The sequence below is a fragment of the Pseudomonas sp. KH_046_2 genome, from assembly GCF_057838985.1.
Window position 1 is genome coordinate 5,404,219 of record NZ_CM174480.1, and the last position, 113,357, is coordinate 5,517,575.

Here is a 113,357-nt window from a genome sequence, read left to right on the forward strand (position 1 = left end):
GGCAGTTTCAGCGGCGCCATCGAAGACAAACCCGGCCTGTTCCAGACAGCTCACGGCGGCACCCTGCTCCTCGACGAAGTGGCTGACCTGCCGCTGGCCATGCAAGTCAAACTGCTGCGCGCGATTCAGGAGAAATCCGTACGCAGCGTCGGCGGGCAGCAGGAAATGGCGGTGGATGTGCGCATTCTCTGCGCCACGCACAAGGACCTTGGCACCGAAGTCGCCGCCGGACGATTTCGTCACGACCTTTACTACCGTTTGAACGTGATCGAACTCCGGGTGCCGCCCTTGCGCGAGCGTCGCGACGATATCGAAATGCTAGCCAGCCACATACTCAAGCGCCTGGCCGCCGATACGGATCAACCTGCGGCGAGACTCCACCCCCAAGCCCTCGATGCGCTGAAAAGCTATCGCTTCCCGGGCAATGTGCGGGAACTGGAAAACATGCTCGAACGGGCGCACACCTTGTGTGAGAACAAACAGATCGAAGCCGGTGACCTGCGCCTGGCTGAAGGCAACTGTGGAGCTGAGGGTGGCGTGCCGGACCTGACCCGGATCGACAATCTGGAAGCCTACCTGGAAAACGTCGAGCGCCAACTGCTGCTCCAGGCCCTGGAGGAAACCCGCTGGAACCGCACGGCGGCGGCTCAGCGGTTGAACCTGTCATTCAGGTCAATGCGTTACCGGCTCAAGAAGTTGGGATTGGATTGATGCTTTAAAGTCTCCCGGCAGGCGCATAAGGCGCCGGATCGATAATCGGTGCCCGGCCCAACATCACATCGGCAAACAGCTGGCATGACGCCGGCGCCAGCACCAGCCCGTTACGGTAGTGCCCGCAGTTGAGCCAGAGCCCGTCAAACCCCGGCACCGGGCCGATGTAAGGAATGCCCTCGGGTGATCCCGGGCGCAATCCGGCCCAATGCCCCACCACTTCGGCATCGGCCAGCGCCGGGATCAATTCCACCGCGGACGCCTTCAGGCTTTCCAGTGCCGACCCGGTCGGCGTCTTGTCAAAGCCTTCATGCTCCAGTGTACTGCCGATCAGTATGTGCCCGTCGCGCCGGGGAATCGCATAACGGCCCTTGGCCAGGACCATGCTTGGCAGGAAATCCGCCGCACACTTGTAGAGAATCATCTGCCCTTTCACCGGCTCGACCGGCAGCGTCAGATCAAGAAGCTTGAGCAAGTCACCGCTCCAGGCACCCGCCGTCAGGACGACTTGATCGCCCGGGACAGTACCTGTGGAAGTCTGCACGCCGACCACCTTGTTGCCGTCACGAACAAACCCGCTGACTTCGCACTGCTCATGGATCGTCACGTTCGGCAGCGCCAGCAACGCGGCCTTGAGAGATTTCACCAGACGCGGATTGCGCACGTTGGCGACGTCGGCCATGTAGATCGCCCGGGAAAAACCACTGCCCAGCACCGGCACGGCGTCGTGTGCCGCCGAAATATCCACCGCGCTGAGCGGGCGATTTTCCCGGGCGGCCCATGCCAGGGCTTCAGCCTCGTCATCCAGATCCAGCCAGTACAGACCGGTGGTGTGCACTTCAGGATCAACGCCAGTGGCGGCAAACAAGCGCTCGCCCAGCTGTGGATAAAAGTCCTGGGACCAGTGAGCCAACGCGGTGACCGCCGGGCTGTAGCGCCACGGGTAAAGCGGCGAAACGATGCCACCACCGGCCCAGGACGATTCCTGGCCGACGCTCGAGCGATCCAGCAGCACAACGCTTTGCACTTCGGAGGCGAGATTGAACGCCGTCAGCAATCCAATCACCCCACCGCCGACAATCACCACTTGCTGTTGCCTGGTCATGTTCTGATCCCATCGTTAAATAGACAGAGGGTACAAAAGGCACCCGAAAAAGAAACTCAGCGCCCCCAGCAGTCTTTGCTGGTCAGGCCGGATTTCGCGTTGACCATACCGAGCACACCGGTGTTGGTGATGGTCAGATCACCGCACTTGTCAGTGGCCATGCTCGAGTCAGCCTTGCGCACCGCCGTCAGTAGAAAGGTCTGGTCGGTCAGGCTCGGTGTGATGCTGTAGTAATCATTGCCGGCACTGAGGCCCGTCGCATCGGTGTAGGCATTTTTCTGCGAGTAGAAGCGCTCCAGCAGCTGCGCCTGCTCCGAGAGCAGACCGGCTGCTTCTGCGCGACGGCCCTTGTTCAGGTACTCGGTGAGACTCGGAGCAGCAATGGTCATGACAATACCGATGATCGCAATCACGATCATGATTTCGATCAGGGTAAAACCGCGGTTGGAACTACGCATGCCTCAATTCTCACTCACTGTATTTGTCGCCACATGATGCGACGGCTACCGCCGGATTTTTCCATCCCCGCACTACCGTCGCCAGTGGAATCGTTCACGGCCCCGCCATTGTCGCTGGCGTCCTGGGTCGAATGCTCACCGATAAAGATCACGCCATCGGACAGCGTGTCGCTGTTGTCGACCACTCCATCGGCGTTGCTGTCGAGCATCTTAACGCTGATCGCAGCGGGCAGCTTCAGGCAGACGGTCTTCAGCCCCTGATTGCTGTGATAAAAACCGTACCAGTTGCCATTGGCCAGACAGGTCGGCCGGTTCAGCGCTGGCGAATCCGCTGATGTGGCAGCGTGCGCCGACATCGACAGGGCGAGCGCGACGACGACAGCAAACAATTGCGACCATAACCTGGCAGGTCGCTCAGTACTTTGCATAGATGCTCTCCACCACACTGCGCGAATGCCCCGCGATCCCCACTGCCGTTACCCGGTACAACGTCGCCGGGGTATTGATTGGCACATTCACCGCATTTCGGCTGACACCGATGTTTTGCACGCCATAAAAACCCTTGCCCGATGCAATCCAGGTCACGCCGGAAGAGGCGTTGAAACCGGCAGCGGTAATAGTCGAAGACTCGGACGGTGGTGCACATTGAACGATGCCGCTGCAAACAGGTAGCGCATAACTGTCCCGCTGTACCGTACCCTCGCCCACCCGCAATGCCGCCTCGGCACTCTGGAACGACTGGTTGCGCAAGGCGACGCTACCGGCCATTTTTTCCTGCAGGGTGGCGCTCTGCATCGATGAAAGACCAATCAACGTCAGCAAGAGCAAGAACACCAGGCTGACCAACAGTGCCATGCCGCGTTGAGCGTAATACTTCTTGGGAGCACGATTCATTGGCACTCCCTCATGGCAGGCGGTTGCGCAGAGCAGCAACCACATTGAAGGTTTGATCGCTCACCCGGTGGTTCGGATCGAAGAGGGTCAGGCTCAGGCGAACGCTTCGAATCAGCGCGGGATCCGTGGGGTTGCTGCTGTAGTGCGAAGCAGCCAGGTCAGTGGCCGTGCTGGCCAGGCCGAAGCTCACGTCGAAAGCGCTGACGTTGTCCACCAATACCTGGTCTGCTGCGGCACCGCTCTTCATAAGCAGCTGGTTGTTGCTGTAGCTGTAAATCAGCCGCCGGATCGGAAAAGCCAATTGCCCTGCCACTGGCGTCCGACCTTCACTGTAGGCCGTCGACCTGATTCGACAATCAGACAGCACGGTCCAGTCCGGCTTGCCGCCATTGCCGCCGACATCCGCCGTAACCAGCGCCAACTTGCGGCCGCCATTGTCCCAACGGATCGGTGCTAGCTGACTGGCATGGAAATCACCTTTCTGACTTGAATCGGTGATCGTTTCCAGACAACCGAACATCCCGACCATGCGGACTTCCTGAATCATTTTGCTCAACACGAAACGTGCGTCCTCCTGCATGTTCGCGGCCGCATTCTGGCTGAGATAAGTGTTCTTGGCCGCGATGAAAACCTGCACCACGCCCAGCACCACGATCAGGCTCAATGCCAGGGCGATCAGCAATTCGACCAGGCTAAAACCCCTGCTGCAGCGACTCACGGGGTCACCATTGGGTCAATGGCCGCGCGACTGCTCAGGACGAAGCTGCGCCGCGAGTCAGCAGCCTTCGCAGCCCGCGAGTCGTCCCAGTTAATCGTGATGGTGTACACCTTCTGATTGACGGTGACACTGCCCGTCGCGGAGGCACCGAGTGAACTGACAATGTTGGCATTGAAGTCAAACAGGTCCTGATCCCGGGTGACATCCGGATTGCCCGAAGCCGGCGGCGCAATGGTGTAGTCCGCAGCAGCGTTGGCACGAATGCGGTCCATCAGGTCGTAGGCGATAAAACTGGCCTGACTGGTCATGCGCGCGCTGTCCGTGTACTTCAGCGCATTGAGCTGAAACGCCGCCGCCCCCAGCAGGCCCACTCCCAGAATGACTAACGCCACCAGGACTTCGACCAGCGTCATGCCTTCCTGCGTGCGTTTGCTCCATGCCCTCATCCGCAACTTCCACCCAATAGAATTCGTCCGTTCAAACAAACAGTCAGCGTCCTGCTTTGTGCTCCCTGCCCATAGCTGATCACCACCTCTGAGGACGGTGATGACAATCCGCCCATACTGTTGAAATCGATGGCTGTGACGCCAGAGGTTAGCGCCAGAGTTGCGCCGCTGCTCATCGCCGGAACAACCCGTAATACATTGGCCAAAGCGCCAGTACCGTCGTAAACCGTCAGCTCCCCACTCCAGACATCCCCACCGGCCGTCGGGCGCACTCGTGTGGTATTGCCCCGATCGATGGCTTCGAGCCGGGCAAAATTCAGGGTTCGTCGCAGGTCAGCGATTTCAGTATCAGCCCTGGTTGTTTGGGTCGAGCGGGTGAACGCCGGGACAGCCAGAGTCAGCAGAATCAGAAGGATCGCGAGCGCGACCAGCAACTCGATCAGCGTGAAACCTTTTGTAGGATGATCCATCGGGGCCTTCTGTTTCCTTCAGCTATACCTGCTCTTGCGCGGCACAACATTCGAGCGATGCGGTGCGTTTGCGTTGCCATTTCTCGCGCAGGGATTGCGCGAGCCACAGCACGCCACGGAGGGAGATGTCATGCGGCAACAAGGCTTCAGCCTGATCGAACTGCTCATGGGACTGGCAATTACAGGAATTGTTCTGCATTTGGTCAGTCCGGCGTTCGCAACGCTGATCGAGTCGAACCAAAGAGAGCAAGCGACACAGGCCCTTTCCAGTGGTATTCGCACCGCCCGGAGCGAAGCCATCGTCCGCAATCAGGCCGTGGTGATTCACGGCATCAATGGCGACTGGAGCCAAGGCTGGCGGATTATTCTGGATATCAGCGGCAAGGGGGAGATGGACAGCGACAATCCACTGCTGGCCGAACGCCAGAGCGGCGCACGCATGTCGATTGTGGGGAACAGTACGGTCGAAAGCTCAATACGCTTCAGAGGTCAGGGCGAGCCACTGTTTGGAGGGACACTACACATTTGCGCAGTTCGCGAACCGGCGAGCCAACATCAAGTGGTATTGGCACGGACCGGTCGCGTCAGCCTGCGCAACGACAAGGTTGAGCAGGCGTTATGCGAAAAAAATAAAGTCAGAGCAACGAACGAACGCGCAGTTCTTTAGGCATCGAGAACGTGATGTTCTCCTCGCGACCGGCCAGCTCATCGGCACCGGTGGCACCCCAAGCCTGCAACTGCTGGATCACGCCGCGCACCAGGACTTCCGGGGCGGATGCGCCAGCGGTGATGCCGATACGCTCGACACCATCGAACCAGCTCTTTTGCAGGTCTTCGGCACCGTCGATCAGGTAGGCCGGAGTGGACATGCGCTCTGCCAATTCGCGCAAGCGATTGGAGTTGGAGCTGTTCGGACTGCCGACCACCAGCACCACGTCACACTCGTCGGCCAGTTGCTTGACCGCGTCCTGACGGTTTTGCGTGGCGTAGCAAATATCGTCCTTGCGCGGCCCACCAATGGCCGGGAAGCGCGAACGAAGGGCGTCGATAACGCGGCTGGTGTCGTCCATCGACAATGTGGTCTGGGTCACGAAGGCGAGCTTTTCAGGGTTGTTCACCTGCAACGCCGCGACATCCTTCTCGTCTTCGACCAGGTAGATCGCGCCGCCATTGCCGGCATCGTACTGGCCCATGGTGCCTTCGACTTCCGGGTGACCGGCGTGGCCGATGAGAATGCACTCTCGGCCGTCACGGCTGTAGCGTGCCACTTCGATGTGGACTTTGGTCACCAGCGGGCACGTGGCGTCGAACACTTTCAGCCCGCGGCCAGCCGCTTCGCTGCGCACGGCCTGGGAAACACCGTGGGCGCTGAAGATCACGATGACATCGTCCGGCACCTGATCCAGCTCTTCGACGAAGATCGCACCGCGGGAGCGCAGGTCTTCGACGACGAATTTGTTGTGGACCACTTCGTGGCGCACATAGATCGGTGGCCCGAAGACTTCCAGGGCGCGGTTGACGATTTCGATCGCCCGGTCCACACCGGCGCAGAAGCCACGGGGGTTGGCGAGTTTGATTTGCATGCTGTGCCTCGTGTCTTGTCCAGTAGGAGCGAGCTTGCTCGCGAAAAACTAAAGGACACCGCGTCAATCCAGAAGAAACGCGTATTCGTTGACGATCATCGCGAGCAAGCTCGCTCCTACAGAAAGCAGTTACAGCGCTTTGACAGTGATGATTTCCACGTCAAAGGTCAACGTCTTGCCCGCCAGCGGGTGGTTGAAGTCGATGGTCACTTGCGCGTCATCGAACTCTTGGACCACGCCCGGCAATTCAGTATTGGCCGCATCGTTGAAGATCACCAGCAAGCCAGGCGACAGTTCCATGTCCTGGAACTGGGAGCGCGGGATGATCTGCACGTTTTGCGGGTTAGGCTGGCCGAAAGCGTTTTCCGGCTCAATGCTCAGCGTACGCTTGTCACCAGCCTTGAAACCGAACAGCGCCGCTTCGAAACCTGGCAACAGGTTGCCATCACCGACCCTGAAGGTCGCCGGGGCTTTGTCGAAGGTGCTGTCCACCGTGTCGCCGTTCTCCAGGCGCAATGCGAAATGCAAGGTGACTTCCGTGTTCTGGCCGATGCGTTGCTCAGCCAATACCTGTTCAGTCATGAACGGTTTCTCCGGTCTTTTTACTTTTGAACATATCCAGTGCCAGCATGACGGCACCAACAGTGATGGCACTGTCGGCAAAGTTGAACGCGGGGAAATACCAGCGGTTCTGCCAATGCACCAGAATGAAATCGATCACATGGCCCAGGGCAATGCGGTCATACAAATTGCCCAGCGCGCCGCCAAGCACCAGTGCCAGCGCAATCGCCAGCCAGGTCTCGTTGCGCCCCAGACGCTTGAGCCACACCACCAGCACCGCACTGACCACGACCGCGATCAACGCGAACAGCCAGCGCTGCCAGCCGGAGCTGTCAGCCAGGAAGCTGAACGCCGCGCCAGTGTTGTAGGCCAGGGTCCAGCTGAAGTAATCGGGGATGATTACGATCTGCTGGTACATCTGGAGCTTGCCTTCGAAGTAGAACTTGCTGGCCTGGTCGATGACCAGGACCAGCAAACTCAACCAGAGCCAGCTCAGCCGTCCGAAACGGCCAACGGCATTAGGCATAGTGACGGACCTCGCCAGCGCCGCTGATGTTATCCACGCAACGGCCGCAGATTTCCGGGTGCTCCGGGTTCACGCCGACGTCTTCACGGCAGTGCCAGCAACGGGCGCACTTGGCGTGAGCCGACTTGACGATCTTCAGCTTCAGGCCGCTGACTTCGGTGACCACGGCATCGGCCGGTGCCTGCACCAATGGCGCAACACTGGCGGTCGACGTGATCAGTACGAAGCGCAGTTCGTTGCTCAGCTTGGCCAGGTCGGCGCTCAGGGCGTCTTCGGCGAACAGCGTCACTTCGGCTTGCAGGTTGCCACCGACGGCCTTGGCCGCACGCTGGATTTCCATCTCTTTGTTGACCGCAACCTTCACTTCCATGATGCGATCCCAGTAGGCGCGATCCAGCTCGATGCCTTCCGGCAGTTCGCTCAGGCCTTCGTACCAGGTGTTGAGCATGACGGACTCGTTACGCTCGCCCGGCAGGTACTGCCACAGTTCGTCGGCGGTGAACGCCAGGATCGGCGCGATCCAGCGCACCAGCGCCTCGGAGATGTGGAACAGCGCGGTCTGGCACGAACGGCGGGCCTTGCTGTCGGCGCCAGTGGTGTACTGGCGATCCTTGATGATGTCGAGATAGAAGCCACCCAGCTCCTGCACGCAGAAGTTGTGGATCTTCGAGTACACGTTCCAGAAGCGGTATTCACTGTAGTGCTCTTGCAGCTCGCGTTGCAGCAGCAGAGTCCGGTCCACGGCCCAACGGTCCAGTGCCAGCATTTCTTCGGCCGGCAGCAGGTCGGTGGCCGGGTTGAAGCCGGTCAGGTTCGAAAGCAGGAAGCGCGCGGTGTTACGGATACGCCGGTAGGCATCCGCACTGCGTTGCAGGATCTGCTCGGAAACCGCCATTTCACCCGAGTAGTCGGTCGAGGCAACCCACAGACGCATGATGTCGGCGCCCAGGGTGTCGTTGACCTTTTGCGGCGCAATCACGTTGCCCAAAGACTTGGACATCTTGCGGCCGGACTCGTCGACAGTGAAGCCGTGGGTCAGCAGCTCGCGGTACGGTGCGTGATTGTCGATGGCGCAACCGGTCAGCAGCGACGAGTGGAACCAGCCACGGTGTTGGTCCGAGCCTTCCAGGTACAGGTCGGCGCGTGGGCCGGTTTCGTGGCCCATCGGGTGTGAACCGCGCAGGACGTGCCAGTGCGTGGTACCCGAATCGAACCAGACGTCCAGGGTGTCGCTGATCTTGTCGTACTGCGGCGCTTCAGCGCCCAGCAGCTCGGCGGCGTCCAGCTTGAACCAGGCCTCGATGCCTTCGACTTCAACGCGCTTGGCAACTTCTTCCATCAGTTCGACGGTACGCGGGTGCAGTTCGCCGCTTTCCTTGTTCAGGAAGAACGGGATCGGCACGCCCCAGTTGCGCTGACGGGAGATGCACCAGTCCGGACGGTTGGCGATCATCGAGTGCAGGCGCGCCTGGCCCCAGGCCGGAACGAACTGGGTCTCTTCGATGGCCTTGAGCGAGCGCTGGCGCAGGGTGTCGCCGGTGGTCGGCTGCTTGTCCATGCCGATGAACCACTGCGCGGTGGCGCGGTAGATCAGCGGGGTCTTGTGGCGCCAGCAGTGCATGTAGCTGTGTTCGATGATGGTGGTGTGCAGCAGCGCGCCGACTTCGGTCAGCTTGTCGACGATGGCCGGGTTGGCCTTCCAGATGAACTGGCCGCCGAAGAATTCCAGCGAGGTCGCGTAAACGCCGTTGCTTTGTACCGGATTGAGGATGTCATCGTTGACCATGCCGTACTTCTTGCAGGTCACGAAGTCGTCCACGCCATAGGCCGGAGCGGAGTGAACCACACCGGTGCCGGCGCCCAGTTCAACGTAGTCGGCCAGGTAAACCGGCGACAGACGGTCGTAGAACGGGTGACGGAAGTTGATCAGTTCCAGCGCTTTACCGCTGGTGGTCGCAATGACCGAACCTTCCAGCGAGTAGCGCGCCAGGCACGACTCGACCAGCTCTTCGGCCAGTACCAGCAGCTTGTCGCCGACGTCGACCAGGGCGTAGTTGAATTCCGGGTGAACGTTCAGCGCCTGGTTGGCCGGGATGGTCCACGGGGTGGTGGTCCAGATCACGATCGAGGCAGGCTTGGCCAGGCTTGGCAGACCGAAGGCGGCAGCCAGTTGGGCTTCATCGGCAATCGGGAACGCCACGTCGATGGTCGAGGACTTCTTGTTCTCGTACTCAACTTCCGCCTCGGCCAGGGCCGAACCGCAGTCAAAACACCAGTTCACAGGCTTCAGGCCCTTGAACACGAAACCGCCCTTGACGATTTCGGCCAAGGCACGGATTTCACCGGCCTCGTTCTTGAAGTCCATGGTCTTGTACGGATTGGCGAAGTCGCCCAGCACGCCGAGGCGGATGAACTCGGACTTCTGCCCTTCGATCTGCTCGGTGGCGTAGGCCCGGCACAGTTCGCGGGTCTTGTCCGCGCCCAGGTTCTTGCCGTGGGTCACTTCGACTTTGTGCTCGATCGGCAGGCCGTGGCAGTCCCAGCCCGGAACATAAGGCGCGTCGAAGCCCGACAGGGTCTTCGAACGGATGATCATGTCCTTGAGAATCTTGTTCAGTGCATGACCGATGTGAATCGAGCCGTTGGCGTACGGAGGGCCGTCGTGCAATACGAACTTCGGACGAGCCTTGCCAATCTCGCGCAACTTTCCGTACAGGCCAATACTGTCCCAGCGCTGCAGGATCTGCGGTTCGCGCTGTGGCAGGCCGGCCTTCATTGGGAAGGCGGTGTCCGGAAGGTTTAGCGTGGCTTTATAGTCGGTCATTTAAGGCTCTTCATTAGCGATGGGCGCTAGGTGCGGCTAGTGCACGGGCGGCGGCGACATCCGCGTTGATCGCCGTTTTCAACGCCTCCAGAGAGGCGAAACGCTGCTCTTCGCGCAGCTTGTGGTGGAAAACCACCGTTAAACGCCGGTCATACAGATCGCCGGCAAAATCTAAAAGATGTATTTCGAGGTGGGCCTTGCCATCACCTTGTACCGTTGGCCGCACGCCGATATTGGCGACGCCGGGGCAGGTCTTGCCGTCGATGTCGACGTTGACCAGGTAAACCCCGGAAAGCGGAACGCGACGGCGCTTGAGTTGTATGTTGGCTGTGGGCGTACCCAACTGGCGAGCCAGCTTCTGGCCGTGCAGCACCCGCCCGGTAATCTGGAACGGCCGACCTAGCAGTCGCTCGGCCAAGGCAAAATCAGCTGCGGCCAAGGCATTGCGGACCTGAGTGCTGCTGACGCGAATACCGTCCAGCTCAACGGTTTGCGCTGCCTCGACGGTAAAGCCCTGAACGATGCCGGCTTGTTGCAGGAAATCGAAATCCCCTACGCGGTCGCAGCCGAACCGGAAGTCGTCACCGACTTCAAGGTGCTGTACGCCAAGGCCGTCCACCAGGATGGTATCAACGAATTCGCTGGCGCTGAGCTTGCTCAGCCGCTGGTTGAAGGCCAGGCACAGGACGCGGTCGACACCTTCGTCGGCCAGCAGCTGCAGTTTATCCCGCAGCCGGGCCAGACGGGCCGGGGCCGTGTCCGGGGCGAAAAATTCTCGCGGCTGCGGCTCAAAAATCACCACGCAGCTGGGCACGCCCAACTCGAGCGCACGCTCACGCAGCCGCGCCAGGATAGCCTGGTGACCACGGTGAACACCGTCAAAGTTGCCAATAGTGGCGACACAGCCCCGATGCTGGGGGCGCAGATTGTGGAGGCCTCGAACCAGCTGCATAACGCGCTTCTTGCTCATAAAGTGGTCGATTATAACCACACCCGGCGGCCGACGACAGGCAACACCGTAACCCAAAGTGATCGAGCCGACAAAACTGCCGGATCGCCCGTGTTTATCGAGGCCAGAACCTCAGCCCAGCGTCTTGCGATTGAAGTCGCGCAAACGGAAACCCATCAACACTAACATGCCGAAATAAGCCACCACACCCGCCGCCACCAACGCCCCCAGGCGCAGGAAGCGTTCGAGCATATGCCCCTGATCCCAGGCCGGCATGAAGTGCATCGCACCCAACAATACCGCGGACATTACCGCAACAGCGACCAGCAGTTTGAAAGTGAACTTCGCCCAGCCCGGCTGCGGCTGGTACATCTGCTGCTTGCGCAGTTGATAGAACAGCAATCCGGCATTGAGGCAAGCACCGGCACTGATCGCCAAGGCCAGGCCCGCGTGAGCCAGGGGGCCGATCAGCACCAAGTTGAACAGCTGGGTGACCACCAGGGTAAAAATCGCGATTTTTACCGGTGTACGGATGTTTTGTTGCGCATAAAAGCCAGGGGCCAGCACTTTGATCACAATAATTCCGAGTAACCCGACCGAATAAGCGATCAGGGCACGCTGGGTCATCGATGCATCAAACGCATTGAACTGGCCGTACTGGAACAAAGAAACCGTCAGCGGCTCCGCCAGAATCCCCAACGCCAGCGAGCAAGGCAGCACCAATACGAAGCACAGGCGCAGGCCCCAGTCGAGGATGCGCGAATACTCGTGGCGATCCTTGTTGGCGTAGGTCTTGGCCAGGGTCGGCAACAGAATCGTCCCCAGCGCCACGCCCAGCACGCCGGAAGGCAGCTCCATCAATCGGTCGGCGTAGTACATCCAGGACACGGACCCGGCAACCAGGAACGAAGCGAAGATGGTGTTGATGATCAGCGAGATCTGGCTCACCGACACCCCGAGAATCGCCGGCAGCATCTGCTTCATTACCCGCCAGACACCGCTGTCGCGCAGATTCAAGCGCGGCAGCACCAGCATGCCGATCTTTTTCAGGTGCGGCAGCTGATAGAGCAACTGCGCCAGGCCACCCACCAGAACCGCCCAGCCGAGCGCCATTACGGGCGGATCGAAGTACGGTGTCAGGAACAACGCAAAAATAATCATGCTGACGTTGAGCAGCGTCGGCACGAATGCCGGGACCGAAAAACGGTTCCAGGTGTTGAGGATCGCACCCGCCAGCGACGACAGGGAAATCAGCAATATGTAAGGAAAGGTCACCCGCAACAGGTTGGAAGTGAGCTCGAATTTTTCCGGGGTATCGGTGAAACCCGGCGCAGTGACCCAGATGACCCACGGCGCAGCGATCATGCCCAACGCCGTGACCAGCGCCAGCACCAGCGTCAACAGGCCCGAGACGTAGGCAATGAAGGTTCGGGTCGCCTCATCGCCCTTCTGGCTTTTATATTCCGCAAGAATCGGCACGAACGCCTGGGAAAACGCCCCTTCGGCAAAGATCCGGCGCAGCAGATTGGGCAATTTGAAGGCGATAAAGAAGGCGTCGGTCGCCATTCCCGCGCCAAATGCCCGTGCAATGAGGGTGTCACGAACAAACCCCAGAACCCGGGAAAGCATCGTGATAGAGCTGACGGCGGCCAACGATTTGAGCAGATTCATTGAAAGAGTTTGTGCCTGTCGATAAACAGCAGGCGAATAAAGCGCCCACTTATGCGATACTCCGCGCCGCAACAGCACAGAGCCAAAGCTCGCGAGTTTACAGGTCGCACGCTGGAAAGAAATCTCCAAGCTTGCTTCACCTACCACTTAGCGGAACGTCTCAACCGCCCTTGACAAGACCTCAACTCATCGGCATGATTCGCGGCCTATTTTGTTTGCTATTTCCTAAAAAGTCTTTCGAGGAGCTCGACGGTGGCCAACTCACCTTCCGCCAAAAAACGTGCAAAACAGGCTGAGAAGCGTCGCAGCCACAACGCCAGCCTGCGTTCCATGGTTCGTACCTACATCAAGAATGTAGTTAAGGCCATCGACGCAAAAGACGCTGCCAAAGCTCAAGCCGCTTACGTTCTGGCTGTGCCAGTTATCGACCGTATGGCCGATAAAGGCATCATCCACAAGAACAAGGCCGCTCGTCATAAGAGCCGCCTGAATGGCCACGTTAAGGCCCTGAACGTTGCCGCTGCTGCCTAAGCGACTCGTTCATTAAAAAACCGACCTCAGGGTCGGTTTTTTATTGCCTGCGATTTGATGGGCACACAAAAAACCGTGGGAGCGAGCCTGCTCGCGAAGGGGGCCATCACATTCAACATCATCGTTGACTGACAGCCCGCAATCGTCGGAGCGCCGCCCGGAGCAAGCTCGCCCCCACAGTTCGATTTACGTCAGATTACTGAGCGTGCGCCCACGGCAAAATCGGAATCGCCGTCACTGCATTCTGCGGACTGCCTTCGATCAAGCGATCGCTATACACCAGATACACCAGCGTATTGCGCTTCTTGTCGAGGAAACGCACCACCTGCATGGTCTTGAACACCAGGGACGTACGCTCCTTGAACACCTCGTCGCCATCCTTGAGCTCACCCTTGAAGCTGATCGGCCCGACCTGCCGGCAAGCGATAGACGCTTCGGCACGATCCTCGGCCAAACCAAGACCACCTTTCACTCCACCGGTCTTGGCGCGCGACAGATAGCAGGTCACACCATCGACCTTGGGATCATCAAAGGCCTCGACCACGATCCGGTCATTCGGCCCGACGAACTTGAACACCGTCGACACCTGACCGATCTCTTCGGCCGAAGCCAGCAGCGGTATCGCCAACAGCAACCCCAACAATCCTTTTGCCACGCGCATTCAGGTATTCCTTCAGACCAGGATCAGGTTATCGCGGTGAACCAGTTCCGGTTCCGCCATGTAACCCAACAGACCGACAATCGCCTCGGACGACTGACCGATGATTTTTTGCGCTTCCAGCGCACTGTAGTTGGCCAGGCCACGGGCAATCTCGCGACCGTCCGGCGCCACGCAGACCACCATCTCACCGCGACGGAAGCTGCCCTGCACCAATTTGACCCCAACCGGCAGCAAGCTCTTGTTGCCTTGGGACAACGCGATCACCGCACCCGCATCCAGCACCAGGGTGCCACGGGTTTGCAGATGACCGGCCAGCCACTGCTTACGCGCCGCCAGCATGCCGCGCTCAGGCGAGAGCAGCGTGCCGATGCGCTCGCCCGCCTTGAGGCGATCCAGCACGCGCTCAATGCGCCCGCCAACGATGATGGTATGGGCACCGGAGCGGGCCGCCAGACGCGCAGCACGCAGCTTGGTCTGCATGCCACCACGCCCAAGCGCTCCGCCCGTACCGCCCGCCACCGCGTCGAGCGCCGGATCATCGGCACGCGCCTCGTAAATCAGCTGGGCATCCGGATTGTTGCGCGGATCGGCGTCGAACATGCCGTCGCGATCCGTCAGGATCACCAGCAAATCCGCCTCGACCAGGTTGGCCACCAGCGCCGCCAGAGTGTCGTTGTCACCAAAACGGATTTCGTCGGTGACCACAGTGTCATTCTCGTTGATCACCGGAATGACCTTCAGCTCGACCAGCGCACGCAAGGTGCTACGGGCGTTCAGGTAGCGCTTGCGATCGGACAAGTCGTCGTGAGTCAGGAGAATCTGCGCGGTATGCCGGCCATGCTCGGCAAAGCTCGACTCCCAGGCCTGCACCAACCCCATCTGGCCGATTGCGGCGGCAGCTTGAAGTTCGTGCATCGCACTGGGTCGCGAGGTCCAGCCCAAACGGCTCATACCGGCCGCCACCGCCCCGGAGGACACCAGCACCAGCTCGACACCCGCCTCATGCAAGGCCACCATCTGCTCAACCCAGACACCCATTGCCGCGCGATCCAGGCCTTTGCCGTCCGCCGTCAGCAAAGCGCTGCCGATCTTCACGACCCAACGCTGCGCACCTGTCACCTTGCTCCGCATCATCTTCAACCTTAGCTTGAGGACAGCGCGACCTAGCACTGCCCGTGACGTTATTCGTGGTTATTCGTGACCAACAATCGATTTCCAGATACCAAAACGCCGCTCGATTGAGCGGCGCTTAAGTTTATCGCAACGAATCAGTCACGCACGTAAATGATTTCCGGACCGTCTTCGTCATCCACATCTTCTTCGTCCCAATCATCGTCGCCGATGTCATGGACCGACTTCACGCCGCTACGACGCAGGGCACGCTTGTCATCCAGCGCCTGCAGTTGCGCGCGGGCTTCGTCTTCGATGCGCTGATCGAGATCGGCCAGCTCTTCCTTGTAGGCCGGGTCATTGGCCAGACGATCAGCACGGTCTTCCATGTAACGCATGATGTCGTGACACAGACGCTCGGTACCGAGCTTGGAAATGGCCGAGATCACGTAGACCGGACCCGTCCATTCCAGGCGATCAACGATTTCCTTGACGCGAGCATCATGCTCTTCATCAAGGATCTGGTCGCACTTGTTCAGTACCAGCCAGCGATCACGCTCCGCCAGGGACGGGCTGAACTTGATCAGCTCGTTGACGATCACTTCAGCTGCATCCGGTGCGCTGGCGTCATCCAGCGGCGCCATGTCCACGAGGTGCAGCAGCAGACGTGTACGCGCCAAGTGCTTGAGGAAGCGAATGCCCAGGCCAGCACCTTCGGAAGCGCCCTCGATCAAACCCGGAATATCGGCAATGACGAAGCTCTTCCAGCGATCGACGCTGACCACACCCAGGTTCGGCACCAGCGTGGTGAACGGGTAGTCGGCAACTTTCGGCTTGGCAGCCGAAACCGAACGGATAAAGGTACTTTTACCGGCGTTCGGCAAGCCCAGCAGACCTACGTCCGCCAGTACTTTCATTTCCAGCTTCAGGTCGCGCTGCTCACCCGGCTTGCCCGGAGTGGTCTGGCGCGGCGCACGGTTGGTACTGGATTTGAAACGGGTGTTGCCCAGACCGTGCCAGCCACCCTGCACTACCATCAATTTCTGACCAGCCTTGGTCAGGTCACCGATGACTTCCTGAGTCGCGGAATCGATCACCGTGGTGCCGACCGGAACGCGCAGGATCAGGTCTTCACCCTTCTTGCCGGTGCAGTCGGTGCTGCCGCCGTTGGAGCCACGCTCGGCATCGAAGTGCCGGGTGTAACGGTAGTCCACCAGGGTGTTGAGGTTTTCGTCGGCCATCATGTAGATGGATCCGCCGTCACCGCCATCACCGCCGTTCGGGCCACCGTTCTCGATAAATTTTTCCCGACGGAAACTCATGGCACCGTTGCCGCCGTCACCAGCCTTTACGCGAATCGATACTTCATCAACAAACTTCATAACAAACGCCTCTCGCCATACGGACGAGCCGAAAAACAATCAAGACATAAGACTCTTGCAAAAATGAGCGCAGCGACCCCAAACCACGACACCTACATCGTACGCCGACAGCCCATACAAACAGCTTTGCAAGAGACTCACCCCACAAACGAAAAAGCCCCGTCGCGAGACAGGGCTTTTCCAGCGATCGCGCAATTAAGCTGCGACTACGCTCACGTAACGACGACCGAAGGCGCCTTTTACTTCGAACTTGATCACGCCTTCGACTTTAGCGAAGAGGGTGTGATCTTTACCCATGCCAACGCCGTAGCCAGCGTGGAATTGGGTGCCGCGCTGACGCACGATGATGTTGCCTGCTTTGATAGCCTGGCCGCCATACATCTTCACGCCAAGGCGTTTGGCTTCTGAGTCGCGACCGTTACGGGTACTACCACCAGCTTTTTTGTGTGCCATGAGTTCAATTCTCCTAGTGAGGAATTAGGCTGTAATTAAGCCTGAATACCGGTGATTTTGATCTCGGTGTACCACTGGCGGTGGCCCATACGCTTCATGTGGTGCTTACGGCGACGGAACTTGATGATGCGGACTTTATCGTGACGACCTTGGGAGATCACTTCAGCCACAACGGTAGCGCCAGCAACAACTGGAGCGCCGATATTCACGTCGTCACCGTTGGCAACCAACAGAACGCGATCAAAGGTAACGGATTCGCCGGTAGCGATTTCCAGTTTTTCGATCTTCAGGTATTCACCTGGGGCGACTTTGTACTGCTTGCCGCCAGTAACGATTACTGCATAAGACATGGTATTTCTCCGATAATCCTGCTCACCCAGCTCTTTATAAGAAGAGGTATTGGCTGGCATGGCTGCATGGGGCTGGAGGCCCGCTTGCAATTGCGTAAGGCAGGTGCTGCCCAGGAAGTTCAGGGTGCGCGATTGTACGCAAGGCACGAGCGCCTTGCAAGGGGCCGTCCATCGCGCCTTGACACCTGCAAGCGTGGGTCCTAGCATGCCGCGCAACCCTTCTGGAGCGACTGTCGCTGATGCAACCCCAAGCTTTCTACCGCGCGGTGGCGGACGATTTTAGCGCCGTCGACGGCATCATCAAGAAGCAGCTGACTTCTCGAGTGCCGCTGGTATCGAAAATCGGCGATTACATTACCTCGGCCGGCGGTAAACGCCTGCGTCCTTTATTAGTGTTGCTGTGTGGCAAGGCCCTGGGGCGCGAAGGCGACGAACTGCGTCTGCTGGCCGCGACCATCGAGTTCCTGCACACCGCTACCCTGCTGCATGACGACGTGGTCGACATGTCTGGCATGCGCCGTGGCCGCTCGACCGCCAACGCCATGTGGGGCAACGCGCCAAGCGTGCTGGTCGGCGACTTCCTGTATTCGCGCTCGTTCGAAATGATGGTCGAGCTGGGCTCGATGCCGGTGATGAAGATCCTTTCGCAAGCCACGCGCATCATCGCCGAAGGCGAAGTGCTGCAGCTGTCGAAGGTTCGTGACGCCAGCACCACCGAAGAAACCTACATGGAAGTCATTCGCGGCAAGACCGCGATGCTCTTCGAAGCCTCGACCCACAGCGCCGCCGCCCTGTGCCAGGCCTCGCCGGAACAGGCCGAAGCCCTGCGTACATTCGGTGATCACCTGGGCGTGGCCTTCCAGCTGGTCGACGACCTGCTCGACTACAAAGGCGACGCCGAAACCCTGGGCAAGAACGTCGGTGACGACCTGGCCGAAGGCAAGCCGACCCTGCCGCTGATCTACACCATGCGCGAAGGTACGCCGGAACAGGCCGCCCTGGTGCGCAAGGCGATCCAGAAAGGCGGAATCGAAGACCTGGAAAGCATCCGCGAAGCCGTGGAAGCCTCGGGTTCGCTGGAGTACACCGCGCAACTGGCCCGTGACTATGTGGCCCGCGCGATCAAGTGCCTCGAAGCGCTGCCCGCCAGCGAGTATCGCGATGCACTGGTTGAACTGAGCGAATTCGCGGTAGCCCGCACGCACTAAAAGTCCCCCTTGTGGGAGCGAACCTGTGGCGAGGGGGCTTGCCCCCGTTCGGCTGCGAAGCAGTCGTAAACCCTTTGCATGTGGTTTAACTTTGAAATATGGGGCCGCTTCGCGACCCAACGGGGGCAAGCCCCCTCGCCACAGGTCGCTCCCACAGGTTTTCCTGCGCTGCGCCCTCTCCCGCCTAAAACCCTATATAATGTGCGCTTTTTAGCGATCCTGAATCCAAGGAGCCTTAGTGAGCACGTTGCCACCCTGCCCAAAATGCAATTCCGAATACACCTATGAAGACGGCGCGCAGTTGATCTGCCCGGAGTGCGCCCACGAATGGTCCGCCAGCGGTGAAGCCGAAGCGGTGTCCGATGACGCAGTGAAAAAGGATTCGGTCGGCAACGTCCTGCAGGACGGCGACACCATCACCGTGATCAAGGACCTCAAGGTCAAGGGCACGTCTTTGGTGGTCAAGGTCGGCACCAAGGTCAAGAACATCCGCTTGTGCGATGGCGATCACGACATCGATTGCAAGATCGACGGCATCGGCCCGATGAAACTCAAGTCCGAGTTCGTCAGAAAAGTCTGAGCCTGCTGTTTTCCATCCCGCGCCCGGCGTGGGATGGCGCCTTCCCTCCCCCCGCTTCGCCCAGTAAATCCTCGCAATAGCCAAACGCCAGTCGATTTGACCTGACGCAATCTTTACCCGGAAAAAAGCGCAAACCGCCAATAGGCCCTTGCTATTTAATGAATAAGAATTATTCTCATCAAACCTTCAGTGGAGATGAGAACCATGACTTATTTGATCGATGCCTGGCTGGACCGCCCACACCCTTATCTCAGGATCCTGCATAGGGAAACCGGGGAAGTCTGTGCCGTGCTGGAAGAGGAAGCCTTGAGCGAACTGCAGGACCAGGGTGACCTTGACCTCAATGGCCTGAGTTCCAGCGAGCCGGTGGTGCTCAAGGAACTGGTGCGTAATCTTTTTCTGTTCTGCTATGCCCGGGCGTTGCGCCCGTCGCACGATCTGAATCACAAGATCGAGATATGAGAAACGCTACAAAACCTTGTAGGAGCGAGCCTGCTCGCGAAAAACTCCAAGACACCGCGTTCATTCAGAATGGCCGCGTAATCGTTGACGCCCATCGCGAGCAGGCTCGCTCCTACAGGTACAGGTAATCAGCAGGTCTTACAGAACGTCGAGCAACTCGACGTCGAACACCAGTACGCTGTGTGGCGGGATGCTGCCAACGCCTTGAGCGCCGTAAGCCAGTTCGCTCGGCACGTACAGGCGCCATTTGCTGCCGGCGTTCATCAGTTGCAGGGCTTCGGTCCAGCCGGCGATCACGCCGCCAACCGGGAATTCTGCAGGCTCGCCGCGCTCGTAGGAGCTGTCGAACACAGTGCCGTCGATCAGGGTGCCGTGGTAGTGGGTACGCACGGAATCTTCGCGGGATGGCTTGGCGCCTTCACCAGCGGTCAGCACTTCGAACTGCAGGCCGGAAGCCAGAGTGGTGATGCCGTCACGCTTGGCGTTTTCAGCCAGGAAGGCCAGGCCTTCGCCAGCAGCCGCTTCAGCTTTGGCTGCAGCTTCGGCCTGCATGATTTCACGGATGACTTTGAAGCTGGCGGACATTTCTTCCTGACCCACACGGCTTGGCTTGCCGGCGAATGCGTCGGTCAGACCGGCCAGGATCGCGTCCAGGCTTACGCCCGGTGGCGGGTTGTCGCGCAGTTGGTCGCCCAACTGACGGCCAATGCCGTAGCTGACGCGGGTTTCGTCGGTGGACAGATTTACTTCGGACATGACACTGCTCCGCTGTGCGGACGGCTCGGGAACTTGCCATGCGTGCACAGCGCGTCCCGGAGCGCCCGGAACCAAAAGGGCCAGCAGACTAGCACAGATGTCATGCCATTGATGAGAGGCCTCAGGCGATCGGCACCTTCAGGTTTTCCTCCACATCGGCAACCAGACCGCACATTTCATCATGTACGACCGTGTGCACGAGGTTGAAGTGCAACTTGGGAAAGGAACGCAGCACATCACGGGCATGCTCCACCGAACGCAGGCTCATCATGTGCCCATGCGTATCGCTCAAGGGATACGCCGTGCCATGCATCCGCGCCTCCAGCAGGTAGATGCCTCCCTCCATCGAGATCAGGTTCAGCTCATCGACCTTCCCGGCGACGGCATACGCATTCAACTCTTGCAGGTTCATGAGCGCACCTCACGCAGTAGCGAGCCTCTTTACAGGGATAGGCTTCGGCGCATCAAAGCACAAGCCACAAACGACGCCGCCCGTCTGTTTTGCCCCCCTCTGTGGGAGCGGGCAAACCACGCTCCCACAATGGAAGTTGAAATCAGTGCTTGGTGAGTTTATCCAGGTAACCCATGGCAAATGCCGAGATCACGAAGGTCATGTGGATGATCACGTACCACTGCAAATGCTCGGGATCGACGTTCTTGGCGTCCATGAAGATGCGCAGCAGGTGAATGGACGAGATCGCCACGATCGACGCGGCCACTTTCATCTTCAGCGACGAAGAGTCCATGGTGCCCAGCCAGTTGAGCTTTTCCTTGCTGTCGTCGATGTCCAGTTGCGAGACGAAGTTCTCGTAGCCGGAAATCATCACCATCACCAGCAAACCGCCCACCAGCGCCATGTCGATCAGCGACAGCAGCACCAGGATCAAGTCCGATTCGGCCATCGAAAACACGTTCGGGATGACGTGGAAGACTTCCTGGAAGAATTTCAGTGCCAGCGCCAACAGCCCGAGGGACAGGCCGAAATAGATCGGCGCCAGCAGCCAGCGCGAGGCGTACATTGTATTTTCGATAAAGCGTTCCATTGAATCTCACATGTTGGGCTGAAAAATGGCGGCGAGTATACCAGCCACCCGTCTATACCCAGAAGCAGCCAGAAACCGTCGAAAAATCCGCCACCTGCGCCTGTGTATCAAAGTTTTTCTGCTAGTGTCCAAATCATTGACTGCTCAGCGATGTCGGACAGGAAGACTGGAAATGGATGTGCGATTGCCTTTGACGAGTGCCGGAATTTGCCTGGCGCTGCTGCTGAGCGGCTGCTCGCCCAGCGACGAAAAACGCCAGGTCAGCCTCGAAGAAAAAACCGCGCAGTTTGAAAAGTCGCTGGACGCCATCCAGGATCCGAAGCTCAAGGATGCCGTGTCGGAGCTGGGCGGCTCACTGCTGCTGCTCGAACGCGCGCAACTCAAGCTCGACAGCAAGCCGGTGGAAACCGAATACGGCGAAGACGCCCTCGCCATGCTCAAGCACTACCCGACCCCGCAGGCTCTGGTCGATACCTACATCAACGGGTTGTTCGTGCTGCAAAAAGACTCCGGCTCCGACTACCTGACCGATTTGCAGCCAGTGTTCCCCTTCACTTTCAGCGTTCCTGCGGTGTTTTTGTTTCCCCATGGCCTGGAATGGCAGTCGGTCACGCTTAGCAACAAACGGGTGATTCCCTTCCAGCCGGAATGGTCGGAAACCGACCCCGGCATTCAGCTCAGCCCATCGAGCTCCAACCTGACCAACCCCGATGACCTGACCGTGGCCTACCCCTTCATCGAAGGCCTCGACATCGACAGAAAGCAGCAACCGCAACCGGTGAGCCTGCAAGGCAAGGTCGAAGTCATCGCACCCCGCCGCCTCTACAGCTTCGACCTGACGAAAAAGGACGTAGGCCAGACCCGCACCAATGACAACCTGAGCGTCACCCTACTCACATTGACGAACAACTACGCGGAAATCGAATACAACAACAGCGCACCGCTGGCCCCCGAAGTCAGTGAAACACCACTGAACCCGCTGATCGTCCAGGCCAGGGACAGCACCGGGCAATTCATCTCTCGCGCCGGTTCAATCAACGAAACCTCGGTACAAATTGCCTTCTATCAGCAACAGCTGGCCAAGATGCAGCAGCAAAAGAGCTGGAGCGAGGCCCTGGAAAAACAGCTCGACGAAGAACAACGCAACTTTGAAAAACAGCAGGCTCGGCATTATTCGAAGGTGTACTTCAACGGGACGATCGAAACCCTCGAAGTCAGCATGCTGGATTTTTCCGCCGTCACGATCACCCGAAAGGACCTCGAACTGCCGGTCCGGCGCTTCGATGCCAAGACCACGGACAAGTCCATCCAGCCCTTGAACCTGTTCGTGGTGGTCTATGACGACCAGGCGGCGAGCTGGCTGAAAGGGGCAACGCTGAGTGAGGATCAGCTGAAAAAGAACGTCAGCATCAGTCAGTCGGTCGACGACCCCAGCGCTGCGCGAATCGAATTCACTCACCTGCGTACCTTCAACGATGAACTGCTTGGCACATCGTTCAGCCCTGGTGAAAGTCCAGTGAGCTTCTTTACCGAAGACACGCTTGGCAAACGCGACGAGCCGATCGAACTGCCGTTAGAGGCGTACCAGATCGATCCCCTGCGCGGCACCATCACTTACGATCTGAATCTGTTTCCACAAACTCCGGCCTATGCGGTGGGCTCGATGCCGCTGTTCCTGGCCACGGTCGACAAGCAAACCGTCGAAGCCCGTCAACTGCCCAAGGGCCTCGCGCTCAAAGACAATGCACTGGTAGTGGACCTGAAGGCATTTCCCGCCCAGGACTGGCGCTTTTTCGCCAAGGACGACAGCGGCAATTACTTGAAGGAGATTCTATCGGTCAGCCATGGCGCGAGCGCACAGGGTCCGGCGCAGTTTGCCGTGCATTACTTCTACGGGCAGCCTACGCGCCTGGAAACCTACCAGCGCACTGACCTCGCCACCGTGCAATATGGTTTCGAAGTCAAACTCGACAAGGCCGACATGACGCGCCTTGATCAATAGTGCCACTCAGTGCTCAGGGTGAAACTCGAAGCCGCCCATGTTCCGGCAGCGACCACCATTGATTTCCCGCAGTTGGGCTTGCAGGTGCAGGCACCAGATTTGCGGATCGTCGGCCAACTCGTAGCCGTGCAGGGTCAGGCTTTCAACGATGGTGTCGAGGATTGATTCAGCGACGAACGGACCGTGAAACGGGCCTTGGGCCTTGATGGCCGAAGGTTGCTCACCGGCCATTCCGGCGGCGAACAGCAGAGTCCACATGCCCGTATCTCCCGCCAATGGACGGATGGCACATTCGATACGGGTCACAAGGCCCAGGCATTGACGGGTAAGGCAGAGGTTGCGCGACATGGCGGCGACCCTCGGTAGATCCGGTATTCAGCCCCCATGGGAAGGCTGTTTCGATCCTGTGATTACGTCGATATCCTTGAGCAGAGAATAGAAGAAAAGTCTGGCTTGCAGGCCGGGGCAAGACCGAAAGGCGCCGAATGGTCATAGCATGAATAATGACGTCATTTCGACGACGCTTTTCCAGTATTCACACAAACAAATGTGGGAGCGGGCTTGCTCGCGAAAGCGGCGTATCAGCCAACATAAATGTTGAATGAAAAGACGCATTCGCGGGCAAGCCCGCTCCCACATGGGTTACTGCATCAGGCCGGTTTGGTTTCCGCCAAAGCCTCTTGCGCCAACTCCTTCTCGGCTTCTTTCAGATCATCTTCGCTGATCATTTCCGCGATAACCCGCAGGCGTTCCACGACCCGTGCGTTCACGCTGCCTTCAGGGAACTCGCCATTCTCGTCCGGCTCGCCGGCCGGCTCACCGACCAGCAAACTCAAGGCTTCATCGGCCTGACGGACCGCGTAGACATGGAACTGCCCCGCACGCACCGCCACCAGCACCTTCTCGTCGAGCATCAGCGTGGCGACGTTGGCGTGAGGAATGATTGCCCCCTGCTCGCCGGTCAACCCGCGGGCTTCGCACAGGCGGAAGAAGCCCTCGATCTTCTCGTTGACTCCGCCGACCGCCTGCACTTCGCCGAACTGGTTGATCGAACCGGTGATGGCAAAGCACTGCTTGAGTGGGGTTTTCGACAAGGCCGAGATCAGGGTGCAGGCCTCGCCCAAGGAGGCACTGTCGCCATCGACATAACCGTAGGATTGCTCCAGGGCGATGCTCGCGGAAATCGCCAACGGAAATTCCTGGGCATAACGACTGCCCAGATAACCGGTGAGAATCATCACGCCTTTGGAGTGAATTGGCTGGCCGAGGTTGACCTCGCGCTCGATGTCGACAATGCCGCTGCCGCCCGGGTACACCGTAGCGGAAATCCGCGCCGGTATACCAAAGGCCGAGTCGCCAACTTCCAGCACGGTCAGGCCGTTGCACTTGCCGACCGCCGCGCCCGCGGTGTCGATCAGGATGATCCCGGCCAGCATGTCATCGAGAATCCGTGCCGAAACCCGCCCGGTCCGCGTGGCCTTGGCCTTGAGTGCACGCTCGATGTGCCCGGCGTCGGTCATTTTATCGCCTGCCAGGTGACGAATGAAATCCGCCTCGCTGACCAGTTGGAACAAGTCCCCGATACGTGCCGACAAACGCCCCTGATGCTCGGCCAGTCGCGCACTGTAAGTCGCCAGGCGGGCCACCGCATCGGCGGTCAGCGGTGCCATGCCTTCTTCGGAAGTACGGGTTTTAAGCAACTGGGCAAACTGCTCCAGGCTCTCGTCGACCATCGGGATGTCTTCGTCGAAATCCACCAGGACGCGGAACATCTCCTGGAAGTCCGGATCGAGGTCTTGCAGTGTGTAATACAGCTGACGGGCGCCGATGATGACGACCTTGACCTGCAACGGAATATGCTGCGGCGTAAGGGTGACGGTCGCGAAACGCCCCATCTCGCCCAGCGGCGATTCCATTTTCAGCTTGCGCGATTGCAGGGCACGTTTAAGCGCATCCCACACGAACGGCTCGCTGAGCATTTTGTCCGCTTCGAGGATCAGGAAACCACCGTTGGCGCGGTGCAGCGCACCCGGCCGCAGTTGCCGATACGTCGTATAGAGCGCGCCCTGATCGGTGCTGTATTCGATGCGACCAAAGAGGTTTTCGTAGGTCGGGTGCGGCTCGAACACTACCGGCGCACCGCCGCTGGCCGAATGACCGACCACCAGGCTCGGCGCGTATTGTTCTTCCAGCATCTTGCGGGCAACGGCGTCGGTCTTGCTGTCGTCCACCAGTTGCTCGACCACGGTCTTGAGCAAGTACACCTGCATCGCTTGCAGATAACCGCATACCGCGGCGTTCTCGGCGTACTTCTCCGACAACGGCGACAACAAGGGCTGCAAGGCCAGGGTGATGGTTTCTTCGTTGAGGTGACGCAGTTGATTGCTCGATTCGCGCTTCCATTGCGGCAGGCTGGCGAGCTCTTCGTTCAGGCGCTCCTCCAGCACGGAAATATCCTCGTGGAAGCGATCGCGCTCGGCTTCCGGCAACTGGGCGAATTCTGCTTCGTCCAAGGCCTTGCCGTCGCCCATTGGGGTGAAGGCGATATTGCTGGCGTCGCGGTAAAGCGCGACGTCCTTTTCCAGGGCCAGACGCTCGATGACGTCCAGGGCCTTGTCATAGCGCTGATTGAAGGCGCGGTCGATGGCGCTTTTCTTCTGTTGGTAGGACGGATGCTCGAAGACTGCAGGAAAGGTCGCCAGCAGGTTGTCGATCAGACCGTTGATATCTCCAATGAAGTTACCGGCAGTGCCCGACGGCAATTCCAGGGCGCGTGGTTCGCGCGGCTCATCGAAATTGTTGACGTAGACCCAGTCCGCCGGGGTCTGCAGGCGCTTGCCTTCGGCCTTGAGGTAGCGCTTGACGAACGAGAACCGGCCAGTGCCGGGCTCGCCCATGACGAATACGTTGTAACCGGGGCGTGGCATGGCCACACCGAACTGCAAGGCTTCGACCGCACGTTCCTGGCCAAGCACACCGCGAAAGGGCTCCAGATCATTGGTGGTAGAGAAGCTGAACTGTTCAGCGGAAAACGGACGGGTCAGCGCTTCGGGCGCTAGACGCAAGCTGGCAGCAACAGGATCAGGCATCGGGCTTCCTTAACAATCAGGCGGGGCAGATGGCAGCATTCTGGCGCCGCCCATGCCCGACTGGCAAGGAGCGCCGCAGGCCTGAGCATAGTCAATCGGCCAACCCCAGGCGGGCCGGGCTTGCGCCGCCGTTTCCCATGAATGTTCAGCAAAAAAACACGGAACCCCGTGATCGTGCCTAAACTCCAAACTGCGCGGCTGGACTAATGCCCGGCCCACTGGCACCGGAACGGGCCAGACCCCCTTGTCTATTGGTATGCACACAAAGAGAACAAAGCTATGAAACGGATTCTTCTTGGTACTCTCTTCACCGCTGTATCCATCAACGCCATGGCTCAAGCGCCAGGCGGCCCGGATTGCGGTTGGGGCAACATGCTGTTCGAAGGCCAGCGTGGTACTCCAGCTCACTTCCTGGCATCCACCACCAACGGCACCTCCGGCAACGCAACCTTCGGCATGACCTCCGGCACCAACGGTTGCGCAACCAATTCGGCGCTGACCTATGGCGGCAAATCCTGGTTTGCCATGAATGGCATGATGAACGAGCTGTCCGAAGACATGGCCAAGGGTCAGGGCGAAGCGCTGACCACCTATGCCGTGGTACTGGGCGTAGCGCCGGAAGACCGTGCGCACTTCGCCGCCGTCACTCACGAGCACTTCCAGCAGATCTTCAGCAAGGCTGACGTGACCGCAGAAGACGTGCATACCAACACCCTGGCCGTGCTCAAAGCCGACCCTCGTCTGGCCAAGTACGCGACTCAGGCTTAAGCTCGACCCGCCCCCGCTTCTTTCGGGAAGCGGGTTTTGTTTTTTGGACCTGCCCCTCTTTGGGTCTTTTTCTCAAGTATTTAAGTTGCCTTCTATGCTCAAACGCCTTGCCTGGCTGGCGCTGTGTGTCTGCGCCCCGCTGTCCGCCACGCCTAACATCGACCCACAACGTTTGCAGCAACTGGCCAACGACCCTTTCTGGATATCCCTGGGCCATTACGAAACCGCCAAGCTTGGTGGCTGGCGCAGCTATGTCAGCGACCCGAAATTCTTCCTCGCCGCCGATGGCAATGAACATCCGGACCATGAACTGACGGCGACTGTACAAGCCTTGTACGCCCCGGCCAGTGCTGGTGAACAACACGCACAATGCGTCTACCCGGCGCGCACCCGCTGGCTGAAAGAACAGCTCGGCCTGACCGGCCTGCCGATGCCGGACTGCGTCGAATTCAAGCAATGGTTCAAGGACGTCTCGCCCGACAGCGCGGTGATGATCTTCCCGGCGGCTTACCTGAACAGCCCGTCCTCGATGTTCGGCCACACCCTGCTGCGCATCGACCAGGCTGGCGTAAAGAGCGACAAGACCTCGCTGCTCAGCTACGCCATCAACTTCGGCGCCTATATCGAGGGTTCCGACAACAGCATCATCTATGCCTGGAAAGGCCTGATGGGTGGTTATCCGGGCCTGTTCGCGCTGGTGCCCTATCAGGAAAAGCTCTCGGAATACCGCAGCCTGGAAAACCGCGACCTGTGGGAATACCGCCTGAACCTGACCCAGCAGGAAACCGCGCGCATGGTCGAGCACGTCTGGGAGCTGAAGCAGATCAAGTTCGACTATTTCTTCTTCGACGAAAACTGCTCGTACCGCTTGCTGGAACTGCTGCAAGTGGCCCGACCGAGCCTGCGCCTGACCGAGCAATTCCCGCTCACCGCCATCCCGACCGACACCGTCAAAGCCGTGAAAAATGCCGGACTGGTAGAGTCCATCCAGTATCGTCCGTCCCGGGAGCGCGAGTTGCTCAGCCGCGCCGAGCCGTTGAACCCTGAAGAGCAGCAATGGGTACTGAAAGTCAGCGCCGACCAGAAACAATTGCAGGACCCGGCATTCAAGGCTCAGCCCCGCGACCGCCAGGCGCTGATCATCGATGCGGCCTATCGCCTGGAACGCTACCGCGCCAATGGCCAGGAACGCGACCCGGCGCGCGCCCAGCGCAGCTTCGAACTGCTGCGGGCAATCAACCAGAACCCGGCGCCGGAGCTGGATATCCCGCAACCCGGCCTGCCTGAAGACGGTCACGAGTCGCGCACCTGGCAGCTCGGCCTCGGCACCCGTGGCGATAAAGCCTTTGGCGAATATGGCTTGCGCATGGCTTATCACGACCTCAATGACAACAATGAAAGCTTTCCCCTTGGCGCGCAGATCGAAATCCTGCAATTGAAACTGCGCCAATACGAAGGCAATGACTGGCAATTGCAGCGACTGGACCTGGCGACCATTCGCTCCCTGACCCCGCGTAACGAGTTGCTGCAACCACTGTCATGGCAAGTCACCGGCGGGCTGGAACGGGTGCCGGGCAAGAATGATGACCAAACCCTGGTCAGCCACGTCAACGGTGGCGGCGGCGGTACCTGGCAACTGGGTGATGACCTGCTCGGTTTTGCCTTGGGCACCGTGCGTATCGAGCACAACAACGACTTCGCCGCGTTCATTGCCCCGGCCGCCGGGTTCAACAGTGGTGTGCTGTGGAAAAACCCGCTGGGCAATTTGAGCCTGGAGGCCAAGGGCGATTTTTTCACCAATGGTGAAGTGCGCCGTAGCCTTAGCCTGAATCAGCAGTGGGAAATATCCCGCAATCTCGGACTGCGCTTGAGCGCCCAACGTGAGTTCAGCCATTTGGCGACGGCCGAGAACGAAGTGATGCTTGAGCTGAAGTGGTATCACTACTGACCTGACACACCACCCGACGAATCCACTTCTAGACTTTATCTATGGGCGGCGTATCCAGGATCGCGGGGATGGGCGCAACAGCCATCTGGAAGAACGGGACAAAGCCTGGCAGCAGCAGAAAGATCAGGACGCCGCCCGGGCCTATCACTCGCCATAAGTCGCTTTCAGACATCCGGTGAAACCAAATGCCTGCGACCATGGCCCAAACCCTATACCGGGAGAATTCCATGAGCCGTGCCTTCGTCAATGAAGATAACGCCGCCTCGCAAGCCGATCAGCCTGTAGAACGGCAGGTCAGTGCGCAGCCCAATTACGTCACGCCGCAAGGCCTGGACCTGTTGCAGGGAAAAGTCGCCGAACTGCAAACCCTGCATGCCGAACAATCGGCAAAAGGCGAGCAGGCGGACAAACAGCGCCTGGCCGATCTCGAACGTGATTTGCGTTACTTCAAGCAGCGCCTGGGCAGCGCTCAGGTCGTACTCGCTGCGACCTCGACCGAGAAAGTGCAAATCGGCAGTTGGGTGACTTACGCCGACGAACATGCCACCGAACGCCGGGTACAACTGGTGGGCGAAGATCAGGCCGATGCCGCCCACGGCCTGATCAACTGGAGTTCGCCGCTGGGTCGCGCACTGCTCGGTGCACGACTCAACGACGAAGTGCTGTGGCAGCGCCCCGCCGGGGATCAACTGATTGAGGTGATCCGTATCGAACCGGCTTAGACAACGCCTTGGGCGAGCATGGCATCGGCGACTTTGACGAAGCCGGCGATGTTCGCGCCCTTGACGTAATTGACCCGGCCATTCTCATCGCCGTAATGCACGCAAGCGTGGTGAATCGACTGCATGATCGCGTGCAGCTTGCTGTCCACTTCGCCACCGGTCCATGCCAGGCGCATGGCGTTCTGCGACATTTCCAGCCCACTCACCGCCACACCACCCGCGTTGGACGCCTTGCCCGGTGCGAACAGAATGTCGGCTTCGATGAACAGGTCCACCGCCTCAAGGGTGGTCGGCATGTTCGCGCCTTCGGCCACGCAAATGCAGCCGTTGCGCAGCAAGGTGCGAGCAGCTTCGGCATCCAGTTCGTTTTGCGTCGCGCACGGCAGCGCGATGTCGCAGCTCAGGCTCCATGGCAACTGACCGGCGCGGAATTCCAGGCCAAAACGGCCGGCCAGTTCACGGATACGCCCGCGCTGTACGTTTTTCAGCTCCAGCACCGCCAGCCATTGCTCCTCGGTCAAGCCGCTTTCGCAATACAACGTGCCTTCGGAGTCGGACAGCGAAATCACTTTGCCGCCCAGGTCCATGACCTTGCGCGCCGCGTATTGCGCGACGTTGCCGGAGCCGGAGATCGCTACGCGTTTACCTTCCACGGCCAGGCCGCGACGCTTGAGCATTTCCTCGGCGAAGTACACGCAACCGAAACCGGTGGCTTCCGGGCGAATCAGGCTGCCGCCGTAGCTTGGGCCTTTGCCGGTCAGCACGCTGGTGAACTGGTTGCTCAGGCGCTTGTACTGGCCGAACAGGAAACCGATTTCCCGCGCACCGACGCCGATGTCCCCGGCCGGAACGTCAACGTCGGCACCAATGTGACGGTACAACTCGCTCATGAAGGCCTGGCAGAAGCGCATGACTTCCGCGTCGCTTTTGCCTTTGGGGTCGAAGTCCGAACCGCCCTTACCGCCGCCCATGGGTAATGAAGTCAGGGAGTTTTTGAAGGTCTGTTCGAAGGCGAGGAATTTCAGGACGCCCATGTTCACCGACGGGTGGAAACGCAGGCCACCCTTGTACGGGCCGATCGCGCTGTTCATCTGGATGCGGAACCCGCGATTGACCTGAACCTTGCCCAGATCGTCGACCCACGAAACGCGAAACACCACCGCCCGCTCCGGCTCGCAGATGCGCTCCAGGATGCCGGAGGTCAGGTAATGCGGATTGGCTTCAAGAAACGGCCACAGGGTACGCAGGACTTCTTCGACAGCCTGGTGGAATTCGGGTTGGTCCGGGTCGCGTTTTTTCAGGCGCGCAAGAAAGGATTCGACGGATTCGACGGATTCGATCATGGAAAAGTCTCGGCAAATTTATTGTTGTTGGAGGAGATTGGGCCGGACTGTAACAAACGCATCGCGCACAAGAACAGAGCAAAATGTCGCGTTTGTGAAATTAAATGGTGCACAGGATATAAATTAATCTGTTTTTTTGACCAGTTTTGCACCTGAATAGTGATTCACAATTCAAATTCTGCACCATCAGGAACACCGCTATCGCGAGCAGGCTCACTCCTACAGGGGAACGCATTTCAAATGTAGGAGTGAGCCTGCTCGCGATAGCCTCGCCGCGGTATCCCTAAAAAGACGCAAAAAAAAAACGGAGCCCGAAGGCTCCGCTCTTTATGCAACCAACCCGAAATCAGGCCAGTTTCTTGTACCGTACACGATGCGGCTGGGCAGCCGCCTCGCCGAGGCGCTTTCTACGGTCGGCTTCGTATTCGGTGTAGTTGCCCTCGAAGAACACCGCTTGCGAGTCGTCTTCGTACGCCAGGATGTGGGTCGCGACGCGGTCAAGGAACCACCGATCGTGGGAGATCACAATGGCGGCACCCGGGAAGTCCAGCAGGGCTTCTTCCAGGGAACGCAGGGTTTCAACGTCGAGGTCGTTGGACGGTTCGTCGAGCAGCAGGACGTTGCCGCCCTCCTTCAGGGTCAGGGCCAGGTGCAAGCGACCACGCTCACCACCGGACAAGTCCTTGACGAACTTCTGCTGATCGCCGCCCTTGAAGTTGAAGCGACCGACGTAGGTACGCGACGGGATCTCGTAGTTACCGATGCGGATCTGGTCGGAACCATCGGAGATTTGCTGGAACACAGTCTTGCTGCCGTCCAGGTCTTCGCGGCTCTGATCCACGCAAGCAAGCTGTACGGTTTCACCGACTTCGATGCTGCCCGAATCCGGCGTTTCCTTGCCCATCAGCATGCGGAACAGGGTCGACTTACCGGCACCGTTACCGCCGATCACGCCGACGATGGCGCCTTTAGGCATGGAGAACGACAGGTTGTCGATCAGCACGCGGTCGCCGTAGCCCTTGGTGACGTTCTTGAATTCGATGACCTTGTCGCCCAATCGCGGACCGGCCGGGATGTAGATCTCGTTGGTCTCGCTGCGCTTCTGGAATTCCTGCGACTGCATTTCTTCGAAGCGTTGCAGGCGAGCCTTGGATTTCGACTGGCGGGCCTTGGCGCCTTTGCGCACCCACTCCAGTTCTTCCTTCATGGCTTTTTCGTGGGCCGACTGCTGCTTGGATTCGGCAGCCAGACGATCGGACTTGGCTTCCAGCCAACCCGAATAGTTGCCCTCGTAAGGAATACCCGCGCCGCGGTCGAGTTCCAGGATCCAGCCGGCAACGTTGTCCAGGAAGTAACGGTCGTGCGTGATCGCGACCACGGTGCCCGGGAAGTCGTGCAGGAAGTGCTCAAGCCACGCAACGGAGTCGGCGTCCAGGTGGTTGGTCGGTTCGTCGAGCAGCAGCATGTCCGGTGCGGACAGCAGCAGACGGCACAGGGCCACACGGCGCTTTTCACCACCAGACAGAACTTCGACCTTGGCGTCCCAGGCCGGCAGACGCAGCGCATCGGCAGCGACTTCCAACTGGCGGTCCAGGTTGTGGCCGTCGCTGGCTTGCAGGATCGCTTCGAGCTTGGCCTGTTCTGCCGCCAGTTTGTCGAAGTCGGCATCCTCATCGGCGTAAGCCGCGTAGACCTCGTCCAGGCGCGCCTGGGCGTTCTTGATCACGCTGACCGCTTCCTCGACCACCTCACGCACGGTCTTGGTCGGATCCAGTTGCGGTTCCTGCGGCAGGTAGCCAATGTTCAGCTCCGGCATCGGACGGGCTTCGCCCTCGAACTCGGTGTCGACGCCGGCCATGATTTTCAGCAGCGTGGATTTACCCGAACCGTTGAGGCCGAGTACGCCGATCTTGGCGCCAGGGAAGAAGGACAGAGAAATGTTTTTCAGGATTTCCCGCTTCGGCGGAACAACTTTGCCCAGCCGATGCATGGTGAATACGTATTGAGCCATGGAGAACCTAGGGTCAGTGACTGATGAATGATTGGAGCGCAGGCATTGCCCGGCCAGACCGTGCGCGCCGTCCGTGTGAGGCGACGCTGAAAAAGTCTGAGTCTAGGAGCTGGAACGCTCCCGCGTAACCGGCAAAGCTACCTTAATGACAGATGGCAGTCCAGCCGACGGGCTGGGGCTGGCACTTCGCCACAACACAAGGCATGCTAGCCGCCCTTCGGGCGTCCGGCTTATAGTGCACGTCGCGCCAGTCCAGCCAAACCGCAGGATGACAGCTTGTCCAAAGTCCCTCCGCCTCTGACTTCCAGCGCGCCAGCCACAGCGCCCGGCTCCCCCTTGCGCGGAACCTTGAAGGGCACCTTGGCGACACTCGCATTATTGCTGCTGGCCCTGCTGTTCTGGCAGTTGCTCGACCAGTTGCGGGAAACCCAGAAGAACCAGCGTCAGTACACCATCGACTACACCGCCGATCTGGCTGCACAGGTCAGTCTGAACATGGCGCTCAACGCGCAGATCGCCCTCAACCTGTTGCCGATCGTCGAACAACCGCAAGGCGCCGATGAATTGCAGGCCCTGTTGCGCAAGCTGCAACAGTCGCTGCCGGATCTGCGCAGCCTGGCGTTGCTCAGCCCCTCGGGAAGAGTCATCAGTGACAGCGCTGCGGACAGCGATGACAGCGGCTACCTGGGTGAGCTGGTACGCCGCAGCCACGCCCAGGTGCACTATTTCAGCAACGCCACTGACGGTTCCGTGGTGCATTTATTGCTGCATCAGGCCAGCGGCAGTTCCCGAGGCTATTGGGTCTTACGCCTGACACCCACCTTCTTTTCGTCCCTGACCAAGCAACGCGAGGCCGGCGGCCGCCCGTTGTGGCTGGTGGAGAACCGCATCAATCATCAGATCATCAGCCGCGACGAAGCGCTGCCCTCGGTCAATCCGGGCACGCTGACCGCGGACGATGTCGCCAACAGCGTGCTGACCGTTGCGCTGAGCAGCAGCGATTGGCAACTGCGCGGCTTGTTCGACCGTCAGCGCGTGCTGGAAGAGCTGCTGCCGGCATTCATCGGTAAATGTCTGCTGGGCCTGGCGTTTTCCATGCTGCCGTTCCTCGCCTTGCTCAACATGCGCCGGCGTCAGCGCCAGTTGAATGAAGGCCGCCGGCGTTACCAGGACATTTTCGAAGGCACCGGCGTGGCCTTGTGCGTCCTCGACATGTCCGGTCTCAAGGTCTTTTTCGACAAGGCACAACTGCAGGGCAGCGAGCAACTGCAAGCGTGGCTGGCGATCCCGGAACAACGCCGACCATTGCTCAAGGAACTACGGATCACCGAGGTCAACCAGGTTGCGCTGCAACTGCTTAATGTCGATAGCGCCGACAAAGCCTGGAAACTGCTGATCGACGGTAAACCACAGGACGGCACCGCCATCGGCAACCAGGTGCTCGACGCGATACTCAACCAGCAGCAACAGCTTGAGCTGGAAATCAAGCTGCAGGACGCCAGCGGCCGCGACCAGCACCTGTGGCTGGTGCTGCGCCTGCCGCAAACCCCGGACGACTATAAAGCGGTGATCCTGAGCATCACCGACATCACCAGCCGCAAGCTCATCGAGCTATCGCTGCAGGAGCGCGAAGGGTTCTGGTCGGATGTGGTGCGCACCGTGCCCGATCACCTGTATGTGCAGGATGTGATCAGCCAGCGCATGATCTACAGCAACCACCATCTGGGCCAGACCCTGGGTTACAACCGCACCGAACTGCACCAGATGGGCGAATACTTCTGGGAAATCCTCCTGCATCCCGAAGACGCCGACTATTACCATCGCTCCCGCCAGATCCAGCGCCAGGCCGGTTATCGCCAGCTGATGCAGTGCCAGTTGCGCTTTCGCCATCGGGACGGCCAGTGGCGACGCTTCGAGATTCGCGAGCAGGCACTGGCGCGGGACAAGGAAGACCAGGTCACGCGGATCATCGGCGTGGCCAAGGACATCACCGACCAGATCGAAGCCAGCGAATCCCTGCGCGACAGCGAGCAGCGCTACCGGATGCTCGCCGAAAGCATCAGCGACGTGATCTTCTCCACCGACAGCCGCCTTAACCTCAATTACGTCAGCCCTTCGGTACAAGCGGTGCTGGGTTACGACGCCGAGTGGATTTTCCAGAACGGCTGGCAATCGACCATCGCCAACCCGCAACAACTGACCGGCATCTACCACCTGATGGACCGGGTCAGCAAAGCGCTGGATCAACCGGACCAACTGGCGCTGTTGCGCAGCCAGGTGCAAACCCAACTGTTCCTGTTCGATTGCCTGCGGGCCGACGGGCGCAAGATCCCGATCGAACTGCGCCTGGTATTGGTCTGGGACGAACACGGCACGTTCGAAGGCGTGCTCGGCGTCGGCCGCGACATCAGCCAGCAACGCCGGGCCGAAAAAGACCTGCGCATGGCCGCCACGGTATTCGAACACTCGACCTCGGCGATCCTGATCACCGACCCGGCCGGCTACATCGTCCAGGCCAACGAAGCCTTCAGTCGTGTCAGCGGTTACGCCGTGGAGCAGGTCCTCGACCAGCTGCCGAACATGCTGACCGTCGACGATCAGCAGGAAGCCCACCTGCGTTACGTGCTCAAGCAATTGGGCCAGCACAGCACCTGGGAAGGCGAAGTCTGGCTCAAGCGTCGCAACGGCGAGCATTACCCGGCCTGGGTCGGGATCACCGCCGTGCTCGACGATGAAGGCGACCTGGCCAGCTATGTGTGTTTCTTCAGCGATATCAGTGAGCGCAAGGCCAGCGAGCAGCGGATTCACCGCCTCGCCTACTACGACGCCCTGACCCACTTGCCCAACCGTTCGCTGTTCCAGGATCGCCTGCACACGGCACTGCAATCGGCCGAACGGCAGAAGTCGTGGGTAGTGTTGATGTTCCTCGACCTCGACCGTTTCAAGCCGATCAACGACTCCCTGGGCCACGCCGCCGGCGACCGCATGCTCAAGGAAATGGCCACGCGCCTGCTCGGTTGCGTTGCCGATGACGACACCGTGGCGCGCATGGGCGGTGACGAATTCACCTTGCTCCTGCAACCGCGAGCCAACCGTGAAATCGCCCTGAACCGGGCGATCCATGTGGCCGAACAGATTCTCGCCAGTCTGGTGAAACCCTTCGTGCTCGAAGGCCGTGAGTTCTTCGTCACGGCCAGTATCGGCATCGCCCTGAGCCCGCAGGACGGCAACGAACTCAGCCAGTTGATGAAGAATGCCGACACCGCGATGTACCACGCCAAGGAGCGTGGCAAGAACAACTTCCAGTTCTATCAGGCAGACATGAACGCCAGTGCGCTGGAACGTCTGGAGCTGGAAAGCGACTTGCGCCATGCCCTGGAACAGAACGAGTTCGTCTTGTATTACCAGCCGCAGTTCAGTGGCGACGGCAAGCGCCTGACCGGTGCCGAGGCGCTGCTGCGCTGGCGCCATCCACGTCGCGGGCTGGTGCCACCGGGGGACTTCATTCCGGTGCTCGAAGAGCTCGGGCTAGTGGTGGATGTCGGCGACTGGGTGATCAGCGAAGCCTGCCGCCAGCTCAAGGCCTGGCATCAGGCCAAGGTGCGGGTGCCGAAGGTGTCGGTGAACATCTCGGCGCGACAGTTCTCCGACGGCCAACTCGGCACGCGAATCGCCACCATCCTCAAGGAAACCGGCCTGCCGCCGGCGTGCCTGGAACTGGAACTGACCGAAAGTATCCTGATGCGCGAAGTCAGCGAGGCAATGCAGATCCTCGCCGGGCTGAAAAACCTTGGGCTGAGCATTGCGGTCGACGATTTCGGGACCGGTTACTCGTCGCTCAACTACCTCAAGCAGTTCCCGATCGACGTGTTGAAGATCGACCGCACCTTTGTCGATGGCCTGCCGTCGGGTGAGCAGGATGCGCAGATCGCCCGGGCAATCATCGCCATGGCCCACAGCCTCAACCTGGCGGTGATCGCCGAAGGTGTGGAAACCCACGAGCAGCTTGATTTCCTGAGGGAGCACGGTTGCGACGAGGTGCAGGGTTACCTGTTTGGCCGCCCGATGCCGGCGGGCCGGTTTGAAGGGCAATTCAGCAATGATGCGCTCTTCATGTTCGACTGATTAAGCGGCCCTTGTGGCGAGGGGGCTTGCCCCCGTTGGGTCGCGAAGCGGCCCCCAGCATTCTTCCAGTCAAACTGTGCAAGCAGGTTTTGCGACTGCTCCGCAGCCGAACGGGGGCAAGCCCCCTCGCCACAATCACCGCATATCCGCTCATGAAGCCCACTTGTCTGCGACATGATGCCGTTTCATATGCCTTCTAAAACCCGTTGGGTTAGAATGCCCCCCTTTTCCGCCCCCGATCCTTGAGGACCGCCATGTTCAGCCGTGATTTGACTATTGCCAAGTACGACGCCGATCTCTTTGCCGCCATGGAGCAAGAAGCTCAGCGCCAGGAAGAGCACATTGAGCTGATCGCTTCGGAAAACTACACCAGCCCTGCGGTGATGGAAGCTCAAGGCTCGGTATTGACCAACAAGTACGCCGAAGGCTACCCGGGCAAGCGCTACTACGGTGGTTGCGAGTACGTAGACATCGTCGAGCAGCTGGCTATCGACCGCGCCAAAGAGCTGTTCGGCGCCGACTACGCCAACGTTCAGCCGCACGCCGGTTCGCAAGCCAACAGCGCCGTTTACCTGGCCCTGCTGTCGGCCGGCGACACCATCCTGGGCATGAGCCTGGCCCACGGTGGTCACCTGACCCACGGTGCCAGCGTTTCGTCTTCGGGCAAGCTGTACAACGCCATCCAGTACGGCATCGACGCCAACGGCCTGATCGACTACGACGAAGTCGAGCGCCTGGCCGTTGAGCACAAGCCGAAAATGATCGTGGCCGGTTTCTCTGCCTACTCGCAGATCCTCGACTTCCCGCGCTTCCGCGCAATCGCCGACAAGGTAGGTGCTTACCTGTTCGTCGACATGGCCCACGTGGCCGGTCTGGTCGCCGCTGGCGTCTACCCGAACCCGGTTCCATTCGCTGACGTCGTGACCACCACCACCCACAAGACCCTGCGCGGTCCACGTGGCGGCCTGATCCTGGCTCGCGCCAACGCCGACATCGAGAAGAAGCTGAACTCCGCGGTATTCCCGGGCGCCCAGGGCGGCCCACTGGAGCACGTAATCGCTGCTAAAGCGATCTGCTTCAAGGAAGCGCTGCAGCCTGAGTTCAAGGTTTACCAGCAGCAAGTGGTGAAGAACGCCCAGGCCATGGCCGGCGTATTCATCGAGCGCGGTTTCGACGTGGTTTCCGGCGGTACTCAGAACCACCTGTTCCTGCTGTCGCTGATCAAGCAGGAAATCTCCGGTAAAGACGCCGATGCCGCTCTGGGCAAAGCGTTCATCACCGTGAACAAGAACTCCGTGCCAAACGATCCACGCTCCCCGTTCGTCACCTCCGGCCTGCGCTTCGGTACTCCGGCTGTGACCACTCGCGGCTTCAAGGAAGCAGAGTGCAAGGAACTGGCCGGCTGGATCTGCGACATCCTGGCTGACCTGAACAACGAAGCGGTGATCGATGCCGTTCGTGAGAAGGTCAAGGCGATCTGCAAAAAGCTGCCGGTGTACGGCGCTTAATCAGCCCCGCTAAACCGCAGTAATAAAAACCGATCAGAGATGACCGGTTTTTTATTGCCTGGAGTTTAATCAGCGACAGGCATCTTAAAAAAACGACTAACAACTCACATTCATCTGCCACGACCGCCAAGCATTTATAAGCCAAAACTCTTGCAACACTCACAAATCCTGCCGCTTACAAAAACCGCTTAATCTAAAACCCGATCCAACCAATAAAATCACGAACGGGTTACATCATGAATGGCAATACTGAAAAAACCTTTATCGCAACACTGAGAATGTTCGACCATAGAGTGAATGTCCTTGAAGTGCTCCACGGCAAACCGGCGCTGGCCAGCATCAGTCTGTTCAGCGGTGGCTTCTACACCGGCAGACCGCAGACCCAGGACCACTCCCACCTGCTCGGCATACGGCCCAACGAGCAGATCGGTGAGGTAACCAGCTTGAAACTGCACTTCCTGCATACCCCTGATGGCTACATACTTACAATAAAAAACAAGAGTGAGTATTACAATCGGATCATTACCGAGAACGGGCTGGATACTTTCGAAGCCATGGACTCGTACACTGACGACCCGACAACTTTCATACTGCTCAACCATCAAGGCGTCCCCATCACACTGGCCAACCTTCCGGACGTACACTCACCGATTTCGCTCAAAATAAAAGAAAACCATTACATGGGAGGTCTTATATTAAAAGGTTCACCCTATGTTTATCTTGGCAAAACAGAAGAGCGCTCGAAGATAACTTTTATCCTGAGCATCCTCGAAAGAAAAGTACCTCAAGCTCCATTTGAACCGCACATTAACGTTTGAAGAAAACCATTAAAAGCAGCTTTCATAATGTCACCCGCAGGCTGCCCTTTCGGGCAGCTTCAGACGCCCTCTGCAAAAATCGGCATCCAATGGCCGACCCTTTCCAGTAACCGCTCAATGCCGGGGCACTGCGCCCAACTGGTAAGACCGGTCATGCCAATTTTGCAAATTTCGCTTGCGATCAACCAAAATCAGCGCCTAGACTGCACCTGCACTGGACATACCGGTAAGACCACAATAATTAAGTCCTGAATCTGATGTGCTCCGCACACGGCAGCCAGGACACCGACCAGGATTCCTCCCATGCTCAGATGGTGCTCGCGTTCAATCTTCCTCCAAGTGGTTCTCGGACTGGTGCTCGGCATCGTCTGCGGGCTGACCCTTCCCGAATACTCCGCTCAGCTCAAACCGCTCGGTGACGGTTTTATCAAGCTGATCAAAATGCTCATTGGCTTGATCGTGTTCTGCGTGGTGGTCAGCGGCATCAGCGGTGCCGGCGACCTGAAGAAGGTCGGCCGTATCGGCCTCAAATCGGTGATCTACTTTGAAATCCTGACCACCATCGCCCTGGTGATCGGTCTGGTGTTCGCCTTCAGCACCGGCATCGGCAGCGGCGCGAACATTCATCTGGAGCAGCTCTCCGCCGCCGACATGGGCGACATCGCCGAACGCGGCCAGCACATGCACACCACCACGCAGTTCCTGATGGGGCTGATCCCGACATCGGTGATCGGTGCGTTTGCCGAGAACAACATCCTGCAGGTCCTGTTGTTCTCCGTGCTGTTCGGCAGTGCGCTGAATCTGGTGGGCGAGGCGGCATCGGGAATTTCGCGGCTGATCAATGAGCTCAGCCACGTGATCTTCCGCATCATGGGCATGATTGTGCGCCTGGCGCCGATCGGCGTATTCGGTGCAATCGCCTTCACCACCAGCAAATATGGCCTGGACTCGCTGCAACACCTGGGCAACCTGGTCGGCCTCTTCTACCTGACCTGCGTGGCTTTCGTGACGCTGATTCTCGGCCTGGTGATGCGCCTCTCCGGCCTGAAGATGTGGCCGTTGCTCAAGTACCTGCGCGAAGAACTGCTGATCGTCATGGGCACCGCTTCGTCCGACGCCGTGCTGCCACAGATCATGCGTAAACTCGAACACCTCGGAATCGGTAGCTCCACGGTGGGCCTGGTGATTCCGACCGGTTACTCGTTCAACCTCGATGGCTTTTCGATCTACCTGACATTGGCCATCGTTTTCATCGCCAATGCCACCGGCACGCCGCTGGCGATGACCGATCTGCTGACGATACTGTTGGTGTCGTTGATCACCTCCAAAGGTGCCCACGGCATTCCGGGTTCAGCGCTGGTGATTCTGGCGGCGACGCTGACCGCGATCCCGGCGATTCCGGTGGTCGGTCTGGTGCTGGTGCTGGCGGTGGACTGGTTCATGGGCATCGGCCGGGCGCTGACCAACCTGATTGGCAACTGCGTTGCCACAGTAGCCATCGCCCGCTGGGAAAAAGATATCGATGTGGAACGGGCGAACAAGGTGCTCAGCGGCCAGCAGGGCTATACCTTTCAGCCGAGAAAACCGGCTGCGCAAGCGGCAGCCAAAGAATTTTGAATGACCGCCGTGCCTGCCGAACCGCAGGCACGGCTCATGGAGCGAACACGTGATTACCTCATCAACCGTCGTCAACTCAGTGGTAGAAAAACTTCGGGCCGCTTTGGCCCGAGGTCAGTGGCGCTCCGGCGAAATGCTGCCGGGGCAACGTGAACTGGCCGAACAGCTGGGCATCAGCCGCCCGAGTCTGCGTGAGGCGGTCATCGTCCTGGAAACCCTTGGCCTGGTGCGTTCGATGCCGGGCAAAGGCGTGGTGGTACTTGAGGCCAGTCTCAGCGATAGCCAGCCCCACGACAGCGCGGTGGCCGCAGCGAGCCTGGAAGACGTGCTGCAACTGCGCTACACCCTCGAACCGTTCATCGTCGGCCTCGTGGCCCAGTCCATCAGCAGCAAGGAAGTCGGGCAACTGCGCCTGACTCTTATGGATATGCGCGAAGCCCTGGAGGCCAAGGACAGTGAAGCCGGCGTAAGCGCCTACATCGCATTCCACGAAGAGCTGTTCACGCTGACGTCGAACCCGATCTTCCAGAGCGTGGTCCAGCAAACCAGCAATGCCCTCAAGCAAAGCGCCGAAGTGTTGCGCAACTCCCCGGAGCATCTGGCTGAACGCCTTGAAGAAAACGAAGCCGTCGTGCGGGCGATCCGCAGCAAGAACAGCGCCCAGGCCAGCGCCGAGATGCGCCGGCACATTTTGCGCGAGGGCCAGCGCCTGGGCATCGAACTGAACATCCCGGAAGACAACTTCGGCAGTTGAAACCTCTTCGAACTGGAGATTGGCCATGAACAGCTTCGCCTCGCCACAAACGCTCGCCACCCTGCCCGTCCGCCCTTCGGTGGATGATCTGTATTCGCGGGTCCTGGATGCCATTTTCGAACAGCGCCTCCATTCGGCCAGTCGCTTTACCGAAGAAAGCCTGGCGCAGATGTTCGGTGCAAGGCGCAGCGACATGCGTGATGTGCTGACGCGACTGTCCCATCAGCAGGTCATCATCCTTCGCGTCAACCATCGTCCCCGCGTCGCCGAGCTTGATGTCGAGCAGACCCGACAGACACTGCATGCCCGGCGCCTGGCCGAGATCATGCTGGTGCGGCTGGCGTGCCAGCGACCCTGCGCGCAAGGCTTGAAGCACCTGCGGACACTGGTCGATAACGAGCGTCAATGCGCCGAGCGTGGCCGGGCGATTCGTTTATCGGGAGAGTTTCATCTGCAGTTGGCACAAATGGCGGGGAATGCACCGCTAGCGCATTTTCTTGAGAGCCTGGTACCACTGACTTCGTTGGCGATTGCGCAGTTTGATCTGCTGCAGAAGGATTATTGCGTGGAGCACATGGAGATTCTGGATGCGCTGGAGCGAGGAGATGCCGCGACGGCACAAGTCGCGCTCAACCGACATCTGGATTATCTGGAAGATTTGTTGCTGAGCCCTGCATCGGCACTGGGCCAAAATTGTGCCGCAGGTTAGATCGCTTTCGCGAGCAGGCTCGCTCCCACAGGGGACTGCACTTCAGCGAGCCTGCTCGCGATGGCGACTCAAGGCTCGCTGCAATTTCTGACTTTAATCCGCCGCCACCCGCGCAAACCCCTCGCGAATCTTTTCTTCCGGCAAGTCATCGGCAATGAACACGATCACGCTTTCACGCACATCGTCTTCCGCCCACTCGGTATCCCAGTCGAAACCATAAAGCTTCAGCACACCCTGAAACACCATGCGCCGCGGTTCGCCGACGATGCTCAACACGCCCTTGTAGCGCAGCAACTGCTTGCCATGCTCCTCCAGGAGTTCGTTCATGAACTCGCTGAGCTTGTCGATATCCAGCGGCTTTTCAGTGCGCAGCACCAGGCTGGAAATGCGGTCGATGGACGGAGCAGCCTGGCTGACCGGGCGCAAACTCACGCCACCACCGAGATCGGCATTGAGGTTGAAGCCGCGTACATCGAGCAACTCGGCCAGGTCGATCTTGCCGTGGTCGACCACGCGGATCGGCGCACGCCGGTTGATGCGGGTCAGGCGCTCGCTCAACGCGGTGAAGGTCGGTTCGTCCACCAGGTCGCGCTTGCTCACCAGCAAGCGGTCGGCGAATCCGATCTGCGCCTGGGCAATGGTCTGGGTCAGGTGCAGGTCGGCATGTGCCGCGTCGACCAGCGTGATGATGCCGTCGAGGATATAGCGCTCACGCAACTCTTCGTCGATGAAAAAGGTTTGTGCCACCGGTGCCGGATCGGCCAGGCCGGTGCATTCGATCACCAGGCGGTCGAAGGCGATATCGCCCTGGTCCAGACGCTCGAGCAACAGATAAAGCGCTTTGGTCAGGTCCGTGTGGATGGTGCAGCAGACGCAGCCGTTGGACAGTGTCATCACTTGTACCGGCTCATCGCCCAACAGCTGGGTATCGATACCGGCATCGCTGAATTCGTTCTCGATCACGGCAATTTTCAGACCGTGCTCGACCTTGAGCAGGTGACGCAACAGGGTGGTCTTGCCGGCGCCGAGGAAGCCGCTGAGGATTGTTACGGGAATGGGAGAGGACACGCTGGATCTCCTGTTGCACAAAATCAAAAAAGCACACAAAACAAACGTGGGAGCGGGCTTGCCCGCGAAGGTGGCGTGTCAGTCGACATGAATGTTGAATGACACACCGCTTTCGCGGGCAAGCCCGCTCCCACAGGGGGATTGCCTCAACCGGGCTGTCGGATCAACAGCACTTCGGCCCACCCTTGCCACCGTAACGGGCTTCCTGACGCTCCCGAAAGAACATCTCATAGCTCATCACCGGTTTGTCCGGGTGCTTGGTCTGCATATGCTCGACGTAGTTGTCGTAGTCGGGCATGCCGACCATCAGGCGCGCGGCCTGACCGAGGTATTTACCGAGGCGACTCAAGTCATTGAACATGCTGCAATCCTCTGATTACGCATCCGGCAGCGCCTGGAATGGCGACTCTTTATCCGTACGCTCTTTTTTACCCCAGGCGGCAATGCCGACCTTGAGCGCATAGAACAGGATGCTGAACACCACAAACAGGAACAGTGCGGTCAGCGTTGCGTTGGTGTAGGCGTTGAAGATCACGTGTTGCATCTGGGTGATGTCCTTGGCCGGGGCGAGGATCTGGCCGTTGGCCAGGGCATCGCTGTATTTCTTCGCCAGGGCCAGGAAGCCGATCGCCGGGTTGGCGTCGAACAGCTTGATGAAGCCCGCGGTGGTGGTGCAAATCAGCAACCACACGGCCGGCAACATGGTGACCCAGACATATCGCTGACGCTTCATCTTGATCAGCACCACGGTGCCGAGCATCAGCGCGATACCCGCCAGCATCTGGTTGGAGATACCGAACAGCGGCCACAGGGTGTTGATACCACCCAACGGATCGATCACGCCCTGGTACAGCAACCAGCCCCACATCGCCACACAACCGGCGGTGGCAATCAGGTTGGCGGTCCAGGATTCGGTACGTTTCAGCGCCGGAACGAAGGAGCCGAGCAAATCCTGGAGCATGAAACGCCCGGCACGGGTGCCAGCGTCGACCGCGGTCAGGATGAATAGCGCTTCGAACAGGATCGCGAAGTGGTACCAGAACGCCATGGTGTTCTCGCCCGGCAGAACACTGTGCAGGATCTGCGCGATACCGACCGCCAGGGTCGGCGCACCACCGGCACGGGCCAGGATGGTGGTTTCACCAATGTCGTGGGCTACGGCCTGCAGGGCTTCCGGAGTAATCGCAAAGCCCCAGTTGCTGACGGCTGTCGCAACGGCCACCACATCACCGCCGACTACAGCGGCCGGGCTGTTCATGGCGAAGTACACACCAGGCTCGATCACCGAAGCGGCAACCATGGCCATGATCGCCACGAACGATTCCATCAGCATGCCGCCGTAACCGATGTAGCGGGCGTTGGTTTCGTTATCCAGCAGCTTCGGCGTGGTCCCGGAGGAAATCAGCGCGTGGAAACCCGATACCGCGCCACAGGCGATGGTGATGAACAGGAACGGGAACAGACCGCCCTTCCATACCGGGCCGGTGCCGTCGACGAACTGGGTCAGGGCCGGCATTTTCAGCTCGGGCATGGTCACCAGGATGCCGATGGCCAGGGCGACGATGGTGCCGATTTTCAGGAAGGTCGACAGATAGTCACGGGGCGCCAGGATCAGCCACACCGGCAACACTGCTGCGACAAAACCGTAGCCAATCAGCATCCAGGTGATCTGGATACCGGTAAAGCTGAACGCCTTGGCCCACACCGGATCCGCGGCAATCTGCCCGCCGAGCCAGATCGAACCCAGCAGCAACAGCACGCCGATTACCGAGATCTCGCCAATGCGGCCCGGGCGGATGTAGCGCATGTAGATGCCCATGAACATCGCGATCGGGATGGTCGCCATCACCGTGAAAATCCCCCACGGGCTCTCGGCCAAGGCTTTGACCACGATCAGCGCCAGCACCGCGAGGATGATGATCATGATCAGGAAGCAGCCGAACAGCGCGATGGTGCCGGGGATGCGGCCCATTTCTTCACGGACCATGTCACCCAGGGAGCGACCGTTGCGGCGGGTGGACATGAACAGGACCATGAAGTCCTGAACGGCACCGGCCAGCACCACGCCGGCGATCAGCCACAGCGTGCCGGGCAGGTAGCCCATCTGCGCCGCCAATACCGGCCCGACCAGAGGACCCGCGCCGGCAATGGCCGCGAAGTGGTGACCAAAAAGAATGTGCTTGTTGGTTGGAACGTAGTCCAGACCGTCATTGTTGAGCACAGCGGGAGTGGCCCGGCGCGCATCGAGTTGCATGACATTGTTAGCGATGAACAGACTGTAGTAGCGGTAGGCGACCAGATAGATGGCCACGGCAGCGACCACAATCCACAAGGCGTTGATTGCCTCGCCTCGGCGCAATGCCACGACACCCAGGGCGCACGCACCTACGATTGCCAGCACCAGCCAAGGCAAATGGCGTAGCGGGCTATTATTATTTTTCATTTTATTATTCCAGCCAGAGTGGACAAGAAAGACAGCCTCACCGAGTTTAGCGCTCCTGACGACAAAGACCATACCCCGACCTTGGTCTGGACACCTGCACGCGCTGGCAGCCGTTGATCATGCGGGTCTATAGTCAGCGTACATATCCGAGGATCGCGCCATGAGCGAGCACCCTGCCGAACGTCGCCGCTTCAAACGTATTGCGTTCGATGCCCGAACCGAGCTGAGCCAGGGGGAGTCCACGTGGCCGGTGAAGTTGATCGACCTGTCGCTCAAGGGCTTGCTGATCGAACGACCCGATCCGTGGCGGGGCAATCCACAGCAGGATTTTCTGGTCGACATTCATCTGAGCGAAGAGGCCGACATCACCATGGATGTGCAACTGGCCCACGACGACCATGGCCAACTCGGCTTTGTCTGCCTGCACATCAGCCTGGAGTCCATTGAGCGCCTGCGGCGATTGATCGAGCTCAACCTCGCTGATCCGCAGGAGCTGGAGCGAGAGTTGGGTGCGCTGATCGAAATCTAGAAGCCGCCGGCTACCAATGTGGGAGCGAGCCTGCTCGCGAAGGGGTCGTCAGCTTCAACGGATATGTTGACTGATACACCGCTTTCGCGAGCAGGCTCGCTCCCACAGGGTTGTGTATTAACCAGAAACTATTCGAACAACGCATCAAGCGCCTGCTCCAGACGCGTGACAGCAATAATCTGCAACCCGGCCGGCGCCTCTTTCGGCGCATTGCCCTTGGGCACGATGGCGCGCTTGAAGCCGTGCTTGGCAGCTTCTTTCAAACGCTCCTGACCGCTTGGCACCGGACGCACCTCACCGGAAAGCCCGACCTCACCGAACACCAGCAGATCGTGGGGCAACGGCCGGTTGCGTAGACTGGACATCACCGCCGCCATCAACGCCAGGTCGGACGCCGTTTCCAGCACCTTGACCCCGCCGACCACGTTGAGAAACACGTCCTGATCGTGGGTCGGAATGCCTCCGTGACGGTGCAGCACCGCCAGCAACATCGCCAGCCGGTTTTGATCCAGCCCCAGGGTTACCCGACGGGGGTTGGCCAGGTGACTGTCGTCCACCAGCGCTTGTACCTCCACCAGCATCGGCCGCGTGCCTTCCCAGGTTGCCATCACCACGCTACCCGGAACTTCCTCCTGGGCACGGGTCAGAAAAATCGCCGAGGGGTTGGAGACTTCTTTCAAGCCCTTGTCGGTCATGCCGAACACACCCAGCTCATTGACTGCACCGAAACGGTTCTTCACCGCCCGCAGCAGACGCAGACGCCCGTCGGACTCACCTTCGAAATACAGCACGGTGTCGACCATGTGTTCCAGCACTCGAGGGCCAGCCAGCGCGCCTTCCTTGGTGACGTGGCCCACCAGGAAAATCGCCGTACCGCTCTGTTTGGCATAACGCACCAGCAACGCCGCGCTTTCACGCACCTGGGATACACCGCCCGGTGCCGATTGCAGCTGCTCGGTAAAGATCGTCTGGATCGAGTCGATCACCATCACCTTGGGCTTTTCCTGACGGGCCGTGGCGATGATGGCTTCGATGCAGGTTTCAGTCATGACCCGCAGTTGATCCTGAGGCAACCCCAGGCGCCGCGCACGCATGGCCACTTGCTGTTGAGATTCTTCACCGGTGACGTACAGCGCCGGCATGCTCTTGGCGAGGTTGCACAAGGTTTGCAACAGAATGGTCGACTTGCCGATGCCGGGGTCGCCACCGATCAGCACCACCGAGCCATCCACCAGACCGCCACCCAGAACCCGGTCGAGCTCGCTGGAAGCGGTGGAGAAGCGCGGAATCTCTTCGACACTGACTTCGGCCAGGGTCTTGATCTGCGCCTGCTGGCCGGCCCACCCGGTACGACCGCTGGGGGCGGCTGCCCCGCCGCTTTCCACCATGGTTTCGGTGAGCGTGTTCCAGGCCCCGCATTCACCGCACTGGCCGGCCCATTTGGGAAAGGTTGAGCCGCACTCGGTGCAGCCGTACATGCGCTTGGCCTTGGCCATCGGAACTCCCGGCAAAAAACGCGATGATAGCTCAGCTGAAGCGCGTGAGTGCGGCCGGATACTTCGCAACCCTTTTGATGATTTCAAATACCCCCATAAAAATCATGCTTATTGATATACACCCGACAAACAAAACCTTGTATAAGTTTTTCGCTCAACATGACCAGCATACTCTAAGGACATGCCTGACTGAACGTCCTGAAAACTTATACAAATTTTGTTCATTCATATACTTTATGCACAACTCCGAAACACTCACACAGAGCACAGCCATTAATTCAGGGAAACAGGCTACTTGTTAGACACCCAAGAATTAACGAAACAGTTCATATCACTACAACTACCCGATCAACTTTAATATCCTGATTCAGGGGTGGTCCCTCAACCCTGGTTCACTCACACAAACGAAGCCATATCGCTGAAAAAACATCGCATGCAAAACACCGCGCAAGGCCTGGCTGCCCACAGGCGGGATCCATCGGTGAATTTTTCAACACCACCCGCTGTCGATTGCTGGCAAGCACGGCAGGCAGTTGATTCGAGCAGAATGCGATTTGCTGATTTACACTGCGTTCATCAACCTCATCTGTAACAAGGAAATAACCTATGGGCGTGCTAAATGAGTTCAAGGCCTTCGCGGTCAAAGGCAACGTGGTCGACATGGCCGTCGGCATCATCATCGGTGCGGCCTTCGGCAAGATCGTTACCTCGTTTGTCGGTGACCTGGTCATGCCGCCAATCGGGATGCTGATCGGTGGCGTGGACTTCAGTGATCTGGTGGTAACCCTCAAGGCAGCGGACGGCGCGACTCCGGCGGTGGTGCTGGCTTATGGCAAATTCATCCAGACCATCATCGACTTTGTCATTGTCGCCTTCGCGATCTTCATGGGCGTCAAGGCCATCAACCGCCTGAAGCGCGAAGAAGCCGTGGCCCCCAGCCTGCCGCCGGTTCCAACCAAGGAAGAAGAGTTGCTGGGCGAGATCCGCGACTTGCTCAAGGCCCAGAACAACCAGCCTTGACGGCAGCAGAGAAAAAGACGGCGCCTTCGAGGCGCCGTTTTTCTTACCAGAAGTTTTCCACCGCCACCTGGCCGGGCCGCCGGCTGAGACTCAAGTGCATGTCCCGCTGTTTAAGCAGCTTGCGCGTGTCATCGATCATCTGCGGATTGCCGCACAGCATGACCCGTGAATGCTCAGGCGTCAGCGCAACACCCGCGGCGCGCTCCAGCTCGCCGTTTTCTATCAGCGTGGTGATCCGCCCGTTCAATGAACCGGAATGCTGTTCACGAGTGACCGTGGTGATGAACTGCAGTTTGTGTGCGTACTCCGCCAGATACTCAAGTTGCGCTAGCCCCGCGATCAGCTCCTGATAAGCCAGTTCCCGGGCTTCGCGAACGCTGTAGACCAGGATGATCCGCTCGAATCTCTCCCAGACTTCGAAATCCTGGAGTATCGACAGGAACGGCGCGATGCCCGTGCCTGTGGATAATAACCAGAGATCGCGGCCATCGACAAAACGGTCCAGTGTCAGGTAGCCGAAGGCCTGGCGGTCGACCAGTAATATATCGTCAACGCCCAGGCGGCTCAGTTCACTGGTGAACTCACCACCCGGTACGACAATGGAAAAGAACTCGAGGAATTCGTCAAAGGGCGAGGACACCATGGAGTAGGCGCGCCATACCGTACTGCCGTCAGCCTTGGTGACGCCCAACCGGGCGAACTGCCCCGCTCGAAAACGAAACCCTGCATCCCGTGTGGCGCACAGGGTAAACAGGTTCGGGGTCAGCGGATGAACCTCGAGCAAGGTCTGACGCGTAAATTTTTCTTCACTGACGGACATGGAAGGCTCCAATCAAAACGTATCCCAGTGTCCCGCAAAGAAAGCAGCGTAACCACCGACATTTTGTAGTGGCATTAAGTGTGCAAGTTATTGATTGCTCAATATGAGAGTTTCCAACAACTATAAAATGACATATGGCATTTGATAATTCGCATATTGCTTAAGAACCTGACGAGCACTTTTTAACAGTCAAAAGAGCAAAATTGTTGCAACACCGCGGTAGGAACTGCCCTACAATCGCGACGTGCAGGATTTTGGATCCACCAATGCACCCCCCAAGACACATCAAGGGAGATCCGGTATGGAGATCTGGAAAGAGTCTCAGCTTAAACAATTGTCACACACGCAAGAAATCAATACCGCCTATCAAATATCGCTCAACTTCGCTAGAAACCTTGGATATAAATTTTGTGGCTTTTCAATTACTTCTAACTCAGTCGGGGTGGACGCCAGTACAGTGAACCTGAACAATTTTCCCCATGAGTGGAATGTTCAATATGAAAAAAACAACGCCACGCAAATAGATCCGGTAGTAGCGCACTGCAATCATTCGATGTTGCCTGTTCTCTGGAGTAAAGAGCTTTTTTCCAGGACGCCATGGCTATGGCAGCTGCTGCAGCAACAAGGTTTGCAGCATGGCTGGTCCCACGCGATCCACGATGAGGAAAGCGGTCTGTGCAGCATTCTCAGCCTGGCTAGAAGCCACTGCCCGATTTCAGCCTATGAGCTGTACGAAAACCTGGGATTCTCAGTGTTCATCAGTCGCCATTTGCAGGCTCTGGCACTCGGGATGCAACCGAAAAAACCGGCTCGCGCTCAAGCTCCTCCTTTGTCACGGCGGGAACTCGAAGTATTGAAACTGTCGGCCGATGGCAAGACGGCTTATGAAATTGCCAGGATCCTCAATTTGAGTGAACGCACGGTCAACTTTCATGTGCACAGGGCTATCGAGAAGCTCGGCGTCAACAACAAGATTGCGGCAGTCATCGCCGCCACCCGCTCCGGAGCCATCTGAAAGCACACGATGCCGGGAAAACCTGCGGGTAATCCAATCGAAAAAAACGTACCATTTGCGGTCCCTCCTGAGTGATGGCGTGTAGACCTTCACGACGCAGTACACTCGGATGACTCCGCCCGCTCCACCGCCTTCGGGCAGCGGGACACCCGTTGATTACCCAGAGCCCCGCCTCATGCCTTTGCTCGAAACACCCTTCGCCAGCCTCGACCTGATCCGCCAGCCCGAACAGCAGAACGAACCGCTGCAAGCTTTCGATGCGGCCGATGAATACCTGCTCAATTATCTGGCCGAACAGCAACCCACGGCCGACACGCGGGTACTGGTACTCAACGACAGTTTCGGCGCGTTGGCGGCCAGCCTGGCGGGTAAGGTGCAGGTGGTCAGCAGCGGTGATTCGTTCCTGGCCTTCCAGGGCCTGGAAAAGAACCTGGTGCGCAACGACCTGGCGTTTGATGCGGTGCCGAGCGTACCCGCCAGCGAAACCTTTGCCGGGCCGTTCGACTGCGTGCTGATCCGTGTACCGAAAACCCTGGCCCTGCTGGAAGAACAACTGATCCGCCTGCAAGGCCAACTGGCACCCGGCGCCCAAGTGGTCGCCACGGCCATGATCAAGCATCTGCCCCGGGCGGCGGGCGACTTGCTGGAGCGTTACATCGGCCCCGTGCAAGCCTCATTGGCGGTGAAGAAGGCGCGGCTATTGATTGCTACGGCGCAAGATAAAACTCCAGCTGTATCGCCTTACCCAACGCGATACAGACTCGACGAACCGGCTATCGAACTGCTCAACCACGCCAATGTGTTTTGCCGCGAAGGCCTGGACATCGGTACCCGGGCGTTTTTGCCACACCTGCCGAAAAATCTCGGCGCAGCACGGGTCGCCGATCTCGGTTGCGGCAACGGCGTCCTGGCCATCGCCAGCGCCCTGCAAAACCCCGAGGCTCACTACACGCTGGTGGACGAATCGTTCATGGCCGTGCAATCGGCGTCCGAGAACTGGCGCGCAGCCTTGGGTGAACGGGAAGTGATCGTGCGCGCTGGTGATGGCCTGGCCGGCCAGGAACCGCAATCGCTCGACGTCGTGCTGTGCAATCCACCGTTTCACCAGCAACAGGTGGTGGGCGACTTCCTGGCCTGGCGGATGTTCCAGCAGGCCCGCGAAGCGCTGGTCGTGGGCGGCGCGCTGTACATCGTCGGCAATCGTCACCTGGGCTACCACAGCAAGCTGGCGCGGTTGTTCCGTGGCGTCGAGCAAGTGGCAGCCAATCCGAAATTCGTCATCCTCAAGGCGCGCAAGTAACAGGCAAAAAAACCCTCCGGTCGGAGGGTCGTAAATCCGTGCCCTGAGGCCACGGGAGAGATGTCAGTGCGTGGTCAGGCCGGCCGCGCTCATGAACAGGCGCATCAGGCTGGCGACGATGAACAAGGCGCCCACGCTGCCGCCCCAGATCAGGGCCAACCAGCCGAGCCGCTGCCACAGCGGCTTTTTTTCGGCTTCTTCAATGTCGTGCAGGGTGTGTTTGCCAGGCATGAATAAATTCTCCAAGAAAGCAGCAGGCTAGTGATAGCCGTCTTCATGGGTGACCTTGCCGCGGAACACGTAGTAACTCCAGAAGGTGTAGCCCAGGATGAACGGGATGATGAACAGCGTGCCCACCAGCATGAAGCCCTGGCTTTGCGGCGGCGCGGCGGCGTCCCAGATCGAGATCGACGGCGGGATGATGTTCGGCCACAGGCTGATCCCCAATCCGCTGTAACCGAGGAAGATCAGCACCAGGGTCAGCAAGAACGGCGTGTAATGCGCGTTGCGGGCCACGGCACGGATCAGGCCGTACATCGTCACCAGCACCAGGATCGGCACCGGCATGAACCAGAACAGATTCGGCATGGTGAACCAGCGAGCGGCGATATCCGTGTGGGCCAACGGGGTCCAGATGCTGACGATGCCAATCACCGCCAGCAGCACAAAGGCCAATGGCCGTGCCAGGTCATGCATCTGTTCCTGCAATTTGCCTTCGGTCTTCATGATCAGCCAGGTGCAACCGAGCAGCGCATAGGCCACCACCAACGCCGCACCACAAAACATCGTGAACGGTGTCAGCCAGTCCAGTGAACCACCGGCGAACTGCCGGTTGACCACCGGCAGCCCATCGATGAACGCGCCGAGCGCGACGCCCTGGAAGAACGTCGCAGTGACCGAGCCACCGATGAACGCCTTGTCCCACAGATGGCGCTTGTCGTCCCTGGCCTTGAAGCGGAACTCGAAGGCCACGCCGCGGAAGATCAACCCGATCAACATCAGGATCAGCGGCAGGTACAACGCCGAGAGCACCACCGAATAGGCCAGCGGAAACGCGCCGAACAACGCCGCGCCCCCCAACACCAGCCAGGTCTCGTTGCCGTCCCAGACCGGGGCGACGGTGTTCATCATCACATCGCGATCGGTCTTGCCCGGAATGAACGGGAAGAGAATGCCGATGCCCAGGTCGAAACCGTCCATGACCACGTACATCATGATGCCGAAGATGATGATCACGGCCCAGATCAGCGGAAGATCAATACCCATGATTCAAATCTCCTTGGTCAGGCTGTGGCCGGCATCGGCGTGATCGTCGTCGGCGGCGGAAAACGGCCGGGCCGGTGTGCGTTTCTGGCCGGGGCCACCGTCGTTGGTTTCCTTGCCTTCGTCGGTCTTCGGACCCTTGCGCACCAGGCGCATCATGTAGCCAAGACCAGCGCCAAACAGCGCGAAATAAACCACGACAAACAGGATCAGGGTGATGCTCATCTGCATGAAGCTGTGATTGGACGACGCATCCGCCGTGCGCATCAGGCCGTAGACCACCCACGGCTGACGGCCGATTTCCGTGGTGAACCAGCCGGCGAGGATCGCGATCAGGCCTGACGGCCCCATCCACAACGCCAGGTACAGGAACGGCCGCGAGGTGTAGAGGGTGTCACGCTTGCGCAGCCACAAGCTCCACAATCCAGTGAAGATCATCAGGAAGCCCAGGCCCACCATGATCCGGAACGACCAGAACACAATGGTCGAATTCGGCCGGTCTTCAGGCGGGAATTCCTTGAGCGCCGGCACCTGTTTGTCCAGCGAGTGCGTGAGGATCAGGCTGCCCAGGTACGGAATTTCGACGGCGAATTTGGTTTTCTCTTCTTTCATGTCCGGCCAGCCGAACAAGATCAGCGGGGTCGCCTCGTCGCCCTTGTTTTCCCAGTGGCCCTCGATCGCGGCGATTTTCGCCGGCTGATGCTTGAGCGTATTGAGACCGTGGAAATCACCGATGACGGCCTGGATCGGCGCAACGATCAATGCCATCCACATGGCCATCGAGAGCATTTTTCGGATCGCCGGGTTGTCCTTGCCGCGCAGCAAATGCCAGGCCGCAGAAGAGCCGACGAAGAAGGCCGTGGCGACGAAGGCTGCCGTGGCCATGTGCATCAGGCGATACGGGAACGAAGGGTTGAAGATGACCGCCAGCCAGTCGGTGGGTATGACCTGACCGTTGACGATCTCGAAGCCCTGCGGGGTCTGCATCCAGCTATTGGACGCGAGAATCCAGAACGTGGAGATCAATGTACCGATGGCCACCATCACGGTGGCGAAGAAGTGCAGGCCACGCCCGACCTTGTTCCAGCCAAACAGCATGACGCCCAGGAACCCGGCTTCGAGGAAGAATGCCGTGAGCACTTCATAGGTCAGCAACGGCCCGGTCACGGAACCGGCGAAGTCCGAGAAGCGGCTCCAGTTGGTGCCGAACTGATAGGCCATTACCAGGCCGGAAACCACTCCCATGCCGAAGTTGACGGCAAAGATCTTCGACCAGAAATGGTAGAGGTCACGGTAGGTGTCGTTATGGGTTTTCAGCCACAGGCCTTCGAGTACCGCCAGGTAACTCGCCAGGCCGATGGTGATGGCCGGAAACAGGATGTGGAACGAGATGGTGAACGCGAACTGAATTCGGGCGAGATCAAGTGCCTCTAAACCGAACATAAGTCTTCCTCTGTCAGGTAGTACGGCTGCGGGCTGGAAGCCTGCACCCACGGCCCCCACGGGTATGGAGTGTGGCGAATCTCTGTTTGTTCTTTTTTTGCACGCATCACAACGCAGGGAGTCTGGCCTTGCGGCCGCCGGATCAATTCCTTTTGTGGGTTTTGACCTGGATCAATCAACGTTGAAAGAGTAGTCCCAATTTCGGGGATGAACCGCGTGGTCTTTTGCCGCGTGACAAGTTGCCTCACGGCTTTTGTCATCGCCGGCAACACATTCCCTGTGGGAACCTGGAGAAAATCGATGTCTGGCTAACTAAATTTTTTGTCACGGCAACTTTCTGTTACAGGTTGGTGATAATCTCGCCGTTCCCCTCTCCCCAGATTTCCCCGCAGATGCCCAGCCAAGAGCCCTTGCTGTTACGTCACCATCGCCCTTTTCTCGCGTTCTGGCTGGCCCGGGTATTTACCGCCAGCGGCTTCCAGATGCTCACCGTGGCCATCGGCTGGAACCTGTACCAACTGACCGGCAACGTGCTCGACCTGGGTCTGGTCGGCCTGGTCGAGTTCGCCCCGCGCGTGCTGTTCATGCTGCACACCGGGCACGTCGCCGACCGCTATGACCGGCGCAAGGTCGCGGCGATCTGCCAGTCTTTGCAGGCATTGATCGCCCTGTCGTTGGCCATCGGCAGCGCGACCGATCATGTCACCCGGGAAATGATCTTTATCCTGGCCTTCCTGCTCGGTGCCGCTCGTTCCTTCGAAATGCCGACCACCCAGGCCCTGCTGCCCAGTATCGTGCCCAGCGGGCTGTTTCCCCGTGCGGTGGCCGCCGCGCAATCGGCTCAGCAATCAGCCACCATCGTCGCCCCGGCCCTCGGCGGTTTGCTCTACGCCTTCGGCAGCGTCTGGGTGTATGGCCCGACGGTGCTGCTGTATGTCATCGCCTGTTCGCTGATGCTCAACCTGCCGGCCCGGCAAAACCCGCTGAACAAGGGCAAGGCCACTCTGGATTCGCTGCTGGCGGGCATTCGCTTCATCCGCAGTCGTCCGGACATTCTAGGGGCGATCTCCCTTGATCTGTTTGCGGTGCTATTGGGTGGCGCCACGGCGTTGCTGCCGGTGTTCGCCAAGGACATTCTGCTGACCGGCCCGTGGGGGCTTGGCCTGCTGCGCTCGGCACCGGCGGTGGGCGCGCTGCTGATGTCGCTGTTCCTGGCGCGGTTTGCCGTGGAGCGCAACGTCGGGCGAGTGATGTTCACCGCCGTGGGTATCTTCGGCGTGGCAACCATCGCCTTCGGTCTGTCGACCTCGTTCTGGTTTTCCCTGGCGGTGCTGGTGGTGTTGGGCGCGGCGGACATGATCAGCATGGTGATCCGCGCCTCGTTCGTGCAACTGGAAACCCCCGACGAAATGCGCGGCCGGGTCAGCGCCGTGAACGGTCTGTTCATCGGTGCCTCGAACCAGTTGGGCGAATTCGAATCGGGTCTGACTGCCCACTGGTTCGGCACCGTGCCGGCCGTGGTCATGGGCGGGATCGGCACACTGGTAGTGACCGGGGGGTGGGTCAAACTGTTCCCGACCCTGGCCAGCCGCGATCGCATGCACGTGGCTAAAGATGAAGAGAGGGAAGAAGTGAAAGTCTGACACCCTCTAAACGAGCAACTCCCCCGCCACCGCCGCACGTGTGGCTTTTCCGCAGAGTTGTTCCACCAGCGCCAGGGCAAATGCCAATGCGCCAGCCGAGCCCTGGGCGGTGATGCAGTTGCCATCGACCACTACCGGTTGATCGACGAAGTTACAGCCCAACAGTTGATGGCTGGCCGATGGCAGACAGGTCATGCGCCGTTGACGCAAAACGCCAAAGGCTTGCAGCGCCACGGCGGGCGCTTCAGCAATGCCGGCGAACAGGCGACCGGCTGCCGCCTGATCCTTGATCAATTGTTGCAGGGGTTGGTGTGCTGCCAGGTGCTGTGAACCCACTGCACCACCCGGCAAGGCTATCAGGTCGAAGGGCTGCGCCAGCAAGTCCACCAGCATCGCATCGGACGTCAGTCGAGTGCCGCGGGCGCAGGTGAGCATGCGTCGCCCTTCGATACTGGCCACCACCACTTCCACTTTGGCGCGGCGCAGTACGTCGATCAGGGTCACGGTTTGCAGGTCATCGGTGCCCTCGGCGAGGGCAATCAAGGCTCGAAAGGTCATCAGGTACTGTCCACGGAATGATCTTCTAAGCGTAGTCAGCTTTCCCGCCCCTTGTTCGAGACCTGTGGTTACTTGATGTAAAGCTGCGTCGACATCGTATTGCCGGGCGCGTTGATCGAGGTATTGCTGAAGGTCAGCGTGCCTTCCTGCTTGCCAGCCAGATCGAGGGCGTACAAATAGCCGACGGTTTTTTCCCCGGGGGTGCAACTGGTCAGGTTGCCGTTCTTGAACGCGCAGACCGGTGTGCGGGTGCCATTTACTTCGAAACCGTCCAGGGCGACATGGGCCTCGCGTCCATAACCCACTTCCAGCACGTACACCGTGATGTTCGGGCCATTGTGATCGCAGCGAGTCCGGGTTTGCCCTTCGTCGATGTTTTCAACGCCACAGGACGGCGACGCGACTTTGAGTACTTTCAATTGCGTCAGCGGCGGGGCCGAGGCCGCCACGGCCATTTGAGCCCCGAGAAACAGCGCCATCCATACTCCGAAGGCGGCAACCAGACGCTTTTTCATGCAGGACCCATCCACCCCAAAAAATCAGCGCGCAGTATGGCGCACTTGGCTTTGTCGCAAAACATCGACGACGATCACCACCAAAGCAGCCATATTCCCAAGCTACTGGTATGATGCGCGGCTTTTTCCGGCCCACTGTAATTTCCAGGCGCGTTCTGCTGCCTGTGCTTTGCTGTTGAGGTCGATACATTCACGGCGCCCGGCGCGCCACGGGGAGCAGACATGCTGGAAAGGCTGTTTCAACTCAAGGCACACAACACCAACGTGCGGACCGAGATTCTGGCGGGCGTCACGACCTTTTTGGCCATGGCCTACATTCTGTTCGTCAACCCGAGCATCCTCGGCGAGACCGGCATGGACAAGGGCGCGGTGTTCGTCGCCACCTGCCTGGCCGCCGCCATCGGCTCGACGACCATGGGCCTGATCGCCAACTACCCGATCGCCCTCGCGCCGGGCATGGGCCTGAACGCCTTCTTCACCTACACCGTGGTCCTGCACATGGGCCACACCTGGCAAGTGGCGCTGGGTGCGGTGTTCATCTCGGCGGTGTGCTTCTTCCTGCTGTCGATCTTCCGCATCCGTGAATGGATCATCAACAGCATCCCGCTGCCGCTGCGCTCGGCGATTGCTGCCGGTATCGGCCTGTTCCTGGCACTGATCGCCCTGCACAACGCCGGTATCGTGGTCAGCAACCCGGCGACCATGGTCGGCCTCGGTGACCTGAAACAACCGGCCCCGATCCTCGCCACCCTCGGTTTTGCCCTGATCGTCGCCCTCGAAGCCCTTGCCGTGCGCGGCGCGGTGCTGATCGGCATTCTGGTGGTGACCATCATTTCCATCGTGATGGGCTTCACCCCGTTCGGCGGCGTGATGTCGATGCCGCCGTCCCTGGCCCCGACCTTCCTGCAACTGGACATCAAGGGTGCGCTGGACATCGGTCTGGTCAGCGTGATCTTCGCCTTCCTGTTCGTCGATCTGTTCGATAACTCCGGCACCCTGATCGGTGTGGCCAAGCGCGCCGGTCTGATGCGCAAGGACGGTCACATGCCGAAAATGGGCCGCGCGCTGATCGCTGACAGCACCGCGGCCATGGCCGGCTCCCTGCTGGGCACTTCGACCACCACCAGCTACATCGAATCCGCCGCCGGCGTGAGCGCCGGTGGCCGCACTGGCCTGACCGCCATCGTGGTGGCATTCCTGTTCCTGCTGGCGCTGTTTTTCTCGCCACTGGCCGCCAGCGTTCCGGCCTTCGCCACCGCGCCGGCACTGCTGTTCGTCGCCGTGCTGATGACATCCGGCCTGGCCGAAATAGACTGGGACGACATTACCGTCGCCGCGCCGGTGGTGATCACCGCACTGGCGATGCCATTCACTTACTCCATCGCCAATGGCATCGCCTTCGGTTTCATTTCCTGGACCGCCATCAAGCTGATGTCCGGTCGTGGCCGTGAGCTGAACCCGGCGCTGGTAATCCTGTCGATTCTGTTCGTGATCAAGCTGGGTTGGTTCAACGCATGACTTTTGATTCCCAGGCCTATGCCGTTCAGCTCGAAGAAAAGGTCACGCGCTTGCGTGATCTGCTGGCCCCGTTCGATGCACCGGAGCCAGCCGTTTTCGATTCGCCGCTGAAAAACTTCCGCCTGCGCGCCGAGTTCCGCCTGTGGCGCGAGGCCGGCGAGCGTCACTACGCGATGTTTTCCCAGGAAGACAAACGCATGCCGATCCTGATCGAAGAGTTCCCGATTGCCAGCCTGCGCATCAACCAGTTGATGCCGCAGCTCAAGGCAGCGTGGCAAGCCAGCGCGGCCCTGAGCCACAAGCTGTTCCAGGTGGAGTTCCTGACCACTCTGGCCGGCGACGCGATGATCACCCTGTGCTATCACCGCCCGCTGGACGAGCACTGGCATGCGGCGGCCTCAAAACTCGCAGCCGAGCTGAACGTCAGCATCATCGGTCGCTCCAAGGGCAAGCGCGAAGTCATCGGTCACGATTACGTGGTCGAGAAGCTGGAAGTCGGCGGCCGCACCTTCAGCTACCGCCAGCCCGAAGGCGCGTTCACCCAGCCCAACGGCACGGTGAACCAGAAGATGCTCAACTGGGCATATGACGCGCTCGGCGATCGCAGCGACGATTTGCTGGAGCTGTATTGCGGCAACGGCAATTTCACCCTGCCGCTTGCCACCCGCGTGCGCAAAGTGCTGGCCACCGAAATCAGCAAGACTTCGGTCAACGCGGCCTTGAGCAATCTCAGCGAAAACGCTGTGGATAACGTCACCCTGGTGCGTTTGTCCGCCGAAGAACTGACCGAAGCCCTGAACGAAGTGCGTCCGTTCCGCCGCCTGCACGGCATCGACCTCAAGAGCTACGAGTTCGGCAGCGTGTTCGTCGACCCGCCCCGCGCCGGCATGGACCCGGACACCTGCGAACTGACCCGGCGCTTCGACAACATCCTGTACATCTCCTGCAACCCGGAGACCCTGGCAGCCAACATCGCCCAACTGCACGACACCCACCGCATCACCCGATGCGCGATGTTCGACCAGTTCCCGTGGACCCATCACATGGAATCCGGGGTGATGCTGACCCGGCGTTGATGACGCCTGCAAGGCACAAAAAAGCCGTCTTCACGACGGCTTTTTCTTTGGCGCTTACAAGACAATATCGACCTTGCGCGGGCGCCCACCTTTCCTGCCGTTGGCCCGCGCGGCTTCAGACTTTGCGGCGCTGCTCTGGCGACCATTGCGCGAAGCGACGACCGAGGCCGCCATGGCCATCAGCGGCTTGCTCGCAGAAATCATCCCGGCGATAGATACATGCAGGTCCTTGCCTTCATGGCACAGAGCAGTACCCGCGTAGCCGACAGTCAGACTGGCGAAGTCCCCGCCCTCAAAATCATCGAACTCCGGATAGTTGGCTACGGGCAACAATACGCCGCTGCCATCTTCGAAGCTGACGGCCAGACAAGGGGCGAGGTAGGTAACTGCCGTCGCTTGCAGGCTATTTTTTCTACGTAATTCGCCACGTTCAATGGCTTTGTCCAGGCTGCTTTCCGTTACGGGATTATCGGCCTGAACCTTGGCTTTTATCGTTTTCATAACTCGATCGCACTCCACGTACCCGCCTCCACATGCGCATGAGGCGGACAATGCTCGTCTCGCAACATGATCACTACCGACAGTCCCTTGTGATTGCATATCTTCATGCCAACCCATCCGTTAGGTTAATGAATCCGAGGATTCGACATTCCCTGGAGAATCCGACCGCTGGCATTGGCCGTCGAATCATTTCTTCCGTCCTCAGACTAGCGTCCTGGCGTTACCCGGCCCTGCGGAACACCGCGCGCAATGGTAAGAAATCCTTTCATTACGGCGCTGGCACCTGATAAATACTGATCCAGTTACTTCATCTGATCCCCGGTGTAATCAATCATGCAGCGACAATTCGACGATCTTCAGTTGGGCAGCATCGAGCTGTTTTGCCTGGCCGCCGAGGCCGGCAGTTTTACTGCCGCGGCGCTGGTGGCGGGTGTCACCCCCGCTGCCGTGAGCCGTTCGGTGTCGCGCATGGAAGAACGCCTGGGCGTGCGCCTGTTTGCGCGCACCACCCGCAGTGTGAAGCTGACCGACAGCGGTCGCCGCTATTACGAGGAGTGCCGCCTGGCCCTGGCGCAACTGATCGAGGCTCAGCGCGAGGTGATGGGCCAGCAGCAAGTGCCGTCCGGTACCTTGCGCATCAGTATTCCGACCACCTACGCGCATCATCGAATCCTGCCTTTGTTGCCCGAATTTCGGGCGCGCTATCCGGCGGTGAAGGTCGAGTCGCACATCAGTAATCGCAACATCGATTTCGTCGGCGAAGGCTACGACATGGCGATTCGCGTGCGAGCCATCCCGGATTCAGGCCTGATCGCCCGGCCGTTGGAAGATGCCGCCCTGGTGCTGATCGCCAGCCCTGATTACCTGAAACGCGCCGGCACTCCGCAAACCCTCGACGATCTCGAAAACCATGAGTGCATTCAGTACGAACTGCCCAGCAGCGGCCGGCGCATTGCCTGGTTGTTCAACGATGAAGGCGCGCCCCGGGAAATTCTGGCCGAGGGCAGCCTCAGCTGTTCCGACGATGTGCTGGGCGGTGTCACCTTGGCCAAACACGGGGCGGGGTTGTTTCAGACCTATCGTTTTATCGTGGAAAAGGAACTGGCCGACGGCTCGCTGGTGGAAGTGCTCAAGCCCTATGGCGGACGCTCGCGGCCGTTTACCTTGCTGTACCCGCAAAGTCGTCATGTGCCGCTGCGATTGAGGGCGTTTATCGATTTCCTTGTGGAGCACCTGCCGCGCTGACCTGCGGAAGTGTCCGATCACCGCCCACAAACAGCCAGTGCGTCGTCACTTCAATTGACCAAATTAACTAGTTAGTACAATTTATCTCCACAGGCTGAAACCCTCAGCCGATTCCAAAAATAATAAGTGGAGAGATTCCGATGTCCCCTATCGTTCTGGTGCTCAACGGCCCGAACCTGAACCTGCTCGGCACCCGTGAACCGGCGACTTACGGCCACGAAACCCTGGCAGACATTTCGGCCTTGTGCGCACGTAGCGCCGAAGAGTTCGGCCTGGCAGTGGAGTTTCGCCAGACCAACCATGAAGGCGAATTGCTCGACTGGATTCACGCCGCCCGCGGCCGCTGCGCCGGGATCATCATCAACCCTGCCGCGTGGACCCACACCTCCGTTGCGATCCGCGACGCCCTGGTCGCCAGCGAACTGCCGGTGATCGAAGTCCACCTGTCCAATGTTCACGCCCGGGAGCCCTTCCGCCACCACTCGTTCGTATCCGCCATTGCAACGGCGGTGATGGCCGGTTTTGGCAGTCACGGCTATCGCCTGGCGCTGGAACACTTCAGTCATCGTTTGAAAGGGTGATCGCCGTGACTCAGAACCACGTGATACTGGCCGGGCTGATTGGCGCCGGCATCCAGGCTTCCCGAACACCAGCCATGCACGAGCACGAAGGCGATGCCCAGGGGCTGCGCTACCTGTATCGCCTGATTGATCTTGATCAGTTGAAGCTCGACAGCAACGCCCTGCCCGACCTGTTGATGGCTGCCGAGCGCATGAACTACACCGGGCTGAACATTACCTTTCCCTGCAAGCAGGCGATCATCCCGCTGCTCGACGAACTCTCGCCGGAGGCCCGCGGTATCGGTGCGGTCAACACGGTGGTGCTCAAGGATGGCAAACGCATCGGCCACAACACCGATTGCCTGGGCTTTGCCGAGGGTTTTCGCCGTGGCTTGAAGGGCGTTGCCGTTGAACGTGTCGTACAGATGGGCGCCGGCGGCGCAGGTGCGGCGGTGGCCCACGCGTTGTTGAGCGAAGGCGTACAACAGCTGAGCATTTTTGACGTGGACATCCGTCGCGCCCAGGATCTGGCTGACAATCTCAATCAGCATTTCGGCGTCAGTCGGGCGGTGGCCGGGTATGACCTGGCCAGCGCCATGGCCCAGGCTGACGGCCTGGTGAACACCACGCCGATGGGCATGAAAAAGCTGCCGGGCATGCCGGTGCCGGTGGAATTGCTGCGGGCCGTGTTGTGGGTAGCGGAGATCGTCTACTTCCCGCTGGAAACCGAACTGCTGCGCCACGCCCGCGCCCTCGGTTGCCGGACGCTGGACGGCGGCAACATGGCGGTGTTTCAGGCGGTGAAGGCGTTCGAACTGTTCAGCGGCGTGGTGCCGGATGCCCAGCGGATGCTTGAGCATTTCCAGAGCATGAATGACTGAATGAGTGAAGTGAGGGGGCAATCCCCTCACCTCGCATCAGGCTTGCAGGTACCGCAGGACCGACTCGCAAATCATCTCCCGATGACGCTGCTTGATGCGTTCGTCCGGCAGGTCGATCTGAAAAATCTCACCAAAGGTGTGGCGGTTCGAGACGCGATAGAAGCAGAACGAACTGATCAACAGATGCACATCCAGCGGATCAAGACCGGTACGGAACAGCCCCTGCTCGGCGCCGCGACGCAGAATCTCGCCCAGTGAATCGAGGATAGTGTTGTTCATCGCCTTGATCGCATCGGAGCGCTTCACGAACTCGGCGTTGTGAATGTTCTCGATACTGACGATGCGCACGAAATCGACGTTGCGATCATGGTGATCGAAGGTGAACTCCACCAGCCGCCGAATGGCTTCGACCGGCGCCAGTTCCGCCAGGTGCAGGCGGTTTTCGGTGTTGCGGATATCGCCGTAGAGTTTCTCCAGCACCTCGACGTAGAGCTGCTCCTTACTGCCGAAGTAGTAATAGATCATGCGCTTGGAGGTGTGGATGCGCTCGGCGATGGCATCGACGCGCGCACCGGAAAGCCCCTGCTGGACGAATTCGACAATCGCCTCTTGCAGGATGTTTTCGCGGGTCTTTTCCGGGTTGTTCTTGCGACTCTTGCGCGGCTCGGCACCAGGTTCTACGGAGGCTGCGGGGAGTTCTGAAGTCATTGTCATTGCGGGCTCACGGCCATCACTGCACAGGCTGGCGATTATGGGCCGCGCGGCACAGTGAAGGAAGCCGCGCGGCCCACGTTTAATCCCGCGTTTACGAATTACCTACAACTTCGCCTGGCGCAATGCGCCGCTACGGGATTTGGCCATGGCCGCCAACCGCACCGCGACGTTGGCCGCACCGTAGCCGGCATAACCGTTTTTACGCTGGATGATCTCGAAGAAGAATCGCCCCTCGAACGGTTCGGTGTACACATGAAACAGCTCACCGCCCTGGGCATCGCGGTCGTACAACACATTGTAGTAGGCCAGTTCGCTGAGAAACTCGTCGTCGAAATCGAACCGTGCCGCCAGGTCATCGTAGTAGTTGAGCGGAATATCCAACAGCGGCACGCCCGCCTCTTTTGCACGGCTGACCTGGGCAAAGATGTCATCACAATCAAACGCGATGTGATGCACGCCGGAGCCGCGATAACTCGACAGCGCGTGTGAGATTGCGGTGTTGCGGTTCTCGGAAATGTTCAGTGGCAGGCGGATCGAACTGTCGCGACTGCGCAAGGCACGGCTCTTCACCAGACCATAAGGATCCGGCAGCACGACTTCATCGTCGGCCTCGAAATCCAGCAGGCTCTTATAGAACAGCACCCAGCTGTCGAGGCTGTCGGCCGGCAGTGCCATGGCCATGTGGTCGATGCGCTTGAGGCCACCGCTGACCGGCGCATCCGCCAGCAGATTGAAGTCGGTGCCGTAGACGTCGGCATCCTGGTCCACCAGATAGATCAGGCTGCCATCCGGCGCACGTACCGCAGCGAGTTCCAGTTCATTGGGGCCCACCAGCCCGCGATAAGGCTGGCCCTTGTAAGCCACGGCTCGGGCCAGCGCGCTGGCGCTGTCCTTGACCCGCACGGCGGTGGCGCACAACGAAGGGCCGTGGGCTTCGAAAAAACTGTGACCGAAGGAGTAAGGCTCGGAATTGAGGATCAAATTGATATCGCCCTGGCGCATCAGGCTGACGCTCTTGGAACGATGCTGCCCGGCCTTGACGAAACCCAGTCGCTCCAGCCAATGGGCGAGCTTGGCGCCGAGGCTTTCGTCCACGGCAAACTCCAGAAACTCGATGCCGTTGTACTCACTGGCCTTGGGCGTTTCGAACAGAATCTCAGGGCTGGCCGCAGGCTTGGTTTCCTGCGCCAGACGCTCGCGGGTTTTCTCTTCCAGGTACAGCAACGAACGCAAACCGTCGGCCGCGTTGGCCCGTGGCGGCGCGGCGCGGAAACCGTCGTTGAAGATCTCCAGCGACAGCGGCCCGGTGTAGCCGCTCTTGATGATCGGCGCGAGGAACCCCGGCAAGTCGAATTCACCCTGGCCTGGGAAGCAGCGAAAATGCCGGCTCCACTCCAGCACGTCCATGGCCAGGATCGGCGCGTCAGCCATTTGCACGAAGAAAATCTTGTCCCCGGGAATCTCGGCGATAGCGCTTGGATCGCCCTTGAGCGACAGGGTATGAAAGCTGTCCAGCAACACGCCGAGGCTTGGGTGATCGGCCTGACGCACGATGTTCCACACCTGTTGATACGTGTTCACATGCCGGCCCCAGGCCAGCGCTTCGTAACCGATGCGCAGGCCGCGTGCCCCGGCGTGTTCAGCCAGCAGGCGCAAATCGTCGACCAGAATCCGTTCATCACCGATAGACTCGGCCGAGGCGTTGCTGCACACCAACACCAGGTCAGTGCCCAGTTCCTGCATCAGGTCGAACTTGCGCTCGGCACGTTCCAGGTTGCGCGACAGGCGATCGCGGCGGCAGCCTTCGAAATCGCGGAACGGTTGAAACAGGGTGATGGCGATCCCGAGATCGGCGCACATCTGTTTAATTTCCCGTGGACTACCGTCGTAGTAGAGAAGGTCGTTCTCGAAAATCTCGACGCCGTCGAAACCGGCCGCGGCAATGGCTTCGAGTTTTTCCGGCAGGGTACCGCTCAAGGATACGGTGGCAATGGAACGCTGCATGTTTCGGCTCCCGGTGGAGGCTTCGGCTACAGGGAATTTGCGCCGCTTTTAAAAGAGTGAGCGGATTATTGAGCCGAGATGTCCATTGGGCAATTTAAAGTGTACTACCCAGTTAGTTTTGTGTTCGATTATCGAACACAATGGTGGTTGGCGAATTGACGATTTTTTGTCCACTGCGCAACATCGTCCTCACATTAAGTCCGGACACGCAGCACCGGCCGCGATGTCCAATACACCAAATAACAAATTCAAAAAACGGGTGGTACACATGATTCCTTCCCAAAGCTCACGCATGGCTCCGGCCATGAACGTCACTGCCGGTGGCATCGGCGACAAAATCCGCGGCGCCATGGCGGTCGGTAAAACCCGTTGGGGCATGCTGGCGCTGGTGTTTTTCGCCACCACCCTGAACTACATCGACCGCGCCGCCCTGGGCGTGATGCAGCCAATCCTGGCCAAGGAAATGAGCTGGACGGCGATGGACTACGCCAACATCAACTTCTGGTTCCAGGTCGGTTACGCCATCGGTTTCGTGCTGCAAGGCCGCTTGATCGACCGGGTCGGTGTCAAGCGCGTGTTCTTCTGCGCGGTGCTGCTCTGGAGCCTGGCGACCGGCGCCCACGGCCTGGCCACTTCGGCGGTCGGCTTCATGGTTTGCCGATTCATCCTCGGCCTGACCGAAGCTGCCAATTACCCGGCGTGCGTGAAAACCACGCGCCTGTGGTTCCCGGCCGGCGAGCGCGCCGTGGCCACCGGCATTTTCAACGCCGGCACCAACGTCGGTGCGATGTTCACACCCATGCTGCTGCCGCTGATCCTGCACGTCTGGGGCTGGCAGGCCGCGTTCCTGTGCATGGCGGCACTGGGCGGGATCTGGTTGCTGTTCTGGGGCCTGAAGTACTTCAACCCGGAAGACCACCCGAGCGTCAAACAGTCGGAACTGGACTACATCCAGAACGAAGTCGAACCGGAACAAACCCGCGTACCGTTCTCGAAAATCCTGCGCATGCGTGGCACCTGGGCCTTCGCCCTCGCCTACTCGATCACCGCGCCGGTGTTCTGGTTCTACCTGTACTGGCTGCCACCGTTCCTCAACCAGCAATACAACCTGGGCATCAACGTCACCCAGATGGGTATCCCGCTGATCATCATCTACCTCACTGCCGACTTCGGTAGCGTTGGCGGCGGCATCCTCTCCTCGTTCCTGATCGGTCGCGGCGTCAACCCGATCAAGGCGCGACTGATGTCCATGTTCCTGTTCGCGTGCTGCATCATCGGCGTGATCATGGCGGCCGGCTCCAGCAACCTGTGGGTCGCAGTGGCCGCCATCTCCCTGGCCATCGGCGCGCACCAGGCCTGGACCGCGAACATCTGGAGCCTGGTGATGGACTACACGCCCAAGCACATGATGAGTACGGTGTTCGGTTTCGGCGGCATGTGTGCGGCGATTGGCGGGATGTTCATGACCCAGTTGGTCGGCCACATCCTGACCATCACCAACAACAACTACACCGTGCTGTTCACCATGATTCCGACGATGTACTTCATTGCGCTGACCTGGATGTACTTCATGGCACCGCGCAAGATTCCGAAAATAGAAGACTGATGTTCCCTCGGCGCAGGCCCGATCTCGGGCCTGCGCTTTTTATTGTCTGCGTTTTGCCGCAGCTTAGCGGCGGCTTTGTTGCCAGGCCGCTGCCAATCCGCTGCAGCAGATCACGGCAATGCCGAGCACGGTGGTCAGGGTCGGCGTATGGGCAAACAGCAACCAGCCCAGCAGGCCGGCGAAGATGATCTGGCAATAGCTGAACGGTGCCAGCAGTGCCGGTGCCGCAAGACGGAAAGCCTGGGTCAGGAACAGGTGAGCCGTCATCCCGCAGGCCCCCAGCGCCAGCATCATCGCGCCATGCACCAGGTTCGGCGTCTGCCAGAAGAACGGTACCAGCGCACTCATCACCAGCGTGTTGCACAAACCTGCGAAGAAGTTGCTGGTGGTCGGGCTGTCGATCTCGCTGAGCTTTCGGGTCAGCAGTTGATAGAAGCAGAAAAACAGCGCCGAGCAGAACGGCAGCAACACCGCCGGGGTGAACAAATCACCACCGGGGTGAACGATGATCAGCACCCCGCTAAAACCGAAAATCACCGCCAGCCATTGTCCCCGCGTCACCCGCTCGCCAAGCAGCGGCACCGACAATGCGGTGACCAGTACCGGAGCAAGGAAGTTGACCGACGTGGCCTCGGCCAACGGGATGTACATCAGTCCCGTGGTGAAAAACAGACTGGTGCCCAGCAGGCACAGCGCCCGGATCACCTGCAGCAATGGTCGTTTGGTACGCAGCACCCCCAGCCCGGATTGCGGCAGGAAAATCCCGGCCATCAGCAAGGTATGAACCACGTAACGCGCCCAGACCACCATGACGATGGGATAGAAACCGGAAAGGTATTTGGAAAAGGCGTCGTGGCTGGAAAACAGGAAGGTTGCGACAATGATCAGCAAGATCCCTTTGAAGGGCTGATTGACGCCGGAAAGCGGGGTGCTGACGGTCATTGGGTTTCCTTACTTGAAATCAAAAGCATCACGGGCAAACCACGCTTCCACCCAGTCAGCATAGAACCTGTGGGAGCGTGGCTTGCCCCGCGATAAGTGCGCAGCACCGATTAGAGCCGCGCCAACAATTCCCGGGTTTTATCCAGCGCCATCTGCGCTCGGTCCAATCCACTCACGCCCTGCTCCAGCAACCGCACGGTGGGTATCTCCAGGCTCAATGGAATGTCAGCCGGCAAACCGCGCAACAACCCCGGCAGGTCACAATCGCCATCGCCGGGGAAGCGCCGTTCGTTACGCGCCTGACGCAAGATCTCCGCCATATCGGCCGGCCGTGGTCCTGCGACGTCACACAACTGTGCATACCGTAACCGTGAGGGGGCAACTTTGACCAGTTCTTCCAGCCGCGATCCAGAGCGGTCGAAGTGAAAGGCGTCGACCAGTACGCCGCCATTTTCACGCCCGGCGTTTTCCACGATACGCGTGGCTTGTTGAAGATTGCGCGCATCGGTCCAGGGCATGAACTCCAGGTGCGGGTGCAGCCCATAGGCTGCCGCCAGATCACAGAGCTCGGCAAAATGCTCCGTCAGCCGCTGTTCGTCAGGATCGTTACCGGCCACCAGCAATTCACTGGCGCCGAACTCGGCACCCACTGCGAGAATTTTCTCGAAATCGGCGACGACGGTTTCCGGCTTGAGCCGCAGGATTTCGACGTCCAGCACCCGAATACCGGTATCGCGCAGACGCGCCAGGGTCTGGCGCCGCAATTCGTGGTCGGCCACCAGGGCAAAATGGTGCTCCTCCGGGGTCGCCGGTACCAGACGCAAGCCGACATGGCTGTAACCGGCCCGCGCGGCGACCTCGACCATATCGGGCGGTGACAACTCCAGCACGGTCAGGCTGGCCAGGGAGAAGATACGCTCGCTCATGCTCAACCCTCGATCAAGGATGGCGTACAGGCACGCCCGGTTTCGGCGGCTTCGCGGATGGCTTCGATCAGCGCCAACGTACGCGCGGCATCGGCGGCACTCACCAGCGGCTCGACCTCCCGCCGCGCAACACGCACGAAGTGCTGCAACTGCAAACGCAGGGCTTCATCGGCACTGAAGCTTTCCTGGATTGCCAGCAACGGTTGATGCCAGCCGCCGTCGACTTCGTTGTAGTGCCAGCGTTTAAGCTGCGGAATGCTCAGCGCCCCACCCGTTCCTGCCAGCAAGTAGCACGGTTGATCAGGATGACGCGGGTACACCGGGTTCTCCCCCGAATCCAGCTCCCAGCTCCAGGGCGCGGCCACCGCATCGGAGCCGGTCAGGCTGCCCAGTGCACCGTTGTCGAATTGCAGCAACACCGCTGCGCAATCCTCATTGGCAAACCCGCGAATGGCATTGCTGGTGATGGCCTGAACCTGACGCACTTCACCGCACAAATGCCGCAGCAGATCGAGGTCGTGGATCAGGTTGGTCAACAACATCCCCGCACCGGCCTCGCGGCGCCAGGGTGTTTCAAAGTAGCTGTCGGGCTTGCGCAACTGCCAGAGCGCCGTGACCGTGGTCAACCGACCCAATGCGCCGCTGCGGACAAGCTCGTGGGCGCGGACGATCAGCGGATTGTGCCGGCGGTGATGTCCGACCAGTACCGGAACGCCACTGGCCTTCGAGGCAGCCACCAGCGCCCTGGCTTCATCCAGGTGCACGCCCACCGGTTTTTCCAGCAGTACCGGCACGCCGGCCGCGAGGCAATCGAGGGCCGTGCTGACGTGCTGCGTGTTCGGGTTGGCGACGATGACAGCGTCTGGCTTCGCCTGCTCCAGCATCTGACGATGATCGGCGAAACAGGCTACGCCCCATTGCGCCGCAAGACTGGCCGCCTGCGGTCCGGGATCGGCCACGGCGCAAAACGTCGCTTCAGTCAGGGATTGCAGATGCTGATAGTGCTGCTGGCCCATGTTGCCAGCACCGATCAGGGCGATGCGAAGTGGCGAATTCAAGATGCGGTCCTCTTGTGAGTGTTATTGGAGCGATGAACTCCAATAATTTAGAACCTGGTTCCAGATTCTTACACAGACCTGTCCTGAAAGTGTTCGAACAGCGCACAGCTTTAAAACTGTAGGAGCGAGCCTGCTCGCGATGAGGGACTTGAATCCAACATCTTCATTGGCTGACAGTCCGCCATCGCGAGTAAGCTCGCTCCCACAGGGATTTACTCCAGACTCAGACGAACAACTCCGACGCCAAACTCGCCGCCGACAACTCCTCGGTGTACGCCAGCAACAACGGCGCCAGCTCATGCAGCCGCGCTCCCGGCATCCGTGCACTCGGCCCGGCGATGCTGAGCACACCGATCACCCGCCCATCGGCGGGATGGCGCACCACTGCCGCAATCGCCGAAGTGCCGACCGCCGAGCTCTCCTCGACCCAGGCGTAGCCCTGATCCCGCGCCAGACGCAGGCGTTCGAGCAATTCGATGTTCGAGCGCGGCGCATTCGGTCCCACATGTTCCGGCACCTGCGCGCCCTGCCGTTCCACTAGCGACAAGGCTTCGGCATCGCTCATGCACGCCAGCCACGCATGCCCCGAGGCGGTGTAAAACAACGGTGCATCGCGGCCCATGTCCGGGTCGTAACGCAGACCGGAACGTGCGCCCTGGGATTTGGCGATCCAGGTCTGACGTTCGCCGTCGATCACCCCAAGACGCACCAGTTCGCCGGTTTCCTGAGCCAGCCGGTCAAGCACCGGCTGCACGATGTCGGCACCGCTGCTCGACAGGTAACGGAAGCCCATCGCCACCAGTTTGGTCGAGAGGTGATAACGCAGATTATCCGGATTCTGCCGCACATAACCGAGGCGGATCAGCTCGGCCAGCAGGCGATGAGTCGCGCTTTTGGGAATGTCCAGTTGCTCCGCCAGGGTCTGCATCGGCAGGCCACGAGGATCGCTGGTGAGGCTTTCGAGCACACTGAAAACACGTTCGATCTGACTGCCGGCCATGGTCGCTTCCACGCAAAAATTTGCTCGATTCTAGAAGACAACCGCACGAATGCGAAATCTGGAACTGGACGTTCGATAACCGCCCGCTTTACGCCCTCCAGACTTGTTCGGCCTCACCTGATTCTTATATTTTCTGGAACCAGATTCCAAAACAATAAAACATCGGAGCTCAATCAATGCCTGCCGAAGCGCACTTCCTTCCCGACATCGACTGCGATGTGCTGATCGTTGGCTCCGGTGCGGCGGGACTGTCGGCGGCCGTGACCGCCGCGTGGCACGGCCTGAAAGTCATAGTGGTGGAAAAGGACCCGGTGTTCGGCGGTGCCACGGCCTGGTCCGGTGGCTGGGCCTGGGTGCCCTGCAACCCGCTGGCCCGACGCGCGGGCATCGTCGAAGACGTTGAACTGCCGCGCACTTACCTGAAACACGAACTGGGCGAGCGTTTTGATCCGGCGATGATCGACGCTTTCCTGGAAGCCGGTCCGCGGATGGTGTCGTTCTTCGAGCAGCACACCTCGCTGCAGTTCGCCGACGGCAACGCCATTGCCGACATTCATGGCGACACGCCCGGGGCTGGCACTGGTGGACGCTCGGTGATCGCCGCCCCTTATGACGCACGAAAAGTCGGCACACTGCTCAAGCGTCTGCGCAAAACCATGCGGGAAACCTCGTTCATGGGCATGCCGATCATGGCGGGGGTGGACCTCACGGCATTCCTCAACCTGACCCGTTCGCTGTCGGCGGCCTGGCACGTTACGCGGCGCTTCAGCCGTCACCTGTTCGACCTCGCCATGCATGGCCGGGCGATGCAATTGGTCAACGGCGTGGCCTTGGTGGCGCGCCTGGCAAAGTCCGCTGAAGACCTCGGCGTGTTGCTCTGGGAATCAGCGCCCGTGACCCGATTGCTGCGCGAGAATGATCAGGTACGAGGTGCAGTGGTCATCACCGCCAAAGGTTCGGTGCGCATCCATGCACGCAAGGCCGTGGTGCTCGCCGCGGGTGGTTTCGCCAATGACATCGCGCGCCGCAAGGCCCTGTTCCCCCGTACCCCGACCGGGCATGAGCATCTGGCCTTGCCGCCCCTCGGCGTTTGCGGCGATGGCCTGCGCCTGGGCGAAAGTGCCGGCGCCCGGGTCAATAGCGACATGGCGTCAGCCGTCGCCTGGGCGCCGGTATCGCAGGTGCCACACAGCGACGGCAGCACGGGACACTTCCCGCACATCATCGAGCGGGGCAAACCCGGCATCATCGGTGTGCTGAGCAACGGCCAGCGCTTCGTCAATGAAGCCAACGGCTACTACGACTATGTAACGGCCATGGTCGCCGCCGCCCCGCCGGGTGAAGAAGTGGCGTCGTGGCTGATCTGCACCCATGGTTTTCAACGTCGTTATGGCCTGGGCATCTCTCGGCCATTTCCGGTGCCGCTGTCATCCTTCATCCGCAGCGGCTATCTGAAAACCGGCGACACCCTTGAGGAATTGGCTGCAGCCTGCGGCATCGACCTGGTTGGCTTGCGCACCACCATATCGGACTACAACCGCCACGCGCGCAACGGCGAGGATCCGCAGTTCGGTCGTGGTTCCACGCCCTACAACCGCAAGCAGGGTGACGCACTGCAACGACCCAACCCATGCGTCGCGCCGATCGAACAAGGCCCCTTCTATGCCGTGAAAGTCCAGCCGGGCTGCTTCGGCACCTTCGCCGGACTCAAGGTCAACCAACATGCCCAGGTCCTGGATGACGCGGCGCACCCCATCGCCGGCCTGTACGCAGCAGGCGGCGACATGGCCAGCATCATGGGCGGTCACTACCCCGCTGGCGGCATCAATCTCGGCCCGGCGCTGACCTTCGGCTACATCGCCGCGCGCCATATCGCAGGCGTCACTGCTTATGAAAAGGACTCGCAATAGACGTCGTAGTGCAAGAGGCCTTACCAATCCTTACACATTTCTGCCGCACACCTTTGTCAGTGCGGTTATTCATAGAGCCGGCGAAAACGCGCCATCAATCTATGAGGGACCGCAACCATGTTATGGACCAAGGCAAGACGCAGCGACAACGTGAACGATACGCGCAAGGGCAAGGATGCCCGCATCGTCACAGGGAAAACACTCGGCGCCGGACTGGCCGCCATTGCGCTGGTCAGCACCGGATTATACTCGACACTGGGCACCACACCGGATGCTCCCACGAACACCCTGCCCCCCGCCGCCCTGTCGTTTGAACCCGCAGAAGACCTGCAACTGGCGTTTGTTCAGTCAGTGCTGGGCGATACCGAAGACACCTGGAAACAAATCTTTGCCCAAACGGGACGGCACTATCCACCACCCGAACTGACGCTGTACAACGATGGCATGGTCTCGGCCTGTGGTTACGCCGGTTCCAGCAGCGGTCCGTTCTATTGCCCGAGCAACCGGCAGGTCTATCTCGATCTGGAATTTTTCAAGAAGCTGGAACAGCAGTACTCCTTCATCGGTGACTTCGCGCGGGCGTACGTCATTGCTCATGAAGTCGCCCACCACGTGCAACTTGAGCTGGGACTGTCCGAACCGTTCGAGAACGCGTTGCTCAATCAGCAACCCGTCAGTGGTGATGGCGGCCTGGAGGTGCGCGCGGAGCTGCAGGCCGATTGCCTGGCCGGGGTCTGGGCACATCATGCGCAACGGCGGCTGGACTGGCTGGAACCCGGCGATATCGAAGGCGCTCTACAGGCCGCCGCAGTGTTCGGGGATGACAACCTGCAACGGTCCAAAAACGGGACCGTCCGGCCCGAGACATTCAGCCACGGCACCTCACAGCAGCGCGTGGACTGGTTCAAGACCGGCTTCGCCACAGGCCTGCCGGAGGGATGCGACACCTTTGCCACCGAGCACCTGTGACCCCGTCCGTCTATGAAGCCCGGAGGAATAGAACCGCCACCGTTTAAGGCTGTCTGACGACCGGACTGGCGCCGCTCCCACTCAACAGCAACACTCATCGCACGGACAACCTGAGGATTTCTACATGCTATGGAAAAAAGGCCGACGCAGCGACAACGTGGTCGACGCCCGTGGCGATGATGTTGGCGGCGGTGGCGGCGGCATGCGTTTTGGCGGTGGCAAGGGCTTGAGCCTGACGGCGATCCTCCTGATTGTCGGCATCGGCTGGATCACCGGCCAGGACCCATTGCAGATCCTCGGACAACTGGCCGGACAAATGGAGCAGCAATCGGCGCCCGCCACCAACCAGAGTCGCCAGGCACCGCCGGCCAATGATGAGAGCGCTGAATTCGTGCGCTCGATCCTCGGCGATACCGAGGACACCTGGGGCGCGATATTCCAGCAGGCCGGCCGCCAATATAAGGACCCGACCCTGGTGTTGTTCAGCAACCGCGTGAATTCGGCCTGCGGTCTGGCCACCTCGGCGACCGGCCCCTTCTATTGCCCGGCCGACCAGAAGGTTTACCTGGACATGGCGTTCTTCCAGGAGATGTCCCAACGCTTTTCCGCCGCGGGCGACTTCGCCCAGGCCTACGTGATCGCTCACGAAGTCGGACACCATGTGCAGACCCTGCTTGGGGTGTCCGCGAAAATTCAGGCAGCACGCCAACAAGGCCGGCAGATGGAAGGCGACGGCGGTTTGCTGGTTCGCCAGGAACTTCAGGCCGATTGCCTGGCCGGCGTCTGGGCCAACAATGCGCAGAAGCGCCTGAACTGGCTGGAGCCTGGCGACATCGAAGAAGCATTGAACGCAGCGAACGCCATCGGCGACGATCGTTTGCAGCAGCAGGGTCAGGGCCGCGTGGTCCCGGACTCGTTCACACACGGTACGTCGGCGCAACGGGTGCGCTGGTTCAAAACCGGTTTCGCCCAAGGCCAGGTTGGCCAGTGCGATACCTTTGCGGCGAAAAATCTGTAAATGAAGAAGTGGTTGTTGGTTGTTCTGTTTACTTGCGCAACGTCCCAGGCCGCCGAGCATGGGGTCAAAGACCTCAGCTCAGGGCGCCTGCTGTTGAAATCAGGTGAAATCGCGGTGGGCATCAGCCCCGCCCCGGCAAAAATCGAACGGGTGCTGATCATCCTCCACGGTCGCTTGCGCAACGCGCAAACCTATCTGCAAAGCGGTGAGCACGCGGCCGAACTGGCCGGGCAAAGCGCAACGACCCTGGTAATCGCCCCGCAATTCCTCAATGAAACCGACGTTGCGGTCCATCCGGTGGCCGACACCGTTTTGCGCTGGCAAGGCAATGAATGGATGGCCGGTGGCGAATCCACGGCGCCGTTTCGGCTGAGTTCCTACGCGGCGCTCGACGAAATCATCGCCCGGTTGGGTGACCGTCAGCAGTTTCCGGATGTGAAGCAAATCGTCATCGCCGGGCACTCCGGCGGCGCGCAGGTGGTTCAGCGCTATGCATTGCTCGGCCACGCGCAATCCGAGCTCGATGCGGCCGGCGTGCAGGTGCGCTACGTGATCGCCAATCCGTCCTCCTACGCTTATTTCGATGAGCGCCGGCCCGTGGCGTTCAGCCACGCCGGTTGCCCGAACTTCCATCGCTGGAAGTACGGGTTGGCGGATTTACCGGCCTACGCCGAAGGACAAACCGCCGCGCAGTTACAGGAAAGTTACCTCAAGCGTGAAGTCGTTTATCTGCTGGGGCAGCAGGACACCGACCCGAATCATTCTGCGCTGGATAAAAGTTGTGAAGCCAGGGCGCAAGGGCCGTCCCGATTGGCTCGCGGGCGTTACTACTTCGATTATCTGAAGAGGTTGCAACCGCAAGGGTTGAAGCAGCAACTGATTGAAGTGCCCGGGGTCGGGCATGACGGGGACGGGATGTTTACATCGCCGGAGGGGCAGAAGGCGTTGTTTGGGCAGTAGGCTTTGCAGTGCCTGATCTGACGCCATCGCGGGCAAGCCCGCTCCCACAGGGTTCTCGGCAGTACACAACATTTATGTACACTGAAGATCACTGTGGGAGCGGGCTTGCCCGCGATGAGGCCCTCAAGCCAACAGCATCTGCCGCAACTCAACACAATCCGCCGCATGCCAATCGGTCAATTCCGGCCATGGATTATCCGGCAGATTCACCAACACAGTCCGTGCCCCCGCCGCTCGCCCACAATCGAGATCGAAGCGGTAATCACCGACCATCACCATCTCGCTCGCCGGCACCTTCCACGCTTCGGCCAGTTTCAGCAACCCGCCCGGGTGCGGTTTGGGCGGCGCATCATCACGGCCCAATACATCCTCCAGTGCAAAACAGTCGGCCAGGCCAATGGCCTCCAGCGTGACATGTGCCAGCTCCCGGGCATTGCGCGTGAGAATGCCCAGGCGATAACCGCGCCCGGCCAGCTCGCGCACCAGTTCCACCGCGCCCGGTGCCGGTTGCGAACCGAGGGCCAGGTCCCGTTCGTGCTCCAGCAACCACGCATGCTTGGCGGCGGCCTCCTCGGCCGGCAGTGCGGCGAGGTGGGTCAGGATGTCGTGTTCAGCAGGAATCGCCAATGCCACGCGAATCGCCGCGAAATCGTGCACGGCCACCGTCAGGGTGCCGTCCATGTCGAACACCCAGTGACGCACGTCGGCCAGGCTCACGCCCAATCCTTACGGTGACGGATCAAGCCTTCCTGGGTGACCGAGGCCACCAGTTGCCCGGCGCGGTTGAACACGCTGCCACGGGAGAATCCACGGGAGTTGCCGGCCCACGGACTGTCCATCGCGTAGAGCAGCCAGTCATCGGCACGCAGATCCTGGTGGAACCACAGCGCGTGATCGAGGCTGGCGACCTGCATGTCCTTGTGCCAGACCGATTTGCCGTGGGGCTGCATCGAGGTGACCAGCAGACCGAAGTCCGATGCATAGGCCAGCAGGTATTTATGCAGCGCCGGCGAATCGGCCAAAGCCCCGTCGGCGCGGAACCAGACGTACTTGATCGGATCGGAGGGCAGCGGGTTGTAGGGATCTTTCTCGGTCACCGGGCGAAATTCGATCGGCTTGGGGCACAGCAGTTTTTCGCGCATTTTCTCGGGGATCAGGTGCGCGCGCTGCTGGGTGATCTCCAGCTCCGAGGGCAGGTTTTCCGGGCCGACCACTACCGGCATTGCGGTCTGGTGCTGGAAGCCTACTTCGTCGTACTGGAACGACGCACTGCACGTGAAGATCGGGTGGCCCTTCTGGATCGCCGTCACCCGACGCGTGCTGAAACTGCCACCGTCACGCACCCGGTCAACCTGATACACCACCGGCAACCCGGCATCGCCAGGACGCAGGAAATAGCCGTGCATCGAATGCACATGACGCGCTTCTTCAACCGTCTGACTGGCCGCCGACAGCGACTGGCCGAGGACCTGTCCACCGAACAACTGGCGAAAACCCAGGTCCTGGCTACGGCCACGGAACAGGTTTTCCTCGATCGGCTCCAGGGTCAGCAGGTCGACCAGATCATCCAACACTTGGCTCATTCAGATGCTCCTCACGCAAAACATTGCCGCGCAGCCTTGGCTGCAACGCTCGATTCAGTTTCTGGACTCTGCCCATGAGGGCCATTGTAAACGTCCGTGTCAGGTTATCCATGCAAGGTTTGCAGCCATTGCTCGCGGCTGATGCGATACAGCACATGGCGACGCAACGGGTGACCGGCGTCGAGTCGCGGGTGATCGAAGTCATCCGCCGGATCATGGTGCATGCCGATGGCCTGCATGACTTTCTCTGAAGGCAGATTGGATTGCGTCGTGAAGGCCACCACTTCTTTCAGCGGCAAGCGGTCGAACCCGCAGCGCAGAGCGGTCCACGCCGCTTCACTGGCGTAACCCAAGCCCCAGTGCTCGCGGGCCAGGCGCCAGCCGATTTCCGTGGCAGGAGTAAAGGGTGCGTCGAAACCAACAACGCCAAGCCCGGTAAACCCGATGAACTGGCCAGAGTCCTTTCGCTGCAAAGCCCAGAGACCATAACCGTGCTCGGCGAAATGACCACGGATTCGCCCGATCAATGACGCGCTTTCCAGCCGGCTCAAGGTTTCCGGAAAATAGCGCATCACCTGCGGATCGGCACACATCGCCGCAAAGTCAGGTAAATCTTCATCACGCCACTGGCGCAACAGCAGCCGAGCGCTTTCAAGTTCCAGTATTGGCTCCATTGCTCCCCGCCCTCCGATTGCATGCCGCAAGTCTACAACGCTGGTAGGATCCTTCTCTCATTCCTGAATGAAATCATCATGCCGCTCCCGCTGATTTATCACGAAGACTACAGTCCCGAGTTTCCGGCGGATCACCGCTTCCCCATGGACAAGTTCCGCCTGTTGCGCGATCACCTGGTGGGCAGCGGACTGACCTGCGATGCCGACCTGTTGCGCCCGGAACTGTGTCCCGCAGAGATTCTCGCCCTCGCCCATGACCCTTCGTACATCGAGCGCTACATGAGTGGCGAATTATCCCGCGAAGACCAGCGCCGCCTCGGCCTGCCCTGGAACGAAGCCTTGGCCCGGCGTACGGTACGGGCGGTCGGTGGCTCGTTGCTGGCGGCCGAGCAGGCGCTGGAGCATGGTCTGGCCTGTCACCTGGCGGGCGGCACCCACCATGCGCACTACGACTACCCGGCCGGGTTCTGTATCTTCAATGACCTGGCGGTGATCAGTCATTACCTGCTGGAAAGTGGTCGGGTGAACCGAGTGCTGATCTTCGATTGCGACGTGCATCAGGGCGACGGGACCGCACGAATACTGCACAACACTCCGGAGGCGGTGACCGTTTCCCTGCACTGCGAAAAGAATTTTCCTGCGCGCAAGGCCGAAAGTGATTGGGACATTCCGCTGCCCAATGGCATGGGCGATGCCGACTACCTGAAGGTGGTGGACGATGCACTCAACTACCTGCTGCCGCTCTACCAACCGGATCTGGTGCTGTATGACGCCGGGGTCGATGTGCATAAGGACGACGCTCTGGGTTATCTGAAGCTGACAGACGAAGGCATCGCCGCCCGCGATGAAAGCGTGATGCGCCATTGCCTGGGCCGTGACATTCCGCTGGTCGGGGTGATCGGCGGCGGCTACAGCAAGGATCGCCAGGCCCTGGCCCGCCGTCACGGCATCCTTCATCACAGCGCGCAGCGCGTCTGGCAGTCATCAGGTTGTCATTGAGCTGTGGATGCTTTACCCACAATGCCTGTGGAACTGCCTGTGGATAACCTGAGTGAAAGGGGCTACAGCCCACACGGTTTATAGGCTACAGAGAGATGGTCGTTTTTTAACCACCCTTTCAAAGACACCTCTAAACCCTGTAGGAGTGAGCCTGCTCGCGATAGCGGTCTGTCAGGCCCACAGATGCTGAATGTACCGCCGCCATCGCGAGCAGGCTCGCTCCTACAGGGGGCGGGGCTGGTAGAATGCGCGGCTTATCCCGCCAGACCGCAGCGCATCCCATGACCCAATCCTCCTCAGCCCTCCCCCCTCACGTCGCCATCATCGGCGGCGGCCCTGCCGGTTTGATGGCGGCCGAAGTGCTGAGCCAGGCCGGGATCAAGGTCGACCTGTACGACGGCATGCCTTCAGTCGGACGAAAATTCCTCCTGGCCGGCGTCGGCGGCATGAACATCACGCACTCCGAAGCCTACCCGGCGTTTCTCTCGCGCTACGCCGAACGCGCCCCGCAGATCGCCCCGCTGCTGCGCGGCTTCGGCGCCGAAGCGTTGTGCCAGTGGATTCATGACCTGGGCATCGAAACCTTCGTCGGCAGTTCCGGCCGGGTATTCCCCACCGACATGAAAGCCGCGCCGCTGCTGCGCGCCTGGCTCAAACGCCTGCGCGACAGTGGCGTAGTTATCCACACCCGCCACCGCTGGCTCGGCTGGGACGAGCGTGGCGGATTGCGCATCGGCAGCCCGGAAGGCGAAAAAACCGTGCAGGCCGATGCCACCCTGCTCGCCCTCGGTGGCGGCAGCTGGTCGCGGTTGGGCTCGGACGGCGCGTGGATGCTGCCACTGGAGCAACAGGGCGTAGGACTGGCGCCGTTGCAACCGAGTAATTGCGGCTTCGAGGTGCAGGCCTGGAGCGAATTGATGGTCAGCAAGTTCGCCGGCGCGCCGCTGAAAAACATCGCCATCGGCCTTAACGATGACGTTCCGCGGCTCGGCGAATGTGTGATTACCGCAACCGGAATCGAGGGCAGTCTGATCTACGCCCTGTCGGCACCGATCCGCGAGGCGATCAACCAGCACGGTTCAGCAACCATTCATCTGGACCTGTTGCCCGGCCGGCCTGTGGATAAAGTTCAGACGGCGTTGAGCAAGCCCCGGGGATCGCGCTCCATGGCCAAGCACCTGCACAGTCAGCTGGGTATCGATGGGGTCAAAGCGGCGCTATTGCGTGAACTGACCAGCGCCGACTGCTTTGCCGACATGGCCTTGCTGGCCAAATCGATCAAGGCATTGCCACTGACACTGGTGAAAACCCGACCACTGGACGAGGCCATCAGCAGTGCTGGCGGAGTGTTGTTCGAGGCGATGGATGAGCGATTGATGCTCAAGCAACTGCCTGACGTGTTCTGCGCCGGGGAAATGCTCGATTGGGAAGCGCCGACCGGCGGCTATCTGCTGACTGCGTGTTTCGCCAGTGGGCGGGCGGCGGGGTTGGGGATGGTGGAGTGGTTGCAGCGCAAGAGCTAAAGACCGAGGCGCGTCCATCGCGAGCAGGCTCACTCCTACAGGAAAATGCATTCCAACTGTAGGAGCGAGCCTGCTCGCGAAGGCGATCTAGCCGACGCTACCGCTATTAAGGCTTGCGCTTGCGCGGCCCGGTATTGAACACCGGCACCTTGCGCACAGGCTTGATCGAAGGCTCCGCCGGCGCAACCTCACCGCTATCCACCCACCGACCCAGATTGCGTTTACCGCCGCCGCCACCGGAAGCCTTGGGCTTCTTCGGTTTTTTCGGCTTCTTGACGACCTGACCACTGGCATCGGTGTCCGGCACACGGTGCTCGGGCTCGAAGTCGGGCTCGTTCTGCCGCTTCAGGGTCTGGCGAGTCAGCATCTCGATGGCCGACAGCAGATTCACTTCATCGGCGCAGACCAGGGAAATCGCCTCGCCGGTCGAACCCGCGCGGCCGGTACGACCGATGCGGTGGATGTAGTCCTCAGCGACGATCGGCAAATCGAAGTTGACCACCAACGGCAGGTCTTCGATGTCCAGGCCACGGGCCGCCACATCGGTAGCGACCAGGATCTGCACTTCGCTCGCCTTGAAACGATCCAGTGCACGCTGGCGGGTCGCCTGGGGCTTGTCGCCATGGATACCGTCGGCATTGATGCCCAGGCCCTGAAGTTTATCCACCAGCGCATCCACGCCGTTGCGGGTCTTGGCGAACACCAGCACCTGCCTCCACTTGCCCTTGCGCATCAGGTGCACGAACAGTTCCGGCTTGCGCTTCTTGTCCACCGTCACGATCCATTGCTTGACGGTATTGGCCGCAACGTTGCGTGGGCTGACTTCGATGCTCAGCGGATCGTTGAGCATCTGCCCGGCCAGCAGGCGTATGTCATCGGAGAAGGTCGCAGAGAACAGCAACGTCTGACGTTTCTTCGGCAGCGCGCGGTAAATGTTCGCCAGTTCTTCGGAAAAGCCCAGGTCGAGCATGCGGTCGGCTTCGTCCAGCACCAGGGTCTGCAGTTGGTTGAACTTCAGCGCGTTCTGGCGGAACAGGTCGAGCAAGCGGCCCGGGGTCGCCACCAACAGGTCGACACCGCTGCGCAGCTTCATCATTTGCGGGTTGATGCTGACGCCGCCGTATACCGCGTAGGTGCGCAACGGCAGGTTCTCGGCGTACTGGCGCACGGCTTCGTGAACCTGCTCGGCCAGTTCGCGGGTCGGCACCAGGATCAGCGCGCGGACCGAGTTGGCGGTGACTTTCGGCCCTTCCATGGCCAGCAGTTGCAACAGCGGCAGGGCGAAACCGGCGGTCTTGCCGGTGCCGGTCTGGGCGGCGGCCATCAGGTCACGACCGGCCAGCACCGCCGGAATGGCTTGCGCCTGAACCGGCGTCGGAGTCTGGTAGCCGAGCGTCTCGAGGGAGCGCAGCAAGGGTTCGATCAGGCCAAGGGTGGCGAAAGTCATGGGAGTACCGTAGGAAAATTCAGCGCGGTTGTGCAAAACGAGTGTGCAATGGCGCGCAGTTTACCCTAATTCACACGGGATTCTGTCGGTACTGCCGTCGCCACCACTGGCCGCTCTGACGTGCGACGCCACTGCGGCAGGCCAATCAGCACCACGGCGCTGATGATCACAGCCATCGCCAGGGCTTCTTCGATACCGATGGTTTCGCCGACGAACACGATCCCCAACAACACCGCCACCGCCGGGTTGACGTAGGCATAACTGGTGGCCGCGGCCGGACGCACGTGCTTCAACAGGTACATGTAGGCGTTGAAGGCGATGATCGAACCGAACACGGTCAGATACGCCAACGCAGCCCAGCCTTCGATCGGCGGCACCCTTTCCAGGTGCTCACCGCTGACTGCGCTGGCGATCAGCAACACCACACCGCCCACCAGCATTTCCACAGCGCTGGCCATCGCGCCCTGAGGCAACGGCAAGTGTTTGCTCCACACCGAGCCAAAGGCCCAGGTTGCCGCAGCAAAAATCAGCAGGGCCGCGCCCAACGGGCTCGATTGCAGGTTGGAACCGAGGTTGAGCATGCCGATGCCGATCAGCCCGAGCACGATCCCGGCCCATTCCAGACGGGTATTACGCGCGCCCCAGAAATATCCGCACAGCAAGGTAAACAGCGGCACCGTCGCCACCGCCAAAGCCGCCACCCCGGAGGCCACGCCCGTGTGCTCGGCCACGCTCACCGCGCCGTTGCCGCACGCCAGCAGCAAAATCCCGATGACTCCGGCGGCTTTCCACTGCGCCCAGGTCGGCGCCGGCGCCCCGCGCCAGCGCAGAAAGGCGTACATCAAGGTCCCGGCAATGACGAAGCGGATGCCGGCGAGCAGCAACGGCGGCCAATATTCCACGCCGATGCGGATCACCAGGTAGGTCGAGCCCCAAATCACATACAAGGCGAAGAAGGCAGCGATCAGGGGTAAGGGAAAGCGACGAAGGCCGGACATGGGGGCAGCTCACAGGCAAGGACAAGTGAACGGCTATTCTAGAAAGGCCAGCGTCGAAAAATAAGTTACAAAACCTGTTTAAAGCGCCAGTACACTTTTCAAAACACGGAGTTCAGCGCTATAAACCGTGTTTTCGAAAGTCGACCATTTTCAGGAGTCACCCCGATGGATAAGTACGACCGCATGCTGCTCAGCGCCCTGCTGGAAAACGGTCGCGCGTCCTACGCGGACCTGGCGCGCAAGGTCAACCTGTCCGCCCCGGCCGTGGCCGAGCGCGTGGCCAAACTCGAAGCCAGTGGCGTGATCACCGGCTATCAGGCGAAAGTCGACATGGCCAAGCTCGGGCTGCCGATCCAGTGCGTGATCGAACTGCGCCTGAACCAGCACGGCAACCAGAAAGCCTACGACGACCTGATCAAAATCCCGCAATTGACCGAATGTCACCGGGTGACAGGTGATCCGTGCGTGATCATGCAAGCGGCGGTGGGCTCGATGCCGGAGCTGGAAGAGCTGATCAACCGGATCGCCACGTTCGGGTTCAGCAAGACGTCGATTGTGTTGTCGAGTGCGATAGAGAAGCGGGTGCCGTTGGGGCATATCGAAGGGAATGGCAAGTAACCCAAGGACACAGCAGCCCCCCCTGTAGGAGCGAGCCTGCTCGCGATTGCGGTTTAGAATTCACAGCCGTGTTGACTGACACTCCGCCATCGCGAGCAGGCTCGCTCCTACAGGGGTTATGCGGTGTTTTCGGGATCAGCGATAACGCTTTAGGTGTTCGCCCACTTTCGCTGCCGGCACCTTCTGCAACTTGCACAACAGATCATGAGACAGCTCGCGCAAACCATGCTTATGGCGCAGTTCTTCGGCCAGGTACGCGGTCAGGTTGGCCGCCATCTCGGCATCGGCCATCGCCCGGTGAGCCTTGCCGGTGTGGGGCAGGTTGGCGAAGGTGGTGAGGGTGCCGAGTTTGTGGTTCGGCGCGGCGGGCATCAGGCGGCGGGCCAGCAGCAGCGAGCAGGCAAAGTTCTGCAAACGCGTACGTTTGATTCGCCCGAGTTCGAAATCCCAGAACTTCTGGTCGAACGCGGCATTGTGCGCGAGCAACGGGGTGCAGCCGACGAATTCATTCACTTCGTTCATCACCTGCTCCGCCGACGGCGCGGTGCGCAGCATGGCGTTGCTGATGCCGGTGAGTTGCTCGATGAAGGCCGGGACGCGCACGCCGGCGTTCATCAGGCTTTGGTAACGCTCGACGATGCGCCCCTGTTCAAGGATCACCACGGCGATTTCCGTGGCCCGGCAGCTGCTGCTCGGGGAGATCCCGGTGGTTTCAAAGTCGATGACTGCTATGCGTTCCAAACCTGGTTCAACTCCGTAAAAATCAATTCTTGAGCAGCAACGCGCCTTCGATCGGCACGTAGCGGCTGGCGGCGCGGATCAGCGAGTTGGCGGTCAGGCCCGGCACGCCGTAGGCCACCGCTTGCACCCCGTGTTTGCTGATGATGCGTTCCAGCAGCATGTCGAAATCACCGTCGCCGGAGGCCAGGACGATTTCATCGACATGATCGGCGGCATCCATGATGTCGAGGGTAATGCCCACGTCCCAGTCGCCCTTGGCCGAACCATCGCTGCGCTGGATGTACGGCTTGAGCTTCACGGTGAAACCGAGGTTGCGAAGGATCTGCTGGAACTGTTGCTGCTTGCTGTCGCCACGGTCGATGGCGTAGGCGTAGGCTTCGACGATCTCGCCCTGTTTGCTGATGTCAGCCCACAGCGCGGCGTAGTTGAAGTGGCAACCATAAGCCTGACGCACGGTGTAGTAGAGGTTCTGGACATCGGCGAACACTGCGATTTTTTTCACCGGCTTTCCTCAAGGCTGAATCAGGCACCAGGCCCGAAAAGTCGCCCAGTATGCCAGCCCGAAGGATTGTTCCGCGAATAATCGGCTATGTGGCAAGGGAGCTCGCTCCCTTGCCACAGATGTGTCAGACGAAGGAATCGTCGTCGCCGCCGAAGAACGATGAGCTGTCATCGCTGTAATCGGCGTCGCTGAACCCGCCCTGATCGTTGCTGTAGGAATCGTTACCGGCCATGCGCTGGTCATCGCCCCAGCCGTTGCTGCCCTGGTCATTGACCTGGGCCGGCTCTTCCTTGATGACTTCGACGACTTCCGGTTGCTGATTGTGATGGAACAGGCTGCTGATGCCTTGTGCCAGCATCACGCCACCCGCCACACCAGCGGCGGTTTTCAGCGCACCACCGAGGAAACTGCCGCCGGCCGCTGCCGGAGCCTGTTGCTGGGGGGCATAGCCCTGCTGTGGAAAGCTCTGCTGCGGGGCACCGAAGTTCTGCTGCGGCGGTTGCGAACCGAACGACGAGCGTCCCGGCTCGCGCCAGCCACCGCTCGACGGCGGGGCGCTCTGGGTTGGAGCGGGCTGTGTCTCACGGGAGGCGCCGCCAAAGATACTCGACAAAAAGCCGCCGCTACTCGGTGCCGAAGCCGGGGTCGCCTGGGCCTTGGCCTGTTGCAGCTCGGCCTGCAACTGCTGGACTTGCTGGGTCAGTTGTCGGTTCTGTTCATCGAGGCTATTGATCGCCGCCTCTTGCACCAGAATCGCCTGGGTCATGAAATAACCTGCCGCGGGCTGGCGCGTCAGGTGTTCCTTGATCCGCGCCTCGGCCTGGGCGTCGCGCGGGGCTGAGTCCGTTTCGGCCTGTTGCAGCCGGGAAAACAGTCCATCGATCAGGGTTTGTTCTTCGCTGTTCATGGCGACCTCGTAGATTGCCGGGAAAATCGTTGCCTTTATCCAAGGAGGATAAGGTGCTCGACCTTAATGGAGGCTGAAACAAGTTGTTTCAATAACCTTTACCGAACGTTTACGTTTGCGTCCCCGAGCACTTGATCGGTTAAAGTGAGCCACTGCTTCCAACCTGCGATACCAACTGATGAATCCGTTAGATGTGCTGCGTGACTCCCTGTATTTCTTCAAGCGCAATCTGGGCCAGATCGTGCAGCTGTGCCTGCCGCTGGTGATGCTTGAGGCACTGCTGCAACAAGTGGTCGACCATTCCACGGAGCCGGACAGTTTCCCCGGCATCAGCGTGATCGTCGGCTTGCTGGTGTACCCGCTGTACACCGCCGCGCTGATTCTGTTTCTCGATGCTCGCAGCCGCGGCGAATCGCCGAGCAACCGCGAGCTGCTGTCCAGGTCCGCCTACCTGTGGCCGCGCTTCGCCCTGCTGACGGCGCTCAATACCGTGCTGATTCTGCTGGGCCTGTCGCTGTATTTCCTGCCGGGTATCTACCTGATGGTGACCCTGGCGTTTGGCGAATACCTGCTGGTGTTGCGCGGCCTGGCGCCGCTGGCGGCCATGAAGGAAAGCCTGCGCATGACCCAAGGGCATTTCTTGCGCATCCTGCTGTGCATTCTGTGTGTGATGGGGCCGTTGTGGCTGCTCAAAGGTGTGACATTGGCGGCGTACCCGGAACCTCAGAACCCGGTGGTTTCAGTGCTGATCGACAGCGCCCACAGTTTCCTTCAGCTGTTTACCAGCGTGGTGCTGTTCCGGCTGTTCATGCTGATCAACCCGTTGCCTGAGAGAAATGACAACTCGCTCTGACCTTGGGCGCGACCATCGCTCTCGGGTATGCTCGGGAACAATTCTGTAACGCTATTAAGCCGAGCCATGACCCGTCTACTGCGCTACACCCTGCTGGGCCTGCTGATCGTGACCGGCCTGATCACCGCGATGATCTACAGCCTGACCTGGCGCCCCGATGCCAAAGAAGTGTTGCCCGTCAGTTGCAGTGCCCAGGCCCCCTCCCTGGTCCCCGGGCAGGCGTTGAAGGTGATGACCTGGAACGTCCAGTACCTGGCCGGCAAGCGCTACGTATTCTGGAATGACCTGGCCGCCGGTACCGACGAACGCCCCACAGCGGAAGACATGGCCTTCAGCCTCGATGAAGTGGCGCGGGTGATTCGCGACGAACAACCGGACATCGTGCTGTTGCAGGAACTGGACGACGGCGCCAAGGCCAGCGATTACCAGCACCAGTTCAAACTGCTGCAGGAACGGCTCGCCGACTTGTATCCCTGTGGCACCAGCGCGTTCGACTGGAAGGCCGACTTCGTGCCGAACCCGCACATCTTCGGCAGTGTCGGCCGGCAACTGGCGACCCTGAGCCGTTACCGGATCGAACATGCTGAACGGCTGCAACTGCCCATCGCCTCGGGCAATCCGCTCAGCCGCCAATTCAAACCCAAAGACGCCTTGCTGGTGAGCTACTTGCCGTTGAGTGATGGCGGACAAATAGCGGTGCTCAATACCCATCTGGACCGCGCCAATCGAGCCGACAACACCTTGCAAAACCAGGTGAGCGCCGTGGCCAGGGCCCTCGACAAACTCGAAAGCCGTGGCACGCCGTGGCTGATCGGTGGGGATTTCAACCTGTTGCCGCTGGGTCAGTATCGACGCCTGTCCGATGCGCAACGCGCGCCCTACTCCGCCGACAGCCCGTTGCACCTGCTGTGGGACAAGTACCCGATGATCCCGAGCAACAACGAAGCCAGTGGTATCGACCGCGAACGCTGGTTGACCCACTACCCGAACGATCCCGGGCTGAACGGCCCGGACCGGACCGTCGACTACCTGTTCTACAGCCCGCGGATCAAGCGGGTGGAGGCGATGGTGCGGCAGGACGATACGTTGCGCATCTCTGATCACCTGCCGGTGATTGCGCGGTTCCTGTTGCCGGCTGTGCCCTGATACATAAACCTGTAGGCGCTGGGCTTGTGTGGCGAGGGGGCTTGCCCCCGTTGGGCTGCGAAGCAGCCCCATTTGCAGCAATCGTGATTTATCAGAAACACCAAGTTGCCCAGATTACGACTGCTGCGCAGCCGAACGGGGGCAAGCCCCCTCGCCACAAAGGCCCACTCCCACAGGGTCTGTGCAAACCTGACTTAATGCACCTCCTCCAGATCATCATGCAGCAGCCCGAAGATCTCTCGCTTCATCTCGATGAACGAGCGCTCCATGACCATGTCCAGGTTGCGTGGACGCTCGATCGGCACGTCCAGAATCTGCTTGATCCGCCCCGGCCTGGCGCCCATCACATACACCCGGTCACCCAGCAGAATCGCCTCGTCGATGTCGTGGGTCACGAACAGCACGGTCTTCTTGCTGTTGCCCCACACCCGCAGTAGCAACTGCTGCATTTGCAGGCGGGTCTGGCTGTCGAGGGCGCCGAAGGGTTCGTCCATCAGCAGGATCTGCGGGTCATTGGCCAGCGCGCGGGCGATGGCGACGCGCTGCATCATGCCGCCGGACAACTGCTTGGCGTAGTTGTCGGCGAAGCCGCTCAGGCCCACTTCATTGACGTAGTAATCGACGATGTCCTTGCGTTGCGCCGCCGGCATGCCGCGCCGCTTGAGGCCGAACTCGACGTTCTGCCGCACCGTCAGCCACGGGAACAACGTGTAGCTCTGGAACACCATGCCGCGATCCGCACCGGGACCTTCCACCTGTTGGCCGCCGACGTAGATCTCGCCCGAGGTCGGTTCGGCCAGGCCGGCGGTGAGGTACAGCAGGCTCGACTTGCCGCAACCCGAAGGTCCGACCAGTACGGCGAATTGCTGGTCCGGCACCTCGAACGACACTTCCTCCAACGCGGTAAAGGTACCGCCATCGGGTTTCTTGTAACGCAGGCTGACCTTGTCCACTTGCAGCCGTGGCGCGTTCACCGGGGCAGTCTGAGGGGCGACAAAACGATGAGTGGCGGCGGTTACTGAGCCCATGCGGTGATCCTCAGACGTAGGAAACGGAACAGTTGATCGGTGACCAGGCCCAGCAGGCCGATGATCGCGATGGCGAGGAAAATCACATCCACCTGGAAGCCACGCATGGCCTTGAGGCTCAGGTAACCCAGGCCACTGGAAGCGGCGACCAGTTCAGCCACCACCAGGTAAGTCCAGGCCCAGCCCATGGTCACCCGCAGGGTGTCGAGTACGCCCGGCAGGGAAGCCGGGGCGATCACGTGCAGCACTGCATCGCGGCGATTGGAACCGAGGGTGTAGGAAGCGTTGATCAGGTCCTTGGAGATGCCTTTGGACACGTCCGCGATCATCACCAGTTGCTGGAAGAACACGCCGAAGATGATCACCGACACCCGCTGCTCCAAACCGATGCCGATCCACAGGATGAACAGCGGCACGAACGAGGTCACTGGCAGGTAGCGAATGAAATTCACCAGCGGCTCAAGAAAGGCCTGGACGATGCGGAAGCTGCCCATCAACAGTCCCAGCGGCACCGCCACCAGGGACGACACGATGAAACCGACCATCACCACTTCGACACTGGCCCACACATGCTGGCCGAGGGTGCCGTCGCGACCCAGGCGCACGGCGGCCTCGACCACCGCCCCCGGCGTCGGCAGGAACATGCCCGGCACCACGCCACCGTAGGACAAGCCGGCCCACAGGCCGACCAACAGCACCCAGGCCAGGCCGCTCGCGCTCCAGATCACCGAGACCGGCAAACCGGTCTTGGGCGTGATGCAGCGGCTCAGCCATGAATTGCGCTTGAACATGCAGCCTCCTAGAGCGGGGTGACGAAGCGGTTGTCGATCAGGTCGTCATTGCTGACGTTGTAGGGCTTGCCTTGCAGCTCGCTGGCGGTCTCGTTGGCCAGTTTGATCAACGGTGCGCTGTCACCCGGCTTGCCCGGCGAGCCCAGCAGTTTTTCGCTCATGGCCTGATCGTAGAAACGCACGCCCTGGGCGGCCGCTTCCATTTCCTTCGGATCGGCCAGGTAACCGCCGACACCCTTGGCCATGATTTTGTAGGCTTCCTGTGGATGATCCTTGGTGTACTGCACGGCTTTGTACAAACCGGCCACCAGGGCCTTGACGTCTTCCGGCTGTTTTTCGATCACGCTGCAGTTCAGTGCCACCACATCGACGATCACCCCCGGCGTGCTGCTGCTGTCGATCAGCACCTTGCCCTGCTTTTTGTCACGAACCATCGACAGGTGCGGTTCCCAGGTTACGGCGGCCGGTACGCGACCGGCGATGAACGCGGTGGCGGCGTCGTCGGCCGTCATGTTCTGCACGGTGATGTCGCTCATGCTCATGCCGTGTTTTTTCAGCAGATAGGACAGCCAGAACTGCGAGGTCGAACCTTCGTTGACCGCAACGGCCTTGCCCTTGAGCTCCTGCAGGCTCTTGACGTCCTTGCCTACCAGCACGCCGTCGCCACCATGGCTGTCGTCCAGCGCGGCCACGGCCTTGAAGCAGAATTGCGGACGGTACTTGAGCACCTCGTCGATGGTCGACGCCGAGCCGGACAACTCGCCGGAAGCTTGTGCGGCCATGTACATCGCCGCTTCTTCGACCACCGGCAACTCGACGGTCAGACCGTTTTCCTTGAAGTAGCCAAGGTCCTGGGCCAGGTACAGGGTGCCGTAGCCGACCCAGGTGGTATGACCGATGGACAGGGTGCCGGCCTGGGCGCTGGTAGCGACCGTCGCGGCGATGGCGGTGACCGCCAGTGGATGGGCAACGCGGGTAAGCAAGGACTTGATCATGGAGCACTCCCAAAGCTGTTGATTTAGTTTTGTCATGGGCAGTACGGCGAGCGGCCCTGGTGCAGCTGCGGCCTGTGGTCTCTGATGGACCCTTCGGCATGCAGCATTGGGCTGGCTGGCGAGATCGATGTTGGCCCAAGGGCGGGATTAGGAAAATGAGGAAATATGTGGATGCGAGTGATGAAAAAACTGGTTAGCGCGCACTGCGAAAGGGCGTTGTGGGCGGGGATGCCCGAGGTGGGTGCAAGGCGTTAAAAATGTGTTGAATGAGCAATAGCTATCGCGGGCAAGCCCGCTCCCACAGGTCAGGTGTCGTGCCCGTTTTCCGCGGCCGACACAAATCCTGTGGGAGCGGGCTTGCCCGCGATAAGGTCCGCAGGACCTTCCGGCAATATCAGAGCCGGCCGTACTCCTGCGCCGTGCGATCCATCGCTTTCAGGGTCTTGCTGATCAGCTCATCAATCTCTTCACGACTGGCAATCAAGGCCGGCGCCATGATCATCCGGCCAAGGGTCGAGCGAATGATCACCCCTTCCTCGAAGCCAATCGTACGGCAGCGCCAGGCGATGTCGTTCTCGTTGGCAAAGCGCTTGCGAGTGGATTTGTCTTCGGCCAGTTGCAGCGCCGCGACCATGCCGGTGCCCTGGATGTCACCCACCAGCGGGTGCTTGCCGAACACTTCGCGCAGGCACTGTTGCAGGTACGGGCCGATGTCGTCCTTGACCCGCGTTACCACGCCTTCATCGCGCAGGGCCTTGAGGTTGGCAATCGCCACCGCCGCCGCCACCGGGTGCCCGGAATAGGTCAGGCCGTGGGCAAACACGCCGCCCTGCTCCACCAGCACCGAAGCCATTTTCTTCGACAGGATCAAGCCGCCCATGGGGATATACCCCGAGGTCAAACCCTTGGCGATGGACAGGGTGTCCGGCTCGAAACCGAAGTACTCGTGGGCGAACCATTCGCCGGTACGACCGAAGCCGCCGATCACTTCATCGGCGCACAGCAGCACATCGTACTTGCGGCAGATGCGCTGGATTTCCGGCCAGTAGCTTTCCGGCGGGAAGATCATGCCGCCGGCGCCCTGGAACGGTTCGGCGATAAAGCCCGCGACCTTGTCCGCACCCAGTTCGAGGATCTTCGCTTCCAGTTGCTGTGCCGCGCGCAGTCCGAATTCGGCTGGCGTCAGGTTGCCTTCGTGGGCGAAGAAGTACGGCTCGTCGATGTGCTCGATGTCCGGGATCATGCCGCCCATTTCGTGCATGAATTTCATGCCGCCTAGCGCCGTCGCGGCCAAGGTCGAACCGTGGTAACCGTTCCAGCGGCCGATCATGATTTTCTTCTCGGGCTTGCCGAGCACCTGCCAATAGCGCCGCACCGTGCGGATCAACACCTCGTTGGCTTCGGAGCCAGAGTTGGTATAGATCGCGTGGCTGTAGTGAGCCGGCAGCAGGCTGAACAGCAGCTCCGACAGTTCGATCACCTGCGGGTGGGTGGTGTGGAAAAACATGTTGTAGTACGGCAGCTGTTCCAGTTGCTGGCTCGCAGCAAAGGCCAGGTCCTTGCGCCCGTAACCGAGGTTGGTGCACCACAGCCCGGACATGCCGTCGAGGTAACGCCGACCATCGTTGTCCCACAGGTGCAGGCGCTCGCCACGGACCATCACCCGTGGCCCTTCGTCGTTGAGGGCTTTCTGATCGACGAACGCATGGATGTGGTGCGCAGCGTCGGCGGCCTGGTAGTCGCGGGTTTCACGTGGTGTGGTCATCGCCAGTTCTCCGTTTTGTTATCAGCGCAATTGAAACCAGGTGGTCTTCAACTGGGTGTATTTATCGAATGAATGCAGGGACAGGTCGCGGCCGAAACCCGACTGCTTGCCTCCGCCGAAAGGCACGGTCACGTCCAGCGCATCGACACTGTTGACCGACACCGTACCGGCCCGCAATTGTCGCGCCACACGGTGGGCGCGGTTGAGGTCGTCGGTCCACAGCGAAGCCGCCAGACCGTAGACGCTGTCGTTGGCCAGTTGCAAGGCGTGGGCCTCGTCGTCGAATGCCGTAATCGCCAGTACCGGGCCAAACACTTCATCGCGAAACAGCGGCATGTCCGGGGTCACGCCGGTGAAAATCGTCGGCTGGATGTAGTTGTCCGAGCCGTTGAAGATCGACTGCCGACCGCCACAAACCTTGGTCGCACCTTGCAGTTCAGCCTGCTGGATGAACTTCATGATGCGCGCTGTCTGACGGCTGTCGACGATGGCTCCGGCGGCGCTCGACGGGTCCAGCGGATCGCCCGGCAACCAGCGTTCGGCCTGGGCCTTGAGGCGTTCGACGAACTCGTCATGGATCGAGCGCTGCACCAGCAACCGCGAGTTGGCCGAGCAGACTTCGCCCTGATTGAAGAAGATGCCGAACGCGGCTTTTTCCGCCGCCAGATCGAGATCCTGACAATCGGCGAACACCAGGTTGGCACTCTTGCCGCCGCACTCCAGCCACACCTGCTTGAGGTTCGACTGGGCCGAGTACTGCATGAAATATTTACCGACTTCGGTGGAGCCGGTGAACACCAGGCAGTCGACGTCCGGATGCAGGCCGAGGGCCTTGCCGGTTTGTTCGCCGAGGCCCGGCAGTACGTTGAGTACGCCTGGCGGAATCCCCGCCTCCAGCGCCAGCTCGGCCAGTCGCAGGGCGGAAAACGGTGACTGCTCGGCCGGTTTGAGGATTACCGAGTTACCCGCGGCCAGGGCCGGGGCGAGTTTCCACGCCGCCATGTCCAGCGGGAAATTCCACGGCACCACGGCAGCCACTACGCCGAGGGCTTCGCGAGTAATGGTTGCCAGCACGTTCTGCGCAGTCGGCGCGACCTGATCGTAGAGTTTGTCGAGGCTTTCGGCGTACCAGCGGAACACTCCCGCGGCACCCGGCACGTCGATGTTGTAGGCATCGGCAACGGGCTTGCCCATGTTCAGCGAATCGAGCAGCGCCAGCTCTTCACGGTTCTCCAGGATCAAGTCGGCCAGGCGCAACAGCACTTGCTTGCGTTCGGTCGGCGAGCGCGCAGCCCAGGTGCCAGCCTCGAAGACCTGCCGCGCATTGTGCACCGCCGCGTTCACGTCTTCTTCGCCGCAGGCGGCAACGTTGGCCAGGCATTGCCCGGTGGCAGGGTTGATCGCGGCGAAAGTCTGCCCCGACTGCGCCGCGCGGCGCTGGCCGTCGATCACGGCCTGATCGGGAAACCGCAGGGAAGCGGCCTTGCGTTGCCAATACTCAAGCTCGAACACGTTCAGATGCTCCAGAGGACATTCTTGTGTATTGGATAGTCGCTCAGGCCCGAGCGGTGGAAAACCAGTAAAAATGTGTTCGCAGGCCAAGAAAAAACTACGTAGCCAATCTCCCTTCTGGCGCAGCATGTGGTTATTGTTCAAACACAACAAATCGCTACCCGAGCGGATAGGGGTGGCGCGCAAATTGCCAGGATGCCTGATCCGTTCTCCCCCGAGGTTTGCTGTGGCTGCCTACAATCTGCGTCAACTGAAATACTTCATCACCACCGTCGAGTGCGGCAGCGTCGCCGAGGCCTCGCGCAAGCTGTACATCGCCCAGCCTTCGATCTCCACGGCCATCAAAGGGCTGGAAGACAGTTTCGGCGTGCAACTGCTGATTCGTCACCATGCACAGGGCGTGTCATTGACCCCCAGTGGTGCACGCTTTTACCGCAAGGCCCAGGAACTGCTGCGCATGGCCAAGGAGTTCGAGCAGAACGCCCTGGCCGACAACGATGTGGTGTCCGGGCAGATCGATATCGGCTGTTTCGAAACCGTCGCGCCGCTGTACCTGCCGCAATTGATCGCCGGGTTTTCGGCGTTGTACCCGGGGGTGGAAATCCGTATCCGCGACGGCGAGCAACAAGAGCTGGTGCAAGGCCTGACCTCCGGCGCTTTCGACCTGGCGATCCTCTACGAGCACGACCTCGACGGCACCATCGCAACCGAACCCTTGATGCCGGCGCAACGGCCGTACGCATTGCTGCCGGCTGATCACCGCTTTGCCCAGCAGGCGCAGGTGTCGTTGCGGGATCTGTGTCTGGAGCCGATGATTCTTCTGGACGTGCAGCCGAGCCGGACCTACTTCGTCAGCCTGTTCGATGAGCTGGGCCTGACCCCACGCATCGCCTTCAGCTCGCCATCGATCGAGATGGTGCGGGGCATGGTTGGCCAGGGCTTCGGATTCTCGATCCTGGTGACCAAGCCGCATTCGGAGTGCACCTACGACGGGCAGAAAGTGGTGTGCGTGGACATTGCCGAAGACGTCACCGGTTCAGGATTGGTGGCGGCATGGCTCAAGCGTGGGCAGCTGACCAAACCGGCGCAGTTGTTTGCAGACTATTGCCGCGAACAACTCACGGCCAAATCCGAAAATCCACAGTAATCCCCTGTGGTGAGGGGGCTTGCCCCCGTTGGGTCGCGAAGCGGCCCCAAAACCTGCTACTGCGTTGTGTCAGATTCTCCGCATGCAATGTATTGCGACTGCTTCGCAGCCGAACGGGGGCAAGCCCCCTCGCCACAGAGTCCAGTGTTAACCGTTATTTGCGCGGTTTGATCCGCGCGGTGGCCTCGGCCACCAGCGGATCATCCGGCCAATAATGCTTCGGGTACCGCCCCTTCAAATCCTTCTTCACCTCGGCGTAGGTGCTGCGCCAGAAGTTGGCCAGGTCCTGAGTCACCTGCACCGGCCGCCGCGCCGGGGACAACAGATGCAGCTTGACCACCTGCCGGCCCCCGGCGATGCGCGGGGTTTCGGCCAGGCCGAACAACTCCTGCAAACGCACCGCCAGAATCGGCGGCTGTTCGCTGTAGTCCAGACGAATCGACGAACCCGACGGCACGCTCAAATGATGGGGCGCCAGTTCGTCCAGCCGTTGCGGCAACGGCCATGGCAGCAGGTTGTGGACGATGCTCGACAGGTCGAGATTGGCGAAGTGACTGAGCCGCGAAACCTTGCCCAGATACGGCATCAGCCAATGCTCCAGACTCTTGAGCAACGCCGCGTCGCTGACATCCGGCCACTCGCTCTCGCCCTTGCCAGCGAGGTCCAGTTGCCGCAACAAGGCGACCCGCGCCTGCCACTGACGCAGTTCCGGGGTCCACGGCAACAGCTCCAGGCCTTTGCGCCGTACCAGGTTCACCAGCGCCTGGCTGCGGGCGGTTTCGTCGAGGCCGGTCAGTGGCTCGCGGCTGAGGATCAGTTCGCCAACCTTGCGCTGACGCTCTGCCCGCAGCACGCCCTCGCGCTCATCCCAATCCAGTTGATCGACGCAGCGAACCTGCTCGGCCAGCACTGAATCGAAGAGCGCCGGATCGAAGTCCGTCGCCAGATAAATCCGCTCCTCACGCTGGCCCTGGCGACTGCCCAGATCGGCGATCACCAGCCACGCTTGCTTCATCAGGCTGTCGGCCTCGGCGAACAGGGCGGCACGACCGTTGGCCAAGCGATACTCCGCACCACCGGCGCGTCGTTGCTGGGCGACGCGGTCGGGATAGGCCAGCGCCAGCAACGCGCCGAGCCAGCGCGGGTGATCCGGATCGCTGACCGGCTCCGTCGCTTTGCCCCGCAGGTAACCACGATATTGCCGCGCCAGTTGCCGTGCGCGCTGCACCCCGCCCTGGGCACCGCGTGCGGCGCGCTCTTCGCCAGACAGCAATACCAGTCGGCTGTGCAAGTCCGCCCCGGCACCGCGCAAGATATCTCGCTCGCCGAGCAGCGCCGCGACATCGCAAGCCATGTCTGCCAGTCCCAGCGCCTGGCCACGCAACAGTAAATGCGCGATGCGCGGATGCGCCGGCAGTTCGGCCATGGCCTGACCGTGACGGGTCAGCGCTTCACCCTCCAGAGCCCCCAGGCGTTCGAGCAGATCCTGAGCCTGTGCATAAGCGGCGGCCGGCGGCACGTCGAGCCACACCAGTTGCCCAGGCGTAACGCCCCAGCGCCCCAGTTGCAAGGCCAGCCCGGCGAGGTCCGCCGAAAGGATTTCCGCACTGCCATAGGCCGCCAGTTGCTCGTGTTGGTCCTGGGACCACAAGCGATAACACACGCCCGGTTCCAGACGCCCGGCCCGGCCAGCACGCTGGGTGGCGCTGGCCTTGGAAATGCGTTGGGTATCGAGGCGGGTCATGCCGCTGCCGGGATCGAAACGCGGCACCCGCGCCAGCCCGGCATCAATCACCACGCGTACGCCGTTGATGGTCAAACTGGTTTCGGCGATGTTGGTGGCCAGCACCACTTTGCGTTTGCCCGCCGGTGCCGGATCGATTGCCGCCCGTTGCGCGGCGAGGTCCAGTTCACCGTGCAATGGACACAGTAGAACCTGAGTGTTTTCGCCCAAGGCATCGGCCAGTTGCTGATGCACGCGGCGGATTTCTGCCTGCCCCGGCAGAAACACCAGCACGCTGCCGGTCTCGTCGTTCAAGGCTTCGAGGATGGTCTGCACCAGGCGCGGCTCGATGAATTCACCGGACTGGAACGGCCGGCCCCAACGCATCGCCACCGGGAACATGCGCCCTTCGCTGCGCAGGATCGGAGCGTCGTCGAGCAACCCGGCCAAGCGTTCGCCTTCGAGCGTGGCGGACATCAAGAGGATTTTCAGCGGCTGATCGTCACGGAACAGTTCGCGGCCATTAAGGCTCAGGGCCAGCGCCAGATCCGCGTCGAGGCTGCGTTCGTGAAATTCGTCGAAGATCAGCAGCCCCACGCCCTCGAGCGCCGGATCGTCCTGCAAACGCCGGGTGAGGATACCTTCGGTGACCACTTCGATGCGGGTGTTGGGGCCGACCTTGCTGTCGAGCCGAATGCGATAGCCCACGGTTTCGCCGACCTTCTCCCCCAGCTCACTGGCCAGCCGTTCCGCCGCTGCACGCGCGGCCAACCGGCGGGGTTCAAGCATCAGGATGGTCTGCCCTGCCAGCCACGACTCGTTGAGCAAGGCCAAAGGCACGCGGGTGGTTTTACCGGCGCCGGGCGGCGCTTCGAGCACAGCTTCGTGGCGTGTAGCGAGGGCTTCACGCAGGGCGGGTAAAACTTCATCGATCGGCAAAGAAATCATGCTGGCTCCAAAACAGAGCGGCGAGTATAACGGCGAACTGTTTGGCGTAGTCTGGGCTCTAACCAGTAACGTTATTGGCGTTCTACACAGGAGATTTCATATGCGTGCTCCCTTTCGCCTGATTGGCGGTGTTCTGGTCGCAACCTTGCTGACTCAAGTGACCGCCTGCGGTTCGATCTTCTATCCGGATCGCCGTGGCCAGATCGAAGGCAAGATCGACCCGGCCATCGCCGCGCTCGACGCCGTGGGCCTGCTGTTCTACATCATCCCCGGCCTGATCGCGTTTGCCGTGGACTTCGCCACCGGCGCGATTTACTACGCCCCGGGAGAGACCGCACAAGTTGCACCGGAAAAACTCAAGGACGCCATCGGTCCCGACGGCAGGGTCGATAACCGCAAGTTACAGACTATTCTGGAAAGCGAACTGGGCCGCAGCTTCCCGCTGGACGATCCACGCCTGATCCAGAGCAAAGGCAGCTCCCAACAACTGGCGATGTTCGGCCTGCAACCCGCCGCGTAATCCCTGCGCGCAAAAGGACTCTTCAAGGAACGATGGCCCCTATGACCTCCAGCTCCGAACACGCCCGCCTGCTGCGGCTGGCGACCCGTGCCTCGGTGGCGGTGGCATGCATCCTGATCGTCGCCAAAGCCATCGCCTGGTGGCTGAGCGGCTCGGTGAGCATGCTCGCCGGGCTCACCGACTCGACACTCGACGGCGTCACGTCATTGCTCAACCTGCTGGCGGTGCATTACGCCCTGCGCCCCGCCGACAATGATCATCGCTACGGGCACGGCAAGGCCGAGTCATTGGCGGGGATGGCCCAGGCGTTGTTCATTGGCGGTAGTGCGGTACTGATTGCGTTGCAGGCCTATGATCGGCTCAAACATCCCGAACCGGTCGGCGCGCCATTGATCAGTATCGGCGTGATTGTGTTCTCCCTCGTCCTGACCCTGGCGTTGTTGATGTTTCAACATAAGGTGGTCAAGGCCACCGGCTCCAACGCGGTGCGCGCCGACTCCCTGCACTACCGCTCGGACATGCTGCTCAACGGCAGCATTCTGATCGCGCTGGTGTTGGCCGGGCTTGGGCTGCATCAGGTCGACCCCTGGTTTGGCCTGGGGATCGCCGCCTACATTCTCTGGAGCGCGGTGCAGATCGCCCGGGAGAGCTTCGCGGTGTTGATGGATGAAGAACTGCCGCCGGAGGTCAGCCAGCACATGCTGGAATTGGCGTGCAGCGTGCCCGGCGTGTTGGGTGCCCATGACCTGCGCACGCGGATCTCCGGCAACCAATGGTTTGTGCAGTTGCATCTGGAGCTGCCGGGGGAGCTGACGCTATCAGTGGCCCATGGCATCAGCGATCAGGCGGCCGCGGCCATTCACAGCGCCTACCCGCGAGCCGAAGTACTGGTGCACGCCGACCCGAAGGAAGTGGTGAAAGCTGCCCGGGATCAGTAAGTCACCTGATAACCGCGACTGCTCAGGCAGTTGCCCTGGGCCTGTCGGTAGGCTTGCACCACCGACGGGTCTGGCTGGTAGGTGGCGGTTCGTGGATCGAAACCACTCTGCTGCACCGCATATTGATAGCACTCGTAACCATCCCGACTGACCTGCTCCGGCGACTGACCGTTGGCTGGATACGCCTCCACGTCATAACCACTGTTGCCGGCAGGTGGTTGCGGTTGGCCAACCGGCGGCTCGACCACGACGTAATCCTGAGTGCTTTGCTGATAGGCATAATAGGAACCGGCCGCGAGGAACAGCAGCACCCCGCCGATCCACACCCGCTCGGCGTAATCAGGCAGGTACCTGACACGAATCCCGCGCGGTGGCTCCACCACCACATAACGCGGGCCCAGCGGGCGATACCAGTAGCCACCGGAATAGTAGTAATCCATGCCACGGTAGGGCACGCGGTAGTCGCGCTCGGGAAAGCGGTCGATCACCTGGCCGGGGCGATACCTGGGGCCTGACCCCCAGCCGTTACCATAGCCACCCGGGCGCCCCTGCAAGTGATTGTCATAGGACGGTGCGACTGTGTAGCCATTCCAGCGCTGGTTGTAATCGTTGCGACGTGGCTGGTCCTGGTAGTAACCGCGCTGCGGCTGCTGGGTCTGGCGCACGGTGTCGGGCCGGGGCTGGATTGGCATGTCAGTGGCCGGCATCTGCGGCATAGGTAGCGGCGAGCGCACCTGACTGTTGAAATCCGGCGCTGGACGGTTCTGCCTCTGGTCATTGTTTTGACGTTGATTCTGGCTGTTGTGATCGTACTGGCGGTTGTCGTTTTTCTGCGCACGGGGCTGGTTCTGCGGCTGGCCGTTTTGCGGATGCGGCTGGTTGCTGCCACCATGGCCCTGGTTATCGCCCTGATGCCCACCCTGGCCGTGTTGCCCGCCATCATGGCCACGGTTTTGCGGCTCATCGGCCATCGTTTGCACAGAGACACTGACACACAGCAAACCAACACCGGCCAAACGCCAGATGCGCGATTTCATGCTTTGCCTCATTGCGGGTAAGGGCCTGTACGTAAGACTGGGAAAGCAGTGGCCGGTTCTGCGACAGGTTATCTGTCACGCAACTTATTTATTGAGGCCGGCTCTTTAATTCACGGCAGCAAATTCCACGCAAGAAAAAGGGGAGACCCGTCGGCCTCCCCTTAGAGAACTTCGTCCTGGCTCGACGCTTGTGGCGCCGGCTCACCTCACGCCGTCTTCTGGACAGTGTGTAGCTCGGGGGCCGGCACATCCCCGGTGGGGGTGGCGACCGCGGCGGGCCTGATTCGGCGAGCCGCACTGGACTGTTTGTCCGAGCAGTGATTCTGGTGATAAGAATAGGCCGGGAGCGACAGCAGAGGATTGCGAAGATTGCTGAATTAAACATCACTTGCGCAATTTTTAACCCCTGATACATAATCCTCCGCAATAGTTACGACAAAGGACCGTTTGATGAGCAAGCTCGACCGTTACGACCTGAGTATTCTGGCGGAATTGCAGCGCGACGCACGCATCTCCAACCAGGAGCTGGCCGAGCGCATCGGCCTGTCGCCTTCGCCGTGTTCGCGGCGGGTCAAGCAACTGGAAGACGACGGCTACATTTCCCGCCAGGTCGCCCTGCTCGACCGCAAGATGCTCGGCCTGAGCCTGACCGCTTACGTGCTGATCGGCATGGACCGTCACACGCCGGAGCGTTTCGAGAATTTCGAAGCGGCCATCCGCACCCTGCCCCAGGTGCTCGAATGCAGCCTGGTGACCGGGATGGATGCCGACTATCAACTCAAGGTCGTGGTGCCGGACATGGATCACTACCAGAAACTGCTGCTGGGGCATCTGACGCGGATTGAAGGCGTGACCAGCGTGCGTTCGAGTTTTGTGTTGAATCAGGTGTTGAACAGCACCGAACTGCCTTTGACTCATCTGCGTAGCTGATTGTGGCGAGGGGGCTTGTCGGGACGCCGCACCGCCCCGTTCGGCTGCGCAGCGGTCGCAAAATAGAACATGCGGTGTACCAGAACAAACTCAGGGGCTGGTTTTGGGGCCGCTTCGCAGCCCAACGGGGGCAAGCCCCCTCGCCACAAGTGCGACACACCGACGCAGGTCAATACAGCGCGAACCCGCGCAGGCGTATACTCCCCGCGCCCTTTTAGCCACGCCCGCGCTGGAGATGTTCGATGGATCCTGCCGTTTTCGAAGAATGGATGATGACCGGACTGGTCACGATCCTGATCATTTTCATGGGTTTCATCGTCTGGGATCTGGCGAAGAAGTCCAAGGCCGGGCGCTTTGGCTCGTTCATCCTGTTCTTCGTGCTGGGCCTGGGCGTGGCGGCGTTCGTGATCAAGAGCGTGGTGATCGGCCTGATCGAATCCGGCACGTTATAAGCGCGCCGGCACTTCCTTCCACTGTCCCTGATCGAGCCCTTCGATCGTCCAGTCACCGATCCTGACTCGCACCAGACGCAAGGTCGGCAACCCGACCGCCGCCGTCATGCGCCGCACCTGCCGGTTGCGCCCTTCGCGAATCACCAACTCCAGCCAGCTGGTCGGCACGCTTTTGCGAAAGCGCACCGGCGGATTGCGTGGCCACAGCTCAGGCTCGTCCAGTTGCCGTGCCTCAGCGGGCAAGGTCATGCCGTCATTCAATTCGACGCCGTCGCGCAAGCGCTGCAATTGCTCGGCGTTCGGCTCACCCTCGACCTGCACCCAATAGGTCTTGGCCAGTTTGTGCTTCGGGTCGGCGATCCGCGCCTGAAGCTGGCCGTCGTTGGTCAACAGCAACAAGCCTTCGCTGTCGCGGTCCAGCCGTCCGGCCGGATAGATTCCCGGTACATCGATGTAATCCTTGAGGGTCGCGCGCCCTTCACCGTCGCTGAATTGCGTCAGCACATCGAACGGTTTGTTGAACAGGATCAGCTTCGGCTCCGCTGGCGGTGCCTTGGCGACACGACGCGTGGCTGAAGGAGAAGGATTCGCGCCAGGGCGGCGGGAAACGGGACGCTGGGGACGGGACATGGCGAAAAGAACATCTAGCGGTCAGGGCTGCTAATGCTAGTGCCCTGACCGCCAAATGACCATGACAACCGTTAGCGGAACGGCGGCTCGTCGAAGCTGCGCAGTTTGCGCGAGTGCAGCGAGTTGAGCTCGGTACGCAACAGATCCACCGCTTCGATACCGATCTTCAAGTGCTGGCTGACAGCGCGTTCATAGAAGGCGTTGGCCGAACCCGGAAGCTTGATTTCACTGTGCAGCGGTTTGTCCGAGACGCACAGCAACGTGCCGTATGGCACCCGCAAACGATAACCTTGCGCTGCGATGGTGCCGCTTTCCATGTCCACCGCCACGGCGCGGGAGAGGTTGATCAGCGGCCGCTCCTGCGCCCAGCGCAGCTCCCAGTTGCGGTCGTCGTAGGTCAGCACGGTGCCGGTACGCAGGCGTTTCTTCAGTTCGTCGCCTTTCTCGCCGGTGACGTTGGCCGCCGCTTGCTGAAGCGCGAGTTGCACTTCGGCCAACGCCGGAATCGGAATGTTCGGCGGCACCACCCGGTCGAGAATCCCGTCGCGACGCATGTAGGCGTGGGCCAGCACGTAATCGCCAATGGTCTGCGACTGACGCAGGCCGCCGCAGTGGCCGATCATCAGCCAGCAATGCGGGCGCAGCACGGCCAGGTGGTCGGTGATGTTCTTGGCGTTGGACGGGCCGACGCCTATGTTCACTAGGGTCACGCCGTGGCCATCGCTGGCGATCAGGTGATAGGCCGGCATCTGGTAGCGGTGCCAGACCACCCCGGCAGCAATCGCCGAGGCTTCGCCGTGATCCATGCCCTTGTCGATGATCACGTTACCCGGCAGCACCATGCGCACGAAGCGCGGGTCTGTGCGCAGTTGCTCCAGACCATGGACGATGAACTGGTCGACGTAGCGGTGATAGTTGGTCAGCAGGATCCACGGCTGCACATGCCGCCAGTCGCTGCCGGTGTAATGCACCAGTCGGCGCAGGGAGAAATCCACGCGGGCGGCATCGAAAAGGGCCAGTGGCAGCGGATCGGTGTTTTCCCAATCGTACAAACCGTCGGCAATGCCGTCGGTCGCCGCCGACAGGTCGGTACTCGGGAACACCCGCGCCAGCACCGCGGCGGTGACGCCGGAGCCCGCCAGCTCATCGCCCTGCTCGACCACATACGGATACGGGATGTTCTGCTGGCTGACACCGACTTCGACGGTCACGGTGAAGTCGTGCATCAGCGGAACGAGCTGTTCCAGCAGGTATTTACGGAACGCCGACGGATGGGTGACGGTGACGCTGTAGGTGCCCGGCAACTGGACCTTGGCGTAAGCGCGAGTGGTCTGCGGGACTTCGCCCTGGCAGTGATAGGTCAGGCGCAATTCGGGATAGCGGAACATCGAGCGCTGTTCGGCATCGGGCTCGACGCGATCCTTGAGGTAGCGCTTGAGCGCCTGGCTCAGCGCGGTGGTTGCACGATTGTGCAAGTGTGCAAGCCGGTCCACGGCTTGCTCGGCGGTTTGAACGACAATAAAAGCTTCGGTCACGATCAGCATCCTGTGTTCTGACTTGCAGACCTTCATCTTGCCTGCATCGTCGCTTCACGGGAACAGTGGTGTGCTGGCAATGCATCATTGCGGTATCCACAGAACAACTGTAGGAGCGAGCCTGCTCGCGATAGCGGTGTATCAGCCAACACAAATGTTGAATGTTACTCCGTCATCGCGAGCAGGCTCGCTCCTACAGGTTCTTTACAGTGCTTGCGGGGTCGATCGGGCGACAATCGCTTCCACATCCAGCCCGCGCGGCAACGCGCCGTACACCCGGCCGCCGCCATCCAGACGACTGGCGATGAAGGCATCACTGACCACCGAATTCCCGGCTTCCAGCAGCAACTTGGCCTGCAACCCCAGGGCGATGTCCTCGGTCAACTGCCGGGCACGGTACTGAATGTCGCTGGTGTCCTTGAAGGCCGCCTGCAACTGGCTGATGTGCACCGCCAGGCGCTTGTCGCCATGGCCATCGCCCAACTCGCTGAACAGCGCATCGAGCACGCCCGGTTCTTTCGACAGGGCACGCAGCACGTCGAGACACTGCACGTTGCCAGAGCCTTCCCAGGTCGAATTCACCGGCGCTTCACGGTAAAGGCGCGGCAGGATGCTGTCTTCGACATAACCTGCGCCGCCCATGCATTCGGCCGCTTCGTTGATCATCGCCGGCGCCCGCTTGCAGATCCAGTACTTGCCCACCGCCGTCACCAGCCGGGCGAATTTGGCTTCCTGCGAATCATCCAGATGATCCAGCGCCTGGCCCATGCGCAGGCTCAAGGCCAGGGCGGCTTCGCTTTCCAGGGCCAGATCCGCCAGCACGTTCTGCATCAACGGCTGTTCGCTGAGCAGCTTGCCGCCAACCGAACGGTGAGCGCAGTGATGGCTGGCCTGGGTCAGCGCCTGGCGCATCAGCGAACTGGAACCGACCATGCAATCGAAACGGGTCATGGCGACCATCTCAATGATCGTCGGAACGCCACGGCCCTCTTCACCGACCATCCACGCCAGCGCGCCACGGAACTCCACTTCGCTTGACGCGTTGGAGCAATTGCCGAGCTTGTTCTTCAAGCGCTGGATGTAGAACTGATTGCGCGTGTCGTCCGGACGATGGCGCGGCAGCAGGAAACAGGTCAGGCCCTTGTCGGTCTGCGCCAGGGTCAGGAAGGCGTCGCACATCGGCGCCGAGCAAAACCACTTGTGCCCTACCAATTCATAGGCCTGGCCCGGACCGCTGGCACCGACCGGATACGCCTTGGTGGTATTGGCCCGCACATCGGTGCCGCCCTGCTTCTCGGTCATGGCCATGCCGATGGTGACCCCGGCCTTGTGGGCCATGCCGACGTTGCGCGGGTCATATTCGGTGGCGAGGATTTTCGGCAGCCACTTTTCCGCCAGGTCCGGTTGCAGGCGCATGGCCGGAACGCTGGCGAAGGTCATGGTCAGCGGGCAGCCGCTGCCGGCCTCGGCCTGGCTGTGCAAGTAAGTCATGGACGCGCGGGCCACGTGGGCGCCGGACTGCGGATGAGCCCAGGGCAATGAGGTCAGGCCGTGCTCGACCGCCGTGCGCATCAATTGGTGATAGGCCGGATGAAATTCCACCAGGTCGATGCGATGACCAAACCGGTCATGGCTGTTGAACACCGGCTTGTTCTGATTGGCCAGGAACCCGGCTTCCATCAACGGGCCACCGGCCAGCGCGCCATAGGCGTCGATCCGCGATTCGGCCCAACCGGCCCCGAACCGCCGCGACCATTCCTGCAATGGCAAGTCGATGCGGTACAGGTTGGCGCCGTCCAGTGACGGTGGCTGATTGGTGACTTCGTGGGTTTCGGCGAACTGATGCAGGTTCATGACAGGGCTCCTTTGGTCGGCCAAGGGACTTCAGTTAAGCACCGCCCCTCGTCCGTTCAAAGTGTCATATCCGCCTAACTGTCGGCGCTTTCGCCCTGTTGCGAGCAGAGCACACGGCGATAGAGCGCGGCCTGCAAGTCTTCGAATTTCACCGGTTTGCTCAAGCGCTCAATCACCGCGCCGGTCGGGCAGTACTCACGGTCGCCGCCCAGGGCGATCATGAACAGCGGCAGTTCGGCATATCCCGGCAACGCGCGGATCTGGCAGCAGACCGACTCACCGTCCTGAAGCGGCAACTGACAATCGACCAGCACCGCGTCAAACACTTCGCGCTGCAAGAGATCGAGCGCGGCACCGACGCTGTCGGCCGTACGCACGCGAAAGCCCAGCTTGAGCAACATGCCGCGCATCACCAACTGACTGATGCCGTTGTCATCGACCAGCAGCACGGCACAATCCTGAGGCAAGCGCAGGCGCGGGAAGTCCCGGGGCATCAACGGTGCAACAGGACGCTCGGCCACCGACAGCCCGACTTCCACATCCAGCTGAAACCGGCTGCCGCGTCCAGGCTCGGAGCGATGAGTCAGGCGTCCACCCAGCAATTCGACCAACTGTCGGCAAATCGCCAGGCCAACCCCCAGGCCACCGTATTCACGGGTCATCGAACCATCGAGCTGGAAGAACCGTTGGTACATCGTGGCCTCCCCCAAATCGGTGAAACCAATGCCCGTGTCGATCACCGCAAAGGTCAGCGCCAGCCGGTCGGGCTCGATGGCCTTGCCGGTCACCCGCAGGGCCAGGCCGCCGACCTTGGTGAACTTGATGGCGTTATCCAGCAGGCACTCCAGGCACTGCGCGATCTTGACGTTATCGCCGTGCAAACGATCCGGTACACCTGGCGCGACATCGACCTTGAAGTCCAGCGACTTGCTCGATGCGTTGCCCTCGAACTGCGTACGCAGAGCCTCGACCACGCCACGCAAGCTGAAGGTGTCGGTCGAGGCCTTGAGTTTGCCGGCCTGCAATTCGGTGAGAGTAAGGATGCCGTTGACCATGCGCATCATGTCCCGCGCCGATCCAGACGCCGTCTGCTGATACTGTTCGAGCTCCGGGTCCATCTCGACCGTCTGCATCAGCTCCAGCGAACCGATCACCCCATTCATGGGCGTGCGCAATTCGTGGGTCAGGGTGGCAAGGAACTCGTCCTTGAGCTTGTTACTGCGGGCCAGTTGCTGGTTGAGCACTTCAAGCTTCTGGCTGGCGTCGAACAGGGTTTGAGCCTGCTGCTCGCGCATGGCGTTGATGCGGTCGGCCAGCGCCAGGGACAGCAGCGCCACTTCGATGGCCGAGCCGATCTGGCTGGAATACATGGTCAGGAACACGTTCGGCAGGTAGCCCAGCACCATCAGCGTATTGACGATGCCTCCGAGCAAAAACGCCGACCAGGCAATGATGAAATACCGCGCCACCCGCAGGCCGCGCAGCCAGGCAAAGATCCCGGCGGCAAATATCACCACGGTGAACGTCAGCGCCAGGGCCGTGGCCAGGCGCAGGGCCAGGGCGTAGCTGGTCATCAATGACAGGCCGACCACCAGCGCACTGAAAGCAACCAGCGCCAGCAACAAGCGGTCGAGCCAGCGGCTGTGGGTGGCCATCTGCAGGAAACAGCGGGCGAACTGACTGCCGAACAGCCCCGCACATCCGATGAAAAACGGCGTAGCGGCGTTGGCCCACCAAGGGTTGTCCGGCCAGAAATACTGCACGGCCGCACCGTTTACCGACAGCTGATACAAGCCGAACGAAGCGATATAGAAGATGTAGTAGAGGTAACTGGTGTCGCGCACGCTGAGGTAGATGAACAGGTTGTAGACCAGCATCCCCAGCAGCACGCCATAGATCAGCCCCAGTACGTAGAGGCGCACGGGCTGCTCTTCAAGGTAGGCGGTGCTCGACCACAAGGTGACCGGCGCCTGGATCGAGCCTTCGCTTTGCAATCGCAAGAATACGGTTTCGGCCTGATCCGGCTTGAACGTCAGGTCGAACAGATAGTTGTTCTGACGAATCTCGCGGCTGGCGAAGGGCAAGGCATCGCCGGTCTGCCTGAGCAACTGATAGTTGCCGGCCGCATCGGGCAAATAGAGATCGAGATGATCGAGGGGCGGATAGGCCAACTCCAGCAGCCAGGTCCGTTGCGCCGCCGGATTGGCCGGACGGTAATGCAGGTCGATTTTCAGCCAGAACACCGAACGGGAGTACCCGGCGTTGAGCGTGTTCTTGTGGTGCGCCTTGAAGTTGCCGGCCGCCGCTTGCGCACGAATATCCGCGATGGTCGCCTGACCACCTGCGTCCTCATAGACCTGCAGGGTTTGGCCCAAGGGGAGGCTTTGAGTGAACTCATCGAACTCGACGGCGTTTGCCAGGAGGGGCAAACACAACAGCAACATCAGCAAATAGCGCATTGAAGCCCCAGCGTGGCCTGTCCGGTTCTGTCAGGAAGCCCCCCATTCCTTTTGAGCAGACGTAAAACCGGCATCACCTGTTATTGGTTTGGATCCACTCTAGCATAGCCGTTGATGGCCATTAAACACCATTGAAATTTTTCCTGAAAAGGCTCTAGAACGGGCGTTTCATAGACGCCACCAGAGGATAACTGGAGGCAGGCAAACCACTGCGGCGAGGGAACAGCCAGACTGGATGTCGCTACACCCGAAAAACGTTGTTTGGTGGTAAGCTCGCGCACCATGAATATCTACAGCTCTCGCCCCGTTGTCCTCTGTCTCTCCGGCCACGACCCAAGTGGTGGCGCCGGCTTGCAGGCAGATATCGAAGCCCTGCTCGCTCAGGGTTGCCATGCGGCTCCGGCCGTCACCGCCCTGACCGTGCAAGACACCGTCAATGTCACGGACTTCCGCGTCCTGGACCGTGAGTGGGTACTGGCCCAGGCCAATGCCGTGCTCAACGACTCCGAAGTCGCGGCGGTCAAACTGGGCATGCTCGGTTCCCTGGAAATGGTCGACACCGTGGTCGAACTGCTTTCGGCGCACCCGCACTTGCCAGTGGTCTGCGACCCGGTGCTGCGCGCCGGCGGCGGCGGACGCCTGGGCAAGGACGAGGTCGGCTACGCCATGCGCGAACGCCTGCTGCCCTTGTCGATCATTGCCACCCCCAACCTTCCCGAAGCCCGGATCCTCGCCGAACTGCCCGAAGGCACCGCGGACGAGTGCGCTGAAAAACTCCTGCCGTTCGTCAAACACCTGCTGATCACCGGCGGACATGGCGACGAAACCGAAATCCACAATCGCCTGTACAGTCGCGATGGCCTGCGCGAAACCTTTACCTGCCAGCGCCTGCCCGGCAGTTATCACGGTTCCGGTTGCACCCTGGCCAGTGCGCTGGCCGGTCGTCTGGCCCAGGGCGAAAACCTCGCCAGTGCCGTACAGACCGCGCTTAACTACACGTGGCGCACCCTGCGTGACGCCGAGCAACTGGGCAAAGGCCAGTTCGTGCCGCGCCGTTTGCCACTGGATTTCTGTTCGTAACTTCTATTTGTAATGCGGTGAGGCTTGTCTGATGAAACTACGTGGCCTGTACGCCATTACCGACAGCCATTTGCTGGACGGCAAGTTGCTCAAATATGTGGAGGCGGCGCTGGAAGGCGGCGTCACCTTGCTGCAATACCGCGACAAGAGCAGCGACGAGGCCCGCCGCCTGCGTGAGGCCGAAGCCTTGCGCGAGCTGTGCGAACGCTACAAGACGCAGTTGATCATCAATGACGACGCCGAGTTGGCGGCACGCCTGAACGTGGGCGTGCACCTGGGCCAGACCGACGGCCCACTGACTCCGGCCCGTGCGCTGCTCGGGCGCCAGGCGATCATCGGCTCAACCTGCCACGCGCAGCTCGAACTGGCCGAACAGGCCGCCAAGGAAGGTGCCAGCTACGTCGCCTTCGGCCGCTTCTTCAATTCGAACACCAAGCCCGGCGCCCCGACCTGCAGCCTCGACCTGCTCGACCAGGCCCGCAAGCAGTTGCACTTGCCGATCTGCGCGATCGGCGGCATCACCCTGGATAACGCCGCCCCGTTGGTGGCCCATGGCGTCGATCTGCTGGCGGTGGTGCATGGCCTGTTCGGTGCCGAAAGCACGGCTGAGGTGACCCGCCGCGCTCGCGCCTTCAACGAATTGTTTTCTATTTAAGCTTTAAATCTGATTTGAGAGCCCGATCATGTCTCGTTCCGAAACCCTGTTTGCCAATGCCCAGAAACACATTCCCGGTGGCGTGAACTCGCCGGTTCGCGCGTTCAAGAGCGTCGGCGGTACCCCGTTGTTCTTCAAACACGCCGAAGGCGCCTACGTCACCGACGAAGATGACAAACGCTATGTGGATTACGTCGGCTCGTGGGGCCCGATGATCCTCGGCCATAGCCATCCGGAAGTGCTGGACGCGGTGCGCAAGCAGCTTGAGCACGGCCTGTCCTACGGCGCCCCGACCGAGATGGAAACCCAGATGGCCGATCTGGTCTGCTCTCTCGTGCCATCGATGGAAATGGTGCGCATGGTCAGCTCCGGCACCGAAGCGACCATGAGCGCCATTCGCCTGGCCCGCGGCTTCACCGGCCGCGACAGCATCATCAAGTTCGAAGGCTGCTACCACGGTCACTCCGACAGCCTGCTGGTCAAGGCCGGCTCCGGCGCACTGACCCAAGGCGTACCGAGCTCGGCCGGTGTACCGGCGGCATTCGCCAAACACACCCTGACCCTGCCGTTCAACGACATCGATGCCGTTGAAGCCATGCTCGCCGAAGTCGGCCAGGACGTGGCCTGCATCATCGTCGAGCCAGTGGCCGGCAACATGAACTGCGTGCCGCCGGCACCGGGCTTCCTCGAAGGCCTGCGGACCCTGTGCGACAAACACGGCGTGGTGTTGATTTTCGACGAAGTAATGACCGGTTTCCGCGTCGCCCTCGGCGGTGCCCAGGCGTACTACGGCGTGACGCCGGACCTGACCACCTTCGGCAAGATCATCGGTGGCGGCATGCCGGTCGGCTGCTTCGGCGGCAAGCGTGAAATCATGCAGCGCATCGCCCCGCTGGGCCCGGTCTACCAGGCCGGTACGCTGTCGGGTAACCCGCTGGCGATGGCCGCCGGCCTGACCACCCTGCGCCTGATCAGCCGCCCGGGCTTCCACGCCGAGCTGACCGACTACACCACTCGTCTGCTCGACGGCCTGCAACAGCGCGCCGATGCGGCCGGCATTCCGTTCGTGACCACCCAGGCCGGCGGCATGTTCGGCCTGTACTTCAGCGGTGCCGACGACATTGTCACCTTCGATGACGTCATGGCCAGCGACGCAGCCCTGTTCGGTCGTTTCTTCCACCTGATGCTCGAAGGTGGCGTGTACCTGGCACCGAGCGCATTCGAAGCCGGTTTCACGTCGATCGCCCACGGCGAAGCTGAACTGAAGCTGACCCTGGACGCCGCCGAGCGCGCCTTCGCGGCCTTGAAGTAACGCTCAAACGCTGACGTTGGCCCTTGCCAGCGTCAGCTTTCGCCTGCATTCCCACGTTTTTTCCTGCTCGTCTGCCAATAATCCCCCGCAAAGTGGGCGATAAATTTCCCGCGCAGCAGAAAAACGAGTAAAGACTTTGTAAGGTTGGCCCTGCTTATTTCATAATGCGCGCTTATTGGATCCCCTCGATGGGTCCGCGCGCCCTTCAGAGGTAAGTCGATTCCCATGAACCGCACCGGCCGCACCCTTGCACTGGGCTGCCTGTTGCTTCTTCAGCCCCTGCTCGCGCACGCACAAGCAGGCGGCAACTCGTTGTTAATCCCAGCGATGGGTCGCTGCACCCTCAATACCCAGCCGCAAGACCTGGAACAGGCGCTCGCCGCCTGCCAGAAAGCGTCGGAAGAAGGGGATGCGCAAGCGCAATACGAGTTGGGTGAGTTCTACTACGAAGGCAAAAACACGCCGCGCGACCTCAATCAAGCCCTGAGCTATTTCGAAAAAGCCTCGCTGCAAGGCCACGCCCAGGCACAATTCAAACTCGGCACCATGTTCTTCCACGGCGAAGGCGTACCGGCCAATAACGTTCAGGCGTACATCCTGCTGAAGATGGCGGCGGTCAACGGCGCAGAAGAGGCCCTGGACACAGCCGACGAAGTCACCGAAAAGATGCCCCGCGAAGAACTGGAACTTGCTACCCAGGTGCTCGGGCAAATCTTCCGTAAATATTTGATGGAATTGCAGAGCGCTGACGGGCGTACGCCTTTCGCGCCACTGCCCTGACAGCGACTCGGTCCCCTGTGGTGAGGGGGCTTGCCCCCGTTCGGCTGCGTAGCAGTCGTAAATCGGTAAATGCAGTATGCCTGGAAGAATGCTGTGGCCGGATTTGGGGCCGCTTCGCGACCCAACGGGGGCAAGCCCCCTCGCCACAAAGCTCACCACACCACAGAGACTTACTTCTCAGGCATCGGCATCGGAAAAGGCATGACATTGCCGACCGCGCCACGGGCTTCGCTGATTTTCGGTGTTCCCATACGCTCGACTTCGTCGATGCGCACGATCGAATGCATCGGCACGAAACTGCGCACCACGCCTTCGAACTGAGCCTTGAGCTTTTCTTCGCTCGGGTCGACGACCACTTGCGTGCGCTCGCCAAAGACGAACTCTTCCACTTCCAGAAACCCCCACAGA

Annotated in this window: 107 protein-coding genes and 1 pseudogene (2 of these 108 only partly in view); 45 read left to right on the forward strand and 63 right to left on the reverse strand. The window is 60.4% G+C overall.

From position 1 onward, the window contains the following. A protein-coding gene (locus AC3IX1_RS24565) for a sigma-54-dependent transcriptional regulator (RefSeq protein ID WP_489386134.1) crosses the window boundary here: on the forward strand, positions 1-711 show its 3' portion. 630 nt of this gene lie to the left of the window's left edge; only the last 711 of its 1,341 coding nucleotides appear in the window; the start codon falls outside the window, past its left edge; its stop codon occupies positions 709-711. A 4-nt stretch (positions 712-715) separates the two neighbouring features. Here AC3IX1_RS24565 and thiO read toward each other — a convergent pair whose 3' ends face one another. The 7 genes from thiO to AC3IX1_RS24600 are packed head-to-tail and all read right to left on the reverse strand — an operon-like array spanning position 716 to position 4,802. Continuing rightward, positions 716-1,816, reverse strand: coding sequence for a glycine oxidase ThiO (thiO, locus tag AC3IX1_RS24570; protein WP_489386135.1), 1,101 nt, complete (start codon positions 1,814-1,816; stop codon positions 716-718). Between the two features lie 56 nt (positions 1,817-1,872). Further along, positions 1,873-2,274 (reverse strand): type IV pilin protein, encoded by a 402-nt coding sequence (locus AC3IX1_RS24575; RefSeq protein WP_489386136.1) that lies wholly within the window; start codon positions 2,272-2,274, stop codon positions 1,873-1,875. A 14-nt stretch (positions 2,275-2,288) separates the two neighbouring features. Then, a complete protein-coding gene (locus tag AC3IX1_RS24580) occupies positions 2,289-2,702 on the reverse strand; it encodes a hypothetical protein (protein WP_489386137.1) in 414 nt (137 codons plus the stop codon). Then, on the reverse strand, positions 2,689-3,168 hold the full coding sequence (locus AC3IX1_RS24585) for a pilus assembly PilX family protein (RefSeq protein ID WP_489386138.1): 480 nt from the start codon (positions 3,166-3,168) through the stop codon (positions 2,689-2,691). Before AC3IX1_RS24585 ends, AC3IX1_RS24580 begins: the two co-directional genes overlap by 14 nt. Before the next feature lie 10 nt (positions 3,169-3,178). Further along, positions 3,179-3,886: a PilW family protein gene (locus AC3IX1_RS24590; protein WP_489386139.1), complete on the reverse strand. Its 708-nt coding sequence runs from the start codon at positions 3,884-3,886 to the stop codon at positions 3,179-3,181. Beyond that, on the reverse strand, positions 3,883-4,332 hold the full coding sequence (gene pilV / locus AC3IX1_RS24595; protein WP_489386140.1) for a type IV pilus modification protein PilV: 450 nt from the start codon (positions 4,330-4,332) through the stop codon (positions 3,883-3,885). Before pilV ends, AC3IX1_RS24590 begins: the two co-directional genes overlap by 4 nt. Then, positions 4,329-4,802, reverse strand: coding sequence for a GspH/FimT family pseudopilin (locus tag AC3IX1_RS24600; RefSeq protein ID WP_489386141.1), 474 nt, complete (start codon positions 4,800-4,802; stop codon positions 4,329-4,331). Before AC3IX1_RS24600 ends, pilV begins: the two co-directional genes overlap by 4 nt. Positions 4,803-4,932: 130 nt before the next feature. Here AC3IX1_RS24600 and AC3IX1_RS24605 point away from each other — a divergent pair, with 130 nt between their 5' ends. Beyond that, on the forward strand, positions 4,933-5,469 hold the full coding sequence (locus AC3IX1_RS24605; protein ID WP_489386142.1) for a GspH/FimT family pseudopilin: 537 nt from the start codon (positions 4,933-4,935) through the stop codon (positions 5,467-5,469). Here AC3IX1_RS24605 and ispH read toward each other — a convergent pair. The 6 genes from ispH to murJ form a co-directional block, all read right to left on the reverse strand. Beyond that, complete coding sequence (gene ispH, locus AC3IX1_RS24610) at positions 5,438-6,385, reverse strand: 4-hydroxy-3-methylbut-2-enyl diphosphate reductase (protein ID WP_008052070.1); 948 nt, start codon at positions 6,383-6,385, stop codon at positions 5,438-5,440. The two genes, AC3IX1_RS24605 and ispH, sit on opposite strands and share 32 nt — an antisense overlap. 129 nt (positions 6,386-6,514) lie before the next feature. Continuing rightward, entirely contained in the window at positions 6,515-6,952 is a 438-nt protein-coding gene (fkpB, locus tag AC3IX1_RS24615) for an FKBP-type peptidyl-prolyl cis-trans isomerase (protein WP_489388786.1), read from the reverse strand. Positions 6,953-6,959: 7 nt separating this feature from the next. Beyond that, positions 6,960-7,472, reverse strand: a complete 513-nt coding sequence (gene lspA, locus AC3IX1_RS24620; protein WP_008052069.1) for a signal peptidase II — start codon at positions 7,470-7,472, stop codon at positions 6,960-6,962. Beyond that, positions 7,465-10,296 carry an isoleucine--tRNA ligase gene (gene ileS / locus AC3IX1_RS24625; protein WP_489386143.1) on the reverse strand — a complete coding sequence of 944 codons (2,832 nt, stop codon included), beginning with the start codon at positions 10,294-10,296 and terminating at the stop codon, positions 7,465-7,467. Before ileS ends, lspA begins: the two co-directional genes overlap by 8 nt. A gap of 13 nt (positions 10,297-10,309) precedes the next feature. Next, a complete protein-coding gene (gene ribF, locus AC3IX1_RS24630) occupies positions 10,310-11,248 on the reverse strand; it encodes a bifunctional riboflavin kinase/FAD synthetase (protein ID WP_489386144.1) in 939 nt (312 codons plus the stop codon). Positions 11,249-11,377: 129 nt separating this feature from the next. Continuing rightward, positions 11,378-12,916, reverse strand: a complete 1,539-nt coding sequence (gene murJ / locus AC3IX1_RS24635; RefSeq protein ID WP_489386145.1) for a murein biosynthesis integral membrane protein MurJ — start codon at positions 12,914-12,916, stop codon at positions 11,378-11,380. A gap of 252 nt (positions 12,917-13,168) precedes the next feature. Between murJ and rpsT the strand changes: the two genes are divergently transcribed. Next, a complete protein-coding gene (rpsT, locus tag AC3IX1_RS24640; protein WP_007970922.1) occupies positions 13,169-13,447 on the forward strand; it encodes a 30S ribosomal protein S20 in 279 nt (92 codons plus the stop codon). A gap of 196 nt (positions 13,448-13,643) precedes the next feature. Here the strand turns inward: rpsT and AC3IX1_RS24645 are convergent, their stop codons facing one another. The 5 genes from AC3IX1_RS24645 to rplU all read right to left on the reverse strand — a co-directional run bounded on the left by AC3IX1_RS24645 (position 13,644) and on the right by rplU (position 17,403). Next, the gene (locus tag AC3IX1_RS24645; RefSeq protein ID WP_489386146.1) at positions 13,644-14,108 is read right to left on the reverse strand and encodes a CreA family protein; all 465 of its coding nucleotides are present in this window, start codon (positions 14,106-14,108) and stop codon (positions 13,644-13,646) included. A gap of 12 nt (positions 14,109-14,120) precedes the next feature. Then, on the reverse strand, positions 14,121-15,239 hold the full coding sequence (proB, locus tag AC3IX1_RS24650; RefSeq protein WP_150727089.1) for a glutamate 5-kinase: 1,119 nt from the start codon (positions 15,237-15,239) through the stop codon (positions 14,121-14,123). A gap of 137 nt (positions 15,240-15,376) precedes the next feature. Further along, complete coding sequence (gene cgtA, locus AC3IX1_RS24655; protein ID WP_008052064.1) at positions 15,377-16,600, reverse strand: Obg family GTPase CgtA; 1,224 nt, start codon at positions 16,598-16,600, stop codon at positions 15,377-15,379. A gap of 195 nt (positions 16,601-16,795) precedes the next feature. Then, positions 16,796-17,053: a 50S ribosomal protein L27 gene (gene rpmA / locus AC3IX1_RS24660; RefSeq protein WP_003281574.1), complete on the reverse strand. Its 258-nt coding sequence runs from the start codon at positions 17,051-17,053 to the stop codon at positions 16,796-16,798. Positions 17,054-17,088: 35 nt separating this feature from the next. Beyond that, positions 17,089-17,403, reverse strand: coding sequence for a 50S ribosomal protein L21 (gene rplU, locus AC3IX1_RS24665; RefSeq protein WP_003176051.1), 315 nt, complete (start codon positions 17,401-17,403; stop codon positions 17,089-17,091). A 239-nt stretch (positions 17,404-17,642) separates the two neighbouring features. Between rplU and AC3IX1_RS24670 the strand changes: the two genes are divergently transcribed. From AC3IX1_RS24670 to AC3IX1_RS24680, 3 genes are all read left to right on the forward strand, one after another. Next, complete coding sequence (locus AC3IX1_RS24670; protein ID WP_008052062.1) at positions 17,643-18,611, forward strand: polyprenyl synthetase family protein; 969 nt, start codon at positions 17,643-17,645, stop codon at positions 18,609-18,611. A gap of 238 nt (positions 18,612-18,849) precedes the next feature. After that, the gene (locus AC3IX1_RS24675; protein ID WP_020798653.1) at positions 18,850-19,191 is read left to right on the forward strand and encodes a zinc ribbon domain-containing protein YjdM; all 342 of its coding nucleotides are present in this window, start codon (positions 18,850-18,852) and stop codon (positions 19,189-19,191) included. A 204-nt stretch (positions 19,192-19,395) separates the two neighbouring features. Further along, the gene (locus AC3IX1_RS24680) at positions 19,396-19,653 is read left to right on the forward strand and encodes a PA4570 family protein (RefSeq protein ID WP_489271268.1); all 258 of its coding nucleotides are present in this window, start codon (positions 19,396-19,398) and stop codon (positions 19,651-19,653) included. A gap of 138 nt (positions 19,654-19,791) precedes the next feature. On the opposite strand, the gene bamJ is transcribed toward AC3IX1_RS24680, so the two are convergent. The 3 genes from bamJ to AC3IX1_RS24695 all read right to left on the reverse strand — a co-directional run bounded on the left by bamJ (position 19,792) and on the right by AC3IX1_RS24695 (position 21,452). Beyond that, positions 19,792-20,409, reverse strand: coding sequence for a BamJ family beta-barrel-assembly machinery protein (bamJ, locus tag AC3IX1_RS24685; RefSeq protein WP_008052058.1), 618 nt, complete (start codon positions 20,407-20,409; stop codon positions 19,792-19,794). A 121-nt stretch (positions 20,410-20,530) separates the two neighbouring features. Next, entirely contained in the window at positions 20,531-20,821 is a 291-nt protein-coding gene (locus tag AC3IX1_RS24690) for a DUF6482 family protein (protein WP_046041769.1), read from the reverse strand. Between the two features lie 142 nt (positions 20,822-20,963). Next, positions 20,964-21,452, reverse strand: a complete 489-nt coding sequence (locus tag AC3IX1_RS24695; protein WP_150727027.1) for a TIGR00645 family protein — start codon at positions 21,450-21,452, stop codon at positions 20,964-20,966. A gap of 172 nt (positions 21,453-21,624) precedes the next feature. On the opposite strand from AC3IX1_RS24695, the gene AC3IX1_RS24700 reads away from it, so the two are divergent. Further along, positions 21,625-23,454, forward strand: coding sequence for a hypothetical protein (locus tag AC3IX1_RS24700; RefSeq protein WP_489386147.1), 1,830 nt, complete (start codon positions 21,625-21,627; stop codon positions 23,452-23,454). A gap of 6 nt (positions 23,455-23,460) precedes the next feature. On the opposite strand, the gene AC3IX1_RS24705 is transcribed toward AC3IX1_RS24700, so the two are convergent. Together AC3IX1_RS24705 and AC3IX1_RS24710 are read right to left on the reverse strand one after the other, a co-directional pair. Continuing rightward, complete coding sequence (locus AC3IX1_RS24705) at positions 23,461-23,802, reverse strand: PA4575 family protein (RefSeq protein ID WP_008052055.1); 342 nt, start codon at positions 23,800-23,802, stop codon at positions 23,461-23,463. Positions 23,803-24,104: 302 nt separating this feature from the next. Next, entirely contained in the window at positions 24,105-26,543 is a 2,439-nt protein-coding gene (locus tag AC3IX1_RS24710) for a Lon protease family protein (RefSeq protein ID WP_489386148.1), read from the reverse strand. Positions 26,544-26,822: 279 nt separating this feature from the next. Here AC3IX1_RS24710 and AC3IX1_RS24715 point away from each other — a divergent pair, with 279 nt between their 5' ends. The 3 genes from AC3IX1_RS24715 to AC3IX1_RS24725 all read left to right on the forward strand — a co-directional run bounded on the left by AC3IX1_RS24715 (position 26,823) and on the right by AC3IX1_RS24725 (position 29,981). Then, complete coding sequence (locus tag AC3IX1_RS24715; RefSeq protein ID WP_008052053.1) at positions 26,823-27,311, forward strand: DUF3015 domain-containing protein; 489 nt, start codon at positions 26,823-26,825, stop codon at positions 27,309-27,311. 94 nt (positions 27,312-27,405) lie between these two features. Beyond that, positions 27,406-29,259 carry an Lnb N-terminal periplasmic domain-containing protein gene (locus AC3IX1_RS24720; protein ID WP_489386149.1) on the forward strand — a complete coding sequence of 618 codons (1,854 nt, stop codon included), beginning with the start codon at positions 27,406-27,408 and terminating at the stop codon, positions 29,257-29,259. Between the two features lie 227 nt (positions 29,260-29,486). Continuing rightward, positions 29,487-29,981 carry a GreA/GreB family elongation factor gene (locus AC3IX1_RS24725; protein WP_150754982.1) on the forward strand — a complete coding sequence of 165 codons (495 nt, stop codon included), beginning with the start codon at positions 29,487-29,489 and terminating at the stop codon, positions 29,979-29,981. Here the strand turns inward: AC3IX1_RS24725 and gdhA are convergent. Both gdhA and ettA read right to left on the reverse strand, forming a co-directional pair. Further along, on the reverse strand, positions 29,978-31,324 hold the full coding sequence (gene gdhA, locus AC3IX1_RS24730; RefSeq protein WP_489386150.1) for an NADP-specific glutamate dehydrogenase: 1,347 nt from the start codon (positions 31,322-31,324) through the stop codon (positions 29,978-29,980). The genes AC3IX1_RS24725 and gdhA overlap by 4 nt on opposite strands. A gap of 346 nt (positions 31,325-31,670) precedes the next feature. Further along, a complete protein-coding gene (gene ettA, locus AC3IX1_RS24735; protein ID WP_489386151.1) occupies positions 31,671-33,335 on the reverse strand; it encodes an energy-dependent translational throttle protein EttA in 1,665 nt (554 codons plus the stop codon). A 276-nt stretch (positions 33,336-33,611) separates the two neighbouring features. Between ettA and AC3IX1_RS24740 the strand changes: the two genes are divergently transcribed. The 6 genes from AC3IX1_RS24740 to AC3IX1_RS24765 all read left to right on the forward strand — a co-directional run bounded on the left by AC3IX1_RS24740 (position 33,612) and on the right by AC3IX1_RS24765 (position 42,866). After that, a complete protein-coding gene (locus tag AC3IX1_RS24740) occupies positions 33,612-37,460 on the forward strand; it encodes a sensor domain-containing protein (RefSeq protein WP_489386152.1) in 3,849 nt (1,282 codons plus the stop codon). A 254-nt stretch (positions 37,461-37,714) separates the two neighbouring features. Next, positions 37,715-38,968: a serine hydroxymethyltransferase gene (gene glyA / locus AC3IX1_RS24745; RefSeq protein ID WP_223461054.1), complete on the forward strand. Its 1,254-nt coding sequence runs from the start codon at positions 37,715-37,717 to the stop codon at positions 38,966-38,968. 236 nt (positions 38,969-39,204) lie between these two features. After that, positions 39,205-39,786: a hypothetical protein gene (locus AC3IX1_RS24750; RefSeq protein ID WP_489386153.1), complete on the forward strand. Its 582-nt coding sequence runs from the start codon at positions 39,205-39,207 to the stop codon at positions 39,784-39,786. Between the two features lie 303 nt (positions 39,787-40,089). Beyond that, positions 40,090-41,403 (forward strand): C4-dicarboxylate transporter DctA, encoded by a 1,314-nt coding sequence (locus AC3IX1_RS24755; protein ID WP_489386154.1) that lies wholly within the window; start codon positions 40,090-40,092, stop codon positions 41,401-41,403. Between the two features lie 49 nt (positions 41,404-41,452). Next, positions 41,453-42,157, forward strand: a complete 705-nt coding sequence (locus AC3IX1_RS24760) for a FadR/GntR family transcriptional regulator (protein ID WP_489386155.1) — start codon at positions 41,453-41,455, stop codon at positions 42,155-42,157. Positions 42,158-42,182: 25 nt separating this feature from the next. Beyond that, the gene (locus tag AC3IX1_RS24765) at positions 42,183-42,866 is read left to right on the forward strand and encodes a GntR family transcriptional regulator (RefSeq protein ID WP_489386156.1); all 684 of its coding nucleotides are present in this window, start codon (positions 42,183-42,185) and stop codon (positions 42,864-42,866) included. 93 nt (positions 42,867-42,959) lie between these two features. On the opposite strand, the gene yjiA is transcribed toward AC3IX1_RS24765, so the two are convergent. The 3 genes from yjiA to AC3IX1_RS24780 all read right to left on the reverse strand — a co-directional run bounded on the left by yjiA (position 42,960) and on the right by AC3IX1_RS24780 (position 46,377). After that, a complete protein-coding gene (yjiA, locus tag AC3IX1_RS24770) occupies positions 42,960-43,934 on the reverse strand; it encodes a GTPase (protein ID WP_489386157.1) in 975 nt (324 codons plus the stop codon). 163 nt (positions 43,935-44,097) lie between these two features. Then, positions 44,098-44,295, reverse strand: a complete 198-nt coding sequence (locus AC3IX1_RS24775) for a YbdD/YjiX family protein (RefSeq protein WP_007895266.1) — start codon at positions 44,293-44,295, stop codon at positions 44,098-44,100. A 15-nt stretch (positions 44,296-44,310) separates the two neighbouring features. Next, on the reverse strand, positions 44,311-46,377 hold the full coding sequence (locus AC3IX1_RS24780) for a carbon starvation CstA family protein (protein ID WP_090451508.1): 2,067 nt from the start codon (positions 46,375-46,377) through the stop codon (positions 44,311-44,313). Positions 46,378-46,537: 160 nt separating this feature from the next. Between AC3IX1_RS24780 and AC3IX1_RS24785 the strand changes: the two genes are divergently transcribed. Next, a complete protein-coding gene (locus tag AC3IX1_RS24785; RefSeq protein ID WP_489386158.1) occupies positions 46,538-46,906 on the forward strand; it encodes a PilZ domain-containing protein in 369 nt (122 codons plus the stop codon). A gap of 128 nt (positions 46,907-47,034) precedes the next feature. Here AC3IX1_RS24785 and radA read toward each other — a convergent pair whose 3' ends face one another. Further along, a complete protein-coding gene (gene radA / locus AC3IX1_RS24790) occupies positions 47,035-48,402 on the reverse strand; it encodes a DNA repair protein RadA (protein ID WP_008004292.1) in 1,368 nt (455 codons plus the stop codon). A gap of 606 nt (positions 48,403-49,008) precedes the next feature. On the opposite strand from radA, the gene mscL reads away from it, so the two are divergent. Further along, positions 49,009-49,422 (forward strand): large-conductance mechanosensitive channel protein MscL, encoded by a 414-nt coding sequence (mscL, locus tag AC3IX1_RS24795; protein WP_489386159.1) that lies wholly within the window; start codon positions 49,009-49,011, stop codon positions 49,420-49,422. A gap of 43 nt (positions 49,423-49,465) precedes the next feature. Here the strand turns inward: mscL and AC3IX1_RS24800 are convergent, their stop codons facing one another. Next, positions 49,466-50,242, reverse strand: coding sequence for a ferredoxin--NADP reductase (locus AC3IX1_RS24800; RefSeq protein WP_489386160.1), 777 nt, complete (start codon positions 50,240-50,242; stop codon positions 49,466-49,468). Between the two features lie 301 nt (positions 50,243-50,543). Between AC3IX1_RS24800 and AC3IX1_RS24805 the strand changes: the two genes are divergently transcribed. Both AC3IX1_RS24805 and AC3IX1_RS24810 read left to right on the forward strand, forming a co-directional pair. Continuing rightward, a complete protein-coding gene (locus AC3IX1_RS24805; protein WP_489386161.1) occupies positions 50,544-51,257 on the forward strand; it encodes a helix-turn-helix transcriptional regulator in 714 nt (237 codons plus the stop codon). A 175-nt stretch (positions 51,258-51,432) separates the two neighbouring features. Further along, positions 51,433-52,557, forward strand: a complete 1,125-nt coding sequence (locus AC3IX1_RS24810) for a methyltransferase (protein WP_489386162.1) — start codon at positions 51,433-51,435, stop codon at positions 52,555-52,557. Positions 52,558-52,620: 63 nt separating this feature from the next. Here AC3IX1_RS24810 and AC3IX1_RS24815 read toward each other — a convergent pair whose 3' ends face one another. The 3 genes from AC3IX1_RS24815 to AC3IX1_RS24825 are packed head-to-tail and all read right to left on the reverse strand — an operon-like array spanning position 52,621 to position 55,263. Then, positions 52,621-52,788 carry a DUF2474 domain-containing protein gene (locus AC3IX1_RS24815; RefSeq protein ID WP_489386163.1) on the reverse strand — a complete coding sequence of 56 codons (168 nt, stop codon included), beginning with the start codon at positions 52,786-52,788 and terminating at the stop codon, positions 52,621-52,623. Between the two features lie 27 nt (positions 52,789-52,815). After that, positions 52,816-53,823: a cytochrome d ubiquinol oxidase subunit II gene (gene cydB, locus AC3IX1_RS24820; protein ID WP_056728750.1), complete on the reverse strand. Its 1,008-nt coding sequence runs from the start codon at positions 53,821-53,823 to the stop codon at positions 52,816-52,818. Between the two features lie 3 nt (positions 53,824-53,826). Next, positions 53,827-55,263, reverse strand: a complete 1,437-nt coding sequence (locus AC3IX1_RS24825; RefSeq protein WP_489386164.1) for a cytochrome ubiquinol oxidase subunit I — start codon at positions 55,261-55,263, stop codon at positions 53,827-53,829. A gap of 392 nt (positions 55,264-55,655) precedes the next feature. Between AC3IX1_RS24825 and AC3IX1_RS24830 the strand changes: the two genes are divergently transcribed. Then, entirely contained in the window at positions 55,656-56,906 is a 1,251-nt protein-coding gene (locus tag AC3IX1_RS24830; protein WP_489386165.1) for an MFS transporter, read from the forward strand. Between the two features lie 6 nt (positions 56,907-56,912). Here the strand turns inward: AC3IX1_RS24830 and AC3IX1_RS24835 are convergent, their stop codons facing one another. Then, on the reverse strand, positions 56,913-57,464 hold the full coding sequence (locus tag AC3IX1_RS24835; protein ID WP_008050775.1) for a DJ-1 family glyoxalase III: 552 nt from the start codon (positions 57,462-57,464) through the stop codon (positions 56,913-56,915). A 68-nt stretch (positions 57,465-57,532) separates the two neighbouring features. After that, positions 57,533-57,979 (reverse strand): DUF4879 domain-containing protein, encoded by a 447-nt coding sequence (locus AC3IX1_RS24840; RefSeq protein ID WP_489386166.1) that lies wholly within the window; start codon positions 57,977-57,979, stop codon positions 57,533-57,535. A 222-nt stretch (positions 57,980-58,201) separates the two neighbouring features. On the opposite strand from AC3IX1_RS24840, the gene AC3IX1_RS24845 reads away from it, so the two are divergent. Beyond that, positions 58,202-59,497 (forward strand): NCS2 family permease, encoded by a 1,296-nt coding sequence (locus AC3IX1_RS24845; protein ID WP_008050771.1) that lies wholly within the window; start codon positions 58,202-58,204, stop codon positions 59,495-59,497. Next, positions 59,494-60,573: a tRNA (uridine(54)-C5)-methyltransferase TrmA gene (gene trmA, locus AC3IX1_RS24850; RefSeq protein WP_489386167.1), complete on the forward strand. Its 1,080-nt coding sequence runs from the start codon at positions 59,494-59,496 to the stop codon at positions 60,571-60,573. Before AC3IX1_RS24845 ends, trmA begins: the two co-directional genes overlap by 4 nt. Positions 60,574-60,627: 54 nt before the next feature. Here trmA and AC3IX1_RS24855 read toward each other — a convergent pair whose 3' ends face one another. After that, the gene (locus tag AC3IX1_RS24855) at positions 60,628-61,074 is read right to left on the reverse strand and encodes a DUF2442 domain-containing protein (RefSeq protein WP_489386168.1); all 447 of its coding nucleotides are present in this window, start codon (positions 61,072-61,074) and stop codon (positions 60,628-60,630) included. Between the two features lie 8 nt (positions 61,075-61,082). Further along, positions 61,083-61,181: pseudogene (locus AC3IX1_RS24860) on the reverse strand (DUF4160 domain-containing protein); the annotation flags it as partial. A 226-nt stretch (positions 61,182-61,407) separates the two neighbouring features. On the opposite strand from AC3IX1_RS24860, the gene AC3IX1_RS24865 reads away from it, so the two are divergent. From AC3IX1_RS24865 to AC3IX1_RS24875, 3 genes are all read left to right on the forward strand, one after another. Continuing rightward, complete coding sequence (locus AC3IX1_RS24865; protein ID WP_489386169.1) at positions 61,408-62,319, forward strand: LysR family transcriptional regulator; 912 nt, start codon at positions 61,408-61,410, stop codon at positions 62,317-62,319. Positions 62,320-62,459: 140 nt separating this feature from the next. Next, positions 62,460-62,900 (forward strand): type II 3-dehydroquinate dehydratase, encoded by a 441-nt coding sequence (gene aroQ / locus AC3IX1_RS24870; protein ID WP_489386170.1) that lies wholly within the window; start codon positions 62,460-62,462, stop codon positions 62,898-62,900. 5 nt (positions 62,901-62,905) lie between these two features. Continuing rightward, the gene (locus AC3IX1_RS24875) at positions 62,906-63,760 is read left to right on the forward strand and encodes a shikimate dehydrogenase (protein WP_489386171.1); all 855 of its coding nucleotides are present in this window, start codon (positions 62,906-62,908) and stop codon (positions 63,758-63,760) included. A gap of 36 nt (positions 63,761-63,796) precedes the next feature. Here the strand turns inward: AC3IX1_RS24875 and AC3IX1_RS24880 are convergent, their stop codons facing one another. Continuing rightward, complete coding sequence (locus AC3IX1_RS24880; protein ID WP_489386172.1) at positions 63,797-64,474, reverse strand: TetR/AcrR family transcriptional regulator; 678 nt, start codon at positions 64,472-64,474, stop codon at positions 63,797-63,799. Positions 64,475-64,576: 102 nt separating this feature from the next. Continuing rightward, the gene (gene quiC / locus AC3IX1_RS24885; protein WP_489386173.1) at positions 64,577-66,478 is read right to left on the reverse strand and encodes a 3-dehydroshikimate dehydratase QuiC; all 1,902 of its coding nucleotides are present in this window, start codon (positions 66,476-66,478) and stop codon (positions 64,577-64,579) included. Between the two features lie 268 nt (positions 66,479-66,746). Here quiC and AC3IX1_RS24890 point away from each other — a divergent pair, with 268 nt between their 5' ends. After that, positions 66,747-68,084: an MFS transporter gene (locus AC3IX1_RS24890; RefSeq protein ID WP_489386174.1), complete on the forward strand. Its 1,338-nt coding sequence runs from the start codon at positions 66,747-66,749 to the stop codon at positions 68,082-68,084. Positions 68,085-68,147: 63 nt separating this feature from the next. Here AC3IX1_RS24890 and AC3IX1_RS24895 read toward each other — a convergent pair whose 3' ends face one another. The 4 genes from AC3IX1_RS24895 to AC3IX1_RS24910 form a co-directional block, all read right to left on the reverse strand. Next, positions 68,148-69,026 carry a DMT family transporter gene (locus AC3IX1_RS24895; RefSeq protein WP_489386175.1) on the reverse strand — a complete coding sequence of 293 codons (879 nt, stop codon included), beginning with the start codon at positions 69,024-69,026 and terminating at the stop codon, positions 68,148-68,150. Between the two features lie 110 nt (positions 69,027-69,136). Next, positions 69,137-69,952, reverse strand: coding sequence for a sugar phosphate isomerase/epimerase family protein (locus AC3IX1_RS24900; protein ID WP_489386176.1), 816 nt, complete (start codon positions 69,950-69,952; stop codon positions 69,137-69,139). A 2-nt stretch (positions 69,953-69,954) separates the two neighbouring features. After that, positions 69,955-71,010 carry a Gfo/Idh/MocA family protein gene (locus tag AC3IX1_RS24905; protein ID WP_489386177.1) on the reverse strand — a complete coding sequence of 352 codons (1,056 nt, stop codon included), beginning with the start codon at positions 71,008-71,010 and terminating at the stop codon, positions 69,955-69,957. 223 nt (positions 71,011-71,233) lie between these two features. Next, positions 71,234-72,010, reverse strand: a complete 777-nt coding sequence (locus AC3IX1_RS24910) for an IclR family transcriptional regulator (protein ID WP_489386178.1) — start codon at positions 72,008-72,010, stop codon at positions 71,234-71,236. 176 nt (positions 72,011-72,186) lie between these two features. On the opposite strand from AC3IX1_RS24910, the gene AC3IX1_RS24915 reads away from it, so the two are divergent. The 4 genes from AC3IX1_RS24915 (at position 72,187) to AC3IX1_RS24930 (ending at position 76,867) form a co-directional block, all read left to right on the forward strand. Continuing rightward, positions 72,187-73,920 (forward strand): FAD-dependent oxidoreductase, encoded by a 1,734-nt coding sequence (locus AC3IX1_RS24915; RefSeq protein ID WP_489386179.1) that lies wholly within the window; start codon positions 72,187-72,189, stop codon positions 73,918-73,920. A gap of 117 nt (positions 73,921-74,037) precedes the next feature. Next, the gene (gene ypfJ / locus AC3IX1_RS24920) at positions 74,038-74,889 is read left to right on the forward strand and encodes a KPN_02809 family neutral zinc metallopeptidase (RefSeq protein ID WP_489386180.1); all 852 of its coding nucleotides are present in this window, start codon (positions 74,038-74,040) and stop codon (positions 74,887-74,889) included. Positions 74,890-75,013: 124 nt separating this feature from the next. Beyond that, positions 75,014-75,907, forward strand: coding sequence for a KPN_02809 family neutral zinc metallopeptidase (gene ypfJ / locus AC3IX1_RS24925; protein WP_489386181.1), 894 nt, complete (start codon positions 75,014-75,016; stop codon positions 75,905-75,907). Continuing rightward, positions 75,908-76,867: an alpha/beta hydrolase gene (locus tag AC3IX1_RS24930; protein ID WP_489386182.1), complete on the forward strand. Its 960-nt coding sequence runs from the start codon at positions 75,908-75,910 to the stop codon at positions 76,865-76,867. It abuts the gene before it with no gap. Between the two features lie 123 nt (positions 76,868-76,990). On the opposite strand, the gene AC3IX1_RS24935 is transcribed toward AC3IX1_RS24930, so the two are convergent. From AC3IX1_RS24935 to AC3IX1_RS24945, 3 genes are all read right to left on the reverse strand, one after another. Then, positions 76,991-77,584, reverse strand: coding sequence for an HAD family hydrolase (locus AC3IX1_RS24935; RefSeq protein WP_046041727.1), 594 nt, complete (start codon positions 77,582-77,584; stop codon positions 76,991-76,993). Further along, on the reverse strand, positions 77,581-78,450 hold the full coding sequence (gene tesB / locus AC3IX1_RS24940; RefSeq protein WP_489386183.1) for an acyl-CoA thioesterase II: 870 nt from the start codon (positions 78,448-78,450) through the stop codon (positions 77,581-77,583). Before tesB ends, AC3IX1_RS24935 begins: the two co-directional genes overlap by 4 nt. A gap of 104 nt (positions 78,451-78,554) precedes the next feature. Next, positions 78,555-79,124 (reverse strand): GNAT family N-acetyltransferase, encoded by a 570-nt coding sequence (locus AC3IX1_RS24945; protein ID WP_489386184.1) that lies wholly within the window; start codon positions 79,122-79,124, stop codon positions 78,555-78,557. A 78-nt stretch (positions 79,125-79,202) separates the two neighbouring features. Here AC3IX1_RS24945 and AC3IX1_RS24950 point away from each other — a divergent pair, with 78 nt between their 5' ends. Then, positions 79,203-80,123, forward strand: a complete 921-nt coding sequence (locus AC3IX1_RS24950) for a histone deacetylase family protein (RefSeq protein WP_489386185.1) — start codon at positions 79,203-79,205, stop codon at positions 80,121-80,123. A 281-nt stretch (positions 80,124-80,404) separates the two neighbouring features. Then, positions 80,405-81,646, forward strand: a complete 1,242-nt coding sequence (locus AC3IX1_RS24955; protein WP_489386186.1) for a TIGR03862 family flavoprotein — start codon at positions 80,405-80,407, stop codon at positions 81,644-81,646. Positions 81,647-81,752: 106 nt separating this feature from the next. Here AC3IX1_RS24955 and rhlE1 read toward each other — a convergent pair whose 3' ends face one another. Both rhlE1 and yedA read right to left on the reverse strand, forming a co-directional pair. Continuing rightward, entirely contained in the window at positions 81,753-83,093 is a 1,341-nt protein-coding gene (gene rhlE1, locus AC3IX1_RS24960; protein ID WP_489386187.1) for an RNA helicase RhlE1, read from the reverse strand. 65 nt (positions 83,094-83,158) lie between these two features. Further along, positions 83,159-84,091 carry a drug/metabolite exporter YedA gene (gene yedA / locus AC3IX1_RS24965; RefSeq protein ID WP_489386188.1) on the reverse strand — a complete coding sequence of 311 codons (933 nt, stop codon included), beginning with the start codon at positions 84,089-84,091 and terminating at the stop codon, positions 83,159-83,161. A 165-nt stretch (positions 84,092-84,256) separates the two neighbouring features. Between yedA and AC3IX1_RS24970 the strand changes: the two genes are divergently transcribed. Then, a complete protein-coding gene (locus AC3IX1_RS24970; RefSeq protein WP_007990688.1) occupies positions 84,257-84,709 on the forward strand; it encodes an Lrp/AsnC family transcriptional regulator in 453 nt (150 codons plus the stop codon). A 135-nt stretch (positions 84,710-84,844) separates the two neighbouring features. Here the strand turns inward: AC3IX1_RS24970 and AC3IX1_RS24975 are convergent, their stop codons facing one another. From AC3IX1_RS24975 to AC3IX1_RS24985, 3 genes are all read right to left on the reverse strand, one after another. Then, a complete protein-coding gene (locus AC3IX1_RS24975; RefSeq protein ID WP_489386189.1) occupies positions 84,845-85,450 on the reverse strand; it encodes a 3'-5' exonuclease in 606 nt (201 codons plus the stop codon). Between the two features lie 22 nt (positions 85,451-85,472). Continuing rightward, positions 85,473-85,952, reverse strand: coding sequence for a LabA-like NYN domain-containing protein (locus AC3IX1_RS24980; RefSeq protein WP_007990686.1), 480 nt, complete (start codon positions 85,950-85,952; stop codon positions 85,473-85,475). Between the two features lie 124 nt (positions 85,953-86,076). Beyond that, a complete protein-coding gene (locus AC3IX1_RS24985) occupies positions 86,077-86,859 on the reverse strand; it encodes a DUF2076 domain-containing protein (protein WP_489386190.1) in 783 nt (260 codons plus the stop codon). A gap of 178 nt (positions 86,860-87,037) precedes the next feature. On the opposite strand from AC3IX1_RS24985, the gene AC3IX1_RS24990 reads away from it, so the two are divergent. Together AC3IX1_RS24990 and AC3IX1_RS24995 are read left to right on the forward strand one after the other, a co-directional pair. Then, positions 87,038-87,712: a YciC family protein gene (locus tag AC3IX1_RS24990; RefSeq protein ID WP_489386191.1), complete on the forward strand. Its 675-nt coding sequence runs from the start codon at positions 87,038-87,040 to the stop codon at positions 87,710-87,712. A gap of 66 nt (positions 87,713-87,778) precedes the next feature. Further along, the gene (locus AC3IX1_RS24995) at positions 87,779-88,858 is read left to right on the forward strand and encodes an endonuclease/exonuclease/phosphatase family protein (protein WP_489386192.1); all 1,080 of its coding nucleotides are present in this window, start codon (positions 87,779-87,781) and stop codon (positions 88,856-88,858) included. 194 nt (positions 88,859-89,052) lie between these two features. Here AC3IX1_RS24995 and AC3IX1_RS25000 read toward each other — a convergent pair whose 3' ends face one another. From AC3IX1_RS25000 to AC3IX1_RS25020, 5 genes are all read right to left on the reverse strand, one after another. Next, entirely contained in the window at positions 89,053-89,886 is an 834-nt protein-coding gene (locus AC3IX1_RS25000) for an ABC transporter ATP-binding protein (protein ID WP_489386193.1), read from the reverse strand. Continuing rightward, entirely contained in the window at positions 89,874-90,677 is an 804-nt protein-coding gene (locus tag AC3IX1_RS25005) for an ABC transporter permease (protein WP_007990681.1), read from the reverse strand. Before AC3IX1_RS25005 ends, AC3IX1_RS25000 begins: the two co-directional genes overlap by 13 nt. A gap of 8 nt (positions 90,678-90,685) precedes the next feature. Then, positions 90,686-91,672 (reverse strand): ABC transporter substrate-binding protein, encoded by a 987-nt coding sequence (locus AC3IX1_RS25010; RefSeq protein WP_150672692.1) that lies wholly within the window; start codon positions 91,670-91,672, stop codon positions 90,686-90,688. Positions 91,673-92,066: 394 nt separating this feature from the next. Next, on the reverse strand, positions 92,067-93,437 hold the full coding sequence (locus tag AC3IX1_RS25015) for an aspartate aminotransferase family protein (RefSeq protein ID WP_489386194.1): 1,371 nt from the start codon (positions 93,435-93,437) through the stop codon (positions 92,067-92,069). 21 nt (positions 93,438-93,458) lie between these two features. Next, entirely contained in the window at positions 93,459-94,949 is a 1,491-nt protein-coding gene (locus tag AC3IX1_RS25020; protein WP_489386195.1) for an aldehyde dehydrogenase, read from the reverse strand. Positions 94,950-95,175: 226 nt separating this feature from the next. On the opposite strand from AC3IX1_RS25020, the gene AC3IX1_RS25025 reads away from it, so the two are divergent. Beyond that, positions 95,176-96,096 carry a LysR family transcriptional regulator gene (locus AC3IX1_RS25025; protein WP_489386196.1) on the forward strand — a complete coding sequence of 307 codons (921 nt, stop codon included), beginning with the start codon at positions 95,176-95,178 and terminating at the stop codon, positions 96,094-96,096. A 154-nt stretch (positions 96,097-96,250) separates the two neighbouring features. On the opposite strand, the gene hrpB is transcribed toward AC3IX1_RS25025, so the two are convergent. Continuing rightward, on the reverse strand, positions 96,251-98,767 hold the full coding sequence (gene hrpB, locus AC3IX1_RS25030) for an ATP-dependent helicase HrpB (protein ID WP_489386197.1): 2,517 nt from the start codon (positions 98,765-98,767) through the stop codon (positions 96,251-96,253). Between the two features lie 100 nt (positions 98,768-98,867). Between hrpB and AC3IX1_RS25035 the strand changes: the two genes are divergently transcribed. Next, on the forward strand, positions 98,868-99,287 hold the full coding sequence (locus AC3IX1_RS25035; RefSeq protein ID WP_489386198.1) for a polyribonucleotide nucleotidyltransferase: 420 nt from the start codon (positions 98,868-98,870) through the stop codon (positions 99,285-99,287). Between the two features lie 41 nt (positions 99,288-99,328). Beyond that, complete coding sequence (locus AC3IX1_RS25040; protein ID WP_489386199.1) at positions 99,329-100,225, forward strand: cation diffusion facilitator family transporter; 897 nt, start codon at positions 99,329-99,331, stop codon at positions 100,223-100,225. On the opposite strand, the gene AC3IX1_RS25045 is transcribed toward AC3IX1_RS25040, so the two are convergent. Continuing rightward, entirely contained in the window at positions 100,219-101,262 is a 1,044-nt protein-coding gene (locus tag AC3IX1_RS25045; protein ID WP_489386200.1) for a DUF6515 family protein, read from the reverse strand. The genes AC3IX1_RS25040 and AC3IX1_RS25045 overlap by 7 nt on opposite strands. 450 nt (positions 101,263-101,712) lie before the next feature. Here AC3IX1_RS25045 and AC3IX1_RS25050 point away from each other — a divergent pair, with 450 nt between their 5' ends. Continuing rightward, positions 101,713-102,192 carry an Lrp/AsnC family transcriptional regulator gene (locus AC3IX1_RS25050; protein WP_007937367.1) on the forward strand — a complete coding sequence of 160 codons (480 nt, stop codon included), beginning with the start codon at positions 101,713-101,715 and terminating at the stop codon, positions 102,190-102,192. 242 nt (positions 102,193-102,434) lie between these two features. Next, positions 102,435-102,644, forward strand: a complete 210-nt coding sequence (locus AC3IX1_RS25055; protein ID WP_008022976.1) for a DUF2788 domain-containing protein — start codon at positions 102,435-102,437, stop codon at positions 102,642-102,644. On the opposite strand, the gene AC3IX1_RS25060 is transcribed toward AC3IX1_RS25055, so the two are convergent. From AC3IX1_RS25060 to AC3IX1_RS25075, 4 genes are all read right to left on the reverse strand, one after another. After that, entirely contained in the window at positions 102,639-103,274 is a 636-nt protein-coding gene (locus AC3IX1_RS25060; RefSeq protein ID WP_489386201.1) for a pseudouridine synthase, read from the reverse strand. The genes AC3IX1_RS25055 and AC3IX1_RS25060 overlap by 6 nt on opposite strands. Positions 103,275-103,345: 71 nt before the next feature. Continuing rightward, on the reverse strand, positions 103,346-104,845 hold the full coding sequence (amn, locus tag AC3IX1_RS25065; RefSeq protein WP_489386202.1) for an AMP nucleosidase: 1,500 nt from the start codon (positions 104,843-104,845) through the stop codon (positions 103,346-103,348). Positions 104,846-105,013: 168 nt separating this feature from the next. Continuing rightward, positions 105,014-106,663 carry an acyl-CoA dehydrogenase family protein gene (locus tag AC3IX1_RS25070; protein WP_489386203.1) on the reverse strand — a complete coding sequence of 550 codons (1,650 nt, stop codon included), beginning with the start codon at positions 106,661-106,663 and terminating at the stop codon, positions 105,014-105,016. Between the two features lie 74 nt (positions 106,664-106,737). Further along, positions 106,738-109,122 (reverse strand): 7TM diverse intracellular signaling domain-containing protein, encoded by a 2,385-nt coding sequence (locus AC3IX1_RS25075; protein ID WP_489386204.1) that lies wholly within the window; start codon positions 109,120-109,122, stop codon positions 106,738-106,740. Positions 109,123-109,404: 282 nt separating this feature from the next. Here AC3IX1_RS25075 and AC3IX1_RS25080 point away from each other — a divergent pair, with 282 nt between their 5' ends. The 4 genes from AC3IX1_RS25080 (at position 109,405) to AC3IX1_RS25095 (ending at position 112,949) form a co-directional block, all read left to right on the forward strand. After that, positions 109,405-110,202, forward strand: a complete 798-nt coding sequence (locus tag AC3IX1_RS25080; RefSeq protein ID WP_057713171.1) for a hydroxymethylpyrimidine/phosphomethylpyrimidine kinase — start codon at positions 109,405-109,407, stop codon at positions 110,200-110,202. Between the two features lie 31 nt (positions 110,203-110,233). Next, positions 110,234-110,857, forward strand: coding sequence for a thiamine phosphate synthase (gene thiE / locus AC3IX1_RS25085; RefSeq protein ID WP_489271303.1), 624 nt, complete (start codon positions 110,234-110,236; stop codon positions 110,855-110,857). Positions 110,858-110,885: 28 nt separating this feature from the next. Beyond that, positions 110,886-112,169, forward strand: a complete 1,284-nt coding sequence (hemL, locus tag AC3IX1_RS25090) for a glutamate-1-semialdehyde 2,1-aminomutase (RefSeq protein WP_489386205.1) — start codon at positions 110,886-110,888, stop codon at positions 112,167-112,169. Positions 112,170-112,394: 225 nt separating this feature from the next. Further along, complete coding sequence (locus AC3IX1_RS25095; protein WP_057713169.1) at positions 112,395-112,949, forward strand: tetratricopeptide repeat protein; 555 nt, start codon at positions 112,395-112,397, stop codon at positions 112,947-112,949. A gap of 170 nt (positions 112,950-113,119) precedes the next feature. On the opposite strand, the gene AC3IX1_RS25100 is transcribed toward AC3IX1_RS25095, so the two are convergent. Beyond that, positions 113,120-113,357: the 3' portion of a DUF1820 family protein gene (locus AC3IX1_RS25100; protein WP_008052403.1), read on the reverse strand. The gene runs 92 nt beyond the window's last position; only the last 238 of its 330 coding nucleotides appear in the window; its start codon lies off the right edge, out of view; the stop codon is at positions 113,120-113,122.

Coding starts and splice junctions, on each gene's coding strand:
- AC3IX1_RS24580 (WP_489386137.1), bottom strand. CDS start 2,702: ATGCAAAGTACTGAGCGACCTGCCAGGTTATGGTCGCAATTGTTTGCT.
- AC3IX1_RS24945 (WP_489386184.1), bottom strand. CDS start 79,124: ATGGAGCCAATACTGGAACTTGAAAGCGCTCGGCTGCTGTTGCGCCAG.
- radA (WP_008004292.1), bottom strand. CDS start 48,402: ATGGCCAAGGCCAAGCGCATGTACGGCTGCACCGAGTGCGGCTCAACC.
- AC3IX1_RS25045 (WP_489386200.1), bottom strand. CDS start 101,262: ATGAAATCGCGCATCTGGCGTTTGGCCGGTGTTGGTTTGCTGTGTGTC.
- AC3IX1_RS24690 (WP_046041769.1), bottom strand. CDS start 20,821: ATGAACCTGCAAGAGTTGAATGCGTATGCCGTCGCCGGGAAGGTCGAT.
- AC3IX1_RS25005 (WP_007990681.1), bottom strand. CDS start 90,677: ATGTTCAAGCGCAATTCATGGCTGAGCCGCTGCATCACGCCCAAGACC.
- AC3IX1_RS24930 (WP_489386182.1), top strand. CDS start 75,908: ATGAAGAAGTGGTTGTTGGTTGTTCTGTTTACTTGCGCAACGTCCCAG.
- hrpB (WP_489386197.1), bottom strand. CDS start 98,767: ATGATTTCTTTGCCGATCGATGAAGTTTTACCCGCCCTGCGTGAAGCC.
- AC3IX1_RS25055 (WP_008022976.1), top strand. CDS start 102,435: ATGGATCCTGCCGTTTTCGAAGAATGGATGATGACCGGACTGGTCACG.
- trmA (WP_489386167.1), top strand. CDS start 59,494: ATGACTTTTGATTCCCAGGCCTATGCCGTTCAGCTCGAAGAAAAGGTC.
- thiE (WP_489271303.1), top strand. CDS start 110,234: ATGAAACTACGTGGCCTGTACGCCATTACCGACAGCCATTTGCTGGAC.
- AC3IX1_RS24715 (WP_008052053.1), top strand. CDS start 26,823: ATGAAACGGATTCTTCTTGGTACTCTCTTCACCGCTGTATCCATCAAC.
- AC3IX1_RS24805 (WP_489386161.1), top strand. CDS start 50,544: ATGGAGATCTGGAAAGAGTCTCAGCTTAAACAATTGTCACACACGCAA.
- AC3IX1_RS24670 (WP_008052062.1), top strand. CDS start 17,643: ATGCAACCCCAAGCTTTCTACCGCGCGGTGGCGGACGATTTTAGCGCC.
- proB (WP_150727089.1), bottom strand. CDS start 15,239: ATGCGGAGCAAGGTGACAGGTGCGCAGCGTTGGGTCGTGAAGATCGGC.
- gdhA (WP_489386150.1), bottom strand. CDS start 31,324: ATGATCGAATCCGTCGAATCCGTCGAATCCTTTCTTGCGCGCCTGAAA.
- AC3IX1_RS24950 (WP_489386185.1), top strand. CDS start 79,203: ATGCCGCTCCCGCTGATTTATCACGAAGACTACAGTCCCGAGTTTCCG.
- AC3IX1_RS24855 (WP_489386168.1), bottom strand. CDS start 61,074: ATGAAAACGATAAAAGCCAAGGTTCAGGCCGATAATCCCGTAACGGAA.
- AC3IX1_RS24995 (WP_489386192.1), top strand. CDS start 87,779: ATGACCCGTCTACTGCGCTACACCCTGCTGGGCCTGCTGATCGTGACC.
- AC3IX1_RS24910 (WP_489386178.1), bottom strand. CDS start 72,010: ATGGCCGGCAGTCAGATCGAACGTGTTTTCAGTGTGCTCGAAAGCCTC.
- AC3IX1_RS24845 (WP_008050771.1), top strand. CDS start 58,202: ATGCTGGAAAGGCTGTTTCAACTCAAGGCACACAACACCAACGTGCGG.
- AC3IX1_RS25060 (WP_489386201.1), bottom strand. CDS start 103,274: ATGTCCCGTCCCCAGCGTCCCGTTTCCCGCCGCCCTGGCGCGAATCCT.
- cydB (WP_056728750.1), bottom strand. CDS start 53,823: ATGGGTATTGATCTTCCGCTGATCTGGGCCGTGATCATCATCTTCGGC.
- ispH (WP_008052070.1), bottom strand. CDS start 6,385: ATGCAAATCAAACTCGCCAACCCCCGTGGCTTCTGCGCCGGTGTGGAC.
- AC3IX1_RS24830 (WP_489386165.1), top strand. CDS start 55,656: ATGCCCAGCCAAGAGCCCTTGCTGTTACGTCACCATCGCCCTTTTCTC.
- cgtA (WP_008052064.1), bottom strand. CDS start 16,600: ATGAAGTTTGTTGATGAAGTATCGATTCGCGTAAAGGCTGGTGACGGC.
- glyA (WP_223461054.1), top strand. CDS start 37,715: ATGTTCAGCCGTGATTTGACTATTGCCAAGTACGACGCCGATCTCTTT.
- AC3IX1_RS24895 (WP_489386175.1), bottom strand. CDS start 69,026: ATGACCGTCAGCACCCCGCTTTCCGGCGTCAATCAGCCCTTCAAAGGG.
- AC3IX1_RS25015 (WP_489386194.1), bottom strand. CDS start 93,437: ATGACCACACCACGTGAAACCCGCGACTACCAGGCCGCCGACGCTGCG.
- AC3IX1_RS24890 (WP_489386174.1), top strand. CDS start 66,747: ATGATTCCTTCCCAAAGCTCACGCATGGCTCCGGCCATGAACGTCACT.
- AC3IX1_RS25050 (WP_007937367.1), top strand. CDS start 101,713: ATGAGCAAGCTCGACCGTTACGACCTGAGTATTCTGGCGGAATTGCAG.
- amn (WP_489386202.1), bottom strand. CDS start 104,845: ATGAAGGTCTGCAAGTCAGAACACAGGATGCTGATCGTGACCGAAGCT.
- AC3IX1_RS24880 (WP_489386172.1), bottom strand. CDS start 64,474: ATGACAATGACTTCAGAACTCCCCGCAGCCTCCGTAGAACCTGGTGCC.
- AC3IX1_RS24710 (WP_489386148.1), bottom strand. CDS start 26,543: ATGCCTGATCCTGTTGCTGCCAGCTTGCGTCTAGCGCCCGAAGCGCTG.
- AC3IX1_RS24835 (WP_008050775.1), bottom strand. CDS start 57,464: ATGACCTTTCGAGCCTTGATTGCCCTCGCCGAGGGCACCGATGACCTG.
- AC3IX1_RS24785 (WP_489386158.1), top strand. CDS start 46,538: ATGAGCGAGCACCCTGCCGAACGTCGCCGCTTCAAACGTATTGCGTTC.
- AC3IX1_RS24705 (WP_008052055.1), bottom strand. CDS start 23,802: ATGTCGCGCAACCTCTGCCTTACCCGTCAATGCCTGGGCCTTGTGACC.
- AC3IX1_RS25075 (WP_489386204.1), bottom strand. CDS start 109,122: ATGCGCTATTTGCTGATGTTGCTGTTGTGTTTGCCCCTCCTGGCAAAC.
- AC3IX1_RS24680 (WP_489271268.1), top strand. CDS start 19,396: ATGACTTATTTGATCGATGCCTGGCTGGACCGCCCACACCCTTATCTC.
- lspA (WP_008052069.1), bottom strand. CDS start 7,472: ATGCCTAATGCCGTTGGCCGTTTCGGACGGCTGAGCTGGCTCTGGTTG.
- AC3IX1_RS24800 (WP_489386160.1), bottom strand. CDS start 50,242: ATGTCCGTCAGTGAAGAAAAATTTACGCGTCAGACCTTGCTCGAGGTT.
- AC3IX1_RS24985 (WP_489386190.1), bottom strand. CDS start 86,859: ATGAACAGCGAAGAACAAACCCTGATCGATGGACTGTTTTCCCGGCTG.
- hemL (WP_489386205.1), top strand. CDS start 110,886: ATGTCTCGTTCCGAAACCCTGTTTGCCAATGCCCAGAAACACATTCCC.
- AC3IX1_RS25010 (WP_150672692.1), bottom strand. CDS start 91,672: ATGATCAAGTCCTTGCTTACCCGCGTTGCCCATCCACTGGCGGTCACC.
- AC3IX1_RS24755 (WP_489386154.1), top strand. CDS start 40,090: ATGCTCAGATGGTGCTCGCGTTCAATCTTCCTCCAAGTGGTTCTCGGA.
- AC3IX1_RS24605 (WP_489386142.1), top strand. CDS start 4,933: ATGCGGCAACAAGGCTTCAGCCTGATCGAACTGCTCATGGGACTGGCA.
- AC3IX1_RS24970 (WP_007990688.1), top strand. CDS start 84,257: ATGGATAAGTACGACCGCATGCTGCTCAGCGCCCTGCTGGAAAACGGT.
- rpmA (WP_003281574.1), bottom strand. CDS start 17,053: ATGGCACACAAAAAAGCTGGTGGTAGTACCCGTAACGGTCGCGACTCA.
- ettA (WP_489386151.1), bottom strand. CDS start 33,335: ATGGCTCAATACGTATTCACCATGCATCGGCTGGGCAAAGTTGTTCCG.
- ileS (WP_489386143.1), bottom strand. CDS start 10,296: ATGACCGACTATAAAGCCACGCTAAACCTTCCGGACACCGCCTTCCCA.
- quiC (WP_489386173.1), bottom strand. CDS start 66,478: ATGCAGCGTTCCATTGCCACCGTATCCTTGAGCGGTACCCTGCCGGAA.
- AC3IX1_RS25070 (WP_489386203.1), bottom strand. CDS start 106,663: ATGAACCTGCATCAGTTCGCCGAAACCCACGAAGTCACCAATCAGCCA.
- AC3IX1_RS25040 (WP_489386199.1), top strand. CDS start 99,329: ATGACCTCCAGCTCCGAACACGCCCGCCTGCTGCGGCTGGCGACCCGT.
- ypfJ (WP_489386180.1), top strand. CDS start 74,038: ATGTTATGGACCAAGGCAAGACGCAGCGACAACGTGAACGATACGCGC.
- AC3IX1_RS24780 (WP_090451508.1), bottom strand. CDS start 46,377: ATGAAAAATAATAATAGCCCGCTACGCCATTTGCCTTGGCTGGTGCTG.
- AC3IX1_RS24915 (WP_489386179.1), top strand. CDS start 72,187: ATGCCTGCCGAAGCGCACTTCCTTCCCGACATCGACTGCGATGTGCTG.
- ribF (WP_489386144.1), bottom strand. CDS start 11,248: ATGCAGCTGGTTCGAGGCCTCCACAATCTGCGCCCCCAGCATCGGGGC.
- AC3IX1_RS24695 (WP_150727027.1), bottom strand. CDS start 21,452: ATGGAACGCTTTATCGAAAATACAATGTACGCCTCGCGCTGGCTGCTG.
- mscL (WP_489386159.1), top strand. CDS start 49,009: ATGGGCGTGCTAAATGAGTTCAAGGCCTTCGCGGTCAAAGGCAACGTG.
- AC3IX1_RS24765 (WP_489386156.1), top strand. CDS start 42,183: ATGAACAGCTTCGCCTCGCCACAAACGCTCGCCACCCTGCCCGTCCGC.
- AC3IX1_RS24815 (WP_489386163.1), bottom strand. CDS start 52,788: ATGCCTGGCAAACACACCCTGCACGACATTGAAGAAGCCGAAAAAAAG.
- AC3IX1_RS25000 (WP_489386193.1), bottom strand. CDS start 89,886: ATGGGCTCAGTAACCGCCGCCACTCATCGTTTTGTCGCCCCTCAGACT.
- AC3IX1_RS24725 (WP_150754982.1), top strand. CDS start 29,487: ATGAGCCGTGCCTTCGTCAATGAAGATAACGCCGCCTCGCAAGCCGAT.
- AC3IX1_RS24840 (WP_489386166.1), bottom strand. CDS start 57,979: ATGAAAAAGCGTCTGGTTGCCGCCTTCGGAGTATGGATGGCGCTGTTT.
- AC3IX1_RS24575 (WP_489386136.1), bottom strand. CDS start 2,274: ATGCGTAGTTCCAACCGCGGTTTTACCCTGATCGAAATCATGATCGTG.
- AC3IX1_RS24775 (WP_007895266.1), bottom strand. CDS start 44,295: ATGTTCAATGACTTGAGTCGCCTCGGTAAATACCTCGGTCAGGCCGCG.
- AC3IX1_RS25080 (WP_057713171.1), top strand. CDS start 109,405: ATGAATATCTACAGCTCTCGCCCCGTTGTCCTCTGTCTCTCCGGCCAC.
- rhlE1 (WP_489386187.1), bottom strand. CDS start 83,093: ATGACTTTCGCCACCCTTGGCCTGATCGAACCCTTGCTGCGCTCCCTC.
- pilV (WP_489386140.1), bottom strand. CDS start 4,332: ATGAGGGCATGGAGCAAACGCACGCAGGAAGGCATGACGCTGGTCGAA.
- AC3IX1_RS25095 (WP_057713169.1), top strand. CDS start 112,395: ATGAACCGCACCGGCCGCACCCTTGCACTGGGCTGCCTGTTGCTTCTT.
- AC3IX1_RS24990 (WP_489386191.1), top strand. CDS start 87,038: ATGAATCCGTTAGATGTGCTGCGTGACTCCCTGTATTTCTTCAAGCGC.
- AC3IX1_RS24720 (WP_489386149.1), top strand. CDS start 27,406: ATGCTCAAACGCCTTGCCTGGCTGGCGCTGTGTGTCTGCGCCCCGCTG.
- AC3IX1_RS25035 (WP_489386198.1), top strand. CDS start 98,868: ATGCGTGCTCCCTTTCGCCTGATTGGCGGTGTTCTGGTCGCAACCTTG.
- murJ (WP_489386145.1), bottom strand. CDS start 12,916: ATGAATCTGCTCAAATCGTTGGCCGCCGTCAGCTCTATCACGATGCTT.
- AC3IX1_RS24865 (WP_489386169.1), top strand. CDS start 61,408: ATGCAGCGACAATTCGACGATCTTCAGTTGGGCAGCATCGAGCTGTTT.
- aroQ (WP_489386170.1), top strand. CDS start 62,460: ATGTCCCCTATCGTTCTGGTGCTCAACGGCCCGAACCTGAACCTGCTC.
- bamJ (WP_008052058.1), bottom strand. CDS start 20,409: ATGTCCGAAGTAAATCTGTCCACCGACGAAACCCGCGTCAGCTACGGC.
- yedA (WP_489386188.1), bottom strand. CDS start 84,091: ATGTCCGGCCTTCGTCGCTTTCCCTTACCCCTGATCGCTGCCTTCTTC.
- AC3IX1_RS24700 (WP_489386147.1), top strand. CDS start 21,625: ATGGATGTGCGATTGCCTTTGACGAGTGCCGGAATTTGCCTGGCGCTG.
- ypfJ (WP_489386181.1), top strand. CDS start 75,014: ATGCTATGGAAAAAAGGCCGACGCAGCGACAACGTGGTCGACGCCCGT.
- AC3IX1_RS24900 (WP_489386176.1), bottom strand. CDS start 69,952: ATGAGCGAGCGTATCTTCTCCCTGGCCAGCCTGACCGTGCTGGAGTTG.
- AC3IX1_RS24600 (WP_489386141.1), bottom strand. CDS start 4,802: ATGGATCATCCTACAAAAGGTTTCACGCTGATCGAGTTGCTGGTCGCG.
- rplU (WP_003176051.1), bottom strand. CDS start 17,403: ATGTCTTATGCAGTAATCGTTACTGGCGGCAAGCAGTACAAAGTCGCC.
- AC3IX1_RS24825 (WP_489386164.1), bottom strand. CDS start 55,263: ATGTTCGGTTTAGAGGCACTTGATCTCGCCCGAATTCAGTTCGCGTTC.
- AC3IX1_RS24955 (WP_489386186.1), top strand. CDS start 80,405: ATGACCCAATCCTCCTCAGCCCTCCCCCCTCACGTCGCCATCATCGGC.
- AC3IX1_RS24645 (WP_489386146.1), bottom strand. CDS start 14,108: ATGCGCGTGGCAAAAGGATTGTTGGGGTTGCTGTTGGCGATACCGCTG.
- tesB (WP_489386183.1), bottom strand. CDS start 78,450: ATGAGCCAAGTGTTGGATGATCTGGTCGACCTGCTGACCCTGGAGCCG.
- AC3IX1_RS24750 (WP_489386153.1), top strand. CDS start 39,205: ATGAATGGCAATACTGAAAAAACCTTTATCGCAACACTGAGAATGTTC.
- AC3IX1_RS24585 (WP_489386138.1), bottom strand. CDS start 3,168: ATGAATCGTGCTCCCAAGAAGTATTACGCTCAACGCGGCATGGCACTG.
- AC3IX1_RS24810 (WP_489386162.1), top strand. CDS start 51,433: ATGCCTTTGCTCGAAACACCCTTCGCCAGCCTCGACCTGATCCGCCAG.
- thiO (WP_489386135.1), bottom strand. CDS start 1,816: ATGACCAGGCAACAGCAAGTGGTGATTGTCGGCGGTGGGGTGATTGGA.